This is a genomic window from Halosegnis rubeus, assembly GCF_009184545.1.
Lineage (GTDB): Archaea > Halobacteriota > Halobacteria > Halobacteriales > Haloarculaceae > Halosegnis > Halosegnis rubeus.
Genome location: NZ_QJOW01000003.1, coordinates 77,481 through 188,034, shown reverse-complemented (window position 1 = coordinate 188,034; position 110,554 = coordinate 77,481). Strand labels below are relative to the sequence as shown.

The 110,554-nt window shown below is 64.6% G+C and carries 116 protein-coding genes, 4 tRNA genes, 3 rRNA genes and 3 pseudogenes (1 of these 126 running past the window's edge); 49 read left to right on the top strand and 77 right to left on the bottom strand.

All coding sequences use genetic code 11. From position 1 onward, the window contains the following. Positions 1-339, top strand: the 3' portion of a protein-coding gene (locus tag DMP03_RS08530; protein WP_152120276.1) for a HalX domain-containing protein. The gene continues 231 nt to the left of window position 1, outside the view; only the last 339 of its 570 coding nucleotides appear in the window; the start codon falls outside the window, past its left edge; it ends in the stop codon at positions 337-339. On the opposite strand, the gene DMP03_RS08525 is transcribed toward DMP03_RS08530, so the two are convergent. Genes DMP03_RS08525 through DMP03_RS08515 form a run of 3 tightly spaced genes read right to left on the bottom strand, consistent with a single transcriptional unit; the run spans position 325 to position 2,086 of the window. After that, the gene (locus DMP03_RS08525; RefSeq protein ID WP_197739309.1) at positions 325-675 is read right to left on the bottom strand and encodes a fluoride efflux transporter FluC; all 351 of its coding nucleotides are present in this window, start codon (positions 673-675) and stop codon (positions 325-327) included. The two genes, DMP03_RS08530 and DMP03_RS08525, sit on opposite strands and share 15 nt — an antisense overlap. Continuing rightward, positions 672-1,037 carry a fluoride efflux transporter FluC gene (locus DMP03_RS08520; RefSeq protein ID WP_152120274.1) on the bottom strand — a complete coding sequence of 122 codons (366 nt, stop codon included), beginning with the start codon at positions 1,035-1,037 and terminating at the stop codon, positions 672-674. Before DMP03_RS08520 ends, DMP03_RS08525 begins: the two co-directional genes overlap by 4 nt. A 20-nt stretch (positions 1,038-1,057) precedes the next feature. Beyond that, complete coding sequence (locus DMP03_RS08515) at positions 1,058-2,086, bottom strand: ATP-binding protein (protein WP_235908607.1); 1,029 nt, start codon at positions 2,084-2,086, stop codon at positions 1,058-1,060. Between the two features lie 48 nt (positions 2,087-2,134). Here DMP03_RS08515 and DMP03_RS08510 point away from each other — a divergent pair, with 48 nt between their 5' ends. Next, positions 2,135-2,578, top strand: a complete 444-nt coding sequence (locus tag DMP03_RS08510; protein WP_152120273.1) for a DUF7382 domain-containing protein — start codon at positions 2,135-2,137, stop codon at positions 2,576-2,578. On the opposite strand, the gene DMP03_RS08505 is transcribed toward DMP03_RS08510, so the two are convergent. The 9 genes from DMP03_RS08505 to DMP03_RS08465 all read right to left on the bottom strand — a co-directional run bounded on the left by DMP03_RS08505 (position 2,565) and on the right by DMP03_RS08465 (position 10,259). Beyond that, positions 2,565-2,975, bottom strand: coding sequence for a hypothetical protein (locus DMP03_RS08505; RefSeq protein WP_152120272.1), 411 nt, complete (start codon positions 2,973-2,975; stop codon positions 2,565-2,567). The genes DMP03_RS08510 and DMP03_RS08505 overlap by 14 nt on opposite strands. Before the next feature lie 44 nt (positions 2,976-3,019). Continuing rightward, entirely contained in the window at positions 3,020-3,313 is a 294-nt protein-coding gene (locus tag DMP03_RS08500; protein ID WP_225870801.1) for a hypothetical protein, read from the bottom strand. A 61-nt stretch (positions 3,314-3,374) separates the two neighbouring features. Continuing rightward, a complete protein-coding gene (locus DMP03_RS08495) occupies positions 3,375-4,115 on the bottom strand; it encodes a protein-L-isoaspartate O-methyltransferase family protein (protein ID WP_152120270.1) in 741 nt (246 codons plus the stop codon). A 22-nt stretch (positions 4,116-4,137) separates the two neighbouring features. Next, positions 4,138-5,010 (bottom strand): SAM-dependent methyltransferase, encoded by an 873-nt coding sequence (locus DMP03_RS08490; protein ID WP_152120269.1) that lies wholly within the window; start codon positions 5,008-5,010, stop codon positions 4,138-4,140. Beyond that, on the bottom strand, positions 5,010-6,044 hold the full coding sequence (gene radA / locus DMP03_RS08485; RefSeq protein ID WP_152120268.1) for a DNA repair and recombination protein RadA: 1,035 nt from the start codon (positions 6,042-6,044) through the stop codon (positions 5,010-5,012). Before radA ends, DMP03_RS08490 begins: the two co-directional genes overlap by 1 nt. A 113-nt stretch (positions 6,045-6,157) precedes the next feature. Continuing rightward, entirely contained in the window at positions 6,158-6,781 is a 624-nt protein-coding gene (pspAB, locus tag DMP03_RS08480) for a PspA-associated protein PspAB (RefSeq protein WP_152120267.1), read from the bottom strand. Next, a complete protein-coding gene (gene htpX / locus DMP03_RS08475; protein WP_152120266.1) occupies positions 6,781-7,662 on the bottom strand; it encodes a zinc metalloprotease HtpX in 882 nt (293 codons plus the stop codon). The genes pspAB and htpX overlap by 1 nt, the downstream gene beginning before the upstream one ends. A 38-nt stretch (positions 7,663-7,700) precedes the next feature. After that, a complete protein-coding gene (locus DMP03_RS08470; RefSeq protein ID WP_152120265.1) occupies positions 7,701-9,323 on the bottom strand; it encodes a gamma-glutamyltransferase family protein in 1,623 nt (540 codons plus the stop codon). A gap of 99 nt (positions 9,324-9,422) precedes the next feature. Further along, the gene (locus DMP03_RS08465; protein ID WP_152120264.1) at positions 9,423-10,259 is read right to left on the bottom strand and encodes a hypothetical protein; all 837 of its coding nucleotides are present in this window, start codon (positions 10,257-10,259) and stop codon (positions 9,423-9,425) included. Positions 10,260-10,309: 50 nt separating this feature from the next. Between DMP03_RS08465 and DMP03_RS08460 the strand changes: the two genes are divergently transcribed. Beyond that, a complete protein-coding gene (locus DMP03_RS08460) occupies positions 10,310-10,987 on the top strand; it encodes a lipoyl protein ligase domain-containing protein (protein ID WP_152120263.1) in 678 nt (225 codons plus the stop codon). Between the two features lie 35 nt (positions 10,988-11,022). Beyond that, on the top strand, positions 11,023-12,288 hold the full coding sequence (locus tag DMP03_RS08455) for a dihydroorotase (RefSeq protein WP_152120262.1): 1,266 nt from the start codon (positions 11,023-11,025) through the stop codon (positions 12,286-12,288). Here the strand turns inward: DMP03_RS08455 and DMP03_RS08450 are convergent. Further along, positions 12,280-12,825, bottom strand: a complete 546-nt coding sequence (locus tag DMP03_RS08450) for a GNAT family N-acetyltransferase (protein WP_152120261.1) — start codon at positions 12,823-12,825, stop codon at positions 12,280-12,282. The two genes, DMP03_RS08455 and DMP03_RS08450, sit on opposite strands and share 9 nt — an antisense overlap. Next, positions 12,822-13,190 (bottom strand): universal stress protein, encoded by a 369-nt coding sequence (locus DMP03_RS08445; RefSeq protein ID WP_152120260.1) that lies wholly within the window; start codon positions 13,188-13,190, stop codon positions 12,822-12,824. Before DMP03_RS08445 ends, DMP03_RS08450 begins: the two co-directional genes overlap by 4 nt. A gap of 81 nt (positions 13,191-13,271) precedes the next feature. Here DMP03_RS08445 and DMP03_RS08440 point away from each other — a divergent pair, with 81 nt between their 5' ends. Continuing rightward, positions 13,272-13,604, top strand: a complete 333-nt coding sequence (locus DMP03_RS08440; protein ID WP_152120259.1) for an SHOCT domain-containing protein — start codon at positions 13,272-13,274, stop codon at positions 13,602-13,604. Between the two features lie 50 nt (positions 13,605-13,654). Next, entirely contained in the window at positions 13,655-14,266 is a 612-nt protein-coding gene (locus tag DMP03_RS08435) for a DUF5806 family protein (RefSeq protein WP_225871828.1), read from the top strand. On the opposite strand, the gene DMP03_RS08430 is transcribed toward DMP03_RS08435, so the two are convergent. From DMP03_RS08430 to DMP03_RS08420, 3 genes are read right to left on the bottom strand one after another with little or no spacing between them, the layout of a single operon-like run. After that, positions 14,263-14,754 carry a DUF7529 family protein gene (locus DMP03_RS08430; protein WP_152120258.1) on the bottom strand — a complete coding sequence of 164 codons (492 nt, stop codon included), beginning with the start codon at positions 14,752-14,754 and terminating at the stop codon, positions 14,263-14,265. The two genes, DMP03_RS08435 and DMP03_RS08430, sit on opposite strands and share 4 nt — an antisense overlap. A gap of 36 nt (positions 14,755-14,790) precedes the next feature. Then, the gene (locus DMP03_RS08425; RefSeq protein WP_152120257.1) at positions 14,791-15,225 is read right to left on the bottom strand and encodes a universal stress protein; all 435 of its coding nucleotides are present in this window, start codon (positions 15,223-15,225) and stop codon (positions 14,791-14,793) included. A gap of 45 nt (positions 15,226-15,270) precedes the next feature. Beyond that, positions 15,271-15,543, bottom strand: a complete 273-nt coding sequence (locus DMP03_RS08420) for a hypothetical protein (RefSeq protein ID WP_152120256.1) — start codon at positions 15,541-15,543, stop codon at positions 15,271-15,273. Positions 15,544-15,621: 78 nt separating this feature from the next. Here DMP03_RS08420 and DMP03_RS08415 point away from each other — a divergent pair, with 78 nt between their 5' ends. Beyond that, complete coding sequence (locus tag DMP03_RS08415) at positions 15,622-17,502, top strand: ABC transporter ATP-binding protein (RefSeq protein ID WP_152120255.1); 1,881 nt, start codon at positions 15,622-15,624, stop codon at positions 17,500-17,502. Between the two features lie 61 nt (positions 17,503-17,563). After that, positions 17,564-20,011, top strand: a complete 2,448-nt coding sequence (locus DMP03_RS08410) for a DEAD/DEAH box helicase (protein WP_152120254.1) — start codon at positions 17,564-17,566, stop codon at positions 20,009-20,011. Here DMP03_RS08410 and DMP03_RS08405 read toward each other — a convergent pair. The 11 genes from DMP03_RS08405 to DMP03_RS08355 form a co-directional block, all read right to left on the bottom strand. Next, the gene (locus DMP03_RS08405) at positions 20,008-20,637 is read right to left on the bottom strand and encodes an Sjogren's syndrome/scleroderma autoantigen 1 family protein (protein ID WP_152120253.1); all 630 of its coding nucleotides are present in this window, start codon (positions 20,635-20,637) and stop codon (positions 20,008-20,010) included. The two genes, DMP03_RS08410 and DMP03_RS08405, sit on opposite strands and share 4 nt — an antisense overlap. Positions 20,638-20,677: 40 nt before the next feature. After that, positions 20,678-21,238 carry a dolichol kinase gene (locus tag DMP03_RS08400; protein ID WP_152120252.1) on the bottom strand — a complete coding sequence of 187 codons (561 nt, stop codon included), beginning with the start codon at positions 21,236-21,238 and terminating at the stop codon, positions 20,678-20,680. Then, the gene (gene glyS / locus DMP03_RS08395) at positions 21,239-23,005 is read right to left on the bottom strand and encodes a glycine--tRNA ligase (protein ID WP_152120251.1); all 1,767 of its coding nucleotides are present in this window, start codon (positions 23,003-23,005) and stop codon (positions 21,239-21,241) included. Next, positions 23,002-23,847 (bottom strand): CBS domain-containing protein, encoded by an 846-nt coding sequence (locus DMP03_RS08390; protein WP_152120250.1) that lies wholly within the window; start codon positions 23,845-23,847, stop codon positions 23,002-23,004. Before DMP03_RS08390 ends, glyS begins: the two co-directional genes overlap by 4 nt. A gap of 72 nt (positions 23,848-23,919) precedes the next feature. Further along, the gene (locus tag DMP03_RS08385; protein WP_193221847.1) at positions 23,920-24,579 is read right to left on the bottom strand and encodes a DUF7529 family protein; all 660 of its coding nucleotides are present in this window, start codon (positions 24,577-24,579) and stop codon (positions 23,920-23,922) included. Positions 24,580-24,620: 41 nt separating this feature from the next. Then, positions 24,621-25,013, bottom strand: a complete 393-nt coding sequence (locus DMP03_RS08380; RefSeq protein WP_152120249.1) for a DUF7555 family protein — start codon at positions 25,011-25,013, stop codon at positions 24,621-24,623. Beyond that, positions 25,006-26,340 carry an ABC transporter ATP-binding protein gene (locus tag DMP03_RS08375; RefSeq protein ID WP_152120248.1) on the bottom strand — a complete coding sequence of 445 codons (1,335 nt, stop codon included), beginning with the start codon at positions 26,338-26,340 and terminating at the stop codon, positions 25,006-25,008. The genes DMP03_RS08380 and DMP03_RS08375 overlap by 8 nt, the downstream gene beginning before the upstream one ends. After that, a complete protein-coding gene (locus DMP03_RS08370) occupies positions 26,333-27,397 on the bottom strand; it encodes an ABC transporter ATP-binding protein (protein ID WP_152120247.1) in 1,065 nt (354 codons plus the stop codon). The genes DMP03_RS08375 and DMP03_RS08370 overlap by 8 nt, the downstream gene beginning before the upstream one ends. After that, positions 27,397-28,935: an ABC transporter permease gene (locus DMP03_RS08365; protein WP_152120246.1), complete on the bottom strand. Its 1,539-nt coding sequence runs from the start codon at positions 28,933-28,935 to the stop codon at positions 27,397-27,399. Before DMP03_RS08365 ends, DMP03_RS08370 begins: the two co-directional genes overlap by 1 nt. Positions 28,936-28,942: 7 nt before the next feature. Beyond that, positions 28,943-30,046, bottom strand: a complete 1,104-nt coding sequence (locus DMP03_RS08360) for an ABC transporter permease (protein ID WP_152120245.1) — start codon at positions 30,044-30,046, stop codon at positions 28,943-28,945. Positions 30,047-30,257: 211 nt separating this feature from the next. Next, positions 30,258-32,147: an ABC transporter substrate-binding protein gene (locus DMP03_RS08355; RefSeq protein WP_152120244.1), complete on the bottom strand. Its 1,890-nt coding sequence runs from the start codon at positions 32,145-32,147 to the stop codon at positions 30,258-30,260. 306 nt (positions 32,148-32,453) lie between these two features. Here DMP03_RS08355 and DMP03_RS14305 point away from each other — a divergent pair, with 306 nt between their 5' ends. Continuing rightward, positions 32,454-32,612, top strand: coding sequence for a DUF7556 family protein (locus tag DMP03_RS14305; RefSeq protein WP_172967112.1), 159 nt, complete (start codon positions 32,454-32,456; stop codon positions 32,610-32,612). On the opposite strand, the gene DMP03_RS08350 is transcribed toward DMP03_RS14305, so the two are convergent. The 3 genes from DMP03_RS08350 to DMP03_RS08340 are packed head-to-tail and all read right to left on the bottom strand — an operon-like array spanning position 32,603 to position 35,777. Then, entirely contained in the window at positions 32,603-32,920 is a 318-nt protein-coding gene (locus DMP03_RS08350) for a DUF5789 family protein (RefSeq protein WP_152120243.1), read from the bottom strand. The genes DMP03_RS14305 and DMP03_RS08350 overlap by 10 nt on opposite strands. A 47-nt stretch (positions 32,921-32,967) precedes the next feature. Then, complete coding sequence (gene cgi121, locus DMP03_RS08345; protein WP_152120242.1) at positions 32,968-33,480, bottom strand: KEOPS complex subunit Cgi121; 513 nt, start codon at positions 33,478-33,480, stop codon at positions 32,968-32,970. Further along, complete coding sequence (locus DMP03_RS08340) at positions 33,480-35,777, bottom strand: ATP-dependent DNA helicase (protein WP_152120241.1); 2,298 nt, start codon at positions 35,775-35,777, stop codon at positions 33,480-33,482. The genes cgi121 and DMP03_RS08340 overlap by 1 nt, the downstream gene beginning before the upstream one ends. Positions 35,778-35,874: 97 nt before the next feature. Here DMP03_RS08340 and DMP03_RS08335 point away from each other — a divergent pair, with 97 nt between their 5' ends. After that, positions 35,875-36,126, top strand: a complete 252-nt coding sequence (locus DMP03_RS08335; RefSeq protein ID WP_152120240.1) for a ferredoxin — start codon at positions 35,875-35,877, stop codon at positions 36,124-36,126. A 162-nt stretch (positions 36,127-36,288) separates the two neighbouring features. Here DMP03_RS08335 and mdh read toward each other — a convergent pair whose 3' ends face one another. The 5 genes from mdh to DMP03_RS14300 all read right to left on the bottom strand — a co-directional run bounded on the left by mdh (position 36,289) and on the right by DMP03_RS14300 (position 41,522). Continuing rightward, positions 36,289-37,200 (bottom strand): malate dehydrogenase, encoded by a 912-nt coding sequence (mdh, locus tag DMP03_RS08330; RefSeq protein WP_152120239.1) that lies wholly within the window; start codon positions 37,198-37,200, stop codon positions 36,289-36,291. 29 nt (positions 37,201-37,229) lie between these two features. Then, on the bottom strand, positions 37,230-38,228 hold the full coding sequence (locus tag DMP03_RS08325; protein WP_152120238.1) for a class I SAM-dependent methyltransferase: 999 nt from the start codon (positions 38,226-38,228) through the stop codon (positions 37,230-37,232). After that, entirely contained in the window at positions 38,221-39,342 is a 1,122-nt protein-coding gene (locus DMP03_RS08320) for a 60S ribosomal export protein NMD3 (RefSeq protein WP_152120237.1), read from the bottom strand. Before DMP03_RS08320 ends, DMP03_RS08325 begins: the two co-directional genes overlap by 8 nt. 166 nt (positions 39,343-39,508) lie before the next feature. Then, positions 39,509-41,260, bottom strand: a complete 1,752-nt coding sequence (locus DMP03_RS08315) for a helicase C-terminal domain-containing protein (RefSeq protein WP_152120236.1) — start codon at positions 41,258-41,260, stop codon at positions 39,509-39,511. Positions 41,261-41,348: 88 nt separating this feature from the next. Further along, entirely contained in the window at positions 41,349-41,522 is a 174-nt protein-coding gene (locus DMP03_RS14300) for a DUF5786 family protein (RefSeq protein ID WP_172967111.1), read from the bottom strand. Between the two features lie 98 nt (positions 41,523-41,620). On the opposite strand from DMP03_RS14300, the gene DMP03_RS08310 reads away from it, so the two are divergent. Continuing rightward, entirely contained in the window at positions 41,621-42,616 is a 996-nt protein-coding gene (locus DMP03_RS08310; RefSeq protein WP_152120235.1) for a DUF5784 family protein, read from the top strand. A gap of 154 nt (positions 42,617-42,770) precedes the next feature. Here the strand turns inward: DMP03_RS08310 and DMP03_RS08305 are convergent, their stop codons facing one another. Further along, complete coding sequence (locus DMP03_RS08305; protein WP_152120234.1) at positions 42,771-43,058, bottom strand: DUF5789 family protein; 288 nt, start codon at positions 43,056-43,058, stop codon at positions 42,771-42,773. Between the two features lie 118 nt (positions 43,059-43,176). On the opposite strand from DMP03_RS08305, the gene DMP03_RS08300 reads away from it, so the two are divergent. Continuing rightward, complete coding sequence (locus DMP03_RS08300; RefSeq protein ID WP_152120233.1) at positions 43,177-43,980, top strand: PHP domain-containing protein; 804 nt, start codon at positions 43,177-43,179, stop codon at positions 43,978-43,980. Positions 43,981-44,012: 32 nt separating this feature from the next. Then, positions 44,013-44,174, top strand: coding sequence for a DUF6757 family protein (locus DMP03_RS14295; RefSeq protein ID WP_172967110.1), 162 nt, complete (start codon positions 44,013-44,015; stop codon positions 44,172-44,174). A gap of 82 nt (positions 44,175-44,256) precedes the next feature. On the opposite strand, the gene ligA is transcribed toward DMP03_RS14295, so the two are convergent. Further along, positions 44,257-46,398, bottom strand: coding sequence for an NAD-dependent DNA ligase LigA (ligA, locus tag DMP03_RS08295; protein WP_152120232.1), 2,142 nt, complete (start codon positions 46,396-46,398; stop codon positions 44,257-44,259). 48 nt (positions 46,399-46,446) lie between these two features. After that, positions 46,447-46,626, bottom strand: a complete 180-nt coding sequence (locus DMP03_RS08290; protein WP_152120231.1) for a hypothetical protein — start codon at positions 46,624-46,626, stop codon at positions 46,447-46,449. A gap of 546 nt (positions 46,627-47,172) precedes the next feature. Here DMP03_RS08290 and DMP03_RS08280 point away from each other — a divergent pair. From DMP03_RS08280 to DMP03_RS08270, 3 genes and pseudogenes are all read left to right on the top strand, one after another. Continuing rightward, entirely contained in the window at positions 47,173-47,748 is a 576-nt protein-coding gene (locus tag DMP03_RS08280) for a DUF7342 family protein (RefSeq protein WP_152120230.1), read from the top strand. Then, complete coding sequence (locus DMP03_RS14925; protein ID WP_152120229.1) at positions 47,745-48,188, top strand: hypothetical protein; 444 nt, start codon at positions 47,745-47,747, stop codon at positions 48,186-48,188. The genes DMP03_RS08280 and DMP03_RS14925 overlap by 4 nt, the downstream gene beginning before the upstream one ends. A gap of 202 nt (positions 48,189-48,390) precedes the next feature. Continuing rightward, positions 48,391-49,025: pseudogene (locus DMP03_RS08270) on the top strand (IS6 family transposase). Between the two features lie 4 nt (positions 49,026-49,029). On the opposite strand, the pseudogene DMP03_RS08265 reads toward DMP03_RS08270, so the two are convergent. Continuing rightward, positions 49,030-49,719, bottom strand: a pseudogene (locus tag DMP03_RS08265) (5-methylcytosine restriction system specificity protein McrC); the annotation flags it as partial. 39 nt (positions 49,720-49,758) lie between these two features. On the opposite strand from DMP03_RS08265, the gene heR reads away from it, so the two are divergent. Next, the gene (gene heR / locus DMP03_RS08260; RefSeq protein WP_172967109.1) at positions 49,759-50,568 is read left to right on the top strand and encodes a heliorhodopsin HeR; all 810 of its coding nucleotides are present in this window, start codon (positions 49,759-49,761) and stop codon (positions 50,566-50,568) included. A gap of 86 nt (positions 50,569-50,654) precedes the next feature. Here heR and DMP03_RS08255 read toward each other — a convergent pair whose 3' ends face one another. From DMP03_RS08255 to DMP03_RS14290, 9 genes are all read right to left on the bottom strand, one after another. Continuing rightward, on the bottom strand, positions 50,655-50,915 hold the full coding sequence (locus DMP03_RS08255) for a hypothetical protein (protein ID WP_152120227.1): 261 nt from the start codon (positions 50,913-50,915) through the stop codon (positions 50,655-50,657). Between the two features lie 42 nt (positions 50,916-50,957). Then, positions 50,958-52,067: a pyridoxal-phosphate-dependent aminotransferase family protein gene (locus tag DMP03_RS08250; protein WP_152120226.1), complete on the bottom strand. Its 1,110-nt coding sequence runs from the start codon at positions 52,065-52,067 to the stop codon at positions 50,958-50,960. 52 nt (positions 52,068-52,119) lie between these two features. After that, entirely contained in the window at positions 52,120-53,307 is a 1,188-nt protein-coding gene (locus DMP03_RS08245; RefSeq protein WP_152120225.1) for an MFS transporter, read from the bottom strand. 75 nt (positions 53,308-53,382) lie between these two features. Next, positions 53,383-53,745: a NifU family protein gene (locus tag DMP03_RS08240; RefSeq protein ID WP_152120224.1), complete on the bottom strand. Its 363-nt coding sequence runs from the start codon at positions 53,743-53,745 to the stop codon at positions 53,383-53,385. 46 nt (positions 53,746-53,791) lie between these two features. Next, entirely contained in the window at positions 53,792-54,115 is a 324-nt protein-coding gene (locus DMP03_RS08235; RefSeq protein WP_152120223.1) for a DUF5783 family protein, read from the bottom strand. Between the two features lie 149 nt (positions 54,116-54,264). Further along, positions 54,265-55,683 carry a DHHA1 domain-containing protein gene (locus DMP03_RS08230; RefSeq protein ID WP_152120222.1) on the bottom strand — a complete coding sequence of 473 codons (1,419 nt, stop codon included), beginning with the start codon at positions 55,681-55,683 and terminating at the stop codon, positions 54,265-54,267. Between the two features lie 53 nt (positions 55,684-55,736). Beyond that, positions 55,737-55,810 (bottom strand) — tRNA-Lys (locus DMP03_RS08225). A 48-nt stretch (positions 55,811-55,858) separates the two neighbouring features. Then, positions 55,859-56,515, bottom strand: a complete 657-nt coding sequence (locus tag DMP03_RS08220) for a DUF7119 family protein (RefSeq protein ID WP_152120221.1) — start codon at positions 56,513-56,515, stop codon at positions 55,859-55,861. Positions 56,516-56,570: 55 nt separating this feature from the next. Continuing rightward, a complete protein-coding gene (locus tag DMP03_RS14290; protein WP_172967108.1) occupies positions 56,571-56,732 on the bottom strand; it encodes a hypothetical protein in 162 nt (53 codons plus the stop codon). Between the two features lie 239 nt (positions 56,733-56,971). Here DMP03_RS14290 and DMP03_RS08215 point away from each other — a divergent pair, with 239 nt between their 5' ends. From DMP03_RS08215 to DMP03_RS08205, 3 genes are all read left to right on the top strand, one after another. Beyond that, complete coding sequence (locus DMP03_RS08215) at positions 56,972-57,307, top strand: hypothetical protein (protein WP_152120220.1); 336 nt, start codon at positions 56,972-56,974, stop codon at positions 57,305-57,307. Positions 57,308-57,390: 83 nt separating this feature from the next. Next, positions 57,391-59,178, top strand: coding sequence for a nitrite/sulfite reductase (locus tag DMP03_RS08210; protein WP_152120219.1), 1,788 nt, complete (start codon positions 57,391-57,393; stop codon positions 59,176-59,178). Between the two features lie 256 nt (positions 59,179-59,434). Beyond that, positions 59,435-59,716 carry a DUF6360 family protein gene (locus DMP03_RS08205; protein WP_152120218.1) on the top strand — a complete coding sequence of 94 codons (282 nt, stop codon included), beginning with the start codon at positions 59,435-59,437 and terminating at the stop codon, positions 59,714-59,716. Between the two features lies 1 nt (position 59,717). On the opposite strand, the gene DMP03_RS08200 is transcribed toward DMP03_RS08205, so the two are convergent. Beyond that, positions 59,718-60,950, bottom strand: coding sequence for an MBL fold metallo-hydrolase (locus tag DMP03_RS08200; RefSeq protein WP_152120217.1), 1,233 nt, complete (start codon positions 60,948-60,950; stop codon positions 59,718-59,720). 313 nt (positions 60,951-61,263) lie between these two features. Here DMP03_RS08200 and DMP03_RS08195 point away from each other — a divergent pair, with 313 nt between their 5' ends. The 3 genes from DMP03_RS08195 to DMP03_RS08185 are packed head-to-tail and all read left to right on the top strand — an operon-like array spanning position 61,264 to position 62,836. Beyond that, positions 61,264-61,485 carry a UPF0175 family protein gene (locus tag DMP03_RS08195; RefSeq protein WP_152120216.1) on the top strand — a complete coding sequence of 74 codons (222 nt, stop codon included), beginning with the start codon at positions 61,264-61,266 and terminating at the stop codon, positions 61,483-61,485. After that, positions 61,486-61,992 (top strand): hypothetical protein, encoded by a 507-nt coding sequence (locus DMP03_RS08190; protein WP_152120215.1) that lies wholly within the window; start codon positions 61,486-61,488, stop codon positions 61,990-61,992. Positions 61,993-62,035: 43 nt separating this feature from the next. Beyond that, positions 62,036-62,836 carry an SWIM zinc finger family protein gene (locus DMP03_RS08185; protein ID WP_152120214.1) on the top strand — a complete coding sequence of 267 codons (801 nt, stop codon included), beginning with the start codon at positions 62,036-62,038 and terminating at the stop codon, positions 62,834-62,836. A 147-nt stretch (positions 62,837-62,983) separates the two neighbouring features. Here DMP03_RS08185 and DMP03_RS08180 read toward each other — a convergent pair. From DMP03_RS08180 to DMP03_RS08155, 6 genes are all read right to left on the bottom strand, one after another. Then, positions 62,984-63,057 (bottom strand) — tRNA-Cys (locus tag DMP03_RS08180). A 137-nt stretch (positions 63,058-63,194) separates the two neighbouring features. Beyond that, positions 63,195-63,316 (bottom strand): 5S ribosomal RNA (gene rrf, locus DMP03_RS08175). Positions 63,317-63,430: 114 nt separating this feature from the next. Continuing rightward, positions 63,431-66,342 (bottom strand): 23S ribosomal RNA (locus DMP03_RS08170). A gap of 186 nt (positions 66,343-66,528) precedes the next feature. Continuing rightward, positions 66,529-66,600: transfer RNA gene (locus DMP03_RS08165), tRNA-Ala, on the bottom strand. Positions 66,601-66,736: 136 nt separating this feature from the next. Next, positions 66,737-68,203 (bottom strand): 16S ribosomal RNA (locus DMP03_RS08160). Together the 16S, 23S and 5S rRNA genes with 2 tRNA genes alongside form the textbook arrangement of a ribosomal RNA operon. Positions 68,204-69,031: 828 nt before the next feature. Further along, the gene (locus DMP03_RS08155; protein WP_152120213.1) at positions 69,032-69,337 is read right to left on the bottom strand and encodes a non-histone chromosomal MC1 family protein; all 306 of its coding nucleotides are present in this window, start codon (positions 69,335-69,337) and stop codon (positions 69,032-69,034) included. A 187-nt stretch (positions 69,338-69,524) separates the two neighbouring features. Here DMP03_RS08155 and DMP03_RS08150 point away from each other — a divergent pair, with 187 nt between their 5' ends. Together DMP03_RS08150 and DMP03_RS08145 are read left to right on the top strand one after the other, a co-directional pair. Beyond that, entirely contained in the window at positions 69,525-69,722 is a 198-nt protein-coding gene (locus tag DMP03_RS08150; protein ID WP_152120461.1) for a hypothetical protein, read from the top strand. A gap of 41 nt (positions 69,723-69,763) precedes the next feature. Further along, positions 69,764-70,819, top strand: a complete 1,056-nt coding sequence (locus DMP03_RS08145; RefSeq protein WP_152120212.1) for a quinone-dependent dihydroorotate dehydrogenase — start codon at positions 69,764-69,766, stop codon at positions 70,817-70,819. On the opposite strand, the gene pheT is transcribed toward DMP03_RS08145, so the two are convergent. Both pheT and pheS read right to left on the bottom strand, forming a co-directional pair. Continuing rightward, positions 70,816-72,513: a phenylalanine--tRNA ligase subunit beta gene (gene pheT / locus DMP03_RS08140; RefSeq protein WP_152120211.1), complete on the bottom strand. Its 1,698-nt coding sequence runs from the start codon at positions 72,511-72,513 to the stop codon at positions 70,816-70,818. The two genes, DMP03_RS08145 and pheT, sit on opposite strands and share 4 nt — an antisense overlap. After that, positions 72,513-74,021 carry a phenylalanine--tRNA ligase subunit alpha gene (gene pheS, locus DMP03_RS08135; protein WP_152120210.1) on the bottom strand — a complete coding sequence of 503 codons (1,509 nt, stop codon included), beginning with the start codon at positions 74,019-74,021 and terminating at the stop codon, positions 72,513-72,515. The genes pheT and pheS overlap by 1 nt, the downstream gene beginning before the upstream one ends. Positions 74,022-74,735: 714 nt before the next feature. Here pheS and DMP03_RS08130 point away from each other — a divergent pair. Continuing rightward, positions 74,736-75,296 (top strand): DUF1684 domain-containing protein, encoded by a 561-nt coding sequence (locus tag DMP03_RS08130; protein WP_152120209.1) that lies wholly within the window; start codon positions 74,736-74,738, stop codon positions 75,294-75,296. Positions 75,297-75,317: 21 nt separating this feature from the next. Here the strand turns inward: DMP03_RS08130 and DMP03_RS08125 are convergent, their stop codons facing one another. Beyond that, on the bottom strand, positions 75,318-76,004 hold the full coding sequence (locus DMP03_RS08125) for a class I SAM-dependent methyltransferase (protein WP_152120208.1): 687 nt from the start codon (positions 76,002-76,004) through the stop codon (positions 75,318-75,320). Between the two features lie 81 nt (positions 76,005-76,085). Between DMP03_RS08125 and DMP03_RS08120 the strand changes: the two genes are divergently transcribed. Next, positions 76,086-76,517, top strand: coding sequence for a DUF2391 family protein (locus tag DMP03_RS08120; protein WP_152120207.1), 432 nt, complete (start codon positions 76,086-76,088; stop codon positions 76,515-76,517). A gap of 1 nt (position 76,518) precedes the next feature. On the opposite strand, the gene DMP03_RS08115 is transcribed toward DMP03_RS08120, so the two are convergent. Continuing rightward, on the bottom strand, positions 76,519-76,707 hold the full coding sequence (locus DMP03_RS08115) for a hypothetical protein (RefSeq protein ID WP_152120206.1): 189 nt from the start codon (positions 76,705-76,707) through the stop codon (positions 76,519-76,521). 79 nt (positions 76,708-76,786) lie between these two features. On the opposite strand from DMP03_RS08115, the gene DMP03_RS08110 reads away from it, so the two are divergent. Continuing rightward, the gene (locus tag DMP03_RS08110) at positions 76,787-77,365 is read left to right on the top strand and encodes a DUF7090 family protein (protein WP_152120205.1); all 579 of its coding nucleotides are present in this window, start codon (positions 76,787-76,789) and stop codon (positions 77,363-77,365) included. Here DMP03_RS08110 and DMP03_RS08105 read toward each other — a convergent pair. The 5 genes from DMP03_RS08105 to DMP03_RS08090 are packed head-to-tail and all read right to left on the bottom strand — an operon-like array spanning position 77,362 to position 80,460. Continuing rightward, positions 77,362-78,162: a DUF7089 family protein gene (locus DMP03_RS08105; protein WP_152120204.1), complete on the bottom strand. Its 801-nt coding sequence runs from the start codon at positions 78,160-78,162 to the stop codon at positions 77,362-77,364. The two genes, DMP03_RS08110 and DMP03_RS08105, sit on opposite strands and share 4 nt — an antisense overlap. A gap of 8 nt (positions 78,163-78,170) precedes the next feature. Beyond that, a complete protein-coding gene (locus DMP03_RS14775) occupies positions 78,171-78,302 on the bottom strand; it encodes a hypothetical protein (protein ID WP_263969987.1) in 132 nt (43 codons plus the stop codon). Between the two features lie 29 nt (positions 78,303-78,331). Next, complete coding sequence (locus DMP03_RS08100; protein ID WP_152120203.1) at positions 78,332-79,441, bottom strand: OapC/ArvC family zinc-ribbon domain-containing protein; 1,110 nt, start codon at positions 79,439-79,441, stop codon at positions 78,332-78,334. Beyond that, the gene (locus DMP03_RS08095; protein ID WP_152120202.1) at positions 79,442-79,819 is read right to left on the bottom strand and encodes a DUF2073 domain-containing protein; all 378 of its coding nucleotides are present in this window, start codon (positions 79,817-79,819) and stop codon (positions 79,442-79,444) included. It abuts the gene before it with no gap. After that, complete coding sequence (locus DMP03_RS08090; protein ID WP_152120201.1) at positions 79,819-80,460, bottom strand: Era-like GTP-binding protein; 642 nt, start codon at positions 80,458-80,460, stop codon at positions 79,819-79,821. Before DMP03_RS08090 ends, DMP03_RS08095 begins: the two co-directional genes overlap by 1 nt. 1,348 nt (positions 80,461-81,808) lie before the next feature. Between DMP03_RS08090 and DMP03_RS08085 the strand changes: the two genes are divergently transcribed. Beyond that, positions 81,809-83,452, top strand: a complete 1,644-nt coding sequence (locus DMP03_RS08085; RefSeq protein ID WP_152120200.1) for a Cdc6/Cdc18 family protein — start codon at positions 81,809-81,811, stop codon at positions 83,450-83,452. A gap of 8 nt (positions 83,453-83,460) precedes the next feature. On the opposite strand, the gene DMP03_RS08080 is transcribed toward DMP03_RS08085, so the two are convergent. Then, positions 83,461-83,835, bottom strand: a complete 375-nt coding sequence (locus DMP03_RS08080; protein ID WP_152120199.1) for a group I truncated hemoglobin — start codon at positions 83,833-83,835, stop codon at positions 83,461-83,463. Positions 83,836-83,982: 147 nt separating this feature from the next. On the opposite strand from DMP03_RS08080, the gene DMP03_RS08075 reads away from it, so the two are divergent. From DMP03_RS08075 to DMP03_RS08055, 5 genes are all read left to right on the top strand, one after another. Next, the gene (locus tag DMP03_RS08075; protein WP_152120198.1) at positions 83,983-84,405 is read left to right on the top strand and encodes a PPC domain-containing DNA-binding protein; all 423 of its coding nucleotides are present in this window, start codon (positions 83,983-83,985) and stop codon (positions 84,403-84,405) included. Continuing rightward, on the top strand, positions 84,406-89,514 hold the full coding sequence (polC, locus tag DMP03_RS08070; RefSeq protein WP_152120197.1) for a DNA polymerase II large subunit: 5,109 nt from the start codon (positions 84,406-84,408) through the stop codon (positions 89,512-89,514). Positions 89,515-89,602: 88 nt separating this feature from the next. Continuing rightward, positions 89,603-90,076 carry a cupin domain-containing protein gene (locus tag DMP03_RS08065; protein ID WP_152120196.1) on the top strand — a complete coding sequence of 158 codons (474 nt, stop codon included), beginning with the start codon at positions 89,603-89,605 and terminating at the stop codon, positions 90,074-90,076. A 41-nt stretch (positions 90,077-90,117) separates the two neighbouring features. Then, positions 90,118-90,498 (top strand): DCC1-like thiol-disulfide oxidoreductase family protein, encoded by a 381-nt coding sequence (locus DMP03_RS08060; protein ID WP_152120195.1) that lies wholly within the window; start codon positions 90,118-90,120, stop codon positions 90,496-90,498. A 105-nt stretch (positions 90,499-90,603) separates the two neighbouring features. Continuing rightward, positions 90,604-91,128 (top strand): GNAT family N-acetyltransferase, encoded by a 525-nt coding sequence (locus DMP03_RS08055; protein ID WP_152120194.1) that lies wholly within the window; start codon positions 90,604-90,606, stop codon positions 91,126-91,128. Positions 91,129-91,453: 325 nt separating this feature from the next. Here DMP03_RS08055 and thsB read toward each other — a convergent pair whose 3' ends face one another. The 4 genes from thsB to DMP03_RS08035 form a co-directional block, all read right to left on the bottom strand. Next, positions 91,454-93,121, bottom strand: a complete 1,668-nt coding sequence (gene thsB / locus DMP03_RS08050) for a thermosome subunit beta (protein WP_152120193.1) — start codon at positions 93,119-93,121, stop codon at positions 91,454-91,456. 366 nt (positions 93,122-93,487) lie between these two features. Beyond that, positions 93,488-93,568: transfer RNA gene (locus DMP03_RS08045), tRNA-Ser, on the bottom strand. Between the two features lie 46 nt (positions 93,569-93,614). Then, complete coding sequence (locus DMP03_RS08040; protein WP_152120192.1) at positions 93,615-93,803, bottom strand: hypothetical protein; 189 nt, start codon at positions 93,801-93,803, stop codon at positions 93,615-93,617. Next, on the bottom strand, positions 93,803-94,183 hold the full coding sequence (locus DMP03_RS08035) for a Rid family detoxifying hydrolase (RefSeq protein WP_152120191.1): 381 nt from the start codon (positions 94,181-94,183) through the stop codon (positions 93,803-93,805). Before DMP03_RS08035 ends, DMP03_RS08040 begins: the two co-directional genes overlap by 1 nt. A 53-nt stretch (positions 94,184-94,236) precedes the next feature. On the opposite strand from DMP03_RS08035, the gene DMP03_RS08030 reads away from it, so the two are divergent. Then, positions 94,237-95,037 (top strand): hypothetical protein, encoded by an 801-nt coding sequence (locus tag DMP03_RS08030; protein WP_152120190.1) that lies wholly within the window; start codon positions 94,237-94,239, stop codon positions 95,035-95,037. 87 nt (positions 95,038-95,124) lie between these two features. Beyond that, positions 95,125-97,095, top strand: a complete 1,971-nt coding sequence (locus DMP03_RS08025) for a MutS-related protein (protein WP_152120189.1) — start codon at positions 95,125-95,127, stop codon at positions 97,093-97,095. 17 nt (positions 97,096-97,112) lie between these two features. Here the strand turns inward: DMP03_RS08025 and DMP03_RS08020 are convergent, their stop codons facing one another. Beyond that, the gene (locus DMP03_RS08020) at positions 97,113-97,508 is read right to left on the bottom strand and encodes a hypothetical protein (protein ID WP_152120188.1); all 396 of its coding nucleotides are present in this window, start codon (positions 97,506-97,508) and stop codon (positions 97,113-97,115) included. Between the two features lie 111 nt (positions 97,509-97,619). On the opposite strand from DMP03_RS08020, the gene DMP03_RS08015 reads away from it, so the two are divergent. Genes DMP03_RS08015 through DMP03_RS08005 form a run of 3 tightly spaced genes read left to right on the top strand, consistent with a single transcriptional unit; the run spans position 97,620 to position 99,483 of the window. Beyond that, a complete protein-coding gene (locus tag DMP03_RS08015) occupies positions 97,620-97,985 on the top strand; it encodes a hypothetical protein (RefSeq protein ID WP_152120187.1) in 366 nt (121 codons plus the stop codon). Next, positions 97,985-98,311, top strand: a complete 327-nt coding sequence (locus DMP03_RS08010) for a hypothetical protein (protein WP_152120186.1) — start codon at positions 97,985-97,987, stop codon at positions 98,309-98,311. The genes DMP03_RS08015 and DMP03_RS08010 overlap by 1 nt, the downstream gene beginning before the upstream one ends. A 53-nt stretch (positions 98,312-98,364) precedes the next feature. Continuing rightward, positions 98,365-99,483, top strand: a complete 1,119-nt coding sequence (locus tag DMP03_RS08005; protein ID WP_152120185.1) for an ORC1-type DNA replication protein — start codon at positions 98,365-98,367, stop codon at positions 99,481-99,483. Here DMP03_RS08005 and DMP03_RS08000 read toward each other — a convergent pair. Together DMP03_RS08000 and DMP03_RS07995 are read right to left on the bottom strand one after the other, a co-directional pair. After that, the gene (locus DMP03_RS08000; protein WP_152120184.1) at positions 99,475-100,002 is read right to left on the bottom strand and encodes a cysteine hydrolase family protein; all 528 of its coding nucleotides are present in this window, start codon (positions 100,000-100,002) and stop codon (positions 99,475-99,477) included. The genes DMP03_RS08005 and DMP03_RS08000 overlap by 9 nt on opposite strands. Continuing rightward, complete coding sequence (locus tag DMP03_RS07995) at positions 99,999-100,817, bottom strand: YqcI/YcgG family protein (protein WP_152120183.1); 819 nt, start codon at positions 100,815-100,817, stop codon at positions 99,999-100,001. Before DMP03_RS07995 ends, DMP03_RS08000 begins: the two co-directional genes overlap by 4 nt. Positions 100,818-100,966: 149 nt before the next feature. Here DMP03_RS07995 and DMP03_RS14285 point away from each other — a divergent pair, with 149 nt between their 5' ends. Beyond that, positions 100,967-101,125 carry a DUF7563 family protein gene (locus tag DMP03_RS14285; protein WP_172967107.1) on the top strand — a complete coding sequence of 53 codons (159 nt, stop codon included), beginning with the start codon at positions 100,967-100,969 and terminating at the stop codon, positions 101,123-101,125. Here DMP03_RS14285 and glmM read toward each other — a convergent pair. Together glmM and DMP03_RS07985 are read right to left on the bottom strand one after the other, a co-directional pair. Next, positions 101,122-102,453 (bottom strand): phosphoglucosamine mutase, encoded by a 1,332-nt coding sequence (glmM, locus tag DMP03_RS07990; protein ID WP_152120182.1) that lies wholly within the window; start codon positions 102,451-102,453, stop codon positions 101,122-101,124. The genes DMP03_RS14285 and glmM overlap by 4 nt on opposite strands. Positions 102,454-102,480: 27 nt before the next feature. Further along, the gene (locus DMP03_RS07985) at positions 102,481-103,125 is read right to left on the bottom strand and encodes an SDR family oxidoreductase (protein WP_152133721.1); all 645 of its coding nucleotides are present in this window, start codon (positions 103,123-103,125) and stop codon (positions 102,481-102,483) included. Positions 103,126-103,236: 111 nt separating this feature from the next. Between DMP03_RS07985 and rpiA the strand changes: the two genes are divergently transcribed. Beyond that, complete coding sequence (rpiA, locus tag DMP03_RS07980; protein WP_152120180.1) at positions 103,237-103,929, top strand: ribose-5-phosphate isomerase RpiA; 693 nt, start codon at positions 103,237-103,239, stop codon at positions 103,927-103,929. A 32-nt stretch (positions 103,930-103,961) separates the two neighbouring features. On the opposite strand, the gene DMP03_RS07975 is transcribed toward rpiA, so the two are convergent. Next, on the bottom strand, positions 103,962-104,129 hold the full coding sequence (locus DMP03_RS07975) for a DUF1931 domain-containing protein (RefSeq protein WP_075937636.1): 168 nt from the start codon (positions 104,127-104,129) through the stop codon (positions 103,962-103,964). A gap of 148 nt (positions 104,130-104,277) precedes the next feature. On the opposite strand from DMP03_RS07975, the gene larB reads away from it, so the two are divergent. The 5 genes from larB to endA all read left to right on the top strand — a co-directional run bounded on the left by larB (position 104,278) and on the right by endA (position 107,394). Further along, a complete protein-coding gene (larB, locus tag DMP03_RS07970) occupies positions 104,278-105,045 on the top strand; it encodes a nickel pincer cofactor biosynthesis protein LarB (RefSeq protein WP_152120179.1) in 768 nt (255 codons plus the stop codon). A 91-nt stretch (positions 105,046-105,136) separates the two neighbouring features. Next, positions 105,137-105,292 carry a DUF7563 family protein gene (locus DMP03_RS14280; protein ID WP_172967106.1) on the top strand — a complete coding sequence of 52 codons (156 nt, stop codon included), beginning with the start codon at positions 105,137-105,139 and terminating at the stop codon, positions 105,290-105,292. 51 nt (positions 105,293-105,343) lie between these two features. Then, the gene (locus DMP03_RS07965) at positions 105,344-105,595 is read left to right on the top strand and encodes a GIY-YIG nuclease family protein (RefSeq protein ID WP_152120178.1); all 252 of its coding nucleotides are present in this window, start codon (positions 105,344-105,346) and stop codon (positions 105,593-105,595) included. Between the two features lie 25 nt (positions 105,596-105,620). Continuing rightward, entirely contained in the window at positions 105,621-106,325 is a 705-nt protein-coding gene (locus tag DMP03_RS07960) for a topoisomerase DNA-binding C4 zinc finger domain-containing protein (RefSeq protein WP_152120177.1), read from the top strand. A 31-nt stretch (positions 106,326-106,356) separates the two neighbouring features. Next, the gene (gene endA, locus DMP03_RS07955; RefSeq protein ID WP_152120176.1) at positions 106,357-107,394 is read left to right on the top strand and encodes a tRNA-intron lyase; all 1,038 of its coding nucleotides are present in this window, start codon (positions 106,357-106,359) and stop codon (positions 107,392-107,394) included. Here endA and DMP03_RS07950 read toward each other — a convergent pair. Further along, positions 107,384-108,088 (bottom strand): class I SAM-dependent methyltransferase, encoded by a 705-nt coding sequence (locus tag DMP03_RS07950; RefSeq protein WP_152120175.1) that lies wholly within the window; start codon positions 108,086-108,088, stop codon positions 107,384-107,386. The two genes, endA and DMP03_RS07950, sit on opposite strands and share 11 nt — an antisense overlap. 242 nt (positions 108,089-108,330) lie before the next feature. Between DMP03_RS07950 and tnpA the strand changes: the two genes are divergently transcribed. The 3 genes and pseudogenes from tnpA to DMP03_RS14275 form a co-directional block, all read left to right on the top strand. Beyond that, on the top strand, positions 108,331-108,720 hold the full coding sequence (gene tnpA / locus DMP03_RS07945) for an IS200/IS605 family transposase (protein ID WP_152120174.1): 390 nt from the start codon (positions 108,331-108,333) through the stop codon (positions 108,718-108,720). Continuing rightward, positions 108,717-109,952 carry an RNA-guided endonuclease InsQ/TnpB family protein gene (locus DMP03_RS07940; RefSeq protein ID WP_152120173.1) on the top strand — a complete coding sequence of 412 codons (1,236 nt, stop codon included), beginning with the start codon at positions 108,717-108,719 and terminating at the stop codon, positions 109,950-109,952. The genes tnpA and DMP03_RS07940 overlap by 4 nt, the downstream gene beginning before the upstream one ends. A gap of 361 nt (positions 109,953-110,313) precedes the next feature. Continuing rightward, a pseudogene (locus DMP03_RS14275) lies at positions 110,314-110,554 on the top strand (hypothetical protein); the annotation flags it as partial.

The following is a 110,554-nucleotide window of genomic DNA, read 5'->3' as shown; positions in this document are numbered from 1 at the left end:
GTCGCAATGGTGACCGCCGTCGAGCCGGATTTCGACATCATCGAGATGGGGTTCGACGACTATCTCGTGAAGCCGGTTCGGCGCGAAGAGCTTCGCGACGCCGTCAAGCAGTTGCTCTCCCGGTCGGAGTACGACGCTCAACTGCGCGAGTACTACGCGCTCGTCTCGAAACGCGCCGCACTGGAGACGCAAAAAAGCGAGCGCGAGCTGGAAGGGAGCGACGCGTACGCGGAACTGTGTGAGGAGATCGAGGAGCTAAGCGGAAAGCTCGACGAGACGACCGCGGAGTTCACAACCGAGGACTTCGAGCGAGCGCTCCAGGAGTTAGAAGACGACTGACCCGCCCCATCCCCCGACCACGACACCGACGACGGCGAGCGTGAACGTGCCGACGGCGTTCGCTGCCGCCGCCCGGACGAACCCATCTTCTGCGAGCCGGACCGTTTCGAACGCGAACGACGAGAACGTCGTGAACGCGCCACAGAAGCCGGTCCCGGCGAGCGCGACCGCCGATTCGCCCAGCGGCGCGGCGAGGACGAACCCGAGGAGTAGACTACCGAGGACGTTCACGACGAGCGTGTCGACCCGTGCGCGCTCGATATGCGTATCGACCAGATGCCGGCAGACGGCACCGAGTGCACCGCCGAGCGCGACGAACAGCGGCGTAAGCGTCACGACAGCCACCTCGCGACGCGGCGGCCGGCGAGCACGGCGAGGAAGCCGAGCGCGTAGTTCGCTGCGAGATTCAGCCCCGCGAGCGCCGGCGCGAGCGCGACCGTCTCGGCCGCGAAGGTCGAGTAGGTCGTGAACGACGAGAGGAATCCCGTCCCTGCGACCAGTCGGACGCGAAAGGGGATCACGTTCCGGAGCCGCCGCTCATACAGGAGGACACCGAGCAAGAACGCGCCGAGAACGTTCACGGCGAGCGTGCCGACTGGAAAAGCGGGGCCGACGAGCGCGACGCTGACGCCCCACCGGCAGACAGCACCGAGCGCACCGCCGACGGCGACGAGCGCGAGCGTCGGGTCCCAGTCCATACAGGTGTCGCGCGGGCGGACTACTCGTATCCGTCGGTTCCGAGGGTGGGTGCCGTTCCGCCGTGGCTGGTCGCGCGCTCGCTGACCCGGACGCTGTGGGCGCGCTCGGTGGCGTCGTCGAAAACGAGCAGGTCACCGACGCCTGCGGGAATCCGGGGTTCGACGGGACCGTCCACGTAGTCGCCGCGTGCGCCCGCGACGGCCGCCGTGTCCGCACGACCGGTGAGTCGGTGGGTCGCCAGCAGGTCGGCCTGCGAGACGGCCGTCTCGGGGAGCGCGTCGGGCCGCTGGGTCGCAAGCACGAGCGAGACGCCGGGTGCGCGTCCCCGGGTGAGTAGGGTGTCCAGCGCGGGCGCGGCGACTCCGTCGAGAAAGACGTGCGCCTCGTCGACGAGCAGCCACGGCAACGGTCCCTCCCCCGACAGCCGGCGCTCGTACAGCCCCGTCGCGACCGCGCGGACGACGGCGTTCGCTGCTCGGTCGGAGACGCCGGCGAGGTTGAGGACGGTCGGCTCCGTCGGCCGGCGTATGCCCTCGGGCGCGAACACCTCCCACGAGGCCGCGCGGGCGAGGTGGTTCGCCGCGACCCGACGGGTGGGTCGGGTCCCCTCGCTGTCGACGTACTCGCGCATCTCGGCGAGCGTCGGACGCTCACTCGCGGCCGTCCAGACGAGTGCTCCGGCCGGCTCCCTCGGGTCGAGTCCGACGAGTCGCGGCCACTCGCGGGCCGGAATCGCCCCAGCGGAGACGCGCGGTTCACACACCGTGACGCCGAGGGCGTCGAGACCGGCGAAGCCACCCATCGGGTCCACGACGACCGGAACGGTCCCGTCGACGGCACAGAGACCCTCGGCGAGCAGCGCGAGCGTGTTCGACTTCCCGCTGCCTCGTTTTCCGACCAGACACATCGCGTGTGGTCGGGCACAGTCGAGGGCCACGTCTCCCCCGTGGCTCCCGTCCCGGGCGAGATACCGCCCGAGCGGGAGCCGCGGTCCGTCGCCGTCCGTGCGGCCGATAGTCGTCACGTCGGTCGTGGCGCGGTCTCTCACTTCAATCTCGGGCCGATAACTTATCACCGATGACGGGCCACCGCCCCCGTGTTCGACACACTCGACGACGAGCGGGCTATCGAGGGGTTACCGATTCGACTGGTCATCGCGCTGGTAGTGGGCGTGGCGTCGCTGTCCGTGATGATGAACATGGTTTCGGGCATCTCGGCTATCGGCGTGAGCGAACTTGACGTGCAGCCAGAGCCGGAGGTCGCGACGCTCGGCGAGACGGACACCGTGTCGGTCGCTGTTGTCGGGCCGGACGGAAGTCGGGTCTCGGGGGCGACGGTCATTGCGCGGGGGGACTCCGCGATGCTCGACGGCGTCGCGACCGCGACCACCGACGAGTCCGGAACGGCGAATCTCGACATCGACCCGTCGTTGGGCGAAAATCAGGCCGACGGCACCGTCTCCTTCGAGGTGAAGCCGCCGGCGAACTCGGAGTACGTCGACCGCCGGGAGAACACCGCGCTGCTCGTCATCCGGGAGTGACCGACCGGTAGCGGTCGACGAGCGCGCCGACGAGCCGGCGCTCTGCGGGCGCAAAGCCGAGCCACGACAGGACGCCCGCGTAGACGGCGAGCCCGACGGGCGTCGCCACGACCGCGCCGGCCAGCCCGGGAACGAGCCGGTGACCGACCAGCGTCACCGCGGCGAGCGGGACGGCCGCGGCGACAGGCTTGAGGTGAGCGACCGTGAGCGGCTGGAGGTCTTCGAGCCGCCAGAGCACGGCCACTTCGAGGACGTTGTTGAGCGAGAGCATCAGCAGATACGCCGCGACGACGCCCACGAGCCCGTACTGGCGGGTGAGCGGAATCGAGACGACGGCCCCGTGTGCCACGCGTTCGAGCGCGTCGGCGAGTCGCTCCTCGGGGTCGTCGTCGGGCACGTCTCACCTGGAGACGGTGGCGGAGAAAAGCGCGACGGTGCGCGCTACACGGAACCGTTGGCGATGCGGTCGAAGACGGTGGGGTCGGCCCAGAGTTCACGCAGCGTCGCGGCGGCCAGAAACCGGGTCGGCGCGGCGACCCACTCGGTCGTGGCGTTCGCGTCCGGTGCCGGTGAGTCGGCCGCCTCGAACCACCACGCGAGATACCCTCCGTCGGCGAGTTCGGCCGTCGGATACAGCTGTCCGTCGACGGCTACGTCGAGCCGCGACTCGCCGACGACAGAGGGACGGGGGTCATCGGGGTCGGCGACCGTCACCTCGATTTCGGTGTCGGTCACGCGGACGCCTCCATAGCCCACCCGTGCGGCTCGATGTACAAAAAGCCGCGTCGGACGCGCGTCAGTAGCGGTCCCAGTCGATCCACTCCTGTTCCCACCCGTTCTTTTTGTTTGCGGCCTGTCGGCTGCGCTCGTGTTCCTCGCGAGAGGTGCGATTGCGTTCGAGCGTGGTCGCCTGCTCGCCTTCGACGAGCATCGGGGCGAACGCGACCGTGCCGAGCCGTTCGCGGCGCTCGCCGTCCCCGTCGAGGACCGTGAGCGTCTGATTGCCGCCTCCGAGCGGGAGAACGAGACGGCCCGACTCGGACAGTTGCGCGAGTAATCGCTTCGGGGGACGAATGGCGGCCGCCTCGACGAGGATGTGATCGTAGGGGGCATAGGCGGGAAGCCCGTCCGCGCCGTCGGCGCAGTCCACGAGCACCTCCCCGTACCCCGCCTTCCGGAGGTTCGACCGCGCCTCATAGACGAGTCTGCGGTCGATGTCGATGGCGTGGATGTGTCGACCGCCGGCGAGCTCGGCGAGGACGGCCGCCGTGTAGCCGACGCCGACGCCGACGACGAGCACCAACTCGCCCGGCTCCGGGGCGACGGCCTCGAACAGTCGGGCGGCGTCGGAGGGGGCGAGCACGCGCGTGCCGAACTGCTCGGCCGCGCGGTCGGCGTACGGGAGCACGTCGTCGGGGACGAACGGCTCGCGGGGGACCGTCCGCATCGCGCTCGCGACGGCGTCGCTGGCGATGACGGCTTTCGCCTCGTGTTCGAGGCTGTCGACCATATCTGCCCGCAGCAGCTCCGCGTCCATAGCTCGAAATCGGAGGGCGATGCTATTGAACCCGACGCCCGACGAGGGCGACTCCTTCCGTACCCGGGAGCGCCGTGACCGAACAGTCGAGCCCGACATCCGCAAACAGCGACCGCAGCGCAGACTCGGGGCGGACGCGACCTCCATCCCGGAGGTGGTGTTCCACGTCGAGTAGTGCACCCTCTGGCGACCGGTCGCGTACCGGTTCGATGCAGACGACGGTCGGCGCAGCCTCGCCCGCGGCCGCGAGCCACCGGCGAGCGCGGTCGTCGTCCGACCGCGCGAGCATTCCCACCGCGAAGGCGAGGTCGGTCTGTGGCATGGTGTCGTACCCCCCTATTTCGAGTCGTACCTCGGTCGGAGCAAGAAGCGGAGCGACCGTGTCGCCGCGGGCTGTGGATTCCAGAATCGTCGCGTCGTAGCCGCGAGTGGCGAACTCGCTGGCGTGGCGACCGGGACCGTCGCGGAGACAGACGACGCGCTCGGCCGTCGGCGCGGCATGAACCGCGGCGGTGACGGCCGCGCGAACGGCGTGTTCGTCGCGTGCCCACTGCTCGCCGAGTCGGTTCACGCGGGTACGCTCAGGGTCGGTGTCGTGGTCGGTCCACGCGTCCAGCGCGTCGAGCGTCGCCGGGAGCGACCCGATAGAGCGCACGTCCGTCTTGGTGAGGAAGCCGAGCAGTCGGTTCGTCGGCTCGTACTCCCGGCCCACTCGTTCGAGGAAACCGCGGTCAGCGAGTGCCGTAGTGACCGCCTCGGCGACCGACGGGTCGGTGTCCGTCGCCTCGGCGACTGCTTCGGGAGTGCCCGCGTCGGTCGTTAGGGTCTCCAGGATGCCCCGGCGGCGGGCGAACGCGAGCAGGAGCAGTTCGCGCGTCGACGCGTCGAGGGCCACTACTCGGGCTTTACACCCTCGTTCTCGACGCGCATCACCGACTCGCCGTCGGCTAGATTCGGCGCGTCGACGAGCTTGACGATGCGCTTGTTGCCCTTCGACTTCTTCAGGTACATCCGGAACGTTGACTTGTGTCCGAGGATGTTCCCCCCGATGGGCTTGGTCGGGTCGCCGAAGAAGGCGTCCGGGTTCGACTGCACCTGGTTCGTGACGAGGACGGCGGCGTTGTAGAGGTTGCCGACGCGGTCGAGGCTGTGGAGGTGCTTGTTCAGTTTCTGCTGGCGGTTCGCGAGTTCACCACGACCGACGTACTCGGCACGGAAGTGGGCCGTGAGCGAGTCGACACACAGCAGTCGGACGGGATAGTCGTCGTCCTCGTGTTCCTTCGCGATTTCGAGCGATTTCTCGGCGAGGAGAATCTGGTGGTTGGAGTTGAACGCCTTCGCGACGTGAATCTTCGCGAGCACGTCGTCCACGAGCGCCTCCATGGCCTCGTCGTCGCCGGCGCTGCCCTCGATGTCGCGGTAGTCGAGTTCGGAGTCGATGATGTCGTCGTCGAGTCCGCGAACCATCTCGTCGATGCGCTCGGGGCGGAACGTGTCTTCGGTGTCGATGAAGATACAGCGACCGTGGAGACCGCCGTTCTCGGCCTGTAGCTGGACGTTCACCGCGAGCTGGTGGGTAATCTGGGACTTCCCGGAGCCGAACTCGCCGTACACCTCGGTGATGGACTGGGTCTCGACGCCGCCGCCGAGCATCTCGTCGATCTCGGGGATGAGCCACTGGAGTTTGCCGATTTCCTCGCGGCGTTCGAGCACGCTCGTTCCGGTCTCGAAGCCGCCGATGTCGGCTGCCTCGCGGGCGGCGTTGATGATGTCGGAGGCCGACGACTCGCCCACGTCGGCCTTGTTCGAAAGCTCACTCGGAGAGGCGACGGCGATGGACTGATAGGAGTCGTAGCCGGTATCCTGAAGCTTATCGGCGGTGGCCGGACCGACGCCCGGGAGGTCTTCGAGGTCCTGTGTTGCGGACATACCAATCGGTTGTGCGTCCGGGGATATAAACCCACGTTAACAGCATACTGAAAGTGAAATCGCCCGACGAAAGCGCGGTCGCTCGCGTCGAATGGGCACGTTTAGATAGGAGTCTACTCGCCGGGTTCGAGTGGACGACCCCACGGGCGGGCGTCGCCTTCGGGCCACATCGGATACCAGTACTCCTTGTCCTCCTCGATTGTGAGCTCCGAATCGAGGACGGATTCGAGTTTGAACTCCGTACTGGAGTCGTGGTTCCGGTTGCCGGTTGGGACGAACGGGTAGTAGCTCCCCCGACGGAAGGAGTAGAGCCAGTAGGCGACGGTGCCGTCGCGCTCGAAGGGGAACGCAGCCGCGAGCAGCCGCGAGCCGAAGCCGGATTCTTGCATCGTGTCGGCGGCGAAGTGGACGCTCGTCACGAGGTCCTCGAACTCCGTGTCGGCGAGGACGACCCAGTCGTAGCCGTGAGCGTCGGTTCGGAACTCGAAGACGGTACCCGTCTCCGACTCGCCGGCGTCGAGGACGGCCGCCACCTCGTCGCGCGCGTCGGTAAACGCCGTCGAGTCCACGCCCGAAAAGCAGAGCGCGGCCTCGTCGGCGGGGGCGAAGTCGAGTTGCGCCTCCATCGTCACCGCGGCCGTCGAGAGGCCAAAGAGCGCTTCGGGGTCACCCTCGCGGGTCGCGTCGGCCTCGGCGGCGACGCCGAGTGCCTGTTTGACCGAGTCGAACAGCCCCATTATTGTGTTTCCATCTCGCGTTCGAGCTCACGCAGTCGGTCGACGCGCTTCTCCGTCGAGGGGTGTGTCGAGAACAGTCGGCCGATGGTGCCGGCCTTGATGGGGATGATGAAGAACGCGTTCATCTCCGACTGCTCGCGGAGGTCGTCGTTCGGAACGCTGTCCATCTTTCCGCTGATTTTCAACAGCGCAGACGCGAGCGCCGACGGCTTGCCCGTGATGGCTGCCCCGCCGCGGTCGGCCGCGAACTCGCGGTAGCGCGAGAGCGCCCGAATCAGCAGGAACGACAGAATCCAGACGACCAGCGACGCGATGATGGCGACGAAGACGGGAGCCTGATTCCCGCCCTCGCGGTTGCCGCCGGCGAACAGCCATCCCCACCGGACGATGAGGAAGGCGATCGTCGAGAGGAACGACGCGATGGTCATCACCATCACGTCGCGGTTCTTGACGTGGGCGAGTTCGTGGGCGATGACGCCCTCCAGCTCCTCGTCGGAGAGGGTGTCCATGATGCCCGTCGTGACACAGACCGCACTGTTGGACTGTGACCGGCCGGTCGCGAACGCGTTCGGAACGCGTGAGTCGGCGACGGCCACCTTCGGCTTCGGGAGGTCGGCCTGCTGTGCGAGTCGCCCGATGGTCGCGTGAAGCTGTGGATACTCGTCTTCCGAGACCTCGCGTGCGCCCATCGAGTACAGCGCCAGCTTGTCCGAGAACAAGAACTGTGCGCCCATGAACACCACCATCAGCCCCAAGAAGAGCTGTGCGCTTCCGCTGAAGAACGTCGTGATGACGACTGCGAATACGAGATACAGCGCGAACAGGAGGAACATGGTGAACCCCATGCGCGCCCGCAGTCCCCAATCTGTCTTCCACTCCATACCCTCACTTAGCGTGGAGATGTATAGACCTTCCCGGGTCAGCGACCGACGGCGTTCCCGTCTTTTCGTGGCTCCGTCGCGCCCGAGAGGACGCCGTCGTCGTTTCGGCGCACGAACTGCGCACCCCCGAACTGAATCGGCGGGAGCACCGCGAGGTCGTGACCCCGACGCAACAGCCCGTTTTGCGTCTCGGTCGGGAACCGCGCCTCGACAGCCAGCCGGCCGTCCTCTCGGTAGCGCCAGCGCGGTCGGTCGAGCGCCTGTTGTGGCGTCAGCCCGTCGTCAACGAGACTTACCAGTGTCTGGAGGTGCCCCTGCGGCTGCATGAACCCGCCCATCACGCCGAAGGCCGCCCAGTCCTCGGCGTCGGCGTCGGGCGCGAAGTCGATGAGCCCCGGAATCAGGGTGTGGAACGGTCGCTTCCCCGGTTCGAACCGGTTGGGGTGGTCGTCCTCGAGCGAGAAGGACGCCCCGCGATTCTGGAGTGCAATCCCCGTGTCGCCGGCGACCAGCCCGGAGCCAAAGCCGGCAAACCGGGAGTTGATGTACGACACCACGTTCCCCTCGCCGTCGGCCACACACAGCAGGACGGTGTCGGCGTCCTCGCCCGTCTGTTGCATGAACTCCACGTCGCCGGCCGTCTCCCCGATGTCGCTCGCGCGCTCGCTGGCCCACTCGGTGCTGTTGAGCGGCGGCAGCTCCTCGTACTCGGGGTCGGTGATGTAGCGGTGGCCGTCGTGGAACGCCCGTTTGAGCGCCTCCACAAACAGGTGGACGCGCTCGGTGCCCTCGGCCTCGCTCGCACCGATTTCGCTGGCGATGTTGAGCGCCTCCAACACGATGAGCCCCTGATTGTTCGGCGGCAGTTCGTACACCTCGGTCCCGTTGTAGTGTGTCGACACCGGGTCGGGAAACTCCGGCTCGAAGTCGGCGAGGTCGTCCATCGTGAGGAAGCCGCCCGCCTCCTGTACTTCCGCGACGATTTGCTCGCCGATTTCGCCTTCGTAGACGGCGTCTGCGCCCTCCTCGGCGATGGTTTCGAGGGTCGTGCCGAGCGCGTCGAGGGTGACGTGCTCGCCCGCCTCCGGTGCGCGCTCCCCGTCCACGAGGTAGGCGTCCCGGGCGTTCTCGTCGTCGAAGAGATTCTCGGCGTAGCTCCACGCGTCGGCGATGACCGGCGACACCGGATACCCCTCGGTCGCGTACCGGATGGCGTGTTGGAGGTTCTCGCCGAGGGTGCGCTCGCCGAACCGCTCGGTCGTCGCCTCCCACCCGCGGGCCGTCCCCGGGACCGTCACGGTCTGTGGACCGAGCATCGGCATCTCAGCCTCGCTCGGGTCCTCGTCCTCGTCGGCCACGGCCTCACGGACCTCCTGACGGGTCGCGTTCGCCGGTGCACCGCCACACGAGCGCATCGCGCCGACCTCGCCGTCTGCCGTCCGGTAGAGCGCGAACACGTCCCCGCCCAGCCCCGTCGATGTCGGCTCCACGACGTTGAGCGCGGCCGCCGTCGCGACCGCCGCGTCGAAGGCGTTCCCGCCGGCTTCGAGCGTCTCCAGTCCGGCGGTCGCCGCCAGCGGCTGGCTCGTCGCGACCATCCCCTCGCTGCCGTACACGGTCGACCGGCGCGAGCCGAACCCGTCTACTGCCTCGTTGTCCATGTCTTGGGGTAGTTTCTCCCGTGACAAAGAGACCACGGCATCGGACACGCGCGTCGCGCGACGGCAGAATCGACGCAACGAGTCGCCACCACAAGCCGGCTACCCCAGCCGTATCGGGTCGGCCGTCTCGTCGATGGCCACGCGAACCGACTCGCCGACCACGAAGTCGTGGCCCTCGTGGAAGACGAGTTTCGCCCCGAACTCGATTTGCGTGGCGAACAGCGACAGCCCCGTCGCGTCCACCCCGTCAACCGTGACCGCCACGTCCCGCCACACGAGTCCGTCGTCGCTCTCGGTCGCGACCTCGGTCCCGAGCAGCGAGAGCGTCCCGGACGACAACCCGAACGTTCCCGCACCGGTGTAGTGGGCGAGACCGCCGTCGAGCGGGATTCCCTCGTCGCTGGCGAGCGCGGCGAATCCGTCCCCACCGACGGGCGTGTCGAGCCGAACGTGCGTCTCCCCGACCTCGACAATCTCGCCCGTCCCGTCCCACGCGAGCGGGCTGACCGCACAGTCGACGGCGAGCGGGAGCGACCCCGACGCACGGTACGGGTTCGCGTCGGGCGCGCGGAAACCGAGGTGGACGTGGTCGTCGACCCACCGGCCGAAGAAGCCCGACCGGACGAGCCGACCGAGCGAGTCACCGACGGCCACCTCGTCGCCCGCCCCGACAGCCGGGTCGACGTGGAGGATACGGGCGACGTGCTCGCCGGTGTCGACCAGAATCAGGTGGTCGGTGTCGACGGCGTACGGCCGTGGAGGACACCGGACGGTCCGGGTGTCGATGACCTCTCCGGCGACCGGTGACGGGGCAGGCCCACCGTTCTCGCCCGGATAGAGGTCGATTGCACAGCCGCGGTCGTGGGCCGGATACGGCGAGTTGTACCGGGAGAATCGCTCGTACCCGGAGAGCACCGACGCCGGGAGCGTGACCATACCTGAGTGAAGGAGGGGACACCTTTAGCCGTCGCGCTCGTCGGAGCGGTATGCGAATCGTCCGAGGGCGAGCAGCAGACATCGACGCCGACCGAGCCGTCACGGCGGCGCTGCGAGCGGACGTGGCGAGCGACGGCGAGGGTGCGGTGCGGGCGTGGCGGCCACACCGTCAACTGGCGTTCGGTCGCCGCGACACCCGCGAAGACGGCTACGAGCAGGCGCGGGCCGCCGCGCGCGACCACTGCTACCCGCCACACGAGCGCGATGTCGGCGGGCGCGCGGTCGCGTACACGGGGTCGACGGTCGCGTTCCTCCGGCTCGAACCGCTCGACGACCTCCGGGTCGGGATGGACGACCGGTACGACGCCGCGATCGCGGACGTGCAACGCGCACTCGAAACGGTGGGGGTGACGGCCGAACGCGGAGAGCCACCCGACGCCTTCTGTCCGGGGCAACACTCCCTGTCGGCCGACGGGAAGATCGTCGGTCTCGCACAGCGCGTCTCGAAGGGCGTCGCACAGACCGCCGGTATCGCCGTCGTTCGGGACCACGAGCAGATCGCCGCTGTACTTACAGAGGTGTACGACGCGCTCGGTGTCGCGTTCGACCCCGGCAGCGTCGGAAGTGTCACGCGAGCGGGCGGAGACGGCGACCCCGACCGGGTGGCCCGCGCCCTCGAATCGGCGCTCGTCGGCGACCGCGACGCGACCGTCGAGCACCTGCGGTAGTCCCATTTTTATCCTCGGCACGCCGGAGTCGGAGTATGCTCTTTCAGGACGCGACGCTCGCCGATGGCCGAGTGTGTGACGTGCGGGTCGACGGCGAGACCATCGCCGCCGTCGGCGATCTCACCCCGACCGACGACGAGCGTGTCATCGACGCCACCGGTAAGCGGCTGCTCCCGGGGATGATCGACGCTCACGTCCACTTCCGCGAGCCGGGGTACTCGCACAAGGAGACGTGGACGAGCGGGTCGAAGTCGGCCGCGGCCGGCGGCGTGACGACCGTCGTCGACCAGCCGAACACCGACCCGCCGACCGTCGACGGAGAGGCGTTCGACCGGAAAGCCACTCTCGCGACCGAGTCGTACGTCGACTACGGCATCAACGGCGGCGTCACCGAGCCGTGGGACCCCGACTCCCTGCTCGCACGCCCGCTGTTCGCGCTCGGTGAGGTGTTCCTCGCCGACTCGACGGGCGAGATGGGTATCGACGCCGACCTGTTCGAGGACGCGCTCGTCGCCGCGGGCGAGACCGACACCCGCGTCACGGTCCACGCCGAGGACGCGACCCTGTTCGACGAATCGGTCCGTGACCGGGACGACGCCGACGCGTGGAGCGCCTACCGGACTGCCGAGGCCGAGGCCGTCGCCGTCGAGCGGGCCTGCGAGACCGCCCGCGAGCACGACACCCAGATTCACGTCGCCCACACCTCCACGCCAGAAGGTATCGACACCGCGGCCGAAACCGGGATGACCTGCGAGGTGACGCCACACCACCTCTTCTTGTCGCGCGATGACCTCGCCGAGTTGGGCACGCACGGCCGGATGAACCCGCCGCTCCGGAGCGAGCAGCGCCGCGAGGCCGTCTTCGAGCGCGTCGCCGACGGCGCCGTCGACATGATCGCCACCGACCACGCGCCACACACCCGCGCCGAGAAGGACACCGACATCTGGTCGGCCCCGTCGGGCGTACCCGGCGTCGAGACGGCACTTCCCCTCCTGCTAGCGGCAGCCGACCGGGGCGAGTTGAGCTACGAGCGCGTGCGCGACCTCACCGCGGCGACCCCCGCGGAGGTGTTCGGTCTCGACACGAAGGGAACGGTTGCTGAGGGCAACGACGCCGACCTCGTGCTCGTGGAGTCGGGACCACGAGAGATTCGCGGTGGGGACCTCCACACGAACTGCGAGTGGACGCCCTTCGAGGGGATGGACGGCGTGTTCCCGTCGCTGACGCTGGTGCGCGGGTCGGTCGTGTACGAGGACGGTGAGTTCGGCGAGCGCGTCGGAAAGAACGTCCGGTCAGCGTAGCTTCGCGCCCATCTCCAACTCGAAGCTCCCGGTGTCGGACGGCTCGAAGCCGACCTTCTCGTACAGCGCGACGGCGGCGTGATTCCATCGTTCGACGGTGAGCCACACCCGGTCGATTTCCTCCGCGCGGCCGGCCCCGAGCAGGGCGGTGATGAGCTGTGAGCCGATGCCCGACTCCTGGTACTCCGCGAGGACGAAGATGGCGAGTTCGAACTCGTCGAGGCCCTCCGTCCCTTCGTTGTCATCGAAGTCGGGGACGAGCGTGGCGTGGCCGACGGCGTCGCCGTCGTGCCACGCGATGACGTTGACGCCCGCCTCGGTGACGATGGTGTCGAGCCACTCGCGAATCTGCTCGTCGGTCGTCGGGGGAATCCCCTGCGCGCGGTCCTCCGGGTCGAAGTCGAGATACATCGAGACGAGCGCTTCCATGTCGTCCTCGAAGCGACGAATCTCGATGTCGCGGCCGGCCTTGTCCGTGAGCGAGCGCGGGGGCGGGTCGTACGGTCCGGCGACTTCGTCGGGGTAGATGCGACTCATCGGACCAAGGTGACCGAGACGGTGGCGTTCAACAGGACGAACTCCGCGATAGAGCCGAGCTGGACCTTCCCAAGTGGGCTGGTCTCACCGCCGCCGAGGACAATGAGTTCGTGGCCCTCGCGCTCGGCGAAGTCGACGAGCTGACTGCCGGCGTGGCCTTCGAGGACGTGCACGTCGGGGGTGAGTCCGGCGTCTTCGAGTGCCGTACGTGCGCGCTCGGCGAGGTCGTCGGGGTCGGGGTCGGAGTCGGGGTTCTCGAGGATGGCGACGGTGAGCGAGTCGCCCGCCTCCTGGGCCCGGTCGATGGTCTTATCAAGGGCGCGAAAGGAGTCCTCGCTCCCGCCGATGCCAAGCAGGACGTTCATGCCCTCGGTGACGCCTGCGGGTCATAAAAGAGTCCCGGCGACGAGCGCGGGCTTTTTTATCCGAGCGGCGGAGTCCCACACATGGGAGTCGTCTCGAACGCGCGTGAGGATATCGCGGGCGTGACCGTGTTCCTCATCTTGGGTGCCGGTATGATTGCGCTGTTTGCCAACGTCTCGTGGTTCTGGGTCATCTGGGTCGTCGGCTTCGCCGTCGTCCTCCCGCTGATCGGCATCCTCACCGACGACGAGGAGGAGGACACGGACGAGACACCGGACGACCCGGTCGAACGGCTCAAGCGCCGGTACGCCGACGGAGAACTGACCGACGAGGAGTTCGAACACCGACTCGAACGGCTGATGGAACTCGACGACGACGCGACCGTCGACCGAGAGCTGGAACGCGAGCTCCGGTAGCCGCCGGGGCGGGCGACACGCTTTTTCGCCACCGTGCTGGAGTTTCAGCCATGACAGAGACGCCCGAGGAGGAGCCGACGCCGGCCGTCGAACGCGTCGAAGACGAACGCGAGGAGCCGGAAGAGGCGGACGTGCCCGAGGACGTACAGGAGTACGCCCGCTTCTCGAAGATCGACGGCGCGACCTACGACCGCGCCAACGAGTTCCTGCGCGACCGCACCTACATCACCGCCCGCGAGTGGGCCATCGCGCGGCTGTGTGCGGACTTCCGGACGGAGACGGGCGTCGAGATGACGAAAATCGGCGAGAACCTGCCCGAACTCGTCCCGTTCATGACGGACACCTACTCCCCGCAGGCCGTGAACCAAGCGCGGGCCTCCTTCGAGGAGAAGGTACAGAAGGCGGGCGCGACGTTCCTCTACGGCGCGATGTGTGACTTCTTCACCGCCGAGGAGCTGGACGATCTAATGTACGAGGTGACGGAGGTGGCGAAGTTCCTGCTCGAGGTGGAAGGGGTCGAACTCACCGTCGACGAGGAGCTGGACGCCGAGGACAGAATTTCGGAGGTGATGCGCGAGGTGCGCGACCGCTCTGCCGGCCTGCGCCACGACGAGGTGACCTGCCCGGAGTGTGGCCACGTCCAGGAGGTCGGAGACGACTAGTCGTCGAAGGGGGTCTCGGGGAAGACGTACTCGGGTGAATCGAGCACGAACGAGACCGGTTCGAGCGCCGTGAGACTCCGGACCCGAATCGGGAGCGCGCCGTCGTGGTCGCGAAGCACGCCCTCGGCGTCTGCAGTTCGCTCGTAGTACAGCGGGAGGACGACGGCCTGCTCGTCGGATTCGAACACGACGAGCAAGAGCACGAGACCGTCGCTCTCGGCGCGGGCGACGTGGGTCGGTTCGAACGCGTCGGGGTCGAGCGCGTCGAGTCGGCCGAACGTGTCGTCGTCGACCACCGCCGTGAGTCCGAACCGGTCGGTCGCCGGGACGACGGTCACGTCGGTCGGCTCACAGACGACGGTATCGCGGTCGAGTCCGGCGGCGACGTCGTCTGCGGTCGCGAGCAGCGCCTCCCAGTTTGCCGTGATACCCTCGACGATACCCTCGCCGACGACGTACTCGATGTTCGCGGCTGTCGACTCGTCCATACGTGGGGGAGGTGCGTCCGTCGAAAAAGCGTTCGGCTACACCGACAACACGGGCTGTGAGGCGTACGCGATGACGTACTCGGTGGCCTTCTCGATGACGGCCGTCGGGTCGCCAACGAGCGGTTCCCGCGGGACGACGAGGAAGTCGGCGTCGATTTCTTCGGCGGCGTCGAGGATGACGCTGCCGGGGTGTTGTGAGAGCCGCGAGGCCGAGAAGCCGTGCGTGGTCGACTGCTCGACGTGCACGTCGCCGGCGAGCGCGCGAATCTCGTCGATGAACGCGGTAGAGGCGGCGGCGACCTCCTGTTCCTCGATTTCGCCGGCCTTCAGCCCGGCCGTCGATTCCTCGCCGAGGACGTACAGCGCGTGGACGGAGGCGTCGTAGGCGTCCGCGATCGCGAGGCCGTACTCGGCGGCGGCCAGCGACTCGTCGCTCCCGTCGACCGGCGCGAGCACCGTCTCGATGTCCATACCGGAGGTCCGACCGGTGTCAGCAAAAAGCCACTCGTCGACGGATCACCGCTCCTGCCAGCGCTCGACCTGGAAGCGACGGTATGCGCCGTGGGCCGCCTCCAGCGAGCCGAGCCACCAGTTCCAGCGGTCGGCGGGACCGCCGTCGGGCGCGTCCACGAGGTGTTCGATGACGACCGCGGGGGTGAGTTCGTACCCCGCGTCGCTGGCGAAGGCACCCGAGTCGGCGAGGTCGCGCGCCTGTCTGGCGACGGCTCTTCGCTCGGCGTCGCTCCCGCCAAAGCGGTCGAGTCGGTCAACGAGGGCGGCCGCGTCCATACCACGTCGTGGCGTGGCTCGCACTTGAGTGGTCGTGGAAACACAACCCCTAATCGGGGTCGTTTCACAGACTGGGTAATGACAGACGAGAGCGTCTTCGACCGCTACCGCGCGGACGTGGACCAACCGATGCGACGGCTGTTTGCGGCCTACGGCGAACCCAGATACGGCTGGTTCGCGCTCGGAGTCATCGCCAACCTGCTCGCACAGTTCGCCTCGCTCGCCCCGCCGCTCGTGCTCGGCGCGGCCGTGAACCGACTCAACGGCCAGACGTACTCGCTTCCGCTCGTCCCGGGGTCGCTGTTGCCGAGTGGCCAAGAGCCGCTGTTCTGGCTCTCGGTCGCGTTCATCGGCGGGGCGTTCCTCCTGACGGGCGTGTTCACCTACGTGTACGGCGTCGCCGCAAACGAGTTCGCCCACGGCGTGATGCACGCCGTCCGGGTGGACTGTTTCGAGAAGATGAGCCGGCTAGATATGTCTTTCTTCGACGACAAACAGACCGGCGAGACGATGTCGATTCTCTCCTCCGACACGGAGAATCTGGAGATGTTCCTGGACAACGCGCTCACCGGCGCGGTCCGGCTGGGCGCGATGCTGCTCGGTATCGGTATCGTGCTCTTTCTCGAAAATCCGTATCTCGCGGTCGTCACGCTGCTCGTCGCACCCGTCATGGCCGCGTTTACCTACTGGTTCATGAAGCGAGCCGAGCCGCTGTATGCGGCCCGCCGCTCCTCGATGGGGAAGCTCAACACGCGTCTCGAAAACTCGATTGCGGGCATCGAGCTGACGAAGACGACGGCGAGCGAATCTTACGAGACCGAGCGGGTTCGCGGCTCATCGAAACAGCTGTTCGAGGACACGATGTCGATGCTGCGGCTCTCGTACTTCTACCGGCCGGGGATGGAACTGCTCGCGGGTGTCTCCTTCTCGCTCACGTTCCTCGTGGGGGGCTACTGGCTGTTCGTCGGCGCGCCGCCGGGTGCGACCGGCCAGCTCCAGGTCGGGACGTTCGTCTCGTTTCTCTTCTTGTCACAGCGGTTCGCGACCCCGCTGGCGGAGGTATCGAACATCATCGACCAGTACGAGAACGCGAAGGCCTCCTCAGAGCGCGTCTTCGGGCTGATGGACATCCCCGTCGAGGTCGACGACCCCGAAGACGGTACCGAACTCACCGACGCGGAGGGGAACGTCGTCTACGACGACGTGACGTTCGCGTACGACGACTCCGAGACCGTCATCGACGGCGTGAGCTTCGAGGCGAAGCCGGGCGAGACAGTCGCGCTCGTCGGCCCCACTGGTGCGGGGAAGTCGACGATGCTCAAGCTCCTACTCCGGATGTACGACGTGACCGACGGCGAGGTTCGGGTCGACGACCACGACATCCGTGACGTGACCCTCGAATCGCTCCGGAGTCACGTTGGCTACGTCGGCCAAGAGACGTTCCTCTTTGACGGCACCATCGCCGACAACATCCGGTATGGCGACTTCGACGCGAGCGACCGGCAGGTGCGCGAGGCCGCGAGGGCCGCAGAAGCCGACGAGTTCATCCGGTCGTTCCCGGACGGCTACGACACCCGCGTCGGCGAACGAGGGGTGAAGCTCTCTGGCGGCCAGCGCCAGCGAATCGCCATCGCACGCGTCGTCTTACATGACCCAGAGCTGCTCGTCCTCGATGAGGCGACCAGCGCCGTCGACACCGAGACAGAGTATCTCATCCAGAAGTCACTCGACTCGCTGTCTGCAGACCGGACGACGTTCGCCATCGCCCACCGGCTCTCGACGGTGAAGGGAGCAGACGAGATTCTCGTCATGGAAGACGGGGAAGTGACGGAGCGGGGCGACCACGGGACGCTGCTCTCGGAGGGAGGACTGTACGCCGACCTCTGGAGCGTGCAGGCCGGCGACCTCGAGTCGCTCCCCGAGGACTTCGAGTCGCGCGTCATCGACGAGAGCGACTGACCCGTTTTACATTCACCGCGCTACGCGAACCCTTATTCACGAGAACGAACAATCGCAGGTAATGGCGGCCGCAGACGCCGACGTAGAGTATCTCGACCGGCCACTGGTGAGCGAGGGCTTTCTCGAAGACAGAGCCTACCAGACCCAGTTGGCCGACGCCGCGTCGAAGACCCACACGCTTGTCTGTCTCCCGACCGGACTCGGGAAGACGACCGTCTCCTGTCTCGTTACGGCCCACCGGCTCGCGGAGTACGGTGGCACCTCGCTGATGCTCGCGCCGACGAAGCCGCTCGTCCAACAGCACGCCGACTTCTACCGCGAGGCGCTGGAGGTGGCCGACGACGACATCGTCGTCTTCACCGGCGACGTGCGACCCGACGACCGCGCCGAGCTGTGGGAGTCGGCCCGCATCGTGATGGCTACCCCACAGGTCGTCGAGAACGACCTCGTCGGCAACCGCATCTCGCTCGCGGACGTGACGCACATCACCTTCGACGAGTGTCACCGCGCCACCGGCGACTACGCGTACAACTACATCGCCGAGCGCTACCACGCCGACGCGGAAGAGCCGCTCGTCACCGGGATGAGCGCGAGCCCCGGCGGCGACGAAGAGGAGATTCTGACTGTGTGTGAGAATCTCGGCCTGGTAGAAGTGGAGGTGATGACCGACGCCGACGCCGACGTGGAGAAACACACCTACCGGACGGAAGTGGACTGGCAACACGTCGACTTGCCCGACGACGTGCTCGCGATTCGGGACGCGCTCAACGAGGTCATCAGAGAGCGGCTCGCGAAGCTGAAGGAGTTGGGCGTGACGAACTCGACGGATCCGAACATGAGCCAGCGCGACCTGAACAAGGTGCGCGCACAGCTCCAGCGGCTCATCAACAACGACGACTCGTCGGGCTACAAGGGGATGTCGGCCCACGCCGAGGTGATGAAGCTCCGGCGGGCGACCGAACTCGTCGAGACGCAGTCGGTTGAGTCCCTCCGTCGCTACTTCGAGCGCCAGCGCGAGCAGGCCCGCTCGTCGGGAGCCTCGAAGGCGAGCCAGCGGTTCGTCTCCGAGCCGAAGGTGAAAGAGGCGATGCGACTCGCCGAGGAGTTCGACGGGCTTCACCCGAAGTTCCGGAAGACGCGCATCCTGCTTGCCGAGACGTTCGGCTTGGAGGGTGGCTCGCGCGCCATCGTCTTCACCGAGAGCCGCGACACGGCAGAGACCCTGACGGAGTTCCTGAACGAGTCGTTCGACGCGCGGCGGTTTGTCGGCCAAGGCGACAAGGAAGGCTCCGACGGGATGACACAGACAGAGCAGAAGGAGACGCTCGACGCCTTCCGGGCCGGCGAGTTCGAGGTGCTCGTTTCCACCAGCGTCGCGGAGGAGGGGTTGGACGTGCCGGACGTGGACCTCGTCTTGTTCTACGAGCCGGTGCCGAAGGGCGTGCGGTCAATCCAGCGGAAGGGGCGGACCGGCCGCGCGTCGGAGGGGAAGGTCGTCGTCTTGATCGCGAACGACACCCGCGACGAGGCGTTCTTCTGGATGGCACAAAACGAGGAAAAGCAGATGGAAGAAGAACTCCGCTCGCTGAAGGGGATGACGAGCGAACTCGAATCCGAACTGAGCCAGGAGTCACTGGGGAGCTTCGAGGAGAGCGATGGGGACTCAGCGACGACAGCGAAGGGAGCCACGGACGACAGCGACGACGACGAAGGGGCCGACGCGCCAGTAGACGATGGTGAGGGCGACGGACAGGCCGGACTGGATTCGTTTGCCGGCGAACGGGAGGAATCAGAAGCGTCGGCGGCCGAGGACGAAGAGAACGACGGCGTGGCCGCCGTCGCCGGAACCGACGAGTCGGGCGTCGAAATCGTCGCCGACCAGCGCGAACTCGATTCGACCATCGCGCGTGACCTCTCGAAGCGCGACGGCATCGAGACGCGACTGGAGACGCTGGCCGTCGGCGACTACGTGCTCTCGGACCGCGTCGTCGTCGAGCGCAAGAGCGTGGACGACTTCCTCGACACGTTGCTCGGCGAGGACCGCTCGATGTTCGAGCAGGTGGGCGACGCGGTCCGCAACTACGCGCGCCCGGTCGTCATCGTCGAGGGGGAGAACCTCTACGGGAAGCGCAACGTCCACCCGAACGCGATTCGGGGGGCGCTGGCCTCGCTCGCCGTCGACTTCGGCGCGAGCGTCCTCTTCACCGAGGACGAACAGGGGACGGCGAACCTGCTCGACGTCATCGCTCGCCGCGAACAGGAGGAAAGCGACCGCGAGGTGCGCGTCCACGGCGAGAAATCGAACAAGACGCTGGACGAACAACAGGAGTACGTCGTCAGTTCGGTCGCGGAGGTCGGACCGGTGACGGCGCGCGCGCTGCTCGAATCATTCGGCAGCGTCGAGGCAGTGATGACAGCAGGCGAGCAGGAGCTTCAGGAAGTCGAAGGCGTCGGTCCCGTCACCGCACAGCGGGTGCGCGAGGTCGTCGGCAGCGAGTACGCGGGTTAAATCTGTTCTGCGGCGTCGAGCGCCTCGGCGGCCTCTTTCGCGCCGGCGAGGTATTTTCGCGTCTCCGAGAGCGTGTCGGCCTGTTCGGCCTGCTTCGAGAGTCTCGCGAGGGTGCGTTCGAGCGACGCGCGTGCGGCCGCGAGGTCGCCCGCGTCCGTCAGCGGCGCGTGGGTCACCGGCTCGGACTGCTGTGTCGGCTGTCGGGGCTGCGGGTCCGTCGGCTGTTTTGGCTGTGGTTCGGTCGGCTGTCGCGGCTGTGAATCCGTCGACTGTCGCGGCTGTGGCTCCGCCGGTTCCGTCGGCTCCACGGCTTGCTCGGTCTCCGACTCGGGTTCGACCTCAACCGACGGTTCCTCGCTCGCGTCGGGTTGCGGTTGGTCGGGGGGCTGTGGCTGCGTGTCTTGTGAGGTTGCTTCCGCCCCGCCGGCCTGCTGGCAGGTGGGACAGAACTCCTGGCCGTCCCACCGGAAGATGGGGTCGCCACACTCGTCGCAGTGTTTGTCCGTCATCGTCGCACCTTTGAGCAGGAGTTCGGAGAGGCGCTCGGACTGTTCGCGTTTCTGCTTGTCCTGTTCGTACTTCTCGCGGAGTTTCTCGCGTTCGGCCTCGCGGTCGAAGTCGCTCATACCGGAGTAGAGACCGTCGGGACGAAAAAGCGCTGTGTCCCTACAGCCCCATGACGGCGAGCATCGCGGCCGCTGCGGCAGGGGGAATCGTGAGGTTGTCGTCGATGACGTAGCCCGCAACGGTGGGCGTCGCACCGTCCGCGAGGGTGGCGGCGACGGCCCCAGCGACGGCGGCGTAGCTCCCGACGAACGGGAGCGCGAGCAGGCTGCAGACGCCGAACATCACGAGAAGGACGAACGACTGCTTGACGCGGCGACGTTCGCCGGAGCCGAGCAGTCCGGAAATCGGGTCGCCGAAGGTCAACATCAGGGAGGCGGGAATCGCAATCACGGGGGAGAACAGCCACAGGACGATGGCGATGGAGACGACGTACAGCGCGTAGCCGGCGACGTTCTCCTGTTCGTACTCGCGGGTGAGCCGGTCGAACAGCGCCCAGTTGACGACGCCCGACAATCGAAGGGTTTCGAGGACGGCGACGGCGAGGACGCCGACTGCGAAGCCGTACTGGAGGACGCGATACGGGTAGAGGTCAGCGACGTACGCGAGCGGGAACACTCCGCCCGAGGCGTGGATGAGTCGCCGCTGGACCTCGTGTGTCATCTACAGTGGGGTGACGGTGTCGCGCTCGAGCAGGTCGGCGAAGTCGGTACCGGCACGGAGCGCGAGCAGACACTCCTGCAGTTCCTCGACCGGGATACGCGCCTGTGCGGTGGTGTCGCGGTCGCGAACGGTGACGCTCGTCGGCTCTTTCTCGATGGTCTCGTGGTCGACGGTGACACAGACTGGGGTGCCGATTTCGTCCTGTCGGCGGTAGCGGCGACCGATAGCGCCCGATTCGTCGTAGGCGACGGCCAGGCCGGCCTCGCGCAACTGCTCGCGCGCCCGTTCGGCCTGCTCGACTATGGCCGGCTCGTTCGAGACCAGCGGGACGACACACGCGAACGTCGGCGCGAGTTCGGCCGGCAAGGAGAGATACGTCCGCTCTTCGCCGTCGACCTCGTCGGTCTCGTAGCTGTGGACGAGCACGGAGTAGAACAGCCGGCCGATACCGAAGGACGGCTCGACGACGTGGGGCGTGATGTGTTCGCCCGCCTCGGTGACGGTCTCCACCTCGAAGTTCGCCACGTCGGCGTCCACCTCAACCGACTCGCCGTCGACTTCGACCGCGACGGTCTCGCCGTCGAAGGCGTCCGGGCCCGCGGCGGCCAGTGCGTCAAGCGCGTCGGCGACCGCGCCGGCTTGCCCGCCGAACTCGGGACCGAGGGTCGCCATGTCGGGGTCGACGCTCGGGCGCTCGACCGTCTTCGGCTCGTCGTACTGCTTGAACACGGTGAAGGTGTCACCGGTCGCCTCGGCGTGGTTGGTGAGGTCGTAGTCGCTGCGATACGCGAAGCCGGTCACCTCGACCCACTCGCCGTCGAGTTCCGTCTCGGCGTCCCAACAGTCGGCGGCGTAGTGGGCGCGCTCGCCCGCCTTGTGCTGGCGGTAGCGGAAGCGGTCCATGTCGATGCCGATTGCGTCGTACCAGTCGCGCGCGAGACCGAGGTAGTAGGCGATCCACTCCGACTCGATGACGCCCTCCTCGACCGCCTCGCGGACGGTGTACGTCTCCTGTTTGCCGTCGCCCTCCTGTGCCGTGGCGGAGTAGAGTGGCAGTTCCACGTCGGCGACGGACTCGATATCCGGTTCGTCTTCGGCGGGGTCGATGAACTGTTCGAGTTCCGCCTGCGTGAACGCGCGAACGCGGATGAGACCGCGCCGGGGGGCGATTTCGTTCCGGTAGGCGTCACCGATTTGGGCGACGCCGAACGGGAGCTGCCCGCGAGCGTACTCCTTCAGTCGGGGAAACTCGGTGAAGATACCCTGTGCCGTCTCCGGACGGAGGTAACCGGGCTGTGAGGAGCCGGGCCCGATGTCGGTACCGAACATGAGGTTGAACTCCTCGACCGATTCGCCGGCAAGCGGCGTGCAACAGTCGGGACAGGCGATATCGAGTTCGCCCAGCAGGTCGGCGACACGCTCGATGCCGAGCGCTTCGGCGTCCTCGTACTCAGAGTTGTCCTCGACGAGGTGGTCAGCACGGTGTGAGGCGTCACACTCGGGACACTCGACGATCATGTCGTCGAAGCCGTCGAGGTGGCCCGAGGCCTCGAAGACGGGTTCGGGCATCACGTCCGGCGCAGAGACCTCCATGTTGCCGGCGCGGGTGACGAAGCGGTCGCGCCATCTGTCCTCGACGTTGCGCTTGAGCGCAGAACCCTGCGGGCCGTAGGTGAAGAAGCCGCCGACGCCGCCGTACGACTCCGCGGTCTGGAAGAAGAAGCCGCGGCGCTTGGCGAGTTCGGCGACGGTCTCCAGTTCGCTCACGCAATCGCCTCCAGCAGGTCGGCGTCACGGACGATGCCGACGAGCGTGTCGCCCGACATGACCGGCACCTGCTCGATATCCTCGGTGATGAACAGCTGTGCGATGTCGGTCACCGGCTCGGATTGGCCGACGGTGATGAGCGAGTCAGTCATGAACATCTCGACCGGCTCGGCCGGAATCTTGACGTTTCGAGTGGGGAGATACCGCGAGCCGACCGCCTTGATACCCTCCCACTTCCAGTCGTCGTCGTCGTCGGCAATCGAGTCGCCCGTCGACTCCTCACCCTCGACAATGCGGGCCACGTCGAGCACGTCGACCTCGGTGAGCATCCCCGTCGGCTTCCCCTCCGGGTCGAGGACGACGCCGTACGGCTCCTCGGCGAAGGCGAGTTCGCGCTCGGCGATGGTGAGCGGCGTCGCCTGGTAGACGGCGTTGACGGTCGTCTCCATCAACAGGTCCGCGGTCGTGTCGACCGCCACGTCGCCCTCGGCGACGGCGCGCACGAGGTCGGTGATGGTGATGAGGCCGACCAGTTCGTCGTCCTCGACGACGGGGAGCCGGCGCTGGTCGCCCTCACGCAGGATGCGAGCCGCTTCGCTCAGGTCGGCATCCGGACCGATCGTCGGCACCTCCTCAGTGAGCAGGGCGAGCTGGTCCTCTTCGGGGTTGGCGATGAGCTGTTCGCGGGAGACGAGCCCGCGAAACGCGCCGGTCTCTTCGTTCACGACGGGAATCGACGAGAACTCGTCGTCCTGGAGTCGGTCGAGCACGTCCGTCCGCGAACCCGGAACGACCGCGGTCACGAGCGACTCACGCGGCGTCATGGCGTCTGCGACGTTCATACCCCGAACGCCGTGGGCGCGGTACTAAGACCTTACACTTCCGTGGGGACCGTCACCGCCCGAACGACAGAATTAGGCGTCGTCCTCGGAGCTGGCCGTGTCCTCGTCTTCGGCGTCGGCTTCCGGAGCCGCCTCGTCGTCAGGCTCTTGTCCCGGGAGTCCGCCGGGCATCTGGTTGAGCTGCTCTGGCTCGAAGGCGTAGTACTCGTCCGGGTCCGGGAAGAAGCCCGACGGGTCGTCGTGGTGAATAGTGCCGACGATTTCGCCGCTCAGGTCGCGGACGTGGGTGTACATCTCGTCGCGGTCCATCGCGGTCCGAACCAGATCGACGGCGGTACGCATCTGGTAGGCGCTGGCGATGAAGAGGACGCGCTCCGCGTCCATGTCGATACACTCCACGACCATGAACACGTCACCCTGTTCTCGCGCCTGATACACGCCGGTCTCGTCGAACTCCGCGTCGGCGACGAAGTCGGCGAACTCGGCGCGGTCGCTCTTCGGGAGGAGATACGAGAACCCCCAGCTGTCGTCATCGTCGTCGCCGTGTTCGGGAATTGCCGGTGCCGTGTCGTCGGCGAACACCACGAGCGTCTCGTAGCCGGCCTCCTCGCGGTCGGCCGCCATCGCTCGCGTGTCTTCGATAGTTCGCTGCCATGCGTCCTTGACGGAGTCGGTCCCGCGGGCCGCGCGGTCGTGCGCGTCCGGGTTCTCGTCGGGGTTCGTCTCGACCATACGTGGAGACGGACAGCCGCACGGATAAATGGTGTGCGTGTCTATCGGACGACGCCGAATCCGTACTCCAACAGCGCCGACACCGCCAGCACGGCCAGCCCGACCGCGAACAGCTTCGCGTCGCGCCCGATACGGTCGTTGAACGGCAGCCGACGACCCGCGAGAGGTGGTAGGTCCTGGAGTCGCGCCTCGAAGTCGTACTCGTCTGCAGACTCCGTCGTGACGAGTTCGCTGTCACGACGCGGACGCTTCGGCTGGATGGCGATGCTCCCGAAGCCGAACAGCAACACGCCGACCACGAACAGGACGTACTTCAGCGTCAACAGGCCGGTGCCGAGCAGAAACGACGGTACGGCGGCGACGGCGACGACGACAGCCGTCACGGCGGCGACCCAGACGGCGAACTCGACGAGACGCAGCCAGCGATTACGCACCGTCGCTGTACTTCGAGAGGACCGCCGTCACGTCGTCGTACTCGGCGTCGTGTCGGTGACAGTAGCTCTCGCGCCCGCTGGCGCTCACCTGATGGTGGTCCGGCCGCGTCGTGTCACAGACGCCGCCGAACTCGTCGCGGAGATACGTGCGGGCCTCCTCCGGTTCGCCATCCTTCACCAGCTCGACGGCGTGCTGGACGTGGTCTTGGACGGCCTGTGGAACCGACAGCTCCTCGAAGAGGTCCTCGACCGTCTCGTCGATGTCGTCGAACCGCGAGAACCGACCGAGCCGCTTGCGCATCTGGTCGGTCGCGGACAGCGACATCCGCGACCGCTCGCGGATGACCTCGCGGAGCTGTTCGACGGCGTCCCAGGTCTCGTCGGGCACGTCGGCGTACGCCTCGGGGCGAATCTTCGCCGGACACCGCGTCGAGAACTGACACCCCTGGGGTGGGTCGCGGGGACTCGGCGGCGTCCCGGGGAGGGTGATACGGTCGATGGTGACCGTCGGGTCGGGGCGCGGAATCGCAGACAGCAACGCCTGCGTGTACGGGTTCTGTGGATCCTCGTACAGTTCTTCCGTGTCGCCGATTTCCATGATCTTGCCGAGATACATCACGGCGACGCGGTCGCAGATGTGCCGGACCACGGAGAGATCGTGTGCGATGAACAGGTAGGTGAGGTCGAACTCCTCCTGGAGATCCTCGAGTAGCGTGATGATCTTCGCCTGCACGCTCACGTCGAGGGCGGACACCGGCTCGTCGAGGACGATGAACTCGGGTTCGAGCGCGAGCGCGCGGGCGATACCGATACGCTGGCGCTGGCCGCCCGAGAACTGGTGTGGGTACCGGAAGTAGTGTTCTTCGCGGAGCCCGACCTCCGAGAGCAGTTCGGTGACGCGCTCGCGCCGTTCGGACTTGGTCTTCCAGCCGTGGGCGTCAAGCGGCTCGCGGATGATTTCGCCGACGGTCATCCGGTCGTTGAGACTCGACTCGGGGTCCTGGAACACCATCTGGGCGTTGCTGCGCCACTTTTTCAACTCGGAGCCGGACAGCTCCGTGATGTCGGTGCCGTCGAAGCTGACGCTCCCGTCGGTCGCCTGCTCGAGCCGAACGAGCGTGCGACCGAGCGTGCTCTTTCCGGAGCCGGACTCGCCGACAAGCCCGAACGTCTCGCCCCGCTTGATTTCGAAGTTGACCGTATCGACCGCCTTCACCGGCGGCGGTGCGAAGAAGCCGTTGCCGCCGTAGTACTTCTTCAGGTCCTGTACGTCGACCAGCGTCTCGCCGCTGGCTGCCGTCTGCTTGCGCTCGATTGCGTTACTCATTCACATCACCTGCGGGTCGTTCACGCGACTTCGCTCCGAGCGACCGGTGGTGGCTGACCCGCTCCTCCTCGGTCTGCTCTTCGGGGTACAACAGACACGCCGCGGTGTGGTCCGGGTCCTCGCCGACGCTGACGTGTGCGGGCGCGACCGCATCACACGCGTCGAACGCCTCTGGACACCGGGGCGCGAACCGACAGTACGTCGCCTCCTCGTTCGGTGTCGGCACGTCACCCTCGATGGTTCGCAGCGATTCGCCGTCGGCCTGTTCGCCCGGAATTGCTCCCAACAGTCCCTCGGTGTAGGGGTGTTTCGGGTTCGCAAACAGGTCTTCGACGGGGGCCGACTCGATGATCTGGCCGGCGTACATCACGTTGACGCGGTCAGCGATTTCGGCGATGACACCCATGTCGTGAGTGATAAACAGAATCGAGAGGTTCCGCTCTTCCTGTAGCCCGTCCAGGAGCTCAAGGATCTGAGCCTGTATAGTCACGTCGAGTGCCGTCGTCGGCTCGTCACAGATGAGGAACTCGGGATCACACGCGAGCATCATCGCGATGACGGCCCGCTGGCGCATTCCGCCGGAGAACTCGTGTGGATACTCGTCCAGCCGACGGGCAGCGTCGGGGATAGCGACATCCTCAAGCAGGTTAATCGCCTCCTCGCGCGCCTCTGCACCACGGAGTCCCTGATTGATGCGCAGCGCCTCTCTAATCTGGTTACCGATGGTGTAGACCGGATTCAGCGACTGCTGTGGGTCCTGGAACACCATCCCGATGCCGCTACCACGGAGCTGTTCGTACTCGGTGTCCGACAGCTCCGTTAGCTCCCGACCGTTGAAATTGATGGACGACCCGGGGAGAACCTCGCCGGGGCTTTCGACGATACCCATGATGGAGCGTGCGGTGACCGACTTCCCGGAGCCGGATTCGCCGACGATGCCGACGGTCTCACCCTCGTGTACGTCAAACGAGATACCGTCGACGGCGCGGATGGTCTCCTTGTCGGTGTGGAACACCGTCTGGAGGTTGGAGACGGACAGTACCGGTTCTTCCGCCATCACGCACCACCTCCTGCAGCCGTCTGTTCACCACTCCCAGACTCGGTCTCCGGATCGATGGCGTCACGCAGTCCGTCGCCGAGGGCGTTCGCACCCGTGACGAGGGCGACGATCATCAGGCCCGGAATTAGGGAGATGTGCCACGACGGCGTGGAGACGTAGTTTTGTCCGAGGTCGATAGCGCGACCCCACGCTGGCGTCGGTGCGGTCACACCGAGTCCGTTCCCGAGGAACGAGAGCGCCGACATCGCGATGATGATACCACCGGCCGACATCGACGCGTAGACGAGTAGATAACCGACCACGTACGGGAACATGTGTTTCCACATGATAAGCGCTGGCCGTTGGCCGAAGCTCTCTGCGGCGTCGACCCACTCCTCCTGTGCGACCTGTAAGGCCGGTCCACGGACGGCGCGCCACAGCCCCGGCCAGCCGGTTAGCCCGAACAGTATCGCGAGTAAGAACCCGCCGTTGAGTACATTCGTTATCCAGTGGCCGGCGAACACTGCACTCACCATGATGAGCAAGAGCAGCTGTGGAACGGATGTAATACCGTCAGCGACTGTGAGGACGCCCAGGTCTACGGTACCGCTGTAGAAGGCCGATATCATGCCCAACGCGGCTGCGATGCCTGCACTCATTCCGATAGCGATACCGACCACCGTAATCGTTGTCCGGGCACCGCCCATCATGAACGTGAAGAGGTCACGTCCGTTGGTGAGTGTCCCGAACGGATGGAACCGGTCGAAGCTGTCGTAGCTCATCGGCCCCACGTTCGTGCCGGCACCCTTCGACTTGGAGTTGAAGTTGGCGTTCCCAACGGTTACGTTCTCGACTTGGCCGGTCTCGTTGGAGTAGTACTCGACGTAGTGTCCGTACGGCGACTGGATGTTCGCTTCGACGGTTGTCGGCCCGAGCGCGGGACCGAACAGCGCCATCGTGAGAAACAGGAGGATGATGAGGACACCGAACACACCCCAGCGGTGGCTGCGGAGTCGGTTGATGATGTCGTCGGTCGGCGTCCAGTCCGCCTGTCGATAGTAGATGCGGAAGATGTCCCAGCCGCGGAACAGCCAGTAGGCGACGACGAATGCGTAGACGACGATGAGCGTGACACGGAGCAGCCACGCGAGCCGCGGCTCGAGTCCCATAAACGTCTCCGCCCACGGGCCATCGGGACCGAGCCTGTGGCCCTGGTTCGGAATCGTCTCCCGGCTGAGCAGCGTCGGAATTCCCTCTGCGGTGCTCCGGACGCTGTCGATCTGTGAGAGAATCGACGCCTGGACTTCGTTGATGCTAGTCTCGATGCCTTTCGAGATGGTGAGACCGAGCATCGCGGCGATGAGCCCGGTAACGCCGAGTACCAGCGCGTGGAGGACGGTCAGCGTGCCGCCGATAAACGCACCGAACTCGAGGACAAGCAGGACGGCGGCGACGGCCGCCCAGCGGAGCGCCGGCCGCGGATTCGCGGCCAGACGCGACGTGAGCGACGACTGGTCGCCGTCGTATGAGTCGTTCGGAGTGTTTGTGTCTGACATGAATATGTTACCCCTCGACGTCGTCGAGCGAGATACGCGGGTCGACGATTGTGTACAGCAGGTCCTGCGTGATGTTGAACACCACGAGGATGATGGTGAAGATGAACGTGAGCGTCATGATGACGGGGATATCCGTCTGGAAGATGGCTCTGAGATAGAGACTCCCCAGTCCATTGATACCGAAGATAGCCTCGACGAGAACGGACCCGCCGATGAGCAGGTAGAACTCGCCCATGATAATCGGCAACAGCGGAATCAGCGCGTTGCGGCCGACGTGCTTGAACACGATACGGCGTGCGGAGACGCCCTTCGCGCGTGCGGTCTCGACGTACTTCGAGTTGATACTTTCCAGAACGGCGGTCCGAGCGATACGGACCTCGTTCCCCATCGACGCCGACCCCAACACGAGCGCGCCAGGGAGAATCCACTTGAACGCGACGGCCATGTTCTGCAGTTCCGGAATCGGAAGGAACAGCATCTCAAGTACGGGAATCCCGTCGAATAATGGAATGACGTTGAAGAGGTTGTTCACCTCCGGTGGCGTCCCGACGACCTTCGTCGCGAGCCCATAGTCGGCACCCCAATCACGGTAGAATGAAAGCGCACCACCCGCAGACAGCAGGCCGGAGAGGATGACGGCGAGCCAGAAGTTCGGCATCGCACGCCAGAGAATTCCGCCGGCAGACGCGAAGTAATCGCTGAACGTGTTCGCGCGGAGCCCGGCAAACAGCCCGACCGGAATCCCCACGAACAGTGCGATAACCACCGACCACCAGCCGAGCCAGATAGTCGCCGACATGCGTGCACCGATGAGGTCGATGATCGGTCGACCGCGCTGGACGACCCACGACTGTCCGAAGTTGAGCGTGAACAGGTCGGTCATCACCATGCGGTACTGGTCCCACAGCGGCACTTCCTGCCCGTTAGGATACCGATAACCGAGGTCGACGAGCAATCGCTGGATGTCTGCCTCACTCGCCTTTCGGCCGAGGATACTGTACACCGGGTCGAGAGGCCCGGCGTACAGAATGAGAAACGCCATCGTGAGCCCGAACAGGACGACGGGTATCGCGAGCGCGATTCGCTTCCCGAGATACACCAGCTTGTTCATGCTGTCGTGTCACCGCCCGTCTGGTTGGGGGACCGGTCTACATGTCTCGCCACCGGTATACGCGAAGCGCGGGGACCTGCGGGAGACGCGTGTCGTTCGTTTCGTATCATATCTGGAGAGTGGTTATCGTGTGACTGTTAGACGCAATGCTTGCGAGTGGATGAGTATTCCGAATGGTTGAATATGTCGATACTACGGGGACAGGGTGAGTTTAGTTACCCTGCCAGTGGCTGCGGTACGTCTCGCCACCGCCCGGGTAAATCGGAGCCGGGGTGAGGTGGTAAGACGGGGAACCGCGCGAGAGGAAGACCTCTTGCACGAACTGCTCGCGGTTGATGACGTACGCCATCGCCTCACGAACCGGCTGGGGAACCTCCTCGAGGTTGAAGCCGACGTAGAAGGTGTTGATGGTCGGCGTGCGGGCGTACTGGTAGGTGACGTCGTTCTCCTCGACGGGACCGTAGGTACCGAGCTCCTGTGCGCCCTGCGTCTCCTCGATGGAGACGAGATCGGGGTCGTACTGGGAGGTCGGGACGCCACCGGTGTCCGCGTTCCCGTTGATGAAGCGGTTGAAGATGGCGTTCGTGTCCGTCAGGATCTGGAGGTCGATACCGTCGAAGGAGGCCGGCTCGCCGTGGTAGTCGTCGAAGGTGTCGTAGGTGAAGTTGCCACCGTTGCCCGAGTTCCACTCGACGAACTGGAACGGACCGCTGCCGATCGGGTTGTTGAGCGAGAACTCTTCGTATCCCATCTCGCCCTCGTAGCCCTCGATGTCGCCCACGATACCCTCCGGAACGGCGGAGAAGGCCGAGTAGGCCATGATTTCGAGCGCGAACGCGAACGGCTCTTCGAGTTCCATCGTGAACTCGTAGTCGCCGGTCTGCTCGATGGCCATCGACTCCGGCACGACTTCGCCGTTGTCGTTCTCCTCTCGGACGACGTTGAGGTCGCCGGTGAGGAAGGAGCTGTTCGAGGAGTTGGACGACTCTGCGAGACGACGGAGCGAGTAGACCATGTCCGCGGCCGTGACTTCGCCGTAGTCCTCGTGGAACTGCACACCTTCCTTCAGCGTGAACGTGTACGTGGTGAGGTCGTCGCTCAGCTCGTAATCTTCAACAAGGAGGTTGCTGACCTGCGCCTCGCCGTTGAAGTAGTTGAGCGGTGCATCGAACATGTTCATGATCTTGGCACCGCTCGCCGTGTCACCGGAAGCGACGGGGTCGAGCGTGCTGAGGGTAGCCGACGTGCCGCTGAGTCGGTCGCGGCCCTCGATGGCGTTGACGGAGTTGTTCGTCTTGGCGCGGGACGGACCCATGCCGCCCGCCGGGTTGAAGTCGACGTAGTCGTACCACATCGACTCGGTGACGCTGCTGTACAGCGGGATGAGGGCGGCCGACTCCCAGAGGGCCTCCTCCATCATTGGGACGGCGTCGTCGCGGGCCTGCTGTGCCTCGTCGGAGGTGCCCGGGTTGCTCGTAATCATGGAGTACCCGTCCTCCATGTACTGGGTGACGCTCGAGTCCACCATCGCGTCCTCGGACCAGAACAGGCGTGCGCCGTTCGGGGTCGTCCCCTCGGCGTCGTACACGGTGTTCTGTGGGTTGATGAGCTGGAGGAAGTTCTGCGGTGCCGGGTAGTCGGCAATCCAGCCGAGCGTGTACGCCTCGTGGTCGCCCTGCTCGGTCGTGCTGAGCAGCTCCGAGAAGGACGCCTCGCTGATGTTCATCTCGATGTGGGCCTGCTGGAGGCGCGAACGGATGGTGTTCGCCATCTCCAGCCAGGTCGGGCTCGTGTACTGGAGCCAGTCGAGCTCGAAGGTGTTGTCGGGACCGTAGCCGGCCTCCTCCATTACCTCGATTGCGCTCTGGACATCGGTCTCGTTGGCCGAGTACGGGTAGGCGTCGAGGCCGTCGAAGGACTCGGGAGTGGCCGTTCCGTCGTCGCCACCGTCTCCGCCGTCGCTACCGTCTCCGCCGTCGCCGGAGTCAGTGGCCGTGGCGTCTCCACCGTCACTCGAACAACCAGCAACACTTGCAGTCAGGGCGGCAGCACCGGTCGCTTGCAGGAACCGGCGGCGCTTGAATTCACTGTCTTCAGCCATTTCGAACGATTGTACATATTGGATGTGGTTAAACTTACCGCAATGCCAGCAAGTGACGTACATACGCCTATATTCCCGACAACAGCATCGACAGCAACGCTGCACCCGGTTTGGTGCGCTCACGCCCGATTGTGCGACTCTGTGACACAGAGCCGAGAATGACTCGCCGAGCGTCCACAGTTCCCACCGATATCCACCGGTATTCCAGCCTCCGCGCGAGGTATTCTCGAATCGAACAAAACACCGGTGCGTGCCACCGTCCCCCATTTCGTCAAGTTTATATACTCGTGTTAACTACTAACAAGCATGGTTCCGGACTCAGCGGTTGCCGGGAGTGCAGGTGCACACGGCGAAGTAATGGCTGCCGTCGACGGCGACACGTACCTCATTGCGGACGTGTCCCGCGACGACGCGTGGCTCTCGATGCCGACCGACGACACACCTGCGCTCGCCGACTACTGTTGAGCCGGCTCGTCGGTAGACGTCTCGTCGAACCGTTCGTCCCGCGTTATCTCCGCGGTGAGCGCCTCGCGCGCCTCTGCCGGCGACGCAAACTCGTCGGCCAATCGGTCGAACGCGTCCTCTAGCGTCTCCGTCTCGTTTGCGAGGTCGAACTCCGTCGCTCGGTGCTCAGCGACGAGCTCGTCGCTGCTCGCCGGGTACGCCCGTTCGGCCGTCGCCGCCTCCGTCGCTTCGAGTATCTGTCCGACCTGTTGTGCGCGCTCGTGCTGGCGGTGTTCCGGCTCCTCCGAGGGGGTGTCACCCGTTTGCAATCACCACACCTACGCTCGCTGTCCGGAGAATTAAACGATCGAGGCTATCACTCGATGACGAGCAGCGCGATCCGCTCTAACACGAGATCGGCAAGCGTCGCGTCCGTCGCTTCTGCTTCTGCCGCTCCGATATCGAAGAACGCTCGCACCCGTTCGGGGTCGTAGTCGCCGAGCGTCGGCTGAGCGTCGAGCAGTCGCGTGACCGCCTCACTGGCCCCCGGCTCGTTGCCGGTCGCTCCCTCGCTCGCGACGAGGACGACGGCGGGCGTCTCGCCCTCGCTCACGCCGAGGTCGAGTGCCCGGCGAATCTGGCGGCGACCCGCCGCGTACAGCAGAATCTCGACGGCGCGGTTCCGAGCGATGGCGTCGCCGCGGTCGCGTTCGCGGTCTGCGAGTCTCATCGCGCGCGCGAGGTGCCGTTCGCCGACGATGTAGCGGGCGTCGAACGCCTGGACCGTTACCCCGTACTCCACACCGATATCCGTGAGTCGGTCGACGAACGCGTCCGTGTCCGGAAACCGCTCTCCTCCGACCGTCGCGACGCCCTCGACCAGTTCCATCAGAAGTCACCGAGACTCGACTGGTCGTTCTCGTCGGCCGACTCGCCCGAATTGCTCGCGTCGGTCGCAGCCACCGGTTCGGCGTCTGGGTCGGGGGTCACGCCGGCCATCTCCGGATTCGGGTGGCCGGCGTGTTCGAGCACCGTCTCTGCGGTGCGTTCACGTCCACGGAGCGCGGCGAGCACGACCGACTTGTCCGCGTTCCGGAGTTGGTCGCGGTCCTCGATACCGGCCTCGTAGAGTCTCCGCGCGCGCTTTCGCCCGACGTTGCGCACGTCCGCGAGGTCGATGAGCTCCTCGCGGACCCCGTACTGGACCCGTTTTTTCGCTTCGCGAATCGCCTGCACGTTGCCGAAGCCGCGCTCGCCGGCCAGCGACTCCGCCGCGCCCAGCAGCCACTCGGCGGTGTCGACCTTGCCGCGGATGTCGCCAGGACCGACGCCGTAGCGGTCGGTGATGCGGTCCTCGTCGGTCTCGCTTGCCCAGTCGTCGAGCAGCCTCGCCGTCTTGAGCGCGGCGAGCCAGTCCTCGAAGCGCGACTCCTCGAACTCCGAGGGCTGTGCCCCGAGCAGTTCGGTCTCGTGGTCGTACGCGATCTGCGTGTACTGCTCGCGCTCGCCCGACCGGAGATACAGCTGGTACATGTCCGGCGTGCGCGAGACGAGATGGTAGAGACCGAGCGCGGAGGGGTCGTCGGCGTCGGCGATTCCGTCGATGATGGTCGCCGCGCTCATCGGGTCGAGATACAGCCGGGAGACGGTGTGGCCCAGATTCGTCGCCGTCAGTCGTTCGGCATCGCCCTCCCGAGTCCGCTCGATGAAGTCGTTGCGTTCGAGATACGCGAGCATGTCGTCGGTGACCCGTTCGAGTCGGCCCTGCTCGTCGGTCTGGGCCGCATAGAGCGTCCCGTCGAGGAACGACAACAGCGTCTCCCGCGAGTCGGCGAACCCGGAGGCGACGGTTGCGAGCAGGTGAGTTCGCATCGCCGGCTCGGCGGCCAGCTTCGACTGTACCGGGTCGGGGTCGGCCCACACGTACCGCTCGAACAGCTCGTCGAGTTCGTCGTGGCTGCTCGCGAGCAACAGCGCCTCGCCGTAGGGGTCCATCCCCGGTCGACCGGCACGGCCCATCATCTGGTGGACTTCCAGCACCGACAGCGGCTGCATCCCGCCGGCGTCTCCGGAGTAGCGCCGCCAGTCGCGCACGACGACACGCCGCGACGGGGTGTTGACGCCGGCCGCGAGCGTCGGGGTCGCACAGACGCACTTGACGAGTCGGTCGCGGAAGGCAGCCTCCACGAGTTCGCGGTGGCCCGGCGAGAGACCGGCGTGGTGGAAGGCCGCCCCCTTCTCGACCGCGTCCGCGAGGTCGTCGCTCGTCTCGGTGTCGCTCACGTCTCGAATCTCGTCGGCCACGTCGGCCAGCGCGGCGAGTTCGTCGCCGTCGAGTTCCGGGCTCACGACGTTGGCGAGTCGCCGCGCCGCGGCCTCGGCGTTCCGGCGGGAGTTGACGAAGACGAGCGTCGAGCCACCCTCCTCGACCGTCTCGCCGTCCTCAACCGTATCCCGAAGCGTGTCGCGGACGATTGCGGCGGTCGGCTTCTCGTTGCCTTGGACGCTGAGCTGCTCCTGTGTCCCGTCGTCGAAGTGGAGCGCCTGCCCGAAGTGGACGCCCTTCCGGAGGTCGATAGGTCTCCACGAGGAGTCGACGAGTTCGGCATCGAGCCAGTCGGCGAGTTCGCCGGCGTTCCCGATGGTCGCGGACAGCGCGACAATCTGGAGACCCGGATTTCGCGAGCGGAGTTTCGCGAGGGTGACTTCGAGGGTCGGCCCGCGTGTCGGGTCGTCGACGAGGTGGACCTCGTCGGAGACCACGCAGTCGAGTTGGGCGAGCCACGGCGCGCCGTTGCGCACGAGCGAGTCCACCTTCTCGGAGGTGGCGACGATGATATCTTTCTTCGCGAGCCACTCACCGTCGGAGTCGTAGTTGCCCGTGGAGACGCCCACGTCGACGCCGTACTGTTCGAACTGCTCGAACTCTGCTTTCTTCTCGGAGGCGAGCGCGCGGAGGGGGACGATGTACAGCGCCTTGCCGCCTCGCTTGACCGCAGAGAGCATGGCGAGCGTGGCGATGAGCGTCTTCCCCGAGGCGGTCGGAATCGAGGCGACGAGCGACTCGCCTTCCGTGACGCCGGCCTCGACGGCCGCCGCCTGTGGCGGATACAGCGACTCGACCCCATCGGCGTCGAGATGGCCGGGGAGCCACTCCGGCACCGCGGGTACGTCGGACACTTCCATTGTGCTCGCTAGCGCGTGATTCGGTTTAAACCATCTCCCCTGTCACGACGAGCCCCGCCGCCGCTATACTCTTTGTCCTCACGCGCGCACGAAGCGTATGCGCATCGAGTACGACCGCGACACCTGTATCGGGATGTTCCAGTGTACCGCCGAGTGGGACGGGCTCGTCGAGGACAACGACGCCGGCAAGGCCGTTCTGACGGACGGCGAGGCGAGCGACGCCGACTGGGGGGCAGACGTGCGAGTGCAGGAGCTCCCGAGCGAGGCGGAGTTGGACGCGAAGTTCGCCGCGCGGTCGTGTCCGGTCGACGCCATCAGAATCTACGACGGCGACGAGCGGGTGGTCTGACCGGCACAATCGTTATATGCCATGCTGTGGGATATGCGGATATGTCACAGTCAGAAGACCGTAACCGGCACGTCGAGGAGTGGGCCGGCTTCGTCGGCGCGAGCGTCCAAGAGGACGACCGCGACGAGTAAACCCGAACGACCGTCGAAGCAACCGTTGGAGTTAGGCGATTTTGTCGTACTGGTCGGAGAGCTTCTCGGCAGCCTCGTCCATCAGCTTCTGCTCGTACTCGTCGAGGTCCCACTCGACGACCTCCTCGATGCCGTCAGCGCCGAGTTTGACCGGGACGCCGAAGGCGGTGTCCTCGTATCCGTACTCGCCGTCGAGCGCGAGCGACCCCGGCAGAACTGCGCCGGTGTCGTTCAACACGGCCTCGACCATGTGGGCCACGCCAGTCGCCGGCCCCCACTGGGTCGCACCCTTCCGTGAAATCACGTCCATCGCGGACTCCTGAAGGTCCGAGAGGATTTCCTCTTTCTCGCCCTCGAACTCGGGGTCGCGGCCGTCGACGCGAACCTTCGAGAAGGCGGGGACCTGTGCGTCGCCGTGCTCACCGAGAATCGTCGCCTCGACGTTCTTGACCGGGACGTCGAAGCGGTCCGCGAGGACGTAGCGGAACCGCGCTGAGTCGAGGCGGCCGCCGAAGCCGATGACCTTGTGGCGGTCGCGGTCGCCCGTCTCGTAGAGGTGGCGGTTCAGCAGGTCCACCGGGTTCGAGGTGGTAATCGACACGAAGTCGTCGTTGTACTCCGCGATGGACGAGCCGATGTCCTCCATGATGGGCGCGTTGTCGCCCGCGAGGTCGATGCGGGTCTGGCCCTCCTTGCGCGGGATACCGGCCGTGATGACGACCACGTCCGACCCCTCGGTGGCCGAGTAATCGCCCTGCCGGACCACGGTGTTGGAGTCGTAGGCGATGCCGTGGTTGGTGTCGGCCGCCTGCCCGACGGTCTTCTCCTCCATGTCGGGGATGTCGACGAAGACGAGTTCGTCCGCGATGTCGCGCAGTGCGATGTTGTAGCCGGCGGCGGCACCGACCGTTCCCGCAGCACCGATGATGCTGACCTTGGTCATGCTCGCCTACAACGACTCGCGGTCAGCGATTAAACGCTTCGACGTCGGGCCGATTCCCCGATTCGTGCGTCGACGACAACGTGGTCAACGCCCGGTGCGTGACTCTTGACGACCCGGCGGTCGAGTATCTCGACGAGACGCTCGCCTGCGGCGGCTTCGAGCGCGGCGACCGGCTCCGTCCACGGGTCGTCCGTCGGGGCGGTCGCGTGGAGGTGGACGACGCCCGAATCGAGGGCGGCGAGCGCGGTGTCGAGGTAGTCGGGCGCGTCGTAGTAGCCCATCACGACGCGGTCGGCGAGAACGTCCACGTCCCGGCAGTCGGCGCGAAACGCCGAAAGCTTGTCTTGGACGCCGTTGAGGACGGCGTTCTCCACGAGATACCGGTACGCTTCGGGGTTGATTTCGGCGGCCGTCACGTCCGCGCCGGCGCGGGCCATCGGGAGCGTGAAGTAGCCGATGCCGGCGAACATATCGAAGACGCGTTCGTCCGCGGCGACGACCTCACCCATCCGGGCGCGCTCGGCCTGATTTCCGGGCGAGAACATCACCCGCGTGAGGTCGAGCGCGTACTTCGTGCCGTGTTCGGTGTGGATGACTTCGGTGTCGCCCGTCCCGGCGATGACCTCCACGTCGGGTTCGCGCCGGTTGCCCGCGATACCGTGTGAGACGAGGACGGTGTCGGCCTCGCCGTGGAGTTCGAGGAGCGCGTCGCCGACGGCGGCCGGGTCGGGGAAGTCGTCGCCCTGCACGAGCAGACAGGAGCCGACGACTGCCCACGAGGTCGGCAGGCGGTCGAGGTCGGCGTCGCTCCAGCCACGATTAGCGAGCAGCTCGCGGAGGTCGCGGTTGCGCGCCGGCAGGTCCACGCGGACCGTCTCGTGGCCGTCGGGGGCGTCGGTGACTGGGATTGCGACTCCCTCGCCGTGCGGCTGAATCGAGCGCGTGTCGTCGTAGAGTCCGGCGGCGGCGAGCGAATCGAGCACCGACTCGGTCTGCTCGCGGGCGACGACGACCGCCAGTTCAGACATCGGCTCCTTCCTCGGGCAGGACGTGTAGCCCGGCCCGCGACCGGAGCACCGGCACCTCGGTCGCGTCGGTGTCCATGTAGTCGGGCCGCGGGACGGTCTTCGACTCGAACGTCTCGGGGTCAAGCACCTGGACGGCGCGGTCGTCCTCCACCGCGACGAGGGTCGTCTCCTCGACGTCGGCGCGGTCACCGAGCTTGCGGCCGTCGGGCGCGATACCCTCCTCGTGGCTCGCCTCGTAGCGCTCGCCCGTCTCGACGCGGACGCCCTTCAGATTTCCGTGGGCGCTCGTCACGAGTACGGGGCCGTCGCCGTCATCGAAGTCGACCACGTCGCCGGGGGTGAACTCGGGGAGACGGGCGACGAACGTCACCCGGTAGAGTTCGTTGCCGTCGCCGTCCTCGGTAGTGAGAGTTTCTGCGGCCGACACGGAGCCGCCGAACTCACGGACGATGCGGTGGGCGATTGCTTCGCCCATCTGGTTGGCCGAGATTTTGATGTTCAGCCCGCTGTCGCCCCGCTTCGCGCTCGTGATGAATGCGTTGCGGTCGCCCGTCGCCTCCCGCTCGGCGATGTACTCGCGGGCGATGGTCTCGGCGCGGTCCATCTCCCCAGTCGTAGGGGTCCGGTTCGTGCCCCGGACCTGGACGAGGGCGTTCCAGTAGTCGCCGGCGATGCGCCCACAGCGGTCACAGGTCCCGCGGGCGATGTAGACGGGGACGGTTACCTCTTCCTGCAGTGGCGTGTCGCGGATGAAGCCGGTGAAGGTGGCGTGCATCCGGATGGTGTTCTGGTCGACCTGTTCGGGCTCGACGCCCCACGTCACCTCGCGAGCGTCGACATGGACGCCAAGCGACTCGGCGGTCTCGTCGATTGCGATGTCGGTGTAGTCGTCGGCGTCGACGTCCACCCAGCGGTTGCCTCGCTGGACCGCGCCACACTGTGAACAAACCAACACCTCGATGCGTTCGGGAGCGTCGACCAACTCGAAGTCCTCGAAGTAACAGTCGTCACAGAGGAGGGCGTCGGAGTCGCGGGCACCGCCCGGGAGGTCGGCGTCGTCGGGGCGGGCCACCGGGTCGCCACACCGGGGACAAAACTGGCGAGCATCGCTCATACCCGACCTGGGCCGTTCTCGCGTTTAAACTCCGCGTCCGACGGAGCCGATACATCTATTCGGCTCGCTGCGTCTCGTCGTGTATGGACAGAAGCCAGATCATCGCCATCGTCATGGTGCTGTTGATGGGTGGCTCCTCGGTCGCGGCAGCTGCCGTCTCGGTTTTCTAGTCGGTCCCCCACACGTCACCGAGCGGGTGGTCGGACAGCGACTGCGACCGTGTGGTGTCGTCGGACTCGTTCGTCTCTCCGGAGCCGTAGTTGCGCGTCGGGGTCGCGCCGGCGTTGGCCGCGCCGGGGTCGAACGCCGGCAAGTGCGGTCGCTCCATCGCGTCGACCTGCTCGCGGAACCACGCGGGCGTGTCTGCGCGAGCGCGGTCGAACACGTCGAGCAGCGAGGAGTCGACCAGATACGTCGCGCCGTAGTCGTCGGGGGCGCGCACGACCCGGCCGGCCGCCTGAATTACCGTCCGGAGCGCCGTCCGGAAGTACCACGCCCACTGGTCGTCCTCCAGTCGCCGCGCTACCCGCGAATCGCGCGTGTTCGGATACGGAGCCTTACACACCACCTGCCACCGACAGAGATCCCCGTTCAAATCCAGCGCCTCTTCCATCTTCACCGAGACGAAGACGGCGTTGGAGTCCTCGCTCTTCCAGCCGAGGAGCGCTTGGTCGCGGCTGTCGGCGTCGTGGGTGCGGACGCGGCTGCCGACGCCCATCTCGTCGAGCAGCGTGACCAGTTCGTCGGCGATGGCGTAGCTGTGGGCGTGGATTAACCCCTTCTCGCCGGGGTGTCGTTGCATCAGGCGGACGATGGTGCGGGCGATTTCGGGCAGCGTCTCGTCGCGGTGGTCGTAGGTCATCTTCCCGCAGGTCACGTCGTACAGCGGGCGATGCTCCAGCGGGAAGGTGTGGGGCACGTCGACGAGCGCGACGTTGTCGGGGGCGAGTCCCGCGCTCGCACAGAACGCCTCCTTGTTGAGAATCGTCGCCGATAAGAGCGCGAACTTGTTGCCCCGGTCCCAGACGGTGTGGTGGAGATAGCGGGCGGGGTCCATCGGCTTCACCGTGATGGCGGAGCCGGCCCCGTCGGGCTGGTCGATAACCCACGTCGTCAGGGACTCGGGGTCGCTCGCGTCCTCGATGAACCACTGGAGCTCGCGGACGAGCTCGGAGAGGCGGTCGCGTTCTGCCACCTCCCGGCGGGTGAGCTCGGTTTCAGCGCGCAGCTCCTCCTGTCGGCGACCGCAGACCCGGAGGAGTCGTTCGGCGTATCCTTCCACGTCGGTCAGCCCGTCGACGGCAGGGGGTTCACAGCTGTCCCAGACCGGGACCCGGTGGGGCGAGAGGTCGATGGTCGCGTACATCTCGGCCCACTCCGCGAGCCCGTGGGCCTCGTCGATGACGACCACGTCGCGCTTGCCGAACACGTCCGAGCCGGCCGTCTGCATGAAGTACGCGAGCGTCATCGCGGCGATGTTGCGGTTCGAGGCGATAGCGCGGTCCGAGAAGTACGGACACCGGTGTTTCACGGGACAGTCGAAGCCGGTCTCGCGGGCACACGGCGCTTCGGTGACGGGAGTGTCTGTCTCGCCGGGGAGGATGCAGTCGTAGTTCCCCTTGCCGCGGATGATAGAGAAGTCGTCGAGCAGGTCGTCGCTCGCAACGTCGTCGAGTTGGGAGACCTGCGGCGTGGTGTAGTAGGCCCCGAACGACTCGATGTGGTCGGTCTCGCCGGGCGTCGTCGCACAGCCGGCGATGGCGCGCGCGAGCAGTGACTTGCCGGAGCCGGTGGGGGCACGCACGAGGACGACATCGTTGCCGGCGTCGAAGGCGTCGCGGATATCTTCGAGTGCCTGCTCCTGTGCGCCACGGAACGATGGGGCAGGGAACTCCGACAGCATCCGCGCGGGTTTCACGGCAGGTGGTTCGTCGCGGGGGCGGTAAAGGACTCGGTCGGGACGTGGCCGCCGCTATCGGAGTCGATGGACCGGGAGGAGTGGGAGGTTAATCAGATTTCATCTGCTCGAACTGGTCGAGCAGGGCTTCTGTCGATTCACCGGAGTCGTAGCTCACGCTACCGCGATACTGGGTGCGGGTGTCGTCGCTCGTCGCGTCGACGCTGGAGTGTTTCGCCTCGCGGCGCTCGTGTTCTGCCTCGTCAAAGTTTCCCATTCCCATGGATGAACAACCGTTGCAATTGTGTCCACTAAAATGTATGGGTATTGTTCACACGAGCCGCGGGACAAGAGTAAACCCGCAGAGACCGAGGGGAAGATGTGGCAGGGCCGCTTCGCTTCCGTGTGTCGAACGAGTCGTGGTCCGACCAGCGGGTCCGCGACCAACTGCTCGCGCCGCTGGAGGAATCGTTCGGTGCACGGTTGGAGACGCCGTGGTTCGACCCGCCGGCTGGCTACGAGGCCTGCCGACTGGAGATGGACAACGGCGACTTCGCGCTGTTCTGCTGGAACTCACACGCCTACTGGATGGGTAACACCACGACGCCGGAGGTGCTGTGGCGCACGAACAAGCAGGACTTCACCGAGGTGCCCTACCCCGTCGCGCGGTGGGCACAGCGGGAGCTGCTCGCCCGGTTCGAACTCGTCGACCCGCTGTTGGCGAGCTACGACCACGTCGTGTGGTTTTTCCTCCCCGTCTTCCTCTCGAAGGACGGCCGGGACACGACGCGGCGCTTCTTTGCCGACCACGCGGGCGGCTTCCCGGACGCGACGCCCCAAGAGGGAGTCGCCTTCTTCGAGCGACTCCTCTCGACGGGTGCGCTCGACGAGTACCGCTACACGATGGCCTCGAAGCTCGGGACGAGCGAGGGGCTGGACGTGGGCCGGATGGCCGCGACGATGGGGGAGTTCATCGTCGCGAAGTTGCTGGCCGACGCCGACCTCGCCTTCGAGCCGGAGATCGACCTCGACAGCGGGCACGCGCTCGATTTCCTCGTCGAGGGCGAGCAGTTGGTCGAAGTGACGCGACCGCGCCCGCCGACCAAACGCGACCGCGCTGACACACCGGTGGCTGCCGTGCGCGAGACCGCCGACGCGAAGACTCGCGACCAGCTCGCGGCCCACCCGTCTGCGGTGCTGTTCGTCGACTGCTCGTCGTTCCGGGACGACGAGTGGGCGGCCGTTGCCGGTGAACAGCCGCAGGTGGCCCACGAGCCGACCGTCGTCTTCCGGGCCCGCCCGGACGGACACGTCGAGGGGTACCGCGTCGGGCAACTTCCGTTCGAGATGGACGCAGCTATCGAGTGGCTGGATTAACAGACGGCCCGGCCCCTCGGCGACAGGTGGGCCGTACTCCCGCCGTGGCCCGTCGCCGCGACTCCTGCGTCACGTCGAGACTGTGTCGCAATCGTATTTGAACGTGGATGTCGCTGGCAGTGAGAAAGATGCCGAAAAGGGCCGAATCTGACGCTCAGAAGCTAACCGGAGACGGGCCCATGCCGCCGACGGTCGGGGCGTCGCGGTCCGAGTACCCCTTCCGACCGATTGCACCCTCCGAGACGGCAGACATCGCGGCGGTCTTCGCGTCGTCGGCGCTCTCGTAGGTCGTCTCGCCGAGTCGACCCAGCGCCTCGCCGAAGGTCTCCGAGCCGTTCTGGAGTTCGAGTTCCGTCTCACCGTACGCCTCGATGAGTTCACTCGCGGTCGCCGGGTAGCTGTGTGCGTCCAAGTTCGCGTCGACATCGGCCATGCATCGCATACCACATGAACGACCGAGAACGTTAATGAACGTTGTGTATGGTCACGGTTTCACACTGATAATTGATTAAGGACCACTAAGGCCGAACTGGTATGATGGTGGTGGCCGTACGTGTCGTATGACCGACGAGCCTCTCGTCGCCGACCTCCACTCCCACACGACGAACTCCGACGGTGAGATGGCGCTAGCGGACGTACCTGTCGCGGCGAAGGCCGCGAATCTCGACGCCGTCGCCATCACCGACCACGACCGCCTCCATCCGGGCCTCGACACCCCGTGGGAGTATCGCGACGGCGTTCGGCTGATTCACGGCATCGAACTCCGCGTCGAGGCCGATGGCCAGCGCGTCGACTTGCTCGGCTACGGCGTCGAGCCGACGATGGACCTCGAACGCGAGACCGAACGCCTACAGACCGACCGCGTCCAGCGGGGCCGACAGATTATCGAGAACCTGGAAGCCGAGCTCGGCGTCGAACTCGACATCGAGGCGCATCCCGGGCTGGGCCGGCCGAACATCGCGCGGGCCGTCACCGAGGTGACCGACCTCTCGGTGAACGACGTGTTCGACCGGTACATCGGCGACGACGGGCCGTGTTTCGTCGCCCGCGACGTGCCCGACTTCGAGACCGGCCGCGAACTGCTCGAGGACGCCTGCGCGCTCGTCGGACTCGCCCACCCGTTCCGCTACGACGACCCCCACGCCGCACTCGAACTGTGTGAACACCTCGACGCCGTCGAGCGCTGGTACCCCTACGCCGACGATATCGACCCCGAGCCCGATCTGTTGGCCGAGGCTATCGGGACGTTCGACCTGCTCTCGACGGGGGGGAGTGACGCACACGACCACACGCTCGGCGTCTCGGGGATGACGCCGACGGCGTACGACCGATTCCTCGCCGCAACAGAACTGCCACACCCGTAGCCGTTTTCACGACCGGCCGCGTACGTTGGTGTATGCAGTGTCACTACTGCGATGCAGACGCCGCCGTCGCGGTCGAGAAGGACCAGCTCAAGGTCGGACTCTGTGAGTCCCACTTCCGCGACCGGCTGGAGGAACTCAACGACGAGGGATGGCTGGAGGACCTCCAAGAAGAGCTCGACATCGACCGCTCGTAAGCGCGCTTTTATTCCAAAATCGCAGTCGCGCCTCCCGTCGGCCGACTCGTAAACCGCTCGCTCGTCTCTCGCTCGCGGACACTCAGGGCTCGTACTCGATACCGTTGTCGGCCAGTAGCTCGCGGAAGGCCTCCTCGTCGAGAATCGGCACGTCGTTGGCCTCGGCGTCGTCGGTCTTGCTCTTGCCGGGGCTGTCGCCCGCGACGAGGTAGTCGGTCTTGCTCGACACCGACGAGGTGGCGTTCGCGCCGTACTGCTCGACTAACGCCTGTGCGTCGCCGCGGGTCATCCCCGAGAGCGACCCCGTGAACACGAAGGTCAGCCCCTCCAGCGCGTCGCCCGTCTCCACGTCCATCTCTTCCGGGTCGACGTGGTCGAGCAACCCCTCGATGACTCGCTCGTTCTGTTCGGAGTCGAAGAACTCTCGAATCTCGCCCGCGACAACCTCACCGATACCGTCGATGGCTTCCAGTTCGTCGCGTGGGGCCGCGCGCACGGCGTCGAAGCTCCCGAACGCGCGCGCCAGGTCGCGTGCGACCGTCGGCCCGACCTCGGGGACGCCGATAGCGACGAGGAAGCTGTCGAGGTCCGGCTCGCGGCTCGCCTCGATTGCCGAGACGAGATTGTCGGCGCTCGTCTTACCCCACCCCTCCAGCTGTGTGACGGCTTCGCGGTCCAGCGTGTAGAGGTCCGGCAGGGAGCCGATGAGTCCGGCGTCCATCAGTTGGCCGACGGATTTCTCGCCCAGCCCCTCGATATCGAGGGCGTCGCGGCTGGCGTAGTGTTCGACCGCGCGCTGGAGTTGAGCGTCACACGCCAGTCCGCCGGTACAGAAGGCGAGAGGACCGTCGCGTTCGACCGCAGAGCCACACACCGGACAGTGGTCAGGAAACTCGTAGTACCCCTCGCTTTTCGCCTCGACGACGGCGTCGACGTACGGAATCACGTCGCCGGCGCGCTTGAGTTTCACCACGTCGTCGACGCCGACACCGAGCTCGGCAATCTGGTCGGGGTTGTGGAGGGAAGCACGCGACACCATCACGCCGCCGACCTCTACGGGGTCGAGCAGGGCGACGGGAGTGAGCCGGCCCGTCCGGCCCACCTGCACGGCGATGTCCCGGACCGTCGTCTCCTCCGAGCGCGCGGGGAACTTGTAGGCGAAGGCCCACCGCGGGGCGCGCGCGGTCGTCCCCAACTGCTCGCAGGCGTCGCGGTCGTCCACCTTGAGGACCGTACCGTCGATCTCGTAATCGAGGTCGTCACGCCGGTCCAGCAGCGCATCCCTGTACTCGATTGCTCCGTCGATATCGTCGACCCGTCGCGCCTCGTCGTTGACCGGAAGTCCCCACTCCGGGAGCGTGGTGTGACGCTCCCATGCGGTGTCGAACGCCGCACCCGCAAGCGTCTCGAAGAAGAAGCAGTCGAGGGGACGCTCGGCGACGACGGCCGGGTCCTGCTGGCGAATCGTCCCGGCGGTCGCGTTGCGCGGGTTGGCGAAGGCGTCGTCGCCCCGTTCCATCCGCTCGCGGTTGTACGCCGTGAACGCCTCGCGGGGCATGTACAGTTCCCCGCGCACGGCGAGGAAGTCCGGGTACTCACCGTGCAGTCGCTCGGGAATCGACGCGACCGTCCGGACGTTTCTGGTCACGTCGTCGCCCTCCTCGCCGTCGCCGCGGGTGACGGCCCGCTCGTAGACGCCGTCCTCGTAGACGACCTCGATGGAGACGCCGTCGAACTTCGGTTCACAGACGAACCGCTGGGGACCGGCCTCGCGTTCGGCCCGGTCGGCGAACTCCCTGACCTCGCTTTCCTCGCCCGATGAGTCGATGGACAACATGGGGGCGACGTGTTCGACGGTGTCGAAGGAGTCGACCGGTTCGCCGCCGACGCGTCGAGTGGGCGAGTCGCTCGCGTCGATATCGAAGGCGGCCTCGAGCGTCTGGAGCCGGTCGAACAGCGTGTCGTAGACGCGGTCGCCGATGACTGGGTCGGCCTCCACGTAGTAGCGGTGGTCGTGGTAGCGAATCGCCTCCCGGAGTGCGTCGGCCTGCTCGCGTGCTTCCTCCTCGGAGAGGGAGTCGGCGGGCGCGAACGTCGGTTCCTCGGGGGCGATGTACGGATTCTCCGGCGCGTCGTCGGGGACGGTGGTGTCCGTCGGGTCGGCTTGGTCGTCCGAGTCGTCCCCGTCGTCGCCGAAGGTAGAGAAATCCGTCTGCTCGGTCATTGTTCGTGTTAAGCCAGCGGACGGCAAAAATCGGTCGCGTCGCGGGCGTCAGTCGGGCGACTGGGGCGACGCAGACTGTGGCGTCTCGGCTCCAGCCTGTGCCTGCTGTTCGTACACTTGTACGAGTCGCTGGCGTATCTCGCGGAGATGATACCGGGTCTCCGGATTCTCGGCGGCCTCTAAGGCTGCCGTTGCATCTTCGTCGATGTCATCCAGCAGGTCGTCCATTCAGCCTCTGTTAGATATCTAGAGTAAAGAGCGACTTCTCTAGGTGCTTGTACGTCACTCCGTCATCCGCGTTTCGACCGCGATATCGCCGGCTTCAGTGACGACAATGTGCGGTACATCATCAGACCCGTTCATACTGAATCGATTTGAACCCTCGAATTCCCGGGCGTACGGCGCTGACAGAGGAGGAACAGTTCGTTCTGAGAGCCCTCCGTCAAAATACCGGTGGCGCTGTGCGTCGTGTCATTCACGGAGATGTGAGCGAATTACCTGATTCACCATTCAAAAATCCGAATTCAAACGAACAAGAGCGAAACAAGGTGGGTTCGATTCTAAGCCGTCTCAAGAACGTCGGCCTCGCTGAGCGGAATAAACACACTTGGTCTCCAACTGACGAATCGCTTGCAACTGAGATTCCTATTTGAAATACGGTAACTGACCTTCTTTATACATTCGTAGACCAAGTTAGCTGACGATGCCTTTCGGAGGTGGACGGATTATTACGCCTAGAGAAGATTTATTCCCGTTCAGCCCGAGACGGCTAGTATGGAAGAACCGGGCTCTGAACTGAAAGCAGATACCGACGAGCGTTCTGAGGCACCAGACTTCGATGCGTTGACTCCTCCGGAGGAACTAGTCCGTGGTGAGCGAACCCGGGACGACTTCTTCGATGCGGTCCTTGGAATCGATAGTCCGGCGACGGCAAGCGAAGTGGCCGATTTAGCGGGCCACGGTGTGGATGCTGCACGTGAGTACTTGGACTGGTTCGAACGGATGGGTATCGTGACCCAAGTCACGGACTCACCAGCCACCTACGAACGTAACCAGGAGTACCTGAACTGGCGGCGCGTCCAAACGCTTCGACAGGAGTATGCTACCGAGGAGCTCTTGGACTTTCTGAAGACGGAATCGAAGCGTCTGGAGTCTCTTGAGAATGAATTCGACGGTGCGTCTCCCGACGACATCTCGATTTCACGCTATGCGGCAGAGACCGGCCAATCCATTGAAGATGTCTGGGAGCATCTCACGGCCTGGAAAACGGCTCGTCATCGGGTGACGCTTCTCGAACGCGCTCTCACTACCGAGTCCGGTGACGCTGCGGATCTACAGTCCGCCGTATGACGGGCGGGTCAGACGACGAGGCCCGTTCGCTTTCCGGTGCACCGATTGATTTTGACCACCTTGATGTCATCCAAGAGCGATTCGCAACCGACGACCGTTTTATTCGAATAGATGAGCAGCCAGCGTTCGCTCCCGAACGTTTGGTGTGCGTGTATGACCAACGGTTCTACCCAAACCGAGTCCGCTCCGCTCGTTTGGAGGTGGTCTGGTTCGAAAACGGGGATTTCTCGCTCCATTACCACGAGGAACACGAGACCGGAGACTTCGATTATCGATGGGATCGGCATCCATCCGGACACAATACTCGTGACCATGTCCACCCGGGACCGGACGCACTAACTCCTGGTGACGACGCATCACACCCGGAGGACTGGCGGGATGTTCTCTCCATGGTTCTTTCTGAGGTTGAAGAACGACAGCGTGCCTTTTGGGAAACGTAGCCCTCTCGTGAGAAAATCCGGCAAGGCTAACGCACCCCTTTTTGACCCTCAGTATCGTTGTGTGCATAATGGCAGGCCCCGGACAGATACCCGGACGCTACAACCTCGTTATTGAAGACGCGTATGAGACCTTCGAGCACCAGATTCCGGCGGTGTTCAGATAAGGATTGAAAGGTGAGGCGTAGCGTTTTCTGAGTGATCCATGCCCGAAAACGCTAGCCTCAGCGGTTGTTTGGATGAGATTGACTTAGCGTTTGTTGAACGAGAAGCGACACCGCGATTATTGATGAAGCTTAGTATTCAGCTGCATCTTGCTGGATTGTCGCTTTCGAATACTGTGTCTATTCTTGAGATATTCGGTGTCAATCGTGCTCGATCTACCGTTCATAATTGGGTTCACAAGGCCGATCTACAGCCCGAATCTGGCCGATGTCCGAATCACATTGCGGTTGACGAGCGGTGATCCAACTCAATGACGAGCAGTATTGGCTGTACGACGCTGTCGATCCTGAAATAAACAAATTGCTCCATACAAAGCTTGAACCGACCACAACGAAGGTTCTCGCTCATTCGTTTCTGACGGAACTCTCCGAGAAACACGACGTCTCCGACGCCGTGTTTCTCGTCGATGGATCTCACTCGTTACAAGACGCGTGTCAGCGCCACGGCTTCGATTTCAGATACGAGAAACACGGAAATCGGAATGCTGTCGAACGTGTCTTCAGAGAGATAAAACGTCGAACCCTCTGTTTCTCAACCTGTTTCAGCAGCGCCAAAGCAGAAACCACTGACGACTGGATCAGATCGTTCAGCTTCGCATGGAATCAGCTTATGTGAACACTACCGAGAAGTTCTGGACATCCTTGAACGTGAACGGACCACTCATCGACTGCGCTTCAGACAGATTTGTTTCTTCGACACCATCGAGACAAAGCCGGTTCTCTGCCACTGCACGGAACGCTTCGAGTTCCGGAGACTTCTGGCCGAGAACATCGTAGAGATAGTCGTGTACCACCTTGTCGTATTCATACAGCGTGAAGTCTGGCTCCGGGGATACAATCTGTAGTTCCGCGCCCGTCTGGGTGATGCGACGACGACGCGGTTCCAACAGCGGACACAGGAATGCGAGCCGGTCAGCGTGAAGAAGATAGGCGTAGCTAAAAAGCCGTGACCGAGACGATGACTCCTTGACCGGGTCGTGTCCTTCCGCATAGTGCTTCGAGTCTAGCACAGCAAGGGTCTCGTCGCCCTCCTGTAGCGCGTGGTCTGGTTCGTGGTAGATCTGCCCCTCACCCTCAAACGGATTTACGGACGGTGACCGAACGGGAGTTACCTCATCGAGGTTGCCGAGATGGTCGTAGGACTTGATATACGAGAGCTCGCGCTCAATGACGACCTGTGAGTACTGCTCGAACAGCGACTCCATATTCAGGACGTAGTCTACGACCAGTTCTCGCGGACCATCTCGGAGCTGTTGGCCGAGCGACGACGACATCACCGCTTTGGCGACATCGAACGCCTTCTGGTAGTACCCGAAAAGGTAACTACCGTGTGTGTTTAACATGATATAATGTCTACGTCAAGTACGACAGCGACCGATTCTAATCAGGTGACGTCTGCGCGGGGCACCCGACTCCGACTATGGAACGCCGTCATGGCTGTCCTACACTTTCTACAAGGGCTGGCGATGGTCATCCTGGCCGACCAAGTTCTGTGGCCGATCACACGTACGAGATACGGTTTCAACGCCGAAACAGAGGCAATCTTCCCGGAGACCGTCTCATTTGTCGATGCAAACCTTCCCCTGCTCGTGGCGGGCTTTCTCTTCATCTCCGCGTTCGCGCACGCCGCTATTGCGACCGTGTTGTACGAACGGTACGTCGAGTATCTCGACAGGGGGATGAATCCCTACCGCTGGTACGAATACTCCGTGAGCGCCTCGCTGATGATCGTCGTCATCGCTATGCTAGCCGGCATCTGGGACCTCGGGACGCTCGTGGCGCTGTTTGGACTCGTTGCAGTAATGAACCTCGCCGGACTGCTGATGGAACAACGCAACGAATCGACCGAGGAAACCGACTGGACGCCGTACTGGGTTGGTGTCATCGCCGGTATCGTACCCTGGATCGTCATCGCAATCACGTTCATCGGCACAGTAACAGCCAGCGGCGGAGAGTTCCCAGAGTTTGTCATCTACATTTATATTTCGATCTTTGTCTTCTTCAACCTCTTTGCGGTGAACATGGCGTTGCAGTATCTGGAAGTGTCCTGGTGGAAGGACTACCTCTTCGGGGAGAAAACGTACGTTTTGTTGAGTCTCGTGGCCAAGTCCGTCCTCGCATGGCAGGTGTACTTCGGCACGCTGAACTCTCCGATCTAGGCGTCGAAGGCGTGGGGGGCCATCGAGACCTTATTACAGACGGGTGGACTCAATCACAAGATGAGTGCTACATACGCGCGTTCTATTCAGCAGACCTCATATTTCCTATAAGAAATCGGAAGGCTACAACGACCGATCAGACGCAGTCTACCGGTCTTCGATACAATAGCGCCTACTAGTAGTTTCTGAATGTTGAACGCCATCATATGTGGCGTGTCGTGGTTGTTCTCCAGCACGACGGGCGTGTACTCCTGTTTGCCGCCGAAGGTGAGCGAGTTACAGCCGGCGATTCCGGTTGTGACTCCAGCGGTGAGTGCAGCGAGTGTGGTGCGGCGAGAGATGTCCACAGCAAGAAATTACTACCGGGAGGTATGTGTCTTCTGTCGTGTTTAGAGGTCGGCCACGTCCTCGATGGCGTCGGTGAGTTCCTTGATTGTCTCCAGCGTGTGCTCGCCCATGTGGCCGATACGGAACGTCTCCTCGCCGATGTCGCCGTAGCCGTTCGAGAAGACGAAGTCGTACTCCTCGCTCACCTGCTCGATGGTGGCGGCCACGTCGATACCCTGCGTGTTCTCGATACAGGTGACCGTCTGTGACTCGTACCCCTCCTCGGCGAAGGTGTCGAAGTGTTCCTTTGCCCACTCGCGAGTGTACTCGGCCATCTGGCGGTGGCGGTCGTCGCGGGCGGCGTGGCCCTCCGCGAGCATGTGCTGCATCTGCTTGCGGTACGCGAGCATGAGCGGGATGGCGGGCGTCGAGTGGGTCTGACCCTTCCGGTCGTAGTAGTCGAGACAGCGCTGGAAGCCGCCGTACCACGAGGCCGAATCGGAGTCGACCTCGTGCTCGTAGGCCGCCTCGCTTACGGTACAGACCGCAAGGCCCGGGGGCATGCCGAACGCCTTCTGCGTGGAGGTGAAGATGGCGTCGATACCGTGACCCTCGATGTCGATGTAGTCGCCGCCGAGACAGGAGATCGCGTCGACGACGAAGAAGGTGTCCGGATACTCTTTCACCACGTCGCCGATCTCCTCGATCGGGTTGCGCACGCCCGTCGAGGTCTCGTTCATCACGGCGAGGACGGCGTCGTAGCCTTCCTCGTCTGCTTCGAGGGCCTCGCGCACCTCGTCGGGCTTGACGGCCTCGCCCCACTCGTGCTCGAGTCGGTCAACGTCCTTGCCGAGCCGTTCGGCGACGTTGGCCTGTCGCTCGCTGAAGCTGCCGCAGGTGAGCGCAAGCGCGCGGTCGTCCACGAGGTTCAGCGTGGTCGCCTCCCAGAACTCCGTGCCCGACGCCGAGAGGACGATAACGTCGTCGTCGGTGTCGAGGAACGTCTTCGTGTCCTCGACGATGGTGGTGTAGAGGTCGGTCATCCGGTCCATCCGGTGTCCGAACATCGGCTGTGCCATCTCCTCGATGACGTCCTCGCGCACTTCCGTCGGACCGGGGAGATAGAGCCGCTTGTCGGGGTAGTCGTCGGTGTACTCCTGTTTTTTCGTCATACCTCGGTCTCACCACGGAAGGGCAAGGTCGTTGTGATACCGACGAAACTCCCTACCGGTCGAACGTATCCGATCCCCCCGTTTCGAGTCGAAGCAGGAACGGGAGCAACGCGAGCGCGAGCAGTATCTCCGCGCCGCCCGCCACCCGAAACGCGGTGGTGTAGTCGAACTGGGTCGCCAGCCCGCCGCCGACGACGCTCCCGGCGAGGAAGCCGAGCGAGCCGACGATGTTGAACCCGCCCGTGGCCGTCCCGCGCTCGTCTGCGGGCGCGATATCGTTGACGAGCGCGAGCGTCGCCGGCGCACACAGCGCGCCGAACGCCCCGACCAGTATCATCGTTCCGGCGACGACAGTCACGGAGGGCGCGAGCGAGACGGCGACGATGACGACCCCGTAGGCGAACGACCCGGCGGCGATGGGGCCGACCCGTCCGATGCGGTCCGAGAGGACGCCAAACGGGTACTGGAGGAGGGCAAACGGGAGGAAGAAACAACCCAACAGCGCCCCCGTCGCGGCCGGGTCCAGCCCGAACTCCGTCTGGAAGTAGTCGACGCCGACGAGGGCGAAAAAGCCCGCGGTGAACCGGTCGGCGAAGCCAAACGCGAAGGGGACTGCGAGCGTCGGTTCGTCGGCGAGCGAGCGAGCGACGGCGAGCAGTCGGCTTCCCGTGCCGCCGCCCGCGGTCGCTTGCTCGCGGAGCCGAAGGCCAGCGAGCGCGACAACGACCAACAGCCCGCCACCGACCGCGAGCGGGACGCGGGGACCGAGTCGGTAGAGCTGGCCGCCGAGAGGTGCTCCCAGTCCCGTTCCAAGCCCGATAGCGATACCGGCCGCGCCCATGTTACGACCGTTGCCGCCGCCGAAATCCATCAGTGTCGCAATGGCGAGCGAGAACGCGCCGATGGTGAAGGCCCCGCCGACGAACCGCACGACGAGGACGAGCCAGAACGGGATCGGCGGGGCGGCCGCGAGCGCGCCGTACGCGAGCGCGCCGCCGGCCGCGCCAGCAGAGATGAATCGGCCGCGCTCGCCGGCCCGGTCAGACAGCGCCCCCCAGACGCCGGCAAAGAGGACGAAACCCGCGAACTCCGCGGCGAGAAACGGCGTGCTCGCGTCGAGTTCGCCGCTCCCGCCGAGAGACTCGACCAACTGCGGCACGCCCGGGTACAACAGCACCTGCGAGAACAGCACGGTGAAGACGACCGCCGCGAGCGCGAGTCGGTCACTGCGTCGGGTCACGCGTGCCCTCCGTCGGGCAGCGAGTTAGCTCCACTGCTGTGGCTCACGACGGGTGAAAACACGAAGAAATCGGCGTTAGAAGGGAGCCTGCGGGCCTTCGTCGTCCTCGGACGACGAGCTCTCACCGGGGAACGACGGGGAGACGTTGCCACCGCCCATGCCGTCGCCGGCACCGGAGGCCGCTCCCGTCTCGGCGTGAACCGTCGAAATCTCGGGGATCTCCTTGGTCATCCGGGACTTGATGGCCTGAATCGTCATCGGGGAGATGCCACAGCCGGAACAGGCACCGCCCAGTTGGATGGTCACCGAGCCTTCCTCGCGGTCGATATTCTGGATGGCCGCGCTCCCGCCGTGCATCTGAATTTGCGGGAAGTTGCGGCGCAGGAAGTTCGTGATACGGTCGTTCAGGTCGTCGCCGTCGGCAGACTCCGTGCTCATACACTCTCTTGTTTGTGACCACGCTTAGGCCTTGTCCCTGCGTGTGCTAGGGCTGCTCGACCTCGAAGAGCCGACACAGCTCCGTCTCGATGGTGTCGGTGTACGCATCAAGCAGTTCCGCCAGCCGGTCGTCACCGATGTCGACGACGCCGTCGATCCGGGCCTCGGGGTCGTCGGGGAGTTCAATACGGAACTGGCCGTCTTCGAAGACCGGTTCGGACTCGTTGAGGATGGCCTGGTCGATGGCGTGGACGTGGGTGGAGTCGTACTGCTCGTTCATCGTGTTGAACGCGCTCTTGTACGCCTGCTGGAGCTTCGGGAAGAAGTCGACGTACTTCTGCTCCTCGAAGGTGGCCGCGTCGAGACTCATTTACTCACACTTGCTCGCTCAGCACAAAAGCGGCCGGATTGTTCGTTCGCCCCCGCCGGCTCGTTCCGCCGCCGGTTCGACCCCCCGGCTTCCTGTCGAATCCGACGCGAGTCGGGCGATTTATCTCGAATCGAACCACTTTCGCCGTGCTATCCGAGCTGGTCACCGACGATTTCGTCGGCGTGTTCGATGAACCGTTCTTCCTCACCGGCAGGGATGGTTGCGCCGGCAGCGACGTCGTGGCCGCCGCCACCGCCGCCGACCGCCTCGCCCGCCTCGCCCATCACGACCGACAGGTCGAGCCCCTGCCGGACGAGCGCGCTCGTCCCGCGGGAGGAGACTTTCGTCTCCGTCTCGCTCTCGCGGGCGAAGGCGATGACCGGCTTCGAGCGGTCCACGCCGTCGACGCCCATCGACATCCCGGCGACGATACCGACGATGGTGGCGCGAATCTCCTCGCCGGCGTCGAACCACTGGAGGTTTCCGGCGTCGGTGACGCCGTTGTCTTTCACCCACGTAAGCCCCTCCGAGAGGTTCCGGCGATGGGTGCGAAGCAGTTGCCGAGCCGTCTCCAGCGCGCCGGTGCGGTCGCCGAGACAGACGGCGAGACCCACGTCGGCGCGGTCGTAGCGCGCGGTCGCGTTGAGCAGGGTCGAGAACTCGGAGGCGTCTCGGAGTTCCGTCCCTTCGGGTTCGTCGGTCAGGGTGTAGGTGGTGGCGACGAGTCGCTCGATTTTCGAGGCCGGGACGCCGCGAGAGACGGCGTGACGGACGAGCGCACTTGCGACGCTCTGGCGCTCGTCGTCCGTCAGGTCGACCCACCGCTTCCACTCCTCGTCGCCGTCGCGACACGCAACGTCGAGGCCGTCAAGGAACTCGACCGCGCCCGAGTAGGAGTTCGAGATGCCGGGGACGTAGGTGTCGGTGGCGTACTCAAGCAGCTTGGGGAGCGGACGGGTCTGCTTGCCGTAGACGGCGAGGTCCTTCGCCTCGGCGAGCGCGCCGGCGGCGACGCCCTCCTCGACGAGGGCGGCGTTCGCGCCGTGGAGTTCGCCGTCGGAGTCCTGCATGTCGCCGACCGCTCCGACGACCGCCGTCGCGGCGAGGTCGCGGTTGTCGACGCCGTCGCGTTCGAGCGCCCGGGCGAGTACGTACGCCGCGCCCGCACCCGAGAGTTCGCGCGCACCATTCAGCCCGACGAGCAGGGGATTCAGGTGAAACTCGGTTTCGGCGTCGGCGGGCTGGTGGTGGTCGGCGATGACCGGAGTGAACGCGCCAGCTTCCTCGTGAGGGACGATATCGTCCAACTGCCCGGAGCCGAAGTCGGTGAACAGGACGGTGTCGTGGTTGGCGGTCGCGAGCCGGTCGATATGCTCGGCGTCCAGCTGTTCGAAGAACACCTGTTCGTGTTCGATGCCCGCACGCTCGAGGGCGGCGTCAGCGACGGCGGCGCTCGTCAGTCCGTCGGCGTCGATGTGGGAGGCGACCAACACGCTGTCGGCGGCGTGGAGTCGGTCGGCACAGGCCGTGGCAGTCTCCGCGAGTTCGGGAACCGGCGCGGTACTCATCTGGTGTGGATTGTTCGGCTTGGGGGATAAGCTACCGGCTCGAAGTGAGAAAGCGGGCCGAATGGGATTTGAACCCATGGCCGTCTGGTTAAAAGCCAGACGCTCTGCCGGGCTGAGCTATCGGCCCTACCGCACGGTAGGGTAATCTCGGGGTAAATAGTTTCGATGCGCGCAGTCACTCGAAGTACGCCGACACCGCCTCCGCGACCACGTCGTCGGGGTCGCGGTCAGACAGCGCCGCCGTCCGGCGGAGCCGCCGGTACAGGTCGGGGGGGAGTGACAGCTCGATTCGGCCGAGTTCGACGCCGACATCGGCGAGTGCGGCTTCGACCGTCGCGCCGTCGTTGACGGCCGAGGCGGCGGTGCGCACTTCACGCACTGTCAGCTCGTGGTCGAGGACGGCCCACGCCAAGAGAAAGCGCGCCTCGCCGGAGAGCCGGGCGATGTGTTTGGCCGCTGTCGGGGCGATCTGTCCGAGCGCGACGTATCGGCGCACCGACCGCGGGAGGTCGTGGACGCGCGCCCACTTGCGGATGAACGAGACGGTTGCCTCCCCGCCGGCCCGTTCTGCGGCGGCCTTGTACGAGCCTTCGCCGCGGACGAGCGCGGCACACGCCGCCGCACCTCGGAGCATGTAGACGTTGTCGGTGCCGCCGGCGGTGTTCTCGGCGAAGCGGCGCACCACGTCGGCGGCCTCCGCGAGACTCTCGGCGTCTGTGGGGTCGAATCGCGCGGCGTCGTCCGTGACGTTCCGGCGGATGACCGGCTCGCCGACCGGAGACGCACGGCTCGCCGGACCGGTCTCGGTCGAAGGGCCCTCATCCGGTGTCATTCACTCACGGGTAGCGGGGCCAGTATCAAAAAGCCCGCCTGCGAGCGGAGGGTGGTCACTCGTCGTCGGGGTCGGTGTCGGGCTCCTCCGGCTCCTCTCGCTCGCTCGTGTGCTCCCAGATTTCGGTACAGCCACAGCCGTCCTCGACGTTGTCGAGGTGGCTCGTGTCGACATCCTCGTAGCGGTCGGCGCGGCTCTCCTCGTCTGTCTTACTCATGACGCTCACCACTGATACTCATTGAACGACTCACTGTGTAGTAGAAGGCACTACCACATTATAAGCACAACCACGAACATAACACTCTCCTGTGCTGCCGGGTCGCGGAGATTGTTGCTTGTTTCTGTGTCGGGTAATCGGCACCAAAACACGGATACTGCAGACGGATGGGTCCGTATCCGGCGTCACCGGGGCGTCGCGAGCGTCGTGTTTACGCCCGTCGGGGTGTTCTGGTGGGTATGGTCACCTCAATCCACCAGCTCGACGACGGCGCGTGGGTCAGCGTCAACGACAGCCGCGAGGTGAACGTCTCTGACCTCTGGCAGCTCGCCCGGAGCGACATCTGTGACTGCGACCCGACCGATTTCCTCGCGGAGGGGTTCGTCGAGGTGAGCGTCGCCTGTGGCCGCGTTGAGGCCCGTATCGCCGGCCAGTGTATCGGCTGTGGTACCGACGGCGTCACCGACTGGCTCGAACTCGGCCGCGCTGATCCCGACACCGGAGCGTTCCGGTCAGTCGTACCGAGCAGCGTGCACGTCCCCGACAGACGCCGGCGACTTGCCGCGAAAGAATAGCTAATTATTGCCGGTTTACTGGAGCAGAGGGGAGCCTTGACGGAGCGCATGGCATCTATAGGCGTGAGGGACATGGCAATATTATGCCGACGAAAGTCGAGGGTTGGAAAGACGAGGCCTACGGGAACGAGGTTCGCGAGCGTATCTACGAGTTCGCCGAGGAAGGTTGGGAATCGATTCCGGACGACGAACACGACGCGTGGTTCGAGCGCTTCAAATGGTGGGGGTTGTACCACCAGCGGAAGGGCCAAGAGAGCTACTTCATGATGCGAATCGGCACGCCAAACGGCGTGCTCGAACCCGGGCAGCTGGAGGTCGTCGCGGACGTTGCCGACGAGTTCGCGCGCGGTCCCGCGGACAATCCGGAGTTCGGCGGCGCGGTCTGTGACTGGACGACCCGCCAGTCCATCCAGCTCCACTGGATCAAACTGGAGGACATTCCGGAGATCTGGGACCGGCTCGAATCGGTCGGTCTCTCTACCCAGCAGGCGTGTGGCGACTCCTGGCGGAACATCGTTGGCTGTCCCGTCGCCGGCAAGGACAAAAACGAGTTCATCGACGCGTGGCCCGTCGCCGAGGAACTCAACGAGACGTTCAAGGGCAACGACGACTACGCCAACCTCCCGCGCAAGTGGAAGGTCTCCGTCACGGGCTGTTCTGAGGGGTGTGGCCAGGGGGACATCAACGATCTCGCCTTCGAGCCGGCGGTGAAGATCATCGACGGCGAGGAGACAAAGGGATTCAACATCCGCGTCGGCGGCGGTCTCTCTCGGAAGGAGCCGCGACTCGCCCGCTCCATCGACGTGTTCGTCACGCCGGAGGAGGCACCCGACATCGCCGCGTCGTGTTCCGCGCTGTTCCGCGAGCACGGCGACCGCGACGACCGTTTCAACGCCCGTATCAAGTTCCTCGTCGACGAGTGGGGAGCCGAGAAGTTCCGCCGCGTCCTCGAAGAGGAGTTCGTCGACGGCGAACTCCGGACGGCGGGCGAGGACCTCCGCGACGAGTACACCTACAACGCCGGCCACAACCACGACGACGGTGAAGGCCACGCCGACCACGTCGGCGTCCACGAGCAGCCGGACGGGAACTACTACGTCGGACTCTCCGTGCTGGTCGGCCGGATGTCCGCGGAGGAGACACGAGAACTCGCCCACCTCGCCGACGAGTACGGCTCCGGCGAGGTGCGACTCACCCAGCGACAGAACATCATCGTCACCGACGTTGACTCCGACCGCATCGACGGGTTCCTCGAGGAGGACTTACTGGAGTACCACTCCCCCGAGCCGGGCGTCTTCATGCGTGGCTCCATCGCCTGCACCGGAACGGAGTACTGCTCGCTGTCCATCGTCGAGACGAAAAACCGGATGGTCCGCTACGGCCGCTGGATGCAGGACAACATCGACGTGCCCGAGGGGATGACCAACTTCCACACCCACCTGTCGGGCTGTACCGCCTCCTGTGCCCAGCCGCAGATCGCCGACATCTCGCTTCGCGGAATGAAGACTCGCAAGGACGGCGAGCCGGTCGAGGCGTTCGATATCGGACTCGGCGGTGGACTCGGCGAGAATCCGCAGTTCGCCGATTGGGTCGAGATGCGCGTCGCCGCAGACGAGGTGCCGGGCTACATCCGGAACCTCGTCGAGTTCTTCGCGGAGGCCCGCGAGGACGGCGAGAGCTTCCGCGCGTTCATCGCACGCCACGACGAGGAGGCACTGAACGGACTCGTCGAGCCTGAAGAGACGAGCTACACGGACCCGTACATGCACAACACGAAGATGACGTGGTACCCGTACGCCGAAGACGACGACATGGGCTCCAGCCCCGCTCCGACGAACGGACAGGGCGAACCGCTGCCCTCGGACGACTGAGGACCCTCTCCGACGTTCTCTTCGCTCTCGTTTGCCACTTCCACAGTCGCGACGCTGTCAACGGCTGCTTGACGGCGTCCATACGAGCAAGCAAGACAGTGGCCTGAGCCGCCGCCAGTCGCGGTGCCGTCCCCGGGCCAAGCAATCAGGTCTGTCACGGAGTCGATGCCGGAGCCGGCGCGTGATTCACCAACGGAGCCGCAAAGACGATACTGAGAGACGCCACGCTTACGCCCGACACCCACCAACGGAGCGTATGGCAGACCGAATCATGCGCGTCAACGCGTACACCACGCTCGATCTCGTGGACGCCGAAGCCGAGGGCCACAACTTCGAGGAAGAAGCGTACGCCACGGTGAACGTCACCTCACCCCGGAGGAACCCCGACCACGTGGAGTTCGCACTCGAACTCGACAACACCACGCTGGAGACGCTCGACACCCACGCCGACCGCCTCCGGCTCAACCCCGAACAGGCGCGCACCCTCGCTGCGGCCCTCGAATCCGAGGCCGACGCCGTCGAAGACGCACAGCAGTAGGTTACTTCACCCGTATCGTCGCGCCGAGGTCAGGCGCGCGCGCGTCGTAACCGTCACCGCGCAGTTCCTCCGCGAAGGCCACACACCGGTCGCCGTGATTCACGAGGACAGTGCTACCCTCGTAGCTTGAGAGGAACGAGCGAAGCCCGTCGTAGTCGGCGTGTGCCGAGAAGTCGAAGAACTCCCGTCGGGCAGACGCACGGAGCTGTCGCCCGTCGATGTGGGCACTCCCCCGTTCTAACAGCTCACGACCGGGCGTTCCCTCGACCTGATACCCCGAGAACGCGACCAGGTTCAGCGGTGAGTCCGCGACTGCGGGCACGTACGTCATCGCCGGCCCACCGTTGAGCATCCCGCTGGTCGTGACGATAACCGTCTGTTCGTCCGCGATACGGCGGCGCTGTCCGTCACGGCCTGTCACCACTCGGGCGTTGGTTCGCGCACCGCGAAGCGCGTCTACGTCTCGGACGTACGCCGGATGACGAGTGAGCATCTCCAGCACCTCGACACCCATCCCGTCGACGTAGGCATCGAGCTCGTGTGCGTTACACACGAGCAGCACTTCCTGTGTTCGACCGATAGCGAACGCCGGGACGACGACCGTACCACCGCGGACCGTTGTCTCACTAAGCGACTGGGCGAACTGTCGTTCGACGGATGCACGCGGGTCGTGGTCCACGTCGGAGTACGTCGATTCACAAATCACCGCGTCGGCGTCTGGGCGTGCAGTGGTCCCAGAGACGAGTCGCTGGTCGTCCGTGTGGAAATCAGCCGTGTACAGGAGTCGTGTCTCGCCGTCGTCGACGAGGACGTGTGCACTCCCAGGGATATGGCCCGCGTTGTAGAAGGTAATCTCGTACCCTGCAACGGTGAATGATTCCGTGTAGCCGTGCTCGACCGAACACTCACCGAGTCGCGCAGCGTCGTTCTCGGTAAATGGACACCGCGGCGTCCCGCCGTGGAGTTTGAGCGTATCACGTGCGAGCAGTCGTGCCAGTTCGTGCGTCGGCGGTGTCCAGTGGACCGACGGGGGGTCCTCCCCGGAGAGCAGCGCCGGTACACCGCCGACGTGGTCGAGGTGTCCGTGCGAGACGACAACCGCTTCTGGGTCGCAGTTGAGCGGCCACGACGGTGGAGTCGTCGGCTTCGCTCCGTAATCAAGCAATAGCGTCTCATCGACGAGCACGGCGCTCCGACCGACCTCCCGCGCGCCGCCGAGGAAGTCGAGTTGCATACGATCGCTGCGGGCGGCACACGCTTTGACCCGTCGGTCCCAGCGTTGTCACTTACCGACGTGAAGCGCGATTGTGGCCGTAGCTGGTCGCGTTGGACATCAGCGAAAAGGGTGAAAGTCAAGGGCCCGAATTAAGCCAGTATTTTAACTATAATAAACAATCACATCAAGTGAATTATCGTCAGATCGCCCCAGATAGCGGATGAATCAATATTTTTGTCCTAGATTACTATGTGGATGGCAACCCGGTGAGTCGACGAGTGCCCCGTCCCACGATAGATTATTAGCTCCGTGGATCCGATAACTACGTACGATGACCTCTTCCAGTAGCGAGTCCTCCGACGAACTTGCGACCGCGGTGGGTCGGTACGTTCTCGGCGACCTCTCGCTCGGACGTGCTGCCGAAGCGGCCGGACTGTCCCGGTGGGAGTTCGAAGAAGTGCTGGAAGACGCTGGCTTCACGTCGCTCTACGGGCCACGAACTGACGACCAGTTACAGCGCGAGATCGACGTTGCACTCGACCTCGACGAATAGATGCCGGACGGCTACCCGCAACCGGTTTTCCTCGACGCAACTGTCATCAGTAATTTCGCCAGCACGACCTCGGTCGAATTTCTCGTTCACCTACTCGAAGCTCCGATTGTAGTACCCGCAGTCCGTGACGAGATTGAACGGGGATTCAGACACGGTCACGAGTATCTGACCAGCGCCGTCGAGGCGTTCGACAACGGACTGGCAGTCAGTGACGTTCCACCCGAAATAGGAAGGGTGAGCCTCCATGAGCGACTTGATCCAGGAGAAACAGAAGCGTTGCAGGGAGCCGTTGAACACAATGGGACTATCGCCACCGATGACCTCGCAGCACGCCGTCTTTCGACAGAACTGGATGTTCCAGTCACTGGATCGATAGGCCTCCTCGTCCTCGGCATCAAACGCGAGCGTATCGACAGCGAAACTGCGGACGAATGCCTGGAGGTTTGGCGGGACGAACGCGGCTACTACGCCCCCGTTGAGAGCGTCACCGAACTACTAGACAAATAGGGCTGCAGACTGGTAAAACGGGTTAAAGAAGCGTTCTACAATCATGGACCCCGAGAACGTGAACATCCGGGAGACCTGTACCGACACGGTGTTCGAGCGCGGGCGGAACTACCGGGATGAAGGACGCATTCAGCGAATCGAACGGTTTGGCGACGTGGTCACAGCTGCGGTTCGGGGATCGAGTCTGTACGACGTGACCGTCGAACTGGGCGAGAACACCGTCGATGCGCGGTGTACGTGTCCTTACCAAGGAACGGGCGAGTGCAAGCACGTCGTCGCGGTGCTACTGGACGTTGTCGCTAATCCGCCCCAAGACGAGAGCGAACACGTCGAAAGGGTTATTGAAGATGTCTCGTCCGGCGACCTACGCGCGTTCGTGCGCGATACACTTGCCGAAAACCCGGACCTGCGTGAGCAGTTTCTCGCACGGTTCGGCGACGACCACAAGTCGGTTGAAGCGTACCGCGAGAGGATCGAGGAGTTGTTCGACCAGCACACCGAGGACTATCCAGTCGTCACGGGAGCCATTGACTTTTCTCACTTCTTCGAATCAGCCGAGCAGTACCGTGAGCGCGAGCGCTACTGGGCGGCTGTGACCGTCTACCGTGCGCTGTTCGAGGGAATCGACGACAACCACGGCCGCATCGACGCCGCATACGATCACTACGCCAAGGACTTACAGTCTGCGCTCGATGGGTACGTCGACTGCGTGCTCGCGGCCGACCCAAGCGAGGGCGAATTCGAACAATACGCAGGCGCACTCGAAGCACAGGCGATGTCCGAACCGCGGATCAACGAGGAGCAGTTCCGACGTGCGCTCAACGCTCTCGAAGAGCGGCGATAACGGTGACTTTCTCAGTAAAGATACGACAACACGAGCGAATCCGGCTGGACAACCCACTCGAATAGGATTGTCGTATTCCTGATATTCCGATGGAAAAAGAGGGACATGCCAAGACAATGTCGTCTTGGGCTTTGGGTATCGTGTGAGAGCCAAGGGCCGGATTCGAACCGGCGTGTAGTCGCTCTGCAGGCGACCGCGTAAGGCCACTCTGCCACCTTGGCGCAGATGGTCGTAGCGTACTGCCGTGGTTAAGTATAGCGGTCCGGCAAGCCGGCGGCTCGCCGCGTAGGTGTGTGGCATCGCCACACAATAAATGAAAAAAGCCCACCAGCACAGTGCTGGTGGGCTTTGGATGAATGGCAGGCGGCGAACCGGATTTCCCAGAGACTCGCGTACTCCAGTACTCGCCGGAACGCTGGCGGGCTTATCTTCCGTGTTCGGGATGGGTACGGGAGTGACCCCGCCGCTATGGCCGCCTTAATGCCGACTCGTGGAATCGAACCACGATGAAGACCATCGTCGGTGGGTAGCTAACCAAATGTGTGCGTGCAATCCAGTAAACGCCTGGACCCGTTCACGGGTCTCAGTGCGATGATTGAGTGGCTTCGGTCATTAGTACTCGCGGGCTGAACACCTCGTTGCCTCGGTGCGTACACCCCAAGTCTATCGATCTCGTCTTCTACGAGCGACCTCAGCGGAGCCTCTTTTCCAGGTGGGTTTCGAGCTTAGATGCGTTCAGCTCTTACCCCGTGTGACGTAGCTGCCCGGCAGTGCCCTCTCGGACAACCGGTACACCAGTGGTCACCATTCGTAGTTCCTCTCGTACTATACGAACGTTCCCGTCAGGCTCCGAAACACCCCCAGTAGATAGCAGCCGACCTGTCTCACGACGGTCTAAACCCAGCTCACGACCTCCTTTAATAGGCGAACAACCTCACCCTTGCCCGCTTCTGCACGGGCAGGATGGAGGGAACCGACATCGAGGTAGCAAGCCACGCGGTCGATATGTGCTCTTGCGCGTGACGACTCTGTTATCCCTAGGGTAGCTTTTCTGTCGTCCATGGCCCGCATCGGGCAGGCTCATGGGTTCGCTAGACCACACTTTCGTGTCAGCGTTCCTCGTTAGGAAGAACACTGTCAATCCATCTTTTGCTCTTGCACTCTTCTTCGGGTTCCCGACCCGAATGAGATGGACTTGGGGCGCGCTCGATATCATTTCGAGCGCGTACCGCCCCAGTCAAACTGCCCGGCTACCGGTGTCCTCCTCCCGGAGTGAGAGTCACAGTCACTGACGGGTAGTATTTCATTGATGGCTGGGTGGCCCGCTGGCGCGGGTACCTCTGTAATGCCTCCTACCTATGCTGCACATCAGCGACCATGTCTCAGCGACAGCCTGCAGTAAAGCTCCATAGGGTCTTCGCTTCCCCCTGGGGGTCTCCAGACTCCGCACTGGAACGTACAGTTCACCGGGCCCAACGTTGGGACAGTGACGCTCTCGTTGATCCATTCATGCAAGTCGCTACTGAAGCGACAAGGTACTACGCTACCTTAAGAGGGTCATAGTTACCCCCGCCGTTGACAGGTCCTTCGTCCCCTTGTACGGGGTGTTCAGATACCTGCACTGGGCAGGATTCAGTGACCGTACGAGTCCTTTCGGATTTGCGGTCACCTATGTTGTTACTAGACAGTCGGAGCGTCCGAGTCACTGTGGCCTGCTTATTTCCTAAGCAGGCATCCCTTATCGCGAACTTACGGGACTAACTTGCCGAATTCCCTAACGTCGGTTGTTCCCGACAGGCCTTGCCTTTCGCCGGCATGAGCACCTGTGTCGGATCTTGGTACGGACTCTATACTCGTCTTTTCACGGGCCCTAGGTTGGACCGACTTACGCTGTCCTGCCGTTCTTCCGCTTCGTGCCATTACGGCTTCCACGGAGTTGGACAGTTCGACCGCGCGAAAGCGCGGCTCGGTTGACCCCAAGGCGTCGACTTCTATTGTATAGAGGCGTTGGAATATTAACCAACTTCCCTTTTGTCACTCTCGAATTACGAAGTGACTTAGGACCGGCTAACCCTCAGCTGAGAAACATTGCTGAGGAACCCTTGCTCATTTGGCCGTCGAGATTCTCACCCGACTATCGCTGCTACTATGACCAGGATTTTCTTCACCGATCGGTCCACTCGAACTCTAGTCCGAGCTTCCGCCCAATCGGAGTGCCAACCTACACGAGCATCCTATAACGGATGCGGTCAGGTCTCGGTGGTGGATTTGAGCCCCGATCATTTTAGACGCCCCAAACCTCGGCCGGTAAGCTGTTACGCTTTTCTTAGAGGGTAGCTGCTTCTAAGCTCACCTCCCGGCTGTCTAGGGCTCGGGACCATCTTCAATCGCACTTAATCCACACTTGGGGACCTTAACCCGACTCTGGGTTGTCTCCCTCACGCCGTACAGGCTTACCCCGCACGGCGAACTCCCTGCGTCAACGGCGTCCGTGAGTTCGGAGTTCGACAGGAAGGCAGACTCCTCTCGGAGTCCGCGCTTCCAATCGGTCGCTCTACCCCACGAACTACCTCAACAGAGGTAATGCTTCGACATTTTTCGGTTGGAACCAGCTGTTTCCAGATTCGATGGGCCTTTCACCCCTACACACAGGTCACGGGAGGGTATTGTAGGACACCAACCCTAACGGACCTCCACGTAGCTTTCGCCACGCTTCGTCCTGCCCGCGCGTAGATCATCTGGTTTCGGGTCGTATCCGTTTGACTCCCCGCGCTTGAACACGGCGGCCCTGGCAATGCTGCGGCCTTGTCGGTTTCCCTACGCCTGCCCGGATTCTCCGGTTAGACTCGTCAAACAGATACACTCCCTGGTTCGTTTTTCAAAACGCACGACGGAACATCGGCTCCTCTCGGTTCCTACTGCGGGTTCGCACCCGGGTCGTTTCCTGAGAGGCCTTGTATGCCCCGTCGCTCAATCGCCACCTGATTTCAGGCCCTATTGCACCTCCCTTCTCGGGGTGCTTTTCAGCGTTCGTTCACACTACTTGTTCGCTATCGGTCTCAAGTTGTACTTAGTCTTGGCAGTCGATGCCTGCCGTAATCCCGAGGGATTTCCAACCCCCGGTACTCTGGTACTGACACACAATTTACCACACGACGATACGGGTCTATCACCCTGTATCGAGCTCTGTTCCAAGAGACTTCTCGTCGAGCGTCAATTGCTGAAAGTCAGTCCGAACACCACATTGGCCGAAGCCTTCGGTTTGGACTGTGTCGCGTTTACTCACCGTTACTAACGACGTCACATTCGTTTTCTCTTCCTGCTCCTACTGAGATGTTTCAATTCGGAGCGTTCCCCATTGCGCGAAGCAATTGCGAGAGGATTCCTATTCGGAAATCCATGGTTCTTCGCCTCCGTGCGGCTCCCCATGGCTTATCGCAGCTTGGCACGTCCTTCATCAGCGCTTGAGCCGAGCCATCCACCAGGCGGCACAGTAGCCACGATCACTGAGCACAGTGAACGGGTCCAGTGAGCGCCTGGATTGCACGTACACACGGTATCATACGCAGCGCCTGGGTGCAACCCCAGTGCGTGCATCTACCCTTCCCACCCGCGCTTTCACGGAGTGGTGCATCGGTCGTACATCGGACGAATACGGTGACCCATATAAGGGGCACGATTCGTCTTGTACATGGACCCACGGGGATTCGAACCCCGGGCATCCTCCTTGCAAAGGAGGCACTCTACCACTGAGCTATGGGCCCAACTCAACCGCGACGGCCCGCTAACGAACGTAGCGGACAGTCGCAATCGTAGCCCTGATGGTTCCAAGGTGCCCGGTCGGCGTCGCCGACCGAACCCACGAAGGTGGGCCAGAGCAAAGCTCTGGTCCCGGTCTTTAGGAGGTGATCCAGCCGCAGATTCCCCTACGGCTACCTTGTTACGACTTAATCCCCCTTGCGGAGCCCAGATTCGACTGTCGCATGACAGCCTCATCCGGACCCCACTCGGGTGATTTGACGGGCGGTGTGTGCAAGGAGCAGGGACGTATTCACCGCGCGCTTCTGACACGCGATTACTACCGAATCCAGCTTCATGCGGACGGGTTTCAGTCCGCAATCCGAACTACGACCAAGTTTAGGAGATTAGCTTCGCCTCTCGGCGTCGCATCCCATTGTCTTGACCATTGTAGCCCGCGTGTTGCCCAGCTCATTCGGGGCATACTGACCTACCGTTGCCCGTTCCTTCCTCCGTCTTAGCGACGGCAGTCCCCCTAGTGTACCCAGCCATCGCAAGATGCTGCTGGCAACTAGAGGTGCGGGTCTCGCTCGTTGCCTGACTTAACAGGACGCCTCACGGTACGAGCTGACGGCGGCCATGCACCTCCTCTCAGCAGCGTCGAGTAAGGTCGTCAACCTGACTGTCATTACTGCTGTCGGAGCTGGTGAGATGTCCGGCGTTGAGTCCAATTAAACCGCAGGCTCCTCCGGTTGTAGTGCTCCCCCGCCAATTCCTTTAAGTTTCATCCTTGCGGACGTACTTCCCAGGCGGCTCGTTTCTCGGCTTCCCTACGGCACAGCGCAGGCTCGTAGCCTGCGCCACACCTAACGAGCATCGTTTACGGCTAGGACTACCCGGGTATCTAATCCGGTTCGAGACCCTAGCTTTCGTCCCTCACTGTCGGATCCGTCTTCCTGAGGCGCTTTCGCCACCGGTGGTCCGTCCAGGATTACGGGATTTCACTCCTACCCCAGACGTACCCCTCAGGTCTTCCGGTCCCAAGCCACGAGGTTTCCGCCGGACGCCTACTGGTTAAGCCAGTAGATTTCCCGACGGACCTACGCGGCCAGCTACGGACGCTTTAGGCCCAATAATATCGGCCATCACTCGGGCTGCCGGTGTTACCGCGGCGGCTGGCACCGGTCTTGCCCAGCCCTTATTCGTGTACCACCTTACGGTACACAAAAGCGTAGGCTCTATGCCTACGCACTCGGTGTCCCCCTATCGCACTGGCGTGCAGTGTAAAGGTTTCGCGCCTGCTGCGCCCCGTAGGGCCCGGAATCTTGTCTCAGATTCCGTCTCCGGGTTCTCACTCTCATGACCCGTACCGATTATTGGCACGGTGAGCCGTTACCTCACCGTCTACCTAATCGGCCGCAGCCTCATCCTATGGCGCCGGAGCATTTGACGCTCCCAGCATTCAAGCTCGGGAGCGCTATCAGGGATTAGCCACAGTTTCCCGTGGTTATCCCAGTCCATAGGGTAGATCGGCCACGTGTTACTGAGCAGTCTGCTACGTTAGACGTACAACTCGCATGGCTAAATCGGACACCGATAGCAATAGCCTCCGGCAGGATCAACCGGAATGTCTCCCCTGGCGGGGAGGGTTAGGCGGGAACACATTCTGACGAATGTGCATAGATCGCTATCTGTATATGTGGGATCGGTCGGCGACACCATACCGGGTGTCACCGAACCATCAGGGCTAACATCAGATTCGATCGTGTACGGCGGACCGCAGGGGTCGAATCCTCATTTCCTTCGGGAACTAACTGTACTTCGGGAGAGGGTATAAACCCTGTGAAGTACATCGCCCCGAGACGAGCCGGCCGTCGAAGGCCGACCCAGTCACGTCGTGTGCATTCCTTCCGAGCGCCCTATTACGTATAAGGGCGTCGGATTGGATGCGTGCTGTCACAGCCCATCAGAGATGGGTGCGAGCGTATCCAATCCGAGCACCCGATCACACATAAGGGCGTCGGATTGTTGTTGGTCGTTTTCCGCCGAAGGCGGGCCGACCTCGTATCCAATCCGAATCGCCTGTTAGGTATAAGGGCGTCGAATCGAACTCGTCTTCGCAGCCTGACGGAGTCGGGCCGCGGACCACCGAGACGGTGGTCGGCGAGCGGAGCAGACCTCGGCGGCCTGCGCCACGTCGTTCACATTTCATCTGATGAGAGTTGTACACTTAACCCCGTCGTCTCGACCCCGCCACGTCATGCGGTTTCACGCCCCTCGATGTGTGTACAACAGGGCAAGATAGCCGCAGCTCGGCGTGTAGAGTGTCGCACGGCTGGAGGTCGGATCCTCATCCCACGCTCGCACGGTCGGTCGGGCCCGATAAGTGCCGCGCACGCGTCCGTACGCGTGGATTCGTTTATACGTGTCGTGGTTCCACGGAGAAAGAGAGCCGCACTAGATCTCGTCGAGATGTTCGATACCCTGCTTGGAGACGTTCGCCTCCGTGATGTCGTCGGGCATCCAGTCGGGTTTGTCGTCGGGAGCGTTCTCCTCCCACGCCCAGCCCTCGTAGATGTGTACCTTGGTCGTCCCCTTCTCGCGCAGCCGCAGTTCCGTGCGGTCGGCTGCCTCCTCGCTACTCGCCGGTGTGAGCCGTCGGGCAGCCTTGAGGGCAGCCTGCCGCGGAGTGCGACCGGAGAAGACACTACTTTCCTCGCCGCTCGACTCGCGCAATGCGAAGTTCCGCTTGTCGTCTGGCATAGTTGTTACCTCCACGTGAGATGTGAACAGGGTGTATCTTAAGCGTATCCCCGGAATCGGGTGCTGTCACCCGATTCCAGTGGTGGAGTCCGGCGCAGCGGGCCGGATGAAGACACGAGCGGTGTCGGCGGTAAGGTACCACGGTACACTTATGTGTCTCGTGGCGAGAATCACAGCCAACACCGCGATGGTTCGCAAGAAGAAGCTCTCTCCGAGTGGCGCCAAAGACGAGAACGGCGAGTACCACAACGTCCACGTGAATCTCCACGAAGACGAGCTCGCCGTCGCCGGACTGGACATCGGGGACGAGGTGTTCATCCGGGTTCGCGACGGGAAGATAATCATCCAGAAGGCGGACACCGACGACGTCGAACACGAGTTTTAACGACCGCATCGCCTTTCGCGCTCCGTCTCTCGCATACATCTGTGAACCTCTACGACCTCGTGAAGCCGGCGCTGTTCGCGCTTCCGGCGGAGACGGCCCATCGACTGGGTCACGCTGTACTCGAATACGGGCAGGAGACGCGGTTCGTCGACCCCGTCGCGGACCGCCTCACCGTCACGGACCCGCGACTCGAAGTCGAGGCGTTCGACCAGACGTTCCCGAACCCGGTGGGCGTCGCAGCGGGCTTCGACAAGAACGCCGAAATTCCACCTGCACTCGCCACGCTCGGCTTCGGCCACGTCGAGGTCGGCGGCGTCACCGCCGAACGCCAACCCGGCAACCCCAGACCGCGGATGTTTCGGCTCCGCGAGGACCGCGCGGTCGTCAACCGCATGGGGTTCAACAACCACGGCGCGGACACCATCGGCCCGCGACTCGCCGACACTGACGTGGAGATTCCTGTCGGCGTCAACATCGGAAAGTCGAAGTCCACGCCCCTGGCGGAGGCAGCCGACGATTATCGCTACTCCTTCGAGCGCACGCGCGCGGGCGGGGACTACTTCGTCGTGAACGTCTCCTCACCGAACACGCCCGGACTGCGCGAGCTGCAGGACCGCGAGCCGCTCGAACGGATTCTCTCGACGCTTCAGGACGCTGGGGCATCTCCCCTCTTGTTGAAACTCTCCCCCGACCTCGGTCCGGAGGCCATCGAATCGGCACTCGACGTGGTGAACGAACTCGGCCTGGACGGTGTTGTCGCGACGAACACGAGCGTCCGCCGGCCGGCCTCGCTCGAATCGCCGAAGTCGGTACAGGAGGGAGGACTTTCCGGTGCACCAATCGAGGCGGAAGCGACCGAGATGATACGGTTCGTCGCGGAGCGGACCGACGTACCCATCGTCGGTGTCGGCGGCGTCGCCGACGCCGACGGTGCCTACGACAAAATACGCGCGGGCGCGAGCGTAGTCCAACTGTACACCGCCCTCGTCTACGAGGGACCGACCGTCGCGCGTGACATCAACCGGGGACTGCTCGACCTGTTGGAGCGCGACGGCTTCGGTTCCGTCGAGGACGCGGTCGGCGCTGACCTCGCTTAACGGAGCGCCGCGAGGTCGAACTCGAAGGCCGCGACCGGTACTTCGAGGTCGTGTTCGACGAGCACGCGTGGGTGGAGTTCACCCACGACCCCGACCGTCTCCTCGTCGATGACGACCGACGCCGCGCGCCCGTCGATGAACGAGGGGTGTGTCGTCGCCGGCGTCTCCAACTCGGCACCGAAGTTACGGGCGATTGTTTGGAGCCGTGCTTTCACATCCTCGTACGACGAGTCCGGGCGTGCGAGCGCGCCCGCGACCGTGCGCCGTTCCGTGACGCCGCCGGACTCCGCGTCGTCGCGCGCGGCCGCAAAGCCGACCTCGGCGATGTCCTGCGGATACGCCCGGTGGGTGTTGTTCTCCAAGACCATCGCGAGCGACGGAAGGGCCCACGTCCGGAGCATGGTGTAGTCCTCGCTGTACGGTCCCTCGATTCGGACCGGGGTCCCACTACCGAACGTGTCGCTTTCAGGGTCGATGCCCATCCGCTCGTAGTTCTCCCGCTCGGAGATCATGTGGAAGTTCAACAGGTCCTCGAAGCCGAGTCCAACGAGCGTCTCGCGGGCGGCGCGCTCTAACTTCGAGCGGTCGTGGCGGCCGCCGACCGTCGACACGTCGGGATACCGCGGTTCGAGGTCGTTGAATCCGTATGCGCGACCCACGTCGTCCACGAGGTCCATCGGGTGGAGCACGTCCGTCCGGTAGGGCGGTATCTCCACCTCGTAGCTTCCGTCGTCGTGCTCGACGCCGAGTCCCGACCGCTCGAACAGGTCGATGGTCTCCTCCACCTCGAGGTCGATACCCAGTGTCGACTCGATGCAGTCGTGTGCGACCGACTTCGTCCGCGTTTCGAGGTCCGGGCGCACCGTCTCCCGGTCCGGGTAGGCGATGTCGACCTCTTCGATGCGACCGCCGCGGGCATCGAGCGCGTAACAGACGATGGCGAGCATCCGGTCGATTGTCCACTGGTCGGTCCCCGTCATCTCGACGAGCAGGTCGCGGGACCCCTCGTCGACCTCCGTCCGCTTCCCGTTGATGACCGGCGGGAACGAGAACAGGCCGATATCGTCATAAATCGCGGGATACGTCTCGTAGTCGGCAACGAGGTCGGCGAACTTCTCGCCGACGGGGTGGTCCTCAAGCACGTCTGCGGGCGTCATCTCCGTGTCGGCATCGAGCGGGACGAAGCTGTCGCCGTCGGGATCGATACCCGTGTAGGTGATGGTCTTCCCACGGTCGTCGCCGTCGAAGGCTCCGCCTTTCACCATCGCGAGGTCGTGCACACCGATTGCGCCCTTCGCGCGCTTGCGACCCATCGTCGCGTGGAGCTTCTCCTGCAGTTGGATGAGCGACTCCAGTTTTCCCTCCGTCATGTCGACGCCGCGGACGACCGCGGCAGTCACGTACGGTCGTTCCTCGGGCACGTCCTCCACCTCGACGCGCCACTCGGCGTCGTTCGTCGAGGGAACGTAGACGCCGCGTACGTCCCCGTACTGATATCGCAGCGACCGCGCGACTCCTTCGACAGAGAGGCGGTCGAGTCGGTCAGGGGCGAACTCCAGCTGGAACGTCCCATCTTCGGTCTCGCCTTCGAACTCCAATCCGAGTCCGAACAGGTCCGCTTTCAGTTCCTCGTCCGGCTTGTCGTGGCCCGCAAGTTCCCGAAGCTCGTCGGGGTCGATTTCGACGACGGGCATTACGCGAGCACCTCCACGTTCCGCAGCAGGTCGAGGTCACACAGGGTCCCGTGCACGTCGCGGATATCCTCGAAGCCGTACATGAGCATCAGGAGGCGTTCGAGCGCGAGTCCCCACGCCATCACGTCACACTCGACGCCGAGCGGGGAGAGCACCTCCTCGCGGAAGATGCCCGAGTTTCCGATTTCGACGATTTTGCCCGTCGTCGGATGGGTCCCGAACAGCTCGAAGCTCGGCTCCGTGTACGGATTGTAGTGGGGCTTGAACTCGATGTCCGTGATTCCGAACTGGGCATAGAACTCCTCGAAGGTACCCATCAGGTCACGCACCGAGAGGTCTTCGGCCATCACCCACCCCTCGATTTGGAAGAACTCCAGCAGATGCGTCGCGTCGAGCGTGTCGTTGCGATACACCTTCTCGACGGAGAAAAACCGCTGTGGCGGTTCGAGGTCGCCGATCTCCTCGCCCGAGAGATACCGCATCGACAGCGATGTGGTGTGGCCCCGGAGCGCGACCTCCTCGGCGAATTCACGCGACCACGGCGAGTGGTATCCCTCGCCGTCGGGCCCGACGCCGTTCCGGTGGGCGTCCTCCACGCGACCGACGAGGTCGTCCGGTAAGTCCGTCATCAGGTCGGTGTCGAGGGTGAACCGGTCCCAGTGGGTGCGGGCGGGATGGTCCTGTGGCATGAACAGCGCGTCGTTGATCCAGAAGTCGGCGTCGGCGTGTGGTCCCTGCATCTCCTGGAACCCCATCCCGACGAGGGTGTCCTTCACGGACTCTGCCGTTTGCCGGAGGATGTGCGTCTTCCCGCCGGTGACGGGTTCGGCGTCGGCCTCGACGTTGTACTCGGCGAACTCCACGTCTTCCCACTCGCCGGAGGTGAGCAGTTCGGGCGTGAGCTGGCCGACGGTCGCTGCGGTCTCGACGCCTTCCATCAGCGCCGTCACGCCGTCGTCGGTGAGCGTGACGAACCGGTGGGTCTGCTCGCGCTGTTCCACGAGCCCGCGCTCGACGAGGCGGTCGACGGTGTCGTCGTCGAGGCCGTCGGCGTCGCCGTCCGCGATAGCATCGAGCGCCGCGCGCTCGGCGTCGGAGTCGGGGTCAGCGTCGGCGTTCACCGACAGCTCGCCCGAGTCGATGAAGCCGAGTCCCTTGCGCGCGAAGTTCGTCAGGGCGATGTCGACTTCCGGCCCTTCGAGCTCCGAGACACCGATGACCTGTCCCATCGGGACGGAGTCGTCGGCTGCGCCGGCGTCGGCCGCGGCGCGGTAGAGTCGAACCTCCGGGAGTCCGTCCTCGCGGTACCGTTTCCCCTCGTCGGTGAGTTCGAGTGACACCTCGACCCGTTCTTCGAGGGCGACGAGACTGTCGGCTTCGAGATCGAAGGCGGCTCCGGTGAGCGTCTCGGGCTTCTCGTCGGTGGCGGTGGCGAGCTGTTCGATTGATTTGGCGTCGGTCGCGCTCGCTGATTCGAGCAGGGCGACCGCGGCGTCGGGTAGCTGCATCTGATTGTTCGTGTCTGTGACCCTGCGTCAGTTAGCGGTTCCGACTGTGTGGGCTGGATTGTGATTCGAGTTGGGTTCGAGGGTATATGCTGTTTGATGTGGCATCGACAGCACCGACACTACTCTCATTGCTTGGCCTCGGGGAAACCGCACCGCGACCGCACCGCGCCAACCCTCCCCCGGACCGCACACGCTCGCACGGCGAGCGGTGCGGTAGGCCACCGCGACGGTTGCTTGTGCAGTGGCGCGGGCCGGCGCGCCTCGTTCGCGCCCGTCGTCGCGAGGTCGTCGCGAGGGCACCGAGCGACGGTTTGTCAGCGCGTGCTCTGACAGTGGACGAGCGAACGAACGTGAGCGAGTCGGCTGGAGAGGCTCGTGGGCTGTGCTGTCGGGTGGACTGAAATGGGTCCTGAAGTCTGTCACGACAGACTTCAGGGTCAGCAAGACGCGCAGCGTCTTGCACAGACGAGCGTGTCGCCCGTGTTCGGTCGGCTCCGTGACCACTATCGGGAGCGAACGCAGTGAGCGACCGATATATCACGGGGACAGCGGGAGAGCGACGCTCTCCCAGGTAGCCGGCGGTTTCACCGCCGGCAAGACCGCGACACGCCCGGGGCTTTCAGGCTGGAAGTAACACAGCAATCATCAGACGACACCTCCGAGGCATTCAAACAGGTCACAACAGCCTTCAGTCCACGAACCAAACCCGAATCCATGAGCACGAACTTCGACGAACAGCAGTGGCGAGCCGAACTCGAGGGGCACCGCGACCACAAAGACGATTTCTTCGCGACGGAGCGTCAGTCCCCGATTCCGGCCGACCAACGCGACGCCTTCGACGGGCTGTCTTACTTCGACCCGGACCCGGCCTACCGCGTCGAGGCGAGCATCGACCCCATCGACAGCGACGACACCATCACGATGGAGACGACCGTCGAGACCGAACAGGAGTACGAGCGCGTCGCGCTGCTCGCCTTCGAACTCGCCGACGAGGAGCGAACGCTCGTCGCGTACAGCGGCGTAACTCAGGGCGGCGACTCGCTGTTCGTTCCGTTCCGCGACAAGACGACGGGACAACAGACCTACGGTGCGGGCCGGTACATGGAGTTCGAGGTCGACGGCGAGGTGACGGCCGCGGACACCGTCGTCTTGGATTTTAACCTCGCGTACCACCCGTTCTGTGCGTACAACGACGCGTTCGCGTGCCCGCTCCCGCCGGAGGAAAACTGGCTCGACGTGCCGATTGAGGCGGGCGAGAAACTGCCGGACGCGTAGAGAAGCCGGTCGGGGAGCGAGTCAGGCGACGCCGACAGTGAGCAGGGTGCCGTAGGTGCGATACCGTTCGACCATCGCCTCTCGCGACTCCCAGTCGTCGGTCGGGAAGTGGGCGGCGGGCGGAATCTCGATTTCCCCGTCGGCGATGTTGTCCTGCGTTGCGACAGCGAGTCCGGCCTCGCGGAACGCACTGCGGTACTCACCGGCGTCCCACCGCGTCATGTCGATAGCGATGTTCTCCTGCCACTCGTGGCTGTGGACGTTCTCCTCGTAGTAGTTCACCGCACAGTGGAGGGTACCGCCCGGCCGGAGCACGCGGGCGACTTCTCGCAGGGTCTCGTGTGGGTCGCTGCTGTAGTAGAACGCCTCCATCGTGACGACGTGGTCGATGCTGTTCTCCTCGAAGGGGAGCGAGCCGAACTCGCCGACGACGAAGCCGATGTTGTCGTGGCCGGCCTCGCGGGTGTACTCGCGGGCGTTGCGTGCCATCTCCGGGGCACCGTCGAGTCCGTATCCACGCCCGATATCCTTCGTGTCCGCAAGCGCGCGCAGGGGGTAGCCGCTACCCGTCCCCAAGTCGAGGACGGTGTCGCCGGCTTCGACGGGCATCCGCGAGAGGACGTGTTTCGCGGTGTGCCAGTGGCGTTCTTCCATCCCTTTGTCGCGGCCGTCAGCCGCCCACGCATCGAATTCGTCGCTGACGCTCATACCGGCGCGAGGGGGCCGGTCCACTTCAGCCGTGTGTTCGGGGGAGCGCTGGATTTTATCCGGGCGACGGTGACTCACGGTATGGTCAGTTCACGTCGCCGATTCCGACTCACCGATATCGCCCAACAGGTGGTCGGCGGCTTCCTGCTCGCCGGCCCGTTCGTCGTCACCGCGGAGGTGTGGCAACTCGCCAGCGAGATGAGTGCAGTTCAAGGTGTCCTCGCGGTGTTTCTCGTCTTCGCCATCGGCTACGGCGCGCTGTACAAGGCCGACAGCGACCGCGACCCGGACCGCGAACGAGAGGTGGCCGGCGTCCCCATCCGATTCGTCTCGCTCATGTTCGTCTCCTTCGGTTCCGTCGCCGTCCTGGCGCTGGTGGTCGGTGCACCGGAGACGTTCTTCGCCGAGTTCGGCGTCGAGGCAGGCGACCGGCTGGCGACCGGCGCGCGCGCCATCGCTATCGGCGCGATCTTCTCCGTCGTCGGCGCGGCGACGGCGGATACGGTCTTCTGACTCAGGCCGTCAGCGCCTCCCACGGGCGCGGGAGAATCCCGACGAGCGTTGCTCCGGCGATCGGACTCCAGTAGAGGGCGACGAACGCCGGTTCGAACGCACCCTGTGTGGTGAGGAGGCCACCGACGACCAGGAAGGCGACGACCAGCATCGACCACACCGCGAGCGCTTGCTGTCGCTGTTCGTTCACGCGCGTAGCTACGGTCGCCGAGAGAAAACGGTTCCGCCGGACCTTCGAGATTTAAGACGGAGCCACTCCCACGGAGGGTATGGAGTACGACCTCGCTATCGAGAACACACCTGAGACGATTCCCGGTGGCACTGGCATCCTGCTCGTCCACCCGTCGACGGGTGAGACGGACCGTATCGACACCGACTTCCTGAAGACCGACACGGACCACCGGCTCGTCGTCTCCACCAGAACCACCGCGCGTGAGGTCGCACAGAAACTCGACTACTACGAGGTGGACCGCGACACGACAGACATCCTCGACACCCTCTCCGTAGAGCGTGGCTACTCACGACGCACGTCCGAGAGCGTCCACTACATCTCCGCGCCCGACGACACCGACGCGCTCGTTCAGAAGGTAGAGTGGTTCCTCCAGAACCACGAGGGGAAGCTCCGCGTCTCCTTCGACTCCATCACGGAACTCGCCTACTACGCCGACGAGGACAACGCTCGCGAGGCAGTGGAGGCGATTCTCGACTTGCTGGGAGAGTACGACGCCGTTGGGTTGTTCCACCTCGCGGAGGAGGTCCACGACGCCGACGTGGTCGCCGGCTACCGCGACCTCTTCGAGGCCGTCATCGAACTGAGCGAGGACGGTACCGTCACCGTTGAATTTTAGTCCCCGACGCCGAGCGCGTCGAACGTTCGCGTCGCCCACTGGAGTGCGTACTCGCTCCCGTGGTCGGCGTACGCCTCCGTCGCGAGCGCGCTGAACGGGGCCGGAAGCTCGATACCGTCCTCACCGGCGTGTTTGACTGCCGCACACGCGAGTTCGGCCGCGGCCGCGAAGCTCGTCTGGTTGCGCGCGAGCTCCGACGAGAGACTGTCGAGTCGCGGCTGCAGCCGCTCGCCGGCGTCGACCCACTGCGCGTAGAGGTCAGGGTGGTCGTCGGCCCAGCCGGCGAAGATACCCCGTGTGTGGACACCCTTGTACGCCTCGTACAGCGCGGCCGCGAGCTGGTAGGTGTCGACCGGCGACAGCGGCGACCGCTCGGCGAACTCCAGATACCGCGCGCCGAAGAAACCGAGGAACTGTTCTGGGACGCCCGTGCCGATTTCGACGAGGGCCGTCCCGATGAGAAAGTCGACGAACGCGTCGGGCGAGCCGGTCGTCCGCGGTTTGACGAACACGAATGGCGGGTCAGTCTGGCGGGTCCACGTCACGCCGCCGTCGCCGGGTGCACCGACGGTGAACGCGTCGCTCGCGAGCTCGTGTAACGCGTCGGGAGCGTCGTCGGGTACCCACCGCGGGTCGTACTCGAACAACTCGAGTTCGTCCGCGCGCAATCCCAACTGCTCTGCGACGGCCGGATCAAGCGTCTCGAAGTCCTGTTCGGCGTCGAGCACGACGGCTCTAGGTGCGTGTTGCTCACGGACGGCAGCGAGCGCCGAGTCGAGGTCGCGGTCGGTGAACATCGGAATCCTCAGGCGACGAGGACGGCGATGACCGCGAGCGAGGCGAGCGCGGCGACGCCGACGGTACCGAGGACGACCTTCGTAGCATCACTCATTGTATCGAGACTCTGCGTGCGAGTGGTTAAGTCTTCAGTTCCCACACGCGACGGTCGATAGGAGGACTCGAGGGCTACTCGCCGATGTCGCGGTCGCCGAGCCACTCTTCGGGCATCTGGATGACGTACCGACCGTTCTCGCGCAGCGCGATGATGTACTCGTCGCGGTCGTACAGCTCCATCAGATTCAGTTCGTACTGGCCGGGTTCGACGATCTTGATGGACTCGAACTGGTCGTTGAGCTGTTCGCGAAGCTCTGCCATATCCGTCTCGTCCTCGCTCGGTTCGGAGACGACCCGGCCGTCGGACGGTCGGGGACGGTCGTCGCCGTCGACCAATCCGTCGGTATCGTCCGACTGCTCGTCGAAGTCGGTCGGCTGTTCGGGAGACGCTGTCTCTTCAGCGTCTGCTGTCTCGTCGGTGTCAGGGAGCTCCTCGTCGGAGACGACATCCGACCGGGCACTCGCCTGCGCGCGGTCCTCGCTGTCGAACTCTCTGTCGGCGTCGGCGTCGATGATGTCGGCGTCCGTCTCAGACTCGTCAGCAGTCGACGCGTCGGCGGTCGGGCCGTCGTCCGCACCGTCGGGCTGCTCGCCGGCTGTGGGTGTGTCGGTCGCAGATGGCGTCGCGTCCGAACCGTCTCGGGTGTCATCGTCGGTAATGGCCGAACCGTCCTCGTTGAGCCCACCGCGTCGGATTGGGTCGGCCGCATCGGAGGAGTCGGGCCACGGAGCGTCGGCACTCGGCATATCACTGTCGGCGGTCTCTGTCCCGGTCCCCGAGGTCGATTCCCCCTCGTTTCGGGTGGAGTCGTCCGTCGTCGCGGAGACCGATGCGCTCGGTGGCGTCGTGTCGCTCGGCGAGTCGGCCGACAGCGGGTCCGTCTGCTCGTCGCCAGAGGTGGCGTCGACGGAGTCGTCGGGGTCGTTGCGCTCGTTGCGCTCGTCGGGAGCCTCCTCGCCGGAGACGAGATCCCGGACCTTGGTCGCGGCGCGTCCGACCGTAGAGGCGGCACCGCCGGGGTCGGCCGATTCGGGCGGGCTGTCCGACTCCTCGGGGTCGTCGAACCCCTCGCCGTCGGGTTGGAACTGGAACTTGTTGCCGCCACACTCGGGACAGCCGCCGAGCATCTCCTTCGACCCGTCGGCGAACGTGTAGCCACAGGCGGTGCACTGGTGGGGCATCTACTGGTCGTGGATGAGAGTGCTGATGAGGTTCTCGTCTTTGTGCAGCGTCTCGATGCGGTTTGCCGGCCCGATGACGGTCAGCTTCCCCTTTGAGGATTTGCCCATCAGCTTCCCGAATAGACCGGTCTCTTCGCCGGTCGGGATTGTCTCGATTTCGATGCCGGTGAAGCCGTCGGGCGAGATTTCGGACATCGTCACCTCGATTAGCTTCGACTCCTCGTCGGGGTCGAGCCCCTTCTCCAGGATGACGATGTTACCCTCGTGGACGCTGTCGAGGATGAGCCGAATCTTCTCCATCGTGCGGAGCCCGTCCATCCGCTCGGCGCTGATCATGTCGATTTGGACGCCGTCGTCGGAGCGTTGTGATTCGGGCATTATCCAAAGTACTCCGCGATTTTGTCGTACACTTCGTCCATGTTGTCACCTTCGAGCGCCGAGAGGGGAATCGTCTCGTGTTGCGGGAACGCGTCCCGGATGCGTTTGACCGACGCGTCCTCAAGGTCCGTCTTGTTGGCGAGGATGAGAACGGGGAGGTCCTGACTCTCGATGATGCCGATGAGCATCGTGTTCACCTGCGTGAACGGGTCGGTCGTGGCGTCGAGCACGTAGATGACGCCGTCGACGTCCTCTCGCAGCCAGTGCATCGCCTCGGCGACGCCCTCCGTGGCCTCGCGAGACCGCCGGACCGCGTCTTCCTTCTCGATGTCGTGTTCGAGGAACTCCTCGTAGTCGATCTTCGTCGTGACACCCGGCGTGTCGACGATGTCGATGGAGACGGTGCGGCCGTCGCGTTTGATTTCGACGTCCTCCTTGCGGCGGGCGCGGCGTGTCTCGTGTGGTACGTGACTCTCAGGACCGATGGCGTCGCCGGTCCAGTCGCGGGCGATACGGTTCGCAAGTGTCGTCTTGCCTGCGTTCGGCGGGCCATAGATACCGATTCGCTTCGGCTCCGACCCCGCGAACAGACTCGACGTCACCGTGGAGATGCTTGACTTGATATTGGTGAGTAGTCCCATCCGTTCCTCCGACAGCCCGTGTGACGTGGGCCGCTCTGTGCGTATCACTTCGCTACGCGCACTTAAGCTTGTGTCAGACAACAGGTCCCGAGCCGCCGTCTGCCGGTGGTCTGTCGGCCGCGACCATGTCGAATCAACCGGAACCTCGGTGTTGCCTGTGGGCGTCGTCTCCTGTTCGACTCCGTCACGTTTTGTCGCGGTCGCTCCCCTCGATTCGCCCCGGTCGTGGGGTCGCTCCCCTTGTGTTGTCTTTTCTTCCCTTGTGTCGCCTCTTTTGTTCTCTTGTGTCTCCTTTTGATTGTACCCGCGGGCGCGCACGCTAGCCGACTCGACCCGAGGCGGTCGCCCGGACGCGGCTGGGGAGACTCGTCGGCGACCGACAGTGGTTTGTCTTCTTCGGCACGTGTCAGACGTTCGGCTGTCGCACGTCAGTCGACTGGCAGACAGACTCGCGGTGATACACGATGAAAGAGCGAAACCATGAGATGATGTCGCATAGTGTGGCGTCGCGTAGTGACCGAACTGTCGGTGACCGCGGTCGGGTTCAGGCTGTAGATGGGGTATCGTGCAACCCCCACCCCTTTGTTTCGACTGGAACCCGCTAACACCTCACCCCACCCGCGAATACCGATAGAATAGGATATCGGCGATAGATAGCTTCTACCTCGAAAAATAGGCGATTCACACGACTAAACCACCACAACCCCACTCCACAGACCGCTTTGTCTAGTACGGGTTTGGTTATTCGGTATCTATATTAAAGATACCGGCTTATCTAGGCCTAGTTCGACGTGTTCTGACCCCCACCCCCGGGTGTGATTGCCGTTCCACCTGAAACAGTGGGGTGGGGGTTCGGCCCTTCTGACTTCACCATTCCTAGAATCGGTAGACGAGACGACGGTAGGCCCCTAGTATCACTCCCTGTGTTACGTGACTACTAGTATCCCTAGGGACACCTAGCAAGCGCCGTTTCACCTCTAGTAACTCGACGACTCCCACTGTTGCCAGCTGCTTGACGGACGAAGACCAAGCGGACAACGTCGGCTGTTCGAGTCGAAATCGACACCCTCGGGGGCTGTTCTGTCGACCGTCGTGGTTCTGCTGCCCGCCGAAGAGCGTTACTGGGGTCGACGTTCCACTCGCAACGTTGGTGTTCGACACTGTACTCCCCATTCTCCGACCCTGTCTCCGTAATACTTAATAGTCGTACCACCACCAGTTCGTTTGCACTCACTGGCCCCTGCCGATAGCACGCACCCTCGACACAGCCGGCCTTGCCCGGCCCAACGGAGGTATCAGTACACGCGCGTCGGCACTCCACCCGAAACAGCGGGGTCACGACCCAACTATGACAGACGACACTCCGGACGCCGAGGACGACGAACCGCCCGCCACAGAGTCGGCTTCCACAGACGAAACGACGGGGGAGTTCGATCTCGACGGCAGCGACGACGCGGCCGGCGGACACGATTCTATCGACACCGCGGACATCGACCTCGACGACATCGTCCTCGACGAGCAGGCCGACGAGCCGGACGAGGCGTCGCGTGGTCTCTTCGACGACCTGCTCGAAGGTGAACCCATCTTCGAGAACAAGGAAGTACTCCGTCCGTCCTACACCCCACACAAGCTTCCCCACCGCGAGGAGCAGATTAACAACATGGCGACCATCCTCGTCACGGCTCTCCGCGGGGACACTCCCTCTAATATCCTCATCTACGGGAAGACCGGAACGGGCAAGACTGCGAGCGCGAAGTTCGTCTCCGAGGAACTGGAGACCACCTCGAAGAAGTACGAGGTGCCCTGTGAAGTGCAGTACATCAACTGTGAGGTGACCGACACCCAGTACCGCGTGCTCACGCAGCTCGCGAACAAGTTCATCGACGAGAACGAACGACTCGTCGAAGAGAAGCTATCGGCGCTGCGGGACCTCCGTGAGCGTGCGGTGGCCGCCCGTACCGACGAGGACTCGACCGACGACATCGACGACGGTCCGTCGGTCGAGACCGTGCTCGCCGACGACCTCGACGTGTCGGAGGGACCGTTCGCGAGCGTCGACGAGCTCGACGCTCGAATCGAGAAACTGGAGGCCGACTACGAGGAGTTCGAGCCGGCCCCGATGACCGGCTGGCCAACCGACCGAGTGTATCAGACGTTCTTCGACGCCGTCGACTACCACGAGCGCGTGGTCGTCATCATGCTCGACGAGATCGACAAGCTGGTCGAGAAATCCGGTGACGACACCCTGTATAATCTCTCGCGGATGAACTCACAGCTCGACAACTCCCGCGTTTCCATCATGGGAATCTCGAACGACCTGAAGTTCACCGAGTTTCTCGACCCTCGCGTGAAATCTTCCCTCGGCGAGGAGGAAATCGTCTTTCCGCCCTACGACGCCACCCAACTGCGCGACATCCTCCAACAGCGTTCGGAGGTCGCGTTCAAGCCGGACTCGCTGGGCGACGACGTGATTCCCTTGTGTGCGGCCTTCGCCGCCCAAGAGCACGGTGACGCGCGGCGCGCGCTCGACCTCCTGCGAACTGCCGGCGAACTCGCCGAGCGCGACCGCACCGAGAAGGTCCACGAAGAGCACGTCCGCAAGGCACAGGAGAAAATCGAACTCGACCGCGTGGTCGAGGTGGTCCGCACGCTGCCGATGCAGTCGAAACTCGTCTTGTACGCGACCGTCCTGTTAGAGAAGAACGGCGTCCACAACATCAACACCGGCGAGGTGTTCAACATCTACAAGCGACTGTGTGAGGAGATCGACGCCGACGTGCTCACCCAACGCCGCGTCACCGACCTCATCTCCGAACTCGACATGCTCGGCATCGTCAACGCGGTCGTCGTCTCGAAGGGCCGATACGGCCGCACGAAGGAAATCTCGCTGTCGGTTCCGATCGAAGAGACGGAGGCCGTCCTGCTGTCTGACTCGCGCATCGGTGAGGTCGAGGACGCACAGCCGTTCGTCCAGGCGCGCTTCGACAACTGACGGGGGACTTACTCGTCGTCGGGACGCGCCAGCAGCTCCTCCTGATACGCTGTCACGGCTTCCACTACCGCGTCGGCGTCCTCGTCCGGGACGCCGTGTTCCTCGAGACTCCGATACAGCAGTTCGACCGCGCGGTCGATGTGTGCGGGAGCAAACGGCACGTGGAGATGTGCGTCCCGAACCGAGGGTCCGTCGTACGTCTCCGGACCACCGGCCGCCTCACAGAGGAAGTCGGTCTGGGTCTCGCGGAGTCGCTTGATATCCGCGTCGGCGAAGAACTCGCCGAGCTCGTCGTCGCCGACCAGTTGCGCGTAGAAATCGTCGACCACGTCGGCGATTCCCTCGCGCCCGCCCAGCCGGTCGTACAGCCGCTCTCCTGTCATGGCTGGCCGTTCTAGCGAGGAGGCTAAATTGTTCCGGCCACCGTTCGTCGGCTCCCGAACTCCGGCCTCGCTGCAGACCCCTCCGTTTCGAGTGGAACTATCGATTCTCACGGTAGGCTTTAGTCTGCAGGAGTGTTCGCTGTGGACATGGATTACCGCGAACTCGAAGGGACACGCGAGTTCGTCGCGGGGCTTGACCACGGCGGCGACTGGCGCGCACAGATCGAGACGTTCGCCGCCGAGGAGGACATCGGTGCGGCTTTCTTCGTGGGACTGGGCGCGGTACAGGACGTCGAGTTCTACTTCTACGACCAAGACGAGCAGGAGTACTACCCCGAGTACTTCGACGAGCCGCTTGAGGTGGCCGCCTGCGTCGGCAACATCTCGACGCTTGACGGCGAGCCGTTCGCCCACACGCACGCGGTCTGTTCACGCGAGGACGCCACGACGGTCGCCGGCCACCTGAACAGCGGGACGGTCTTCGCCGGGGAGCTGTACGTCCGGGCGTTCGACGCCGACCTCGTGCGCGAGCACGACGAGACGACCGACCTCGACCTCTGGCCACTGTAGATGGACGACGAGGCGTACTTCGCACAGCTCGAAAGACAGCTCGATGCCGCCTTCGACGTGGCCGAGGAGGCAAAGACGCGCGGCGAGGACCCAAAGCCAGAGGTGGAGATTCCGGTCGCGAAGGACATGGCCGACCGCGTCGAAAACATCCTCGGCATCGAAGGTGTCGCCGAGCGCGTGCGCGAACTCGAAGGCGAGATGTCACGTGAGGAGGCCGCTCTCGAACTCGTGACCGACTTCGTGGAGGGAACGGTCGGCGACTACGACTCCCGGGCCGGAAAGGTGGAGGGAGCAGTCCGGACAGCCGTCGCGCTCCTCACCGAGGGTGTCGTCGCGGCTCCAATCGAGGGAATCGACCGGGTCGAACTGCTTGAGAACGACGACGGCACGGAGTTCATCAACATCTACTACGCCGGCCCGATTCGCTCCGCGGGCGGGACGGCACAGGCGCTGTCCGTCCTCGTAGGTGACTACGCGCGCGCCCTGCTGGGCATCGAGGAGTACAACGCCCGCACCGACGAGACGGAACGCTACGCCGAGGAGATCGCGCTGTACGACAAGGAGACCGGGCTCCAGTACACGCCCAAAGACAAGGAGACGAAGTTCATCGCTGATCACATGCCCGTGATGCTGGACGGGGAACCCACGGGCGATGAGGAAGTGTCGGGCTTTCGCGACCTCGAACGCGTCGACACCAACTCTGCCCGCGGCGGGATGTGTCTCGTCCTCGCCGAGGGGATCGCGCTCAAGGCACCGAAGATTCAACGGTATACCCGCCAGCTCGAGGAAATCGACTGGCCGTGGCTACAGGACCTCATCGACGGCACCTACTACGAGGACACGGAGGAGGCGAGTCCAGACGAAACTGAGGGGGACGACGCGGACGCCGAGGCCGACGACGAACAGTACGATGATGAAACCGGTGGCGACCAGACCGAGCCGACCGGACCGACCGGCCCGCCGCGAGCCGAACCGTCACAGAAGTTCCTGCGCGACCTCATCGCCGGGCGGCCGGTGTTCGGACACCCCTCAGAGAGCGGTGGGTTCCGACTCCGCTACGGTCGCGCGCGAAACCACGGCTTCGCGACCGCCGGCGTCCACCCCGCGACGATGCATATCGTCGACGACTTCCTCGCGACCGGCACCCAAATCAAGACCGAACGCCCGGGGAAGGCGGGCGGCGTCATTCCGGTCGATTCCATTGAGGGACCGACGGTCAAACTCGCCAACGGCGACGTGCGGCGTATCGACGACCCGGCGGAGGCGAAGGAGGTGCACAACGGCGTCGTCGAGATCCTCGATTTGGGCGAGTATCTCGTCAACTACGGCGAGTTCGTGGAGAACAACCATCCGCTCGTCCCGGCCTCCTACGTCGCCGAGTGGTGGCAACAGGACCTCGCGGCCGCGGGCGCGGACGTACAGGCGCTCGCTGACGATCCCGCCGTCGGCCTCGAACACCCCGATGCCGAGCAAGCGCTCGCGTGGGCCGACGAGTACGACGCCCCGCTGCACCCCAGCTACACCTACCTCTGGCACGACCTCTCCGTCGAGGCGTTCGAGTCGCTTGCGGCGACAGTCGCGGAGTCGGGACGCTTCGCCGAGACCGACGGCGGCCTGCTTGAAGCCCCGAGCGAGCCGTCGGCCACACAGACGCTCGTCCTGCCGAACACCGAGGCGGTCACCGACGCACTCGAAACGCTCGTGATCGAGCACACTCAGGGTGATGAAACCGTCTCGGTCCCCGATGCCGTCCCGTTCGTCCGCTCGCTCGGGCTGACCGACGACCTCGACCGGACGTGGGAGACCCTTTCTCGCGAGGCGCGCGAGTGGGCCGACGGCGAGAACGCCCACCGCGCCGCAACCGAGGTCGCGCCGTTCGACCTGCAGGAGCGAGCGCCCACCCGCATCGGCAACCGGATGGGCCGCCCAGAGAAGTCCGAACAGCGCGAGATGTCGCCGGCGGTCCACACCCTCTTCCCCATCGGCGAGGCGGGGGGAAGCCAGCGTGACGTGACCGGCGCGGCCAAACAGCGCGACGTGTCGGCCGCCTCCCCCGGCGAGGTCGACGTGGAGGTCGCGCGCCGGCGGTGTCCGGACTGCGACACCAGCACCTTCCGCGGTCGCTGTCGCGACTGCGGCGCGTGGACGGAGCCACACTACGTCTGTCCCGACTGCGAGCGCGACGTGGAACCCGACGAGTCAGGTCGGGCCGAGTGTCACCGGTGTGAGACGCTCGCCCGTTCTACCGAGTACCGCAACCTCGATTTGAACCAGGAGCTTCGCGACGCTCACGAGGCGGTCGGTGAACGCGCCGGCTCCTACGACATCCTCAAAGGCGTGAAGGGGCTCACCTCGACGCACAAGATTCCCGAGCCGCTCGAAAAGGGTGTCCTCCGCGCGAAAAACGAAGTCTCCGCGTTCAAGGACGGAACCGTCCGCTACGACATGACCGACCTCCCCGTCACCTCCGTCCGGGCGGCGGAACTCGACGTGACCGTCGACCAACTGCGCGAGTTGGGCTACGAGACGGACATCGACGGCGAACCCCTGCGCCACGACGACCAGCTGGTCGAGCTACAGGTGCAGGATATCGTCCTCCCCGACGGCGCGGCCGAACACATGCTCCGCACCGCCGACTACGTCGACGACCTGCTCGAACGCTACTACGGGCTGGACCCCTTCTACGAACTCGACGACCGCGAGGAGCTGGTGGGCGAACTCGTGTTCGGGATGGCTCCCCACACCTCGGCGGCGGTCGTCGGCCGCGTCATCGGCTTCACCTCCGCGGCCGTCGGCTACGCGCATCCGTACTTCCACGCCGCGAAGCGCCGCAACTGCTTCCACCCCGAGACGAAGTTGTGGTACCGCGACGAGAGTGACGAGTGGCACCACGGTCGTATCGAGGAGTTCGTCGAATCTCGGCTCGACCCCGCGACCGTCCGCGAGGACGATTTCGGGACGCTCGTTCAGGAACTCGACGGCGATGTGTTCGTTCCGTCTGTGACCGATGACGGCACGACTCTGCAGCGAGTCGACGCTGTCTCGAAACACGATGCACCGGAACACATGGTCCGGATTGAGACACGAAGCGGGCGAGAGATGACAGTCACCTCCGACCACGAGATGCACGTCTTCGAAGACGGTGAACTCACGGACAAGCGAGCTATGGATATCGATGAAGCCGACTCAGTTCTCAAGCCATCCTCCCTCGATTCAGTCGAGTTCGCCGACACACAGCGAACGTTCGACCTGCTTCGTGAGTTCATCGACGCTGAGAGCGTGCCGGTCGACCGGCTGATGATTCAGGGACTGGACAAGGAGTTCTACTACGATTTATTTGAGACACGACTTGCCGACGATTGGGACGGTGCGTTCTACCCCCTACAGAGCACCGCAGACCACCTTGGGATGACGAAGAAGCGACTGAGCAACTACCTCTACCGAGAGAGTATCCCTGTGTCCGTCCTACTCGACATCGTTGAGGACACCGACACACTGCTTGATTCGATTCCCGACGGCGTGGAGTTGGGACTGAAACACGACCGGACGAGTATCGACCGGCACATCGAACTGAACGAGCAGGTCGCAACGCTGCTCGGATACTACGCGGCGGAAGGGTTCACCCGCACACAGGAGACGGAAAAAGGAACGATTCACCAGACCACGATTTGCGGCACCGAATCGGAAGCGCGGAACTTCTTCGCTCAGGTGTTCCGCGAAGAGTTCGGTGTCGACCCCTACCGTGAAAACGATGCGAAAGTCACGGTTTCCGGGCGTTTGCTCCGCACCTTCTTCGATACTGTTATCGACGCCGAAACGTCCGCGGAGACGAAGTGTGTTCCACAGTGTCTTTTCGACAGTCCAGCTGAGGTGGTGAGTGGCTACCTTCGCGGCTACTTCAGCGGTGACGGAACTGCGAGCACGAACGCAATCGAGGTACGCGCAACGACGGTGAGCCGAGAACTCAAGGAGGATTTACTCGCTCTACTGACCCGACTCGGTATCGCCGCGTCGGTCAGTATTACAGACCCGGTATCGCTCCGAGAGCAGTTCCCTGATTCGTACGAGAGCAACGACGATTCGATGTCGGCGCGTTCGTACGTCCTCAGCGTCTCTTCTGAGGACGCCGTCGCGTTTGCTGAGACGGTCGGATTCCACCTCTCGCGAAAACAACAGACTCTCGACGCTCAAATCGAGTCGATTGACCACCGCAGCCGTCGCGTCTTCACCGACGGGACCGGCGAGTATCTCGTTGAAGATGTGGCGTCTGTGTCTCACGAATCTGCAGACACCGACCACACCTACTGTCTCACCGTTGAGGAAACACACTCGCTCGTCGCGAACGACCTCTCGACGAAGCAGTGTGACGGCGACGAAGACTGTGTAATGCTCCTGATGGACGGTCTCCTGAACTTCTCGAAGGAGTATCTCCCCGACCAGCGCGGTGGCCAGATGGACGCGCCGCTGGTGATGTCCTCCCGTATCGACCCCTCGGAAATCGACGACGAGGCGCACAACATGGACATCGTGGACCGGTACCCCCGGGAGTTCTACGAGGCGACCCGCGAGCAGGCCGACCCCGAGGACGTTGATATCCAAATCGCAGAAGACACCCTCGGCACGTCCAGGGAGTACAGCGGCTTCGACCACACTCACGACACGACGGATATCGCGCTCGGGCCGGACCTCTCGGCGTACAAGACGCTTGGGAGCATGATGGACAAGATGGACGCCCAACTCGAATTGGCGCGCAAGCTCCGCGCCGTCGACGAGACGGACGTGGCAGAGCGGGTCATCGAGTACCACTTCCTGCCGGACCTCATCGGGAATCTGCGCGCCTTCAGCCGGCAGGAGACGCGGTGTCTCGACTGCGGCGAGAAGTACCGCCGGATGCCCCTGACCGGCGACTGTCGGGAGTGTGGCGGACGCGTGAACCTCACGGTACACGAGGGGTCCGTCAACAAGTACATGGACGTGGCAATCCGCGTTGCCGACGAGTTCGGCTGCCGTGAGTACACTAAACAGCGGCTGAAGATTCTCGAGCGGTCGCTGGAATCCATCTTCGAGAACGACAAAAACAAACAGGGGAGCATCAGCGACTTCATGTAACCCCACTTTTTGCGCTAACTGCACAGCGACAGCACAGCCACCGCGACCGCTCACGATGATTTAGTAGCTGTCTGCCATTCTCTGTCGCATGGTCAACGAAGCCGACATCGAGTGGACCGACCAGGAGGGCGAGGAGACGGCGTTCCAGCGGAAGAAACTGGCTGCAGCGAGCGATGGTGAGGACCTCGGCTGCTCGCTGTACGAACTCGACCCCGGCGAGCGACCGTGGTCGCTGCACTACCACACCGGAAACGAGGAGGCGTTCTACGTGCTCGCTGGCGAGGGGACTCTCCGGCGGGGTGAGGAGGCCGAGGACGTGGCGCTCGAACCGGGGGAGTACGTCGCCTGTCCGGCCGACGCGTCGGGCGCGCACCAGATCGTGAACGACGGGGACGAGCCGCTGCGGTATCTCGCCGTCTCGACGATGCACGAGCCGGACGTGCTCGTGTACCCCGAGGTGGACGGTCTCGGCGTGATGGCCGGCTCGCCGCCGGGCGGTGACGGCGAGCGGTCGGTGTCGGGCTTCTACCGGCGCGGCGACGCCGTCGAGTACTGGGACTGAGTCGGGAAACACGGAAGGCTATCGCCCGCGTACTTCGAGCCATGACGGAGTCAGCGACGTTCGTGTACGACGACGAGTGCGGCTTCTGTACGTGGTGTGCCCAGCGGCTCATCGACCACTCCGAGCTCGCCGTCATCGGCTTTTCCGACCTCGACGACGAGCAGCGTGAGCGACTCCCCGAAGACTGGCGGGAGGGAGCACACCTCATCACGGACGAGCAGGTGTACTCCTTCGGCGAGGCCATCGAACAGGCGTTCGAGCGGAGCGACCTCGCCCCGCCGAAATCCGACGATACACTCGATTTCCTCCGGCAGTTCAGCGACTACAACCGCCTGCGCGAACGGCTGTACCGCGAGGCGGCCGACCGCCGCGCGCTCTGGGGGAAGTTCGCCAGACAGGAGACCCCCGTACGCCGCAACTGAACAGGGGTCGGCTATATATCGAAAACGCCACCGTTTCGGGTGGAAGTGTGCGTTCGCGTATCACACTCGAAGTAGCTTCTTTGCGGCCCGCGTCCCAGCGAGGGTATGCCCGGTCCCGTGTTCATCGAGGGTGACCGCATCGACCTCCACGTCATCGAGGAGTCAGACGCCGAGACCATCCAACAGCTGGTGAATCAGCCGGCGATTCGACAGGACCTCGGAATGACGACCCCGATTGCCCTCCACGACGAAGAGGAGTGGATTACGAGCGACGACGAGGGCACGACGCTGCTCATCGGACTCGACGGCGAGCCGGTCGGCACAATCGGCATCGACGACCCCGGCACGTGGGGTACCGCGAACATCAGCTACTACCTCGACCCCGAGCACTGGGGGAACGGGTACACGAGCGAGGCGCTGCATCTGCTCGCGCAGTACGCGTTCGGCGAGCGTCGAGTCGCGAAGCTCACGGGTGACGTGTACGCGACGAACGACGCCTCGGCGGGGGTGATGGAGTCCGTCGGCTTCGTGCAGGAGGGTCGCCGCCGGAAGGAAGCGTTCGTCGACGGCGAGCGCATCGACGTGCTCCGCTACGGCCTGCTCGCCGAGGAGTACGAGGCTCCCGAGTAGGAGTCTGTCGTCGCGGTTGGTGTGCGGTGACTGACTGTGCTGTAGCTACGCGGTCGCTGTGCCGTTGCTGTGGCTGTGCCGTTGCGGCTGCTGTGCGGTCAGCGTCGAAAGAAACTGCGCGGCGAACGCCGGAGGCGTGAGCCGTAGCGGGCGGCGACTACCGCGCGCCGTAGGCGCGCGACTGGAGCCGCCCGCGCATATTTTCAACCAGTTTTTGCATCGATGCGGGAACGTAGTTCCCGCAGGCCGTGCGAACGGGCGCAATACGCCCGTGAGCAGAGACTGAGCGCGCTGCAAGCGCGTGAAGGAAGTGTAAAAAGTGGAGTTACATCATGCCGCCCATGCCACCCATACCGCCCATGCCGCCACCCATACCGCCGGGTGCACCGCCTTCGTCCTCCTCGCCCTCGGTGGAGAGGTCGCCGGCGGAGATGATGTCGTCAATTTTGAGCACGAGGTTCGCGGCCTCGGTGGCGGACGAAATCGCCTGCTCCTTGGCGTGGGCTGGCTCGACGACGCCGGCGTCGTAGGTGTTCACCACGTCGCCGGTGAACACGTCCAGTCCGGCGTGGACCTCGCCGTCGGCGTGGGCCGCACGCAGGTCGACGAGCGTGTCGATGGAGTCGAGCCCGGAGTTGTCGGCGAGCACGCGCGGGATGAGCTCGAGCGAGTCGGCGAACGCCTCGACGGCGAGCTGTTCGCGACCCTCGACGGAGTCGGCGTAGTCGCGGAGCCGGGAGGCGACCTCGACTTCTGCCGCGCCGCCGCCGGCCAGCACGCGGCCGTCGGAGACGGTCGTCGCGACCACGTCGAGCGCGTCGCCGATACCGCGCTCGAGTTCGTCGACGACGTGCTCCGTGGAGCCGCGAAGCAGGAGCGTCACGCCGTGGCTGTCCTCGCCCTCGACGTAGAACAGTTCGTCCTCGTCGTCACGCGAGATGTCGGCGGTACCGAGCGCGTCGGCGGTGGCGTTCTCGATGTCGGAGACGACGCTCGCACCGGTGACCTCCTTCAGGAAGGCGATGTCGGACTTCTTGACCCGGCGCACGGCGAGGATGCCGCGCTTGGCGAGATAATGCTGGGCCATGTCGTCGATACCCTTCTGACAGAAGACGACGTCCGCGCCGGTGTCGGCGATGGCGTCGACCTTCGCGCGGAGCTGTTCTTCCTCGCTGTCGAGGAACGACTGGAGCTGGTCGGGGGAGTCGAGCTGGAGCTCGGCGTCCACGTCCGTCTCGTCCAGCTCGATGGGCGAGTTCGTGAGCAGCACCTTCGCGTCCGTCAGGCTCGTCGGCATCGATTCCTGGACCGGGTCCTTGTCGATGACTGCGCCGTTGAGGAGTTCGGACTCGCCGGCGGAGCGGCCGGTCTGCGTCTCGATGTTGATGTACTCGAGGTCGACGACGTGACTGCCGTCGTCGGCCTCGACCGTGACGCTCTCGACGGCGTCGACGATGAGCTGGCTGAGCAGCTCCTTGTTGAGTTCTGCACCCTTGCCCGTCATCGAGGTCTCGGCGACCTTCCGGAGTCGCTCGGTGTCGGTCGGGTCGACGGACTCCGCGAGGTTGTCGATCTCCTCGCGTGCCTGCTCGCTCGCGAGGTGGAAGCCCTTGATGATCGCCGTCGGGTGGATATCCTGCTCGAGGAGGTCCTCGGCGTTCTTGAGGAGTTCACCCGCGACCGCGACGGCGGTCGTCGTACCGTCACCGGCCTCGTTCTCCTGCGTCTCGGCGACCTCGACGATCATGGAGGCCGTCGGGTTGTCGATGTCCATCTCCTGGAGGATGGTGACGCCGTCGTTCGTGACGGTCACGTCGCCCATCGAGGAGACGAGCATCTTGTCCATCCCCTTCGGCCCGAGGGTCGAACGCACGGCCTCGGCGACGGCGCGTGCCGCCGAGATGTTGTGTCCCTGCGCATCCTCGTCTTTCATCCGCTGGGAGTCCTCACCGAGAATTACCATCGGCTGGCCCTGCATTCGCTGTTGGCTCATGTCGGTCATGATTTGCTCACGGTTCTATATAAATGTGGTGGAGTCGCTATCTCGCAACGCGAGATGAGCGTGTTGAATCGTCCGGAAAAATCGACTGCAGACGCCCGAATCTATCACCACTCTTCACTGTGGTATGGTGTAACGTAACTCGCTTGCTACCACACTGAACCGCTCGTTTATATATCCACTATCGTCGCACAATCCTTCGCGACCCGGGGTCACCACTGCGTCGCTCTCGACGTAGTCCGTCGCTAAAACGCCAGGACAGGGATTTGAACCACAGTCGGACGTGCTCACTGCGTTGCGCGCGCCCTCCTTGATTCAAATCCCGTGTGCTCGCCACCGTCCGTGTGATTTCAGTAAAAACGCCAGGACAGGGATTTGAACCCTGGATCCATAATGGAACACGCTTTCCAGGCGTGCGCCTTACCACTCGGCCATCCTGGCTCGGTTCGTACCTATCCCGTTCGTCGTGTAAAGCGTTTCGAGACGGTTACGCGAGGCGTCTGTCCACGAGATACGACAGCCCGGCAGTGACGGCTCCGACGAGGAGTCCGACGACGAGCGCCAACAACACCGAGAGGTCTGTGTCGGTCGCCAGTCGGTAGCCGAACGCGAGTACGACGAAGAGTAGCCCGCTCGTGACACCCCACAGCGCGCTCTCGCGGACGACCGGCTCCATCACTCGATGCTGGCGACGGCTTCGATTTCGACGGCGACGCCCTTCGGGAGCGCCCCCGCCTGCACCGCCGACCGCGCCGGCGGCTCCGAATCGAAAAACTCCGCGTACGCCGCGTTCATCTCGTCGAAGTTGTCGATATCCGCGAGAAACACCGTCGTCTTCAACACGTCTGTCGGCGCTGCGCCAGCCTCCGCCAACACGGCCTTCAGATTCGCGAGCGCGAGTTCGGTCTGCTCGGTCACGGACGCCTCGTCGCGAAGCTCACCGTCGGGGGTGAGCGGAATCTGGCCGGCGGTGAAGACGAGGTCGCCGTTCGTCGTCGCCTGACTGTACGCGCCGACCGCCTCCGGCGCTTCGTCGGTGTGGACGATATGCTTCATATTTCGGGGCAGGCGTGGACCGTTCTTAACTCCGGTGGAGACGTAGTTCCGGCGTGTCCCGCCTTCGACGTATCCTCGCCGGCGTGGTCCTCGCCGCGGTGACCGGGATCGTCGCCCGCACCCGCCGCCGTGCACGCGAGGTCCCCCTCAGCCCGATTCTCGGCGACGGTCGTATCGGCGGCGACTGGGCCGACCGCCGCGACCTCCGCGGGGCGTCCGTCGTCGGCGAGATGGACTCCCTCGACGCGTACGAAAGCGAATCATTCGACCCCGACCGCGTCGACCGCGACGTGCGCGCGCTGTACGAGCAGACGAGCGAGTTCGAGATGACGGTCGACGCCACGTGGCACCGGCCGTTCCGACTCGGCGCACGAGCCGCCTCTCGACTGACGAGCCGGGTCGAACAGCTGAATCTTCCCGGTCCGGGCGAGGAACCGAAACGGGTCGAGAGTGACCTCGCGCGACTCGCCGAACCGGCCGCGAGCCGCGACCCCCGCGACGACCCGCGACTCTGGATTCGAACCGAGCCGGACGGCACCGGCGTCTTCACGGCACTCTACGCCAGCTACGAACACGAGGGGAAACGCCGCGTCGACATCGCGGTTCCGCTCCCCAGCGCGAATCTCTCGACGGTGCTCGCCGTCGACAACGACGACGCGGGCATCGAACTCACGACCGACTGTCCCGACGGGGGGCTGTATCTCACCACGCCGGTCGGGGCGATGTCCCTCCCGGCAGACCAGTGGTTCCGGGTCCAGCCGACCGCCGGCGAGGCTGCCGCCGTCGCCCGTCAGTATATCCGGTTCTGTGGCGTTCCGCTCGTGACGATACGCTACGACGTGGTCCGTCGCTGACGGCCGGGTCGACCGGCTTGCTGTGGTCCCGGCAGGGATGCCGACGAGGACTAAGGGTTTTTCTCACGGGGGCCGTCACACCCGTCAATGGAGTTGGAATCGGTTCCCGGAGTCGGAGCAAAGACCGCCGCGCGGCTCCGTGAACTCGACGACCCCGAAGCCGCTCTCGAACGCGGTGACGTAGCCGCTATCGCCCGCGCACCACAGGTATCGGAGGGCCAGGCCGCCCGCATCGCCCGAGGGGCCATCCGTGCTCGCCACGACGACACCGACGACTTCCTGGCCACCGACCGCGCCCGCGAACTCTACGACGACGCCCTCGACCTGTTGCAGGCCGAGACCGTCACCGACTACGCCGCCAAGCGACTGGAGACGTTCTACCCATCTGCGAGCGAGAGCCGCCTCGCCGAGACGCGCGAGTTCACCGACCGCGCGCTCGCCCGCGACCCTACCCCGGCGGTAGCCGACGCCCTCGCCGACGTGACTCCGCTCGCAGAGCCGCGTGACGTTCGCGTACGCGACCGCTGTCTCGCCACCAGCGACGCCGAGACCTACTCGCAAGCGAGCGACGCTTTCCCCGAACTCTCCGTCGAACTCGTGGACGACGCTCGCGACGTGGCCGAACTCGCACGCGGGTACGCCACCGTCATTGCGCTCGACGAGTCATTCGCCGGCATCGAGGTAGAGGGTGACGTGCGCGTCGAACCCCAGGCGTTCGACGACCCCGTCTCTGTCGTCCCCGAGCGCGCGCTCGCCTTCTTCGCCCGCAACCGCGACTCCGTCCGTGCCGCGGCCCGCGTCCACGACGCCGCCGGCATAGATGCGCCCCTCGACACCGACACCGTCGAGGACGCGCTTTCCAGACTCACCGAGGAGGGGACCGTCGCCGACGACGACGAACTCGACCGGCTCTCCGTCGCCGTCGATGACCTCGACGCCGCCGTCTCGATGGCCGAAAACGTCGCCAACGACCGCCTCCGCGAGGCCATCGAAGAGCGCGACGTGACCATCGAGGGCGGTGACCTGCTCTCGCTCGTGGAACGCGGTGCCGGCGTCGATTCCTTACTCGACCGCGAACTCGCCGACGAGTACAGCGACGCCATCGAAGCCGCCCGCGACCAACTAATCGAGACGCTGTCGCTCTCTGACCACGCCGCCCGCGCCCGCACTGCCTTCCCGGACGACCCCACCTTCCCCGTCGAGCACGACGAGCGCGTCGTGAGCAAGCTTCGCGAGGAGCTCACCGCCGAGCGCGACCGCCGCGCCACCCGGCTCAAACAGGAACTCGCCGAGCAGCTGGCCGACCTCCGCGAGCCGGCGGCTGACCTCGTGGACGCCGCGCTCGAACTCGACGTGGAGCTCGCCGTCGCTCGCTTCGCCGACCGATACGACTGCACCGTTCCCGAAATCGGCGGCTCTGGCATCGCCATCGAGGGCGGCCGGTCGCCCCTGCTCGATGTGGCCTTCGAGGATGTCGAGCCGGTCGAGTACGCCGTCGGTGGGGTCGCACTCCTCTCGGGTGTCAACTCCGGCGGGAAGACCTCGACGCTCGATTTGGTCGGGCTCGTGGCCGTGCTCGCGCACATGGGGATGCCCGTCCCCGCCGACGAGGTGCGAATCGAACAGTTCGAGACGCTCCACTATCAGGCCAAGTCGCAGGGAACCCTCGACGCCGGAGCCTTCGAGTCCACGCTCCGGGAGTTCGGCGACCTCGCGACCGGCGACGCGACCCGACTGGTCCTCGTGGACGAACTCGAATCCATCACCGAACCCGGTGCGAGCGCGCTCATCATCGCCGGCATCCTCGAAGCCCTCCACGAGTCGGATTCGACTGCCGTTTTCGTCTCACACCTCGCGGGCGAGATCCGCGACGCCTGCGCGTTCGACGTGCAGGTCGACGGTATCGAGGCCGTCGGCTTGGAAGACGGAGAGCTCCGCGTGAATCGCTCCCCGGTCAAGAACAAACTCGCGCGCTCGACCCCGGAGCTGATTGTCGAGAAATTAGCGGAGGATTCGGGTGAGATGTTCTACGACGACCTACTGGACAAGTTCGAGTAGCACTGCTTTGAGGAACTTCATACGTTGCCCACTAGTATATCTCCCTCTCTGTAGAATGTCTGATAATATTGATTACCCCTCTTGACGTAGGGCCACCGAAGTGGCTCTGGAACGCGACCCTCAGTTTGTTCGGAGTAGTTGTTCACCAGCGACCCGCTGAGCGATTCAAAAGCCTCTGAAAACGGTTTACACGTCCGGTATCTCGGCTCTGGGATAGCCACGTCGAGAATCTCCTGTTCTGCTGGCGTGCGCTCACCGTAGACGACCGGAATCGTCTGGTCCCGCTGGTCTGTCGTGAGGGTGGCGTCCCGACACCGAATCTCACCGACGTTCTTGCTGGCACAGCCGGTAATCTGCTGACAGCCCCCGAGCAACAGCAGTCCCCCCGACGCGAGGACCTGTCTTCTATTCACACTACACCGTGTTGAGAAGATATCATACGTCTTGTGGGTGTTGGGTCGCACGGTGGACAAGCACAACAGTACGTCAGTACACTCATTACGCCAGCATACCAACTACGGACGATGCCAGTAAGTATCGACGAGTTCGAGTCGGGCGAGCTGCCGAGCGAGCAGAGCGTGCCGGCGCAGGTGGTCGCGTTCCTCCACAGCCACGCAGACAAGGCGTTCACGCGCGGCGAGATTGCGACGGAACTCGACGCCGACCCGAACACCGTCGGGACGGCGCTCTCCCGACTGAAAGACCGGATGCTCGTGCGCCACCGCGGTAACTACTGGGCCATCACGGACGACAGCGACCGGGTCCAAAGTGCCTACAACCTCGCCACCGCCACCGCGCGGCTGAACGCCGAGGACGGCGGTATCGACCCCGATGCGTGGGACGAAACCTCGCCCGAGGACGCCCATCCAAGCGAGCGGAGCGACGACTGATGCACCCGAAACACGGGGATATCGTCCGGAGTACGGACCCGTTCAAACTCGGTACCGAGCGACAGCGCCCGTGGCTCATCATCAACACCGATACCCACCCATTCGATGAGGAGCAGTTCATCGCGCTCGCCGTCACGACCAAGCAGTACGAACCGTCCGTTCCACTCTCAGACGACGTGTGGGTGACAGGTGGTGTTCCACGGAACTCTTTCGTCTCTCCGTGGGCGATTCACTCACCACGAGTCGAGGACCTCGTCGCGTGGCAGGGTCGAGTTACTGACGACTACGTTACGCGTGTCGTTGAGGAAGTCCAGACGTATCCCTGATTCCTCGCTCCGCCCACAGCTTTATCATGTCCGGGTAGCGAGGTGAAAGTAGAATGAGCGGGGATATGCTCGGGTGGGACGAGTCGGTGTTCCGCGACGAGACGGTCTTCGATTTCGAGTACGTCCCGGAGACGTTCCAACACCGCGGCGAGCAGATGGAGACGCTGAAGTACGCGCTCCGGCCCGCCGTCCGCGGCTCGCGCCCCCTGAACGTCCTCGCGCGCGGCCCGCCGGGCACGGGGAAGACGACCGCCGTCCAGAAGCTGTTCGACGAACTCGCCGGCGTCTCTGACGTGCAGACGGTCCGCGTCAACTGCCAGGTGGATGCCACCCGCTACTCCGTCTTCTCGCGGATCTTCGAGGGCCTGTTCGACTACGAGCCGCCGACCTCGGGTATCTCCTTCAAGAAGCTGTTCGGCCAGATTACCGAGCGACTGGTCGAGGACGACGAGGTGCTCGTCGTCGCGTTAGACGACGTGAACTATCTCTTCTACGAGAACGAGGCCTCGGAGACGCTCTATTCGCTGTTGCGCGCCCACGAGGCGCAGTCGGGTGCGAAAATCGGCGTGATCGTCGTCTCGTCTGACCTCGATTTGGACGTGATCGCCGACCTCGACGGGCGCGTCCAGTCGGTCTTCCGACCCGAGGAGGTGTACTTCAACACCTACGGCGAGCGCGAAATCGTCGACATCCTGCGCGAGCGCGTCGAGCGCGGCTTCGTGGAAGGGGCGGTCGGCCCACGGATTCTCGACGCCGTCGCGGAACGCACCGCCGACTCCGGGGGCGACCTCCGGGTGGGCATCGACCTGCTTCGGCGGGCCGGGCTCAACGCCGAGATGCGCGGCTCCACCGAGGTGAGCGTCGAGGACGTGGAGAAAGCGTACGAGAAGGCGAAACACGTCCACCTCTCGCGACATCTGCGCGGGCTATCTGAGTCCGAACAGGCCTTCTTGCGCACGCTCGCGGAACACGACGGCAAGCGGGCCGGCGACGTGTACGACCCCTTCCACGACACCACCGACCTCGGCTACACCCGCTACTCCGAGATTATCAACAAACTCGACCAGCTCGGGCTCATCGACGCCGAGTACGCCGAGGTGGAGGGGCGCGGTCGCTCGCGAGAACTGTCCTTGTCTTACGACGCCGAGGCCGTGCTGGAACGGCTAGAGTAACGAGTCTGTCGTCACGATGTCCGCGAACTCCCCCGATAGCTGTGCGAGTGCGGTCCGGTGGACCGTCTCGGGGCCGAACCGCTCGCCGTCGAGACTTCGCTCGTGGGTCGCGGTCGCGTCGCGCACGACCCGCACGTCGAAGCCGAGATTCTCCCCCATCCGGGCCGTCGTGGAGACGCAGTGGTCGGTCGTCAACCCCCCGATGACGATGGAGTCTTCGCCCTGCTCGCGGAGCCACTCGGCCAGCCCGGTCCCGATGAACGCGCTGTTGGCCTGCTTGGTGACGACGTGCTCGCCCTCGGGTTCGAGCCCCTCCTTCCACGCGAAGCCGGGATCATCCGCCCGAAGGGGTGAGTCCGGTTCCGTCGAGTCGTGGCGAGCGTGGACGACGGAGTCGCCGCGCTCGCGCCACGCGGTCAGCAATTCGCGAGCGCGCGCCTCGGCGTCGGGGTTGTTTCGCTCCCCCCACCGCGGCTCGTCGAAGCCGGTCTGGAAATCCACGAGCAACAGGACGCTCATGCGAGCAGCTCCCGCTCCGGGCGCTCGATCGGCTCTCCCTTCGGATGGTCGCGCGCGATGTGAATCGGCGGGGAATCGGGCGCGAGCGACTCGTCTTCCGGGAGCATATACTGGTGCCACTCGCGGTCGCCCTCGACGCCCCAGTCGCCGAGGAACCGGTGGGGAGCGACGCCGTCGTACTCTTCGAGCCGGCGCTGGATGAGTTCACGCGCCTGCTCGCCGGTCGGGTGGTCTGCGGTCACGTTCAGCTTCTCGAACAGCGCGCGCGGCTGGAACGTGATTTCCAGTCCGACCGGGCTGTAGCGGCTCTGGCGCTCCTCGTAGAAGGGCGCGCGACAGGTCGGAAACATCGGTTCGCCCCCGAAGGAGAACTCCCACTTCGGGTGGTCGGTGTCGGTCGGAATCTCCGCCGGCCACGGCTCGGGGTCGTGGACGTGGAGAAACTGGAGGATGTTCCACAGCGCCTCGTGGTACTCGCGTTCGGTCCACGGCTCCGTAGGCGGGCGGAACACGGCGACGAGCGAGGCCCGGTCGCTGTGACTCTCCCACGTGTCGAGATACTCCAGCAGCGTCGCTCCCAACTGTCGGAGCGCGTCGGGGTCGGACATCGAATCGACAGCCGTGTACAGCGGGTCGCCCTGTCGGACCGACTCTGCGCCGAAGAAACACGGGAACGGCGAGCCGTCACGCTCGCCGGTCATGCTCGCCTCGAACGTCTCCCAGTGGTCACGTACCCACTCCGGAGTCGCGGAGTCTCGCGCCGCCGCCGTGAACGTCGCTTGGTCTGTGAGTCTCCCCACCACAGACGCGTTCATACACGAAAACGGGACTCCCGAGTCATGAACGTTGTGTTATCGGCGGTAAAACACGGGGAACCAACCGGGAACGTCGCTCCGCCGCCCTCAAATCGTGGTACAAATTCACACAGTACCGTTATTATGAACTGTGCTGTTCGTTTACACACATGCCGGAATGCCAGAACTGCAGTTCGTTCGTGACGGCAGCGTACGCTCGTGTGTTCACACCGAACGGCGTCGACGCTCCGCGCGTCTGTCCACAGTGTGAGGACAAGATTCGCGACGGCGCAGACGTGCGGCAGGCCCGCTCGACCCGGCGAACCTAACGCTCTCTTGCGGTCTCCACGTACTCGCTCGCTTCAGCGAACAGCGCCGCGGCCCGCTGCTTCTCGTGGGCCTCGGCCGTCACCCGGACCAGCGGCTGGGTCCCGCTCGCCCGGAGCAGGAACCACCCGTCCGTCGTCTCGACGCGCACTCCGTCGAGCGTCGAGACGCGCGACTCATCGTAGTCTGCGAGCAGTCGCTCGCGCACTCGCTCCATTACCGCCGTCTTCGCCTCGACCGCGACGCTTCCCCGCTCGATTGGGTAGGTCGGTATTTCGCTCGCGCGCTCGGTGAGCGAACGCTCGTTCGCCAGCGCGACCAGCCGACAGGCCGCGTACGGCCCGTCGGGACACAGGGTTTTTTCCGGCCAAATCCACGCGCCCGACGGCTCGCCGCCGAAGGCCACGTCCGGGGCCGTCGCCGCCGCCGCGACGTAGGTGTCTCCGACGGGCGTGCGCTCGACACCGACGCCCCGTTCTGCGAGATACTTCTTGACGGCGAGACTCGTGTCGACGGGCACGGCGACCCGGTCGCCGGTCGTCGCCGCGTCGGCCGCAAACAGCGCCAGCGTCACGTCCCCCGAGAGGTAGGTCCCGTCGCCGGCCACGGCGCGCAGCCGGTCGGCGTCGCCGTCGTGGGCAATCCCGACCGTCGCGTCCGACTGCCGGACGAGGGTGGCGAGCGATTCGCAGTTTTCTGCCGTCGGCTCCGAGGGCCGCCCCGGGAAGGAGCCGTCCGGTTGTGCGTTCAGCGTCTCGACCGCACAGCCGAGGTCGGTGAGGGCGTCGACGGTGACGCCTCCGGCCCCGTTCCCGAGGTCGACGACCACCTGCTCGGCGACGGGCCCGGTCGCTTCGACCAGTCGCTCGCGGTGGGCCGTCGTCGCTTCGACCGCCGTTCGCGATCCGAGACCGTCCCACGCTTCGAGCTCCCAGTCGCTCGCAGTGATCCGTCGTTCGATGTCCCCCCTGCGGTCGGCGTCGAACGCCTGTCCCGACGGCTGCCACAGCTTGATGCCGTTGTCGGGTGCGGGGTTGTGACTCGCGGTGATGACGACACCCGCACCGGCGTCCATCGGGTCGACGGCCCGCGCGACCGTCGGGGTCGCCGCGACGCCGGTATCGAGCACGTCCACGCCCGTCTCGCACAGCCCCGCGGCGAGCGCATCGAGGAGGAGCGTGCCCGACTCTCGGGAATCGCGACCCACGACGACGCGACGGGATGCGTCGCGCGCCCCGAGGTGTGCACCGAGCGCGCGCCCCACGTCGAGTGCAACCCCCGCCGTCATCGTCTCCCCGACCGGCCCGCGAATCCCGCTCGTTCCGAACATGGTCTCGCTTCGTGGCCCGCGACAAAACTACTGGGTGTCCAGCCGTACCCGAGTCGGAACCGCACCCGACGCCTCCGCGAGTTCGAGATACCGGTCCGCGAGGTCGTCGCTCCCGACCGCGCCCGGGAAATCGCTGTCTGGGGGTCGCACCGCCGTCGCAATCTCGACGTAGGTCACCTGCACCCCCTCGACTGCGGCGTCAAGTGTCCGAGCCAGCCCGCGGGTGGCGGGCGCGGCACTGGCCCACTCCACCTGTTCGGGGGCCGGTTCGCTCGCGTAGGTGGTGCCGGAGACGAGCACCGTCCCGCCGTCGCGCAGGTCGTCCAGACACGCCTGTACGAGGTGGAAGGTGCCGAGCGTCCGGACCCGCCACAGCCGTTCGAGCGTCGCGGCGTCGGCCGAATCGATCGGGTTGCCGGCCCCGCCGCTGGCGTTACAGACGAGACAGTCGACGCTCCCGAGCGCCTTCCGCGTCTCCGCGACCGCCCGGTCTACCTCGTCCTCGTCGGTGATGTCGGCCCGAATCGAGACGGCCGAATCGAGGTCGTTCGCGAGTCCGTCGGCTCCGGACCGCGAGACGAGCGCCACCTGCCAGCCGGCTGCGTCGAACCGCCGCGCGACCCCGGTCCCGATTCGCTCCCCCACGCCCGCGAGCAGGAGTGTCCGTGTCATGTGCGAGCAGACGGGCGCGAAGGCCAAGAGTAGTTCCTGACGCGCGGTTTTGTAACAGCGTCGACAGAACCCATCCGAGGCTTTTCCACGGATGCGGATGGACGACTCGACATGAAACGGACGGGTGGCTCGGACGAGGCGAAACGACGGGCCGGCGAGGCGGCCGCCGACCGCGTGACCGACGGCGAAATCGTCGGGCTCGGCACCGGAAGCACCGCCGCCCATGCGATTCGCGCCCTCGGTCGGTCGGTCGACTCGGGGCTTGACATCCGGGGCGTGCCGACCTCGTTCCAGTCGCGGGACCTCGCCCGCGAGGTCGGGATTCCGCTGACGACGCTGGACGAGGCGACCCCCGACGTGGCTATCGACGGGGCCGACGAGGTGGCGGGCTTCGACCTCATGAAGGGGGGCGGCGCGGCCCACGCCCGCGAGAAGTACGTCGCGAGCGCGGCCGACCGCTTCCTCGTCGTCGCCGACGACTCGAAGCTGACCGACGCGCTCGCCGGGCCGGTGCCGGTCGAACTGCTGCCCGACGCGCGCGCGCCGGTCGCGGCGGCGATTCGCGAGGTCGGCGGTGAGCCGACGCTCCGGGCCGCCGAGCGCAAGGACGGGCCCGTCGTCACGGACAACGGGAACCTCGTCTTCGACTGCGCGTTCGAGGAAATCGACCCCGAGTCGCTGGCTCCGACGCTGTCGGCGATTCCGGGCGTCGTTGAGCACGGCCTGTTCGTCGGACTCGCCGACGCGGTGCTCGTCGGACGCGCCGACGGGGTAGAGCGGCGAGTGCCGCCGCTGTCGGAGTAGCGTCGAAAGAAAGCGGGGAGTTCGAGTCCGACTTAGAGGTCGCGCGGCTGGACCGTCTTCCGGTCGTTCGCGTCGGCGCGTCGCGCTGCGTCCTCGAGCAGCTCCTCGACTTCCGCGTCGAGTGCCTCGTAGAAGTCGGAGGCGACGTTCATCTCATCGAGTTCGTCCTTCACTGCGGCCTTGACGATTAGGTCTGCCATTACACCACGGCGTACTTCGAGCCGACTTATATACTTTCCTGATTCGTTGGCAGTAGGGGCCGTCATACCCCCGTTTTCCGCTGTAGAACCAGGCAGAATCCCCCGACGACGGCGACAGGTCCGTAACCCCCCGTCTCGAACGACGGCTATGCGCGAACTCCTCGAACGCGTGGCGGCGGGTGACTGCTCGCCCGCGGCCGCAGAGAGCCAACTGCGCGGCTACGCTACCGGCGACGGCGGTCGCTTCGACGCCGCCCGAACCAGCCGCACCGGTATCCCCGAAGGTATCCTGGCTGACGGAAAGACGACCGCCGAAATCGTCGCGCTCGCGCTCGATGCCGTCGACGCGACCGGCCGCGCGCTCGTCACTCGACTCGACGATGAGACCGCTGACGCTATCGACCGCGCCGTGAGCGGCGAGTTTTCCGGCGCGACCGTCGACCACGACGCCCGCGCCCGAACCGTTGTCGTCCGCGCGCTCGACTACGACCCGCCGGCGCTCGACGCGACGGTCGGAGTCGTCACTGCGGGCACGTCGGACGCAGTTCCCGCCGGCGAGACCGCCGTCGTCGCCGGCGAGATGGGGGCGGCTATCGAGCGTGTCGACGACGTCGGCGTCGCCGGCATCCACCGGCTGTTCGACCAGCTCGACCGCATCCGCGAGCCGGACGTGCTCGTCGTCGCCGCCGGCAGGGAGGGCGCACTCCCGACGGTCGTCGCGGGACTCGTCGACGCCCCGGTCATCGCGCTCCCCGTCTCGAACGGGTACGGCCACGCTGGTGAGGGGGAGGCGGCTCTCGACGGGATGTTGCAGTCGTGCACGCCGCTGTCGGTCGTCAACATTGACGCGGGGTTCGTCGCCGGAGCACAGGCCGGACTCATCGCGCGTACAGTAGACCGGGCACGAAGCGACTGAACAGTCAGTTCGAAACCCGGCGAGCGAGGGTATATCAGTGCGCGACCCCACAGCGTTAATACCGATGCGGATTCCTCCGCGTCGGGTGACCATGCCAACGTGTGACCACTGTGACGCGCACGTCTCGGAGCGATTCGCCCGCGTCTTCACCGACGACAACGGCGCGCTCCGCGCCTGTCCCAACTGCTCGGCGAACGCAGGCATCGCCGAGGTCTCACAGGAACGTGCGTTTCAGTCACAATTCTGACGGCGTCGTACTGCCCCCAAACTAACGGGGGTGCCCTCTTAGGACTCGCCAGTGACGACACCACACTACGTCTACGTCATCGAGTGTGCCGACGGTAGCTTCTACACCGGCTACACGACCGACGTACAACGGCGCGTCGCGGAACACGACGCCGGGAAAGGAAGCAAGTACACCCGCGGGCGCACGCCGGTCGAGCTTCGGTACACCGAGCAGTTCGACACCAAGGGCGCGGCCATGTCCCGCGAGCACGAAATCAAGCAGCTCTCGCGACGCCAGAAGGAGCGGCTCGTCTGCGACGGTTGATATAGGAAGCCGCGCCACACGACCCATGCACGCTCACCTGTTGGCTGGCGACTGTACGACCACGTTCGACGGGGACCGGGCTTACGAGAAACGCGGTCGCGTCGTCTGTCTCCGCAAGCCCGACGACACCGTTCTCGTCCACGACGCCGCGGGCTACCGCCCGGTCGCGTGGCTCACCCGTCCGGACGCCTCGATGGCGGTCGGCTCTCCGCCGACGGTCGAGGCTCGCGACGGGGACGACCGCCTGCGCGTCACCTTCCACGAGACCAGCGTCGACGTGCGGATTCTGGTCTCGCCAGCCGGGGAAGCCGCCGGTCCGTGTCCCGACTGCACCGGCGCGCTGGTCGAGCGCTCGGGGACGGTCGCGTGTACTGACTGCGACCACGAACACGCCCTGCCCGCAGGTGCGACCGTCCTCGATGACACCTGTGACTGTGGCCTGCCGCGCATCGAAGTGACGCGTGGCGTCACCGTCGAAGTGTGTGTCGACCGCGGGTGTGAACCGCTCGACGCCGCGATAGAGACCGAACTCGACCGACGGTTCGACTGTCCCGACTGCGGGCGGGACATGCGGGTCGTCCGTGCGGGCGGTCTCCTGCTCGGCTGTGACGGCTACCCCGAGTGTGACGTGTCGGTTCCGCTCCCGAACGAGGTGTGTGACGGCGTCTGTGCGTGTGGACTGCCGACCGTCGACGGTCGCTGTCTCGACGCCGCATGCGCGTCTCCGTAGGTTTTTGATGGGGCACGTCTGTGGGCCAGGTATGCAAGCACACGTCGAGGGCGAGACGGTACAGGTCGGTCACGCCGGCCGCGAGCAGTTCTACGACGCTCGCGGCTACGGCCACCCTGTCGACGGTGAACTCCACCTCTCTCACGTCGAGGCCGCCCACCTCCTGTTCCGGGGTGACCTGGACTCCGTCGAGGGGATGGGCTTCCGGGAGTTCTTCGAGACCGAGGGCGGACTCGCCTCTCGCTTTCTCGTCTACAAGGACCTCCGCGACCGCGGCTTCTATCTCACGCCCGCACGCGACGAGTGGGTCGACGACACCGACGGCATCGATTTCGTCGTCTACCCGCGCGGAAAGGGCCCGTGGGACGACGCCGTCGAGTACCGCGTCCGCGTCGTCGCCGAGCGCGAGACCGTCCCCGCGGCCGACCTCGGCGACGTGGTGCTTGCCGTCGTCGACGAAGAGTCCGAACTGACGTATCTGGAGACGAGCGTGCCGGAGGTGTCCGGCACGGCGACCGACCACACCGAACACGGCACCGACGCCGCCCTCCTTGACGACCGCGTCGCCGTCTGGGAGCCGCCGGAGTGGCTCTACGCGCGGGGATTTTACGGCCAACCGCTGGACGACGACCGCACCGCTATCCAGCTCTCGCTCATCGAGGGGGCGTATCTGGCCGAACAGGGCGTCCTCTCGGTCCCGGGCGGGCGCGAGGCCGTCCTCGAACTCGGCCGCGAGACGGAAGGCGACCGGTTCGACCGCCGGCTCACCGTCTACACCGTCCTCCGCGCCCGTGGTATCGTCCCCAAGACCGGCTTCAAGTTCGGCGCGGACTTCCGCACCTACGCCCACGTGTCTTCAGTCGACGACCTCGGCCACTCCGAGCGACTCGTCCGCGTGCTCCCGGACGGCCACACCTTCGCCCCGCGTGATCTCTCGCTCGACGTGCGACTCGCCCACGGCGTCCGCAAGGAGATGGTGTTCGCGTTCACCGACGGCACCAGCCACGGTCCCGACGTGGACCCCAACGGCGAGGTAGAGTGGCTCGCCGTCCAGCGGCTCACGCCGTAGCTTTCGGTACGTACACCAGCGGCGCGTGGTGCCACGCCCACTGCACCTCCAGCGCATCGACGATCGTGGACACCTCTCTCGGCCACACGCCCAACGTCTCGTAGATCTGCTCCCGCGAGAGCACGCTGTCGCCGTCGAGGAGAGCGGCGAATCGCTCGCGATACCGGTTGGGGTCGAAGACGAACGGCCGGTCCGCGTGCGCGTATGGGTCCTCGGCAGCCACCTGACAGAACTCCTGTGCCGCGCGATTCATGTAATTAAACAGTAGGGACCCGTCGGCTCTGACGGCCCCATACAGCGTCTCAAGCGCCGATTCAACGGCTCGAACGTACTGGAGCGTAAAGTACGAGAAGACGACTGCGAACTCCCTTTCGGGGTCGAACGTGGGGAGCGTCACCTGCTCGAAGCGAAGATTCTCCAGTCCCGCCTCGTCGGCCCGGATGCGATTGTCTGCGAGCACGGATTCGGCAGTGTCGAAGCCGACCACCTCGCGGTCGGGAAACTGTTCCGCGACCGCAAACGCCGTCGCGCCGCCACCACAGCCCACGTCGGCAATCGGGCCGGGCGGTGCGGCTTCCTCGATGAATGCACACAGCGTCTCGGCGGCGTGGTGGGCGCTCGGACTCGCCTCCTCGCGCTCTCCTTCCGTCGTGTCCGTCCAGTACGCCTCCCAGTCGAGGGTTCCATCGGTCATCCGTCGATGAACACCCCGCGGTCGTCGGCTGCCCGGCCTGCCGTCCCCTGTTCGCAGTGGTCCGGATCCGGATGGCCGAATCGATCCGTCTCTATCTTGATACATAGTGCGAGCGCATACCCGCGTCTTCAGGCGCGGGTCAAGCGGACAATAGCGTACATCTCCACCGACGATAGCACGGCTGGATTTCCCACCGTGTACAATAGTTTTAAGACACCATAGAGGCATAGTGTGTAGTACGGATGAAGACCACACGGCACGCAACGTACAACCTCAACTACCACATAGTGTGGATACCGAAGTACCGTGAATCGGTACTCGCCGGTGACGTTGCAACCCGTGTGCGAGACATCCTCCACGAAATAGCCGACGAGAAAGGGTTGGAGATTATCGACCTAACCGTCCAACCCGACCACATCCACCTGTTCGTCAGTAGCCCGCCGAAACACGCCCCGTCACTTCTCGCCAACTGGTTCAAAGGCATCAGTTCGCGGAAATACAACCACCGACACGCCGACCACGACGGAGAGAAAATCAAGTGGGCACGTGGCTACTACGCAGGAACAGCGGGACACGTTTCGAGCGAGACTGTCGAGAAGTACATCCAGCGTCACGAGGAGGACGAACAGTGACCGAACTCACCGAGACGCTGGAACTCAAGCTTGTGGAGCCGAACGCCCACAAGCACCGCAAACTCTGTGAGACGAAACAGGCGTACCAAGACGCGCTCGAAGCCGCGTTCAACGCCAACTGCACCACACAGTCAGCGGCCAACGACGTAGTGGTCAACTACGACCTGAGCGGCTACGCGAAGAACGCGCTCAAGAAGTACGTCCCACAACTCTGTGGCGGAAGCTACGACGCGAAAGAGCTTCACGACGACCACCCTGTTCGGTTCACGAACGAAGGCCCGAAGCTCGACCACAAGCCGCAGAACGCCATCGAGTGGTACGTCAAAATCCCGCACCACGACGATTACAACCTCTGGTTGCCCGCACAGCCGAATCCCGAACAACGAGAGTGGCTGGAAGCGTTGCACGCCGGAGACGCGGAACTGGGAGAGTGTCGGCTGTTCAACCGCAACGGTGAGTGGTACTTCCACATCGTCGCTACGCGAGATGTGGCGGAACGAGAAACCAGTTCGGCGGAAACGCCGATTGGGGTAGACATCGGGGAAGCCTCTTTGTTAACGGTGTGTCACCGTGACGAGCGCGGCTCCCCGACTGCACCCAACCTCTGGAACGACGAAGGTAAGCGAGTCCGGCAACTCCGTGAGACGTATTTCACGGTGACTCGACGCCTTCAGAAACGCGGAAGCGAACGTATCGCAGAGTCCTACGGCGACGAGTTGTGGCGACACATCGACCACATCCTCCACACGGTCACATCGGAGGTCGTGGCCTACGCCGACCAATTCGAGAACCCCGTACTGGTTCTGGAAGACTTGACGCACATCCGTGAGAACATGGACTACGGCGCGTTCATGAACCGCCGCCTCCACGGATGGGGATTCACCAAGATGCACGCCCAGATTCGCTACAAGGCGGCTGAGAAAGGGATTCGTGTGGAGACGGTGAATCCCGCGTACACCTCGAAGACGTGTCACTGTTGCGGAGAACAGGGCTACCGTCCGAAGCAGGCGACGTTCAAGTGTTCCAACTCGGGATGTTGGGTTTCGGAGTACCAAGCAGACGTTAACGCCGCGCTCAATATTGCAGACCGCTACCTCAGCGGAGAGAGCCACTCAAGAGAACACACGAGTGGCGATGACTCGGCTGAGGATGGGGGACGTTTGACCGTCCCACAAGACAGCCAAGCCGATGCTGACACCCAGCAAGAGACGCTTGGAACGTATGCGTCTTGAAACCTTAGGGTCGCGCTCGGCCTGAAATCCCATGGTGGGATTCCCGCGACTTTAGGCGCGGGAGGAGGTCAATCCTGTCTGTCGCGCGTACGCCGCCGGGTCCGATACTGTCAGAGTGGATATATTTCCTGTCATGTGAGTGCTGCTGCCGGTTGCTCAACGCTGATTCGCCACGTACCGACGCCACCGTCGCTCTCCGACGGCTTCTCGACGTACAGACTACGGGGGCAAAAAAGTGTTGGGGATAAAGAATTTACTCCTTACTTACTATTTCTCACGCCTCACGCTTAGCTTTTGTCCCCGCGTGTGAACGAGTGCACGCGAACGAACCGCTTTTTGTCCGAACCGCCGAGGTCGATGTATGAACGACGACCACGACGAGGGTGAGTCGCTTCCGTCCCGCGAGAACGTGCTATCGGACGGGAGTGAGTGGTCGGGAAGCGACCACGAGGTTGGTCGGACTCCGTCCGACGAGAGTGAGTGGTCGGGAAGCGACCACGAGGTTGGTCGGACTCCGTCCGACGAGAGTGAGTGGTCGGGAAGCGACCACGAGGTTGGTCGGACTCCGTCCGACGAGAGTGAGTGGTCGGGAAGCGACCACG

Bases quoted from the DNA above. Each gene is read 5' to 3' on its own strand.
- DMP03_RS08520 (WP_152120274.1), bottom strand. From the start codon at position 1,037: ATGGACTGGGACCCGACGCTCGCGCTCGTCGCCGTCGGCGGTGCGCTC.
- DMP03_RS08495 (WP_152120270.1), bottom strand. From the start codon at position 4,115: ATGGACGCGGAGCTGCTGCGGGCAGATATGGTCGACAGCCTCGAACAC.
- radA (WP_152120268.1), bottom strand. From the start codon at position 6,044: ATGTCCGCAACACAGGACCTCGAAGACCTCCCGGGCGTCGGTCCGGCC.
- pspAB (WP_152120267.1), bottom strand. From the start codon at position 6,781: ATGGGGCTGTTCGACTCGGTCAAACAGGCACTCGGCGTCGCCGCCGAG.
- htpX (WP_152120266.1), bottom strand. From the start codon at position 7,662: ATGGAGTGGAAGACAGATTGGGGACTGCGGGCGCGCATGGGGTTCACC.
- DMP03_RS08470 (WP_152120265.1), bottom strand. From the start codon at position 9,323: ATGGACAACGAGGCAGTAGACGGGTTCGGCTCGCGCCGGTCGACCGTG.
- DMP03_RS08465 (WP_152120264.1), bottom strand. From the start codon at position 10,259: ATGGTCACGCTCCCGGCGTCGGTGCTCTCCGGGTACGAGCGATTCTCC.
- DMP03_RS08460 (WP_152120263.1), top strand. From the start codon at position 10,310: ATGCGAATCGTCCGAGGGCGAGCAGCAGACATCGACGCCGACCGAGCC.
- DMP03_RS08455 (WP_152120262.1), top strand. From the start codon at position 11,023: ATGCTCTTTCAGGACGCGACGCTCGCCGATGGCCGAGTGTGTGACGTG.
- DMP03_RS08450 (WP_152120261.1), bottom strand. From the start codon at position 12,825: ATGAGTCGCATCTACCCCGACGAAGTCGCCGGACCGTACGACCCGCCC.
- DMP03_RS08445 (WP_152120260.1), bottom strand. From the start codon at position 13,190: ATGAACGTCCTGCTTGGCATCGGCGGGAGCGAGGACTCCTTTCGCGCC.
- DMP03_RS08440 (WP_152120259.1), top strand. From the start codon at position 13,272: ATGGGAGTCGTCTCGAACGCGCGTGAGGATATCGCGGGCGTGACCGTG.
- DMP03_RS08435 (WP_225871828.1), top strand. From the start codon at position 13,655: ATGACAGAGACGCCCGAGGAGGAGCCGACGCCGGCCGTCGAACGCGTC.
- DMP03_RS08430 (WP_152120258.1), bottom strand. From the start codon at position 14,754: ATGGACGAGTCGACAGCCGCGAACATCGAGTACGTCGTCGGCGAGGGT.
- DMP03_RS08425 (WP_152120257.1), bottom strand. From the start codon at position 15,225: ATGGACATCGAGACGGTGCTCGCGCCGGTCGACGGGAGCGACGAGTCG.
- DMP03_RS08420 (WP_152120256.1), bottom strand. From the start codon at position 15,543: ATGGACGCGGCCGCCCTCGTTGACCGACTCGACCGCTTTGGCGGGAGC.
- DMP03_RS08415 (WP_152120255.1), top strand. From the start codon at position 15,622: ATGACAGACGAGAGCGTCTTCGACCGCTACCGCGCGGACGTGGACCAA.
- DMP03_RS08410 (WP_152120254.1), top strand. From the start codon at position 17,564: ATGGCGGCCGCAGACGCCGACGTAGAGTATCTCGACCGGCCACTGGTG.
- DMP03_RS08405 (WP_152120253.1), bottom strand. From the start codon at position 20,637: ATGAGCGACTTCGACCGCGAGGCCGAACGCGAGAAACTCCGCGAGAAG.
- DMP03_RS08400 (WP_152120252.1), bottom strand. From the start codon at position 21,238: ATGACACACGAGGTCCAGCGGCGACTCATCCACGCCTCGGGCGGAGTG.
- DMP03_RS08390 (WP_152120250.1), bottom strand. From the start codon at position 23,847: ATGAACGTCGCAGACGCCATGACGCCGCGTGAGTCGCTCGTGACCGCG.
- DMP03_RS08385 (WP_193221847.1), bottom strand. From the start codon at position 24,579: ATGGTCGAGACGAACCCCGACGAGAACCCGGACGCGCACGACCGCGCG.
- DMP03_RS08375 (WP_152120248.1), bottom strand. From the start codon at position 26,340: ATGAGTAACGCAATCGAGCGCAAGCAGACGGCAGCCAGCGGCGAGACG.
- DMP03_RS08370 (WP_152120247.1), bottom strand. From the start codon at position 27,397: ATGGCGGAAGAACCGGTACTGTCCGTCTCCAACCTCCAGACGGTGTTC.
- DMP03_RS08365 (WP_152120246.1), bottom strand. From the start codon at position 28,935: ATGTCAGACACAAACACTCCGAACGACTCATACGACGGCGACCAGTCG.
- DMP03_RS08360 (WP_152120245.1), bottom strand. From the start codon at position 30,046: ATGAACAAGCTGGTGTATCTCGGGAAGCGAATCGCGCTCGCGATACCC.
- DMP03_RS08355 (WP_152120244.1), bottom strand. From the start codon at position 32,147: ATGGCTGAAGACAGTGAATTCAAGCGCCGCCGGTTCCTGCAAGCGACC.
- DMP03_RS14305 (WP_172967112.1), top strand. From the start codon at position 32,454: ATGGTTCCGGACTCAGCGGTTGCCGGGAGTGCAGGTGCACACGGCGAA.
- cgi121 (WP_152120242.1), bottom strand. From the start codon at position 33,480: ATGGAACTGGTCGAGGGCGTCGCGACGGTCGGAGGAGAGCGGTTTCCG.
- DMP03_RS08340 (WP_152120241.1), bottom strand. From the start codon at position 35,777: ATGGAAGTGTCCGACGTACCCGCGGTGCCGGAGTGGCTCCCCGGCCAT.
- DMP03_RS08335 (WP_152120240.1), top strand. From the start codon at position 35,875: ATGCGCATCGAGTACGACCGCGACACCTGTATCGGGATGTTCCAGTGT.
- mdh (WP_152120239.1), bottom strand. From the start codon at position 37,200: ATGACCAAGGTCAGCATCATCGGTGCTGCGGGAACGGTCGGTGCCGCC.
- DMP03_RS08325 (WP_152120238.1), bottom strand. From the start codon at position 38,228: ATGTCTGAACTGGCGGTCGTCGTCGCCCGCGAGCAGACCGAGTCGGTG.
- DMP03_RS08320 (WP_152120237.1), bottom strand. From the start codon at position 39,342: ATGAGCGATGCTCGCCAGTTTTGTCCCCGGTGTGGCGACCCGGTGGCC.
- DMP03_RS14300 (WP_172967111.1), bottom strand. From the start codon at position 41,522: ATGGGAATGGGAAACTTTGACGAGGCAGAACACGAGCGCCGCGAGGCG.
- DMP03_RS08305 (WP_152120234.1), bottom strand. From the start codon at position 43,058: ATGCGATGCATGGCCGATGTCGACGCGAACTTGGACGCACACAGCTAC.
- DMP03_RS08300 (WP_152120233.1), top strand. From the start codon at position 43,177: ATGACCGACGAGCCTCTCGTCGCCGACCTCCACTCCCACACGACGAAC.
- DMP03_RS14295 (WP_172967110.1), top strand. From the start codon at position 44,013: ATGCAGTGTCACTACTGCGATGCAGACGCCGCCGTCGCGGTCGAGAAG.
- ligA (WP_152120232.1), bottom strand. From the start codon at position 46,398: ATGACCGAGCAGACGGATTTCTCTACCTTCGGCGACGACGGGGACGAC.
- DMP03_RS08290 (WP_152120231.1), bottom strand. From the start codon at position 46,626: ATGGACGACCTGCTGGATGACATCGACGAAGATGCAACGGCAGCCTTA.
- DMP03_RS08280 (WP_152120230.1), top strand. From the start codon at position 47,173: ATGGAAGAACCGGGCTCTGAACTGAAAGCAGATACCGACGAGCGTTCT.
- DMP03_RS14925 (WP_152120229.1), top strand. From the start codon at position 47,745: ATGACGGGCGGGTCAGACGACGAGGCCCGTTCGCTTTCCGGTGCACCG.
- heR (WP_172967109.1), top strand. From the start codon at position 49,759: ATGTCTACGTCAAGTACGACAGCGACCGATTCTAATCAGGTGACGTCT.
- DMP03_RS08250 (WP_152120226.1), bottom strand. From the start codon at position 52,067: ATGACGAAAAAACAGGAGTACACCGACGACTACCCCGACAAGCGGCTC.
- DMP03_RS08240 (WP_152120224.1), bottom strand. From the start codon at position 53,745: ATGAGCACGGAGTCTGCCGACGGCGACGACCTGAACGACCGTATCACG.
- DMP03_RS08235 (WP_152120223.1), bottom strand. From the start codon at position 54,115: ATGAGTCTCGACGCGGCCACCTTCGAGGAGCAGAAGTACGTCGACTTC.
- DMP03_RS08230 (WP_152120222.1), bottom strand. From the start codon at position 55,683: ATGAGTACCGCGCCGGTTCCCGAACTCGCGGAGACTGCCACGGCCTGT.
- DMP03_RS08220 (WP_152120221.1), bottom strand. From the start codon at position 56,515: ATGACACCGGATGAGGGCCCTTCGACCGAGACCGGTCCGGCGAGCCGT.
- DMP03_RS14290 (WP_172967108.1), bottom strand. From the start codon at position 56,732: ATGAGTAAGACAGACGAGGAGAGCCGCGCCGACCGCTACGAGGATGTC.
- DMP03_RS08215 (WP_152120220.1), top strand. From the start codon at position 56,972: ATGGTCACCTCAATCCACCAGCTCGACGACGGCGCGTGGGTCAGCGTC.
- DMP03_RS08210 (WP_152120219.1), top strand. From the start codon at position 57,391: ATGCCGACGAAAGTCGAGGGTTGGAAAGACGAGGCCTACGGGAACGAG.
- DMP03_RS08205 (WP_152120218.1), top strand. From the start codon at position 59,435: ATGGCAGACCGAATCATGCGCGTCAACGCGTACACCACGCTCGATCTC.
- DMP03_RS08200 (WP_152120217.1), bottom strand. From the start codon at position 60,950: ATGCAACTCGACTTCCTCGGCGGCGCGCGGGAGGTCGGTCGGAGCGCC.
- DMP03_RS08195 (WP_152120216.1), top strand. From the start codon at position 61,264: ATGACCTCTTCCAGTAGCGAGTCCTCCGACGAACTTGCGACCGCGGTG.
- DMP03_RS08190 (WP_152120215.1), top strand. From the start codon at position 61,486: ATGCCGGACGGCTACCCGCAACCGGTTTTCCTCGACGCAACTGTCATC.
- DMP03_RS08185 (WP_152120214.1), top strand. From the start codon at position 62,036: ATGGACCCCGAGAACGTGAACATCCGGGAGACCTGTACCGACACGGTG.
- DMP03_RS08155 (WP_152120213.1), bottom strand. From the start codon at position 69,337: ATGCCAGACGACAAGCGGAACTTCGCATTGCGCGAGTCGAGCGGCGAG.
- DMP03_RS08150 (WP_152120461.1), top strand. From the start codon at position 69,525: ATGGTTCGCAAGAAGAAGCTCTCTCCGAGTGGCGCCAAAGACGAGAAC.
- pheT (WP_152120211.1), bottom strand. From the start codon at position 72,513: ATGCCCGTCGTCGAAATCGACCCCGACGAGCTTCGGGAACTTGCGGGC.
- pheS (WP_152120210.1), bottom strand. From the start codon at position 74,021: ATGCAGCTACCCGACGCCGCGGTCGCCCTGCTCGAATCAGCGAGCGCG.
- DMP03_RS08130 (WP_152120209.1), top strand. From the start codon at position 74,736: ATGAGCACGAACTTCGACGAACAGCAGTGGCGAGCCGAACTCGAGGGG.
- DMP03_RS08125 (WP_152120208.1), bottom strand. From the start codon at position 76,004: ATGAGCGTCAGCGACGAATTCGATGCGTGGGCGGCTGACGGCCGCGAC.
- DMP03_RS08120 (WP_152120207.1), top strand. From the start codon at position 76,086: ATGGTCAGTTCACGTCGCCGATTCCGACTCACCGATATCGCCCAACAG.
- DMP03_RS08110 (WP_152120205.1), top strand. From the start codon at position 76,787: ATGGAGTACGACCTCGCTATCGAGAACACACCTGAGACGATTCCCGGT.
- DMP03_RS08105 (WP_152120204.1), bottom strand. From the start codon at position 78,162: ATGTTCACCGACCGCGACCTCGACTCGGCGCTCGCTGCCGTCCGTGAG.
- DMP03_RS08100 (WP_152120203.1), bottom strand. From the start codon at position 79,441: ATGCCCCACCAGTGCACCGCCTGTGGCTACACGTTCGCCGACGGGTCG.
- DMP03_RS08095 (WP_152120202.1), bottom strand. From the start codon at position 79,819: ATGCCCGAATCACAACGCTCCGACGACGGCGTCCAAATCGACATGATC.
- DMP03_RS08090 (WP_152120201.1), bottom strand. From the start codon at position 80,460: ATGGGACTACTCACCAATATCAAGTCAAGCATCTCCACGGTGACGTCG.
- DMP03_RS08085 (WP_152120200.1), top strand. From the start codon at position 81,809: ATGACAGACGACACTCCGGACGCCGAGGACGACGAACCGCCCGCCACA.
- DMP03_RS08080 (WP_152120199.1), bottom strand. From the start codon at position 83,835: ATGACAGGAGAGCGGCTGTACGACCGGCTGGGCGGGCGCGAGGGAATC.
- DMP03_RS08075 (WP_152120198.1), top strand. From the start codon at position 83,983: ATGGATTACCGCGAACTCGAAGGGACACGCGAGTTCGTCGCGGGGCTT.
- polC (WP_152120197.1), top strand. From the start codon at position 84,406: ATGGACGACGAGGCGTACTTCGCACAGCTCGAAAGACAGCTCGATGCC.
- DMP03_RS08065 (WP_152120196.1), top strand. From the start codon at position 89,603: ATGGTCAACGAAGCCGACATCGAGTGGACCGACCAGGAGGGCGAGGAG.
- DMP03_RS08060 (WP_152120195.1), top strand. From the start codon at position 90,118: ATGACGGAGTCAGCGACGTTCGTGTACGACGACGAGTGCGGCTTCTGT.
- DMP03_RS08055 (WP_152120194.1), top strand. From the start codon at position 90,604: ATGCCCGGTCCCGTGTTCATCGAGGGTGACCGCATCGACCTCCACGTC.
- thsB (WP_152120193.1), bottom strand. From the start codon at position 93,121: ATGAGCCAACAGCGAATGCAGGGCCAGCCGATGGTAATTCTCGGTGAG.
- DMP03_RS08040 (WP_152120192.1), bottom strand. From the start codon at position 93,803: ATGGAGCCGGTCGTCCGCGAGAGCGCGCTGTGGGGTGTCACGAGCGGG.
- DMP03_RS08035 (WP_152120191.1), bottom strand. From the start codon at position 94,183: ATGAAGCATATCGTCCACACCGACGAAGCGCCGGAGGCGGTCGGCGCG.
- DMP03_RS08025 (WP_152120189.1), top strand. From the start codon at position 95,125: ATGGAGTTGGAATCGGTTCCCGGAGTCGGAGCAAAGACCGCCGCGCGG.
- DMP03_RS08015 (WP_152120187.1), top strand. From the start codon at position 97,620: ATGCCAGTAAGTATCGACGAGTTCGAGTCGGGCGAGCTGCCGAGCGAG.
- DMP03_RS08010 (WP_152120186.1), top strand. From the start codon at position 97,985: ATGCACCCGAAACACGGGGATATCGTCCGGAGTACGGACCCGTTCAAA.
- DMP03_RS08005 (WP_152120185.1), top strand. From the start codon at position 98,365: ATGAGCGGGGATATGCTCGGGTGGGACGAGTCGGTGTTCCGCGACGAG.
- DMP03_RS08000 (WP_152120184.1), bottom strand. From the start codon at position 100,002: ATGAGCGTCCTGTTGCTCGTGGATTTCCAGACCGGCTTCGACGAGCCG.
- DMP03_RS07995 (WP_152120183.1), bottom strand. From the start codon at position 100,817: ATGAACGCGTCTGTGGTGGGGAGACTCACAGACCAAGCGACGTTCACG.
- DMP03_RS14285 (WP_172967107.1), top strand. From the start codon at position 100,967: ATGCCGGAATGCCAGAACTGCAGTTCGTTCGTGACGGCAGCGTACGCT.
- glmM (WP_152120182.1), bottom strand. From the start codon at position 102,453: ATGTTCGGAACGAGCGGGATTCGCGGGCCGGTCGGGGAGACGATGACG.
- DMP03_RS07985 (WP_152133721.1), bottom strand. From the start codon at position 103,125: ATGACACGGACACTCCTGCTCGCGGGCGTGGGGGAGCGAATCGGGACC.
- rpiA (WP_152120180.1), top strand. From the start codon at position 103,237: ATGAAACGGACGGGTGGCTCGGACGAGGCGAAACGACGGGCCGGCGAG.
- DMP03_RS07975 (WP_075937636.1), bottom strand. From the start codon at position 104,129: ATGGCAGACCTAATCGTCAAGGCCGCAGTGAAGGACGAACTCGATGAG.
- larB (WP_152120179.1), top strand. From the start codon at position 104,278: ATGCGCGAACTCCTCGAACGCGTGGCGGCGGGTGACTGCTCGCCCGCG.
- DMP03_RS14280 (WP_172967106.1), top strand. From the start codon at position 105,137: ATGCCAACGTGTGACCACTGTGACGCGCACGTCTCGGAGCGATTCGCC.
- DMP03_RS07960 (WP_152120177.1), top strand. From the start codon at position 105,621: ATGCACGCTCACCTGTTGGCTGGCGACTGTACGACCACGTTCGACGGG.
- endA (WP_152120176.1), top strand. From the start codon at position 106,357: ATGCAAGCACACGTCGAGGGCGAGACGGTACAGGTCGGTCACGCCGGC.
- DMP03_RS07950 (WP_152120175.1), bottom strand. From the start codon at position 108,088: ATGACCGATGGAACCCTCGACTGGGAGGCGTACTGGACGGACACGACG.
- tnpA (WP_152120174.1), top strand. From the start codon at position 108,331: ATGAAGACCACACGGCACGCAACGTACAACCTCAACTACCACATAGTG.